The organism is gamma proteobacterium symbiont of Lampromicra miyakona (assembly GCF_059730895.1).
The window spans coordinates 1,315,499-1,430,528 of record NZ_AP035932.1; the positions used below are offsets into that span (position 1 = coordinate 1,315,499).

A 115,030-nucleotide genomic window follows, 5' to 3' on the forward strand; every position below is an offset into this window, starting at 1 on the left:
TCTCTTTACGCTTCTGTTCGGCTCGCGCTTTGGCTTTGGCCGCTTCGCTCATGTCGTTACGGATCTGCGCGTGACTGATCAGGGCAAAAATCAGCGTACCGCCGGTGATGTTGCCCAGCAGGGTGGGCAGTGCAAACGGCCACAAAAACTCCTGCCACGGCAGCGTGCCGGCAAACACCAGATACAGCACTTCAACCGATCCGACCACAATGTGGGCCAGATCGCCCAGCGCCACCAGCCAGGTCATCATTACAATCACCACAATTTTGGCGCCGCCAGCGTAAGGAAACATCCACACCATGGTGGCGATGATCCAGCCTGAAATCACTGCGTTGGCAAACATTTCGCCCGGCGTGTGCTCCATCACTTTTTCGCTGATGGCAGTGAAGGCCTGGCGCGTGGCGTCATCGAAAATCGGCATATGATTAAACGCCAGCGCGCCCAGTGCGGTACCAATCAAATTGCCGATCAGCACCACGCTCCACAGCCGCAGCAGCAGCATAAAATTGCCGCCGGTGGGTTTATGCATCACCGGCAGCACGGCGGTGACAGTATTCTCAGTAAACAACTGCTGGCGCGCCATAATCACAATGACAAAACCAAAGGTGTAGCCGAGATTCTCCAGCAGATAAGCGCCGGGCACGCCAGCGAGGTGCACCTGGAAAATGCCTTTCGCCATCAGCGAGGCACCCATCGATAAGCCGGCGGCAATCGCTGACCACAGCAGCGCCATGCCGTCGCGTTCCAGCTCCTTTTCACCGTCCTGCCGAATCTCTTCATGGATCGCCGCAGCCCGTGAGGGCAGGGCGTCTTCGTCCACTTCGATATCCGTTCCCTGTTCTTTTTCTTCACTGTCCACGTCATTGTCATGCGTGTTATTTGATGGCGATGGCTTCATTTTTTCTCCCGGTGATAATGCCAGTGCGTAATAAGCGTAGACGCTTTTAGCAAGGGCGAAATGTTACAAAGATTCAAATTAAGAGTAACAAGAGATTAGCAAAGGTGGTTTTTTGAGCGCTTTCTTGATCTGATGCGCATGAATACCCCATTTGGGGGAAGGGGGAGCTTGCGCACAGACTTCGGCCCCTGGTTTGAGTGTGGTATTATTCCCGCCTCATTTATTGCTATGAATCTCCCTTCTATGCTCGAAGTGATTAATCTCGCCTGCGTTCGCGATGAGCGAACCCTGTTCCACAGACTGAGTTTCCAGGTGCAGGCGGGCGATGTGGTGCAAATCGAAGGGCCCAACGGCGCAGGCAAAACTTCACTGTTGCGACTGCTGGCCGGGTTAAGCCGGCCAGAGCAGGGCGAAGTACGCTGGCAGCAGCAGTCGATTCGCAGGCAGCGCGAAATATGGCAGCAAAACCTGCTGTATCTCGGCCATCATCCGGGCGTGAAATCGGTGCTGTCGCCGCGGGAAAATCTGCATTTCTGGCACGGCGATCGCAGCGAAGACACGCTTTATGACGCGCTGGAGCAGGTCAATCTGCTGGGCTATGAAGAGGTGCCGGTGGCTCAGCTTTCTGCCGGGCAGCAGCGGCGCGTGGCGCTGGCGCGACTGTGGCTCAGCCCGGCTCCGGTGTGGATTCTGGATGAGCCGCTGACCGCCATCGACAAACACGGCGTGGAAAAATTAATGGCGCGCTTCGCCGATCATGCCGATAACGGTGGCGTGGTGATTCTGACGACCCATCAGGATCTGCCGGACAGCCATGCGCGCGTGCGCAAAATTCGTCTTACATCGGAGTGGGCGTGATGCTTGGCCGGGTTATTCAGCGTGAGTTAAAGATTGCCTTTCGCAGCGGCGCGGAAGTGGTTAATCCGCTGTGGTTTTTTCTGATCGTGATTACGCTGTTCCCGTTAGGCATTGGCCCTGAGCCGCAGCAGCTGGCGCGCATCGCACCTGGCGTCGCCTGGGTAGCCGCGCTGCTGGCATCGCTGCTGGCGCTGGAGCGGCTGTTTCGCGACGACTTTCTTGATGGATCGCTGGAGCAGCTGCTGTTGCTGCCGACGCCGCTGCCAATCACCGTGCTGGGCAAAGTGATTGCGCACTGGCTGATTACCGGGCTGCCGCTGATTTTACTCTCGCCGCTGGCGGCGCTGCTGCTGTCGCTGGATTTTACAGGCTGGCGGGCAATGGCGCTGACGCTGCTGATCGGCACGCCAACCCTGAGTTTTCTCGGTGCGATTGGCACTGGCCTGACCGTCGGGCTGCGGCGCGGCGGCGTATTGCTGAGTTTACTGGTGTTGCCGCTGTCGATACCGGTACTGATTTTTGCCAGCGCGGCGATTGATGCGGCCGGTCAGGGGTTACCGATCGGCGGTTATCTGGCGACTCTCGGTGCCATGCTGGCGGTCAGCGCCACGCTGTCGCCATTTGCGACCGCCGCCGCGCTGCGCATCAGTCTGCATTAAGGCGGACCTCCGGCAGAGAGGCCGCCATCCGAATTCTTGTTTAGTGTGAGCAATGTCAATGTGGAAATGGTTACACCAGTGGGCAAAGCCTGAGCGGCTTTACCAGCTATGCGGTCGCTTGATTCCCTGGTTCGCAATCCTGGGCGTCGGTGCGCTGCTGCTCGGCTGGATTTGGGGATTCGGCTTTGCGCCGGCGGATTATCAGCAGGGCAACAGCTTCCGCATCATGTACATTCACGTGCCGGCGGCAATGTGGTCGATGGGCGTCTATGCCTCGATGGCCATCGCCGCCTTCATCGGCCTGGTGTGGCAGATGAAAATGGCCGATCTGGCGGCGGCGGCGATGGCGCCGATTGGTGCGGTGTTTACCTTTATCGCGCTGGTAACCGGCTCGGCGTGGGGCAAGCCGATGTGGGGCACCTGGTGGATTTGGGACGCACGTCTGACTTCTGAACTGGTGCTGCTGTTCCTCTATATGGGCGTGATTGCGCTCTATCACTCTTTCGACGATCGCCGCACCGCCGGACGCGCGGCCGGCATCCTGATTCTGGTCGGCGTGGTTAACCTGCCGATTATTCACTTCTCCGTGCAGTGGTGGAACACGCTGCATCAGGGCTCGTCGGGCATTCTGCAACAGGCGATCGATCCCAGCATGCGCACGCCGCTGCGCTGGTCGATTCTCGGCTATCTGCTGGTGTTTGGTGCGCTCACCCTGATGCGTCTGCGCAACCTGATTCTGTTTACCGAGCGTCACCGCCCGTGGGCAATTGACGTGGCGCAGGGAGGACGCAAAGCATGACGCCTGCCTTCTCATCGTGGAGCGAGTTTTTCGCCATGGGCGGCTATGCCTTTTACGTCTGGCTGGCGGTGTGTTTTACGCTGATTCCACTGATCGGTCTGGTGCTGCACACCGTGTTGTTCCATCGCCGCCTGCTGGCAGAGATTCGCCAGCGTCAGTCCCGCGAGCGCCGCATCCGCGCGGCAAAAGCCAAACAAGCTGCCAGTGAAGCAGCAGGAGAGTCCGTGTGAATATCCGTCGTCGTAACCGCCTGTATGTGGTGGTGGCGGTGCTGGTGGGCTTAGGCCTTGCCACGTCGCTGGTGATGTACGCGCTGCGTTCCAACATCGACCTGTTCTACACCCCGAGTGAAATTCTCTACGGCAAAGGTGAGGATCACCAGAAGCCGGAGGCCGGTCAGCGCCTGCGCGTCGGCGGCATGGTGATGCCCGGTAGCGTCAAACGCGATCCGAAAACGCTGGCGGTGTCGTTCAAACTGTATGATGCCAACGGCGTGGTCAGCGTCAGCTACGAAGGCATTCTGCCGGATCTGTTCCGCGAAGGGCAGGGCGTGGTGGCGCAGGGCGTGCTGGAGGACGGGAATCTGGTCAACGCCAAAGAGGTGCTGGCGAAGCACGATGAGAAGTACACGCCGCCGGAAATTCAGGACGCAATGAAGAAGAATCATAACGGACCGGCAGCGGCCTATCAGCAGGCGGGTACGCAATCATGATGCCGGAAATTGGCAGCTTTCTGCTGTGTCTGGCGCTGGGCTTAGCGCTGCTATTAAGTATTTATCCGCTGTGGGGCGCGGCGCGTCATGATGGCCGGCTGATGGCGCTGGCGCGTCCGCTCACCTGGGGCATGTTCCTGTGCATCGCCGCCGCGTTCCTCGTGCTGGTGCACGCGTTTGTGGTCAACGATTTTACCGTCGGCTACGTTGCCACCAACTCCAATTCGCTGCTGCCGGTGTATTACCGCATCGCCGCCACCTGGGGCGCGCATGAAGGATCGCTGCTGCTGTGGGTGCTGCTGCTCAGCACCTGGACATTAGCGGTGGCGATTTTCAGCCGCGGCATGCCGCAGGATGCGCTGGCGCGCGTGCTGGCGGTGATGGGGATGATCAATCTCGGCTTCCTGTTGTTCATCATCCTCACCTCGAATCCGTTTACCCGCACGCTGCCGAACTTCCCGATTGATGGGCGCGACCTCAACCCGATGCTGCAGGATATCGGGCTGATCTTCCATCCGCCGCTGCTCTATATGGGCTATGTTGGCTTCTCGGTGGCGTTTGCCTTTGCCATTGCGTCGCTGATGGCGGGCCGGCTGGATACTGCCTGGGCGCGCTGGTCACGTCCGTGGACCACTGCGGCATGGGTATTTCTGACTATTGGTATCGTGCTCGGTTCCGCGTGGGCGTATTACGAACTCGGGTGGGGCGGCTGGTGGTTCTGGGATCCGGTCGAAAACGCCTCCTTTATGCCGTGGCTGGCCGGTACTGCGCTGATGCACTCATTGGCAGTGACAGAAAAACGCGGCAGCTTTAAGTCGTGGACGGTGCTGCTGGCGATTACCGCGTTCTCATTAAGCCTGCTGGGCACCTTCCTGGTGCGTTCCGGCGTGCTGGTGTCGGTGCACTCGTTCGCCTCCGATCCGGCGCGCGGTATGTTCATCCTCGCCTTCCTGGTGATTGTCATCGGCAGTTCGCTGCTGCTGTACGCCCTGAAAGGGGGCCAGGTGCGCAGCCGCGTGCAGAGCGAAGCCTGGTCGCGCGAATCCTTCCTGCTCGGCAACAACGTGCTGCTGATTGCCGCAATGCTGGTAGTGCTGCTCGGTACGCTGCTGCCGCTGGTGCATAAACAGCTCGGGCTGGGCAGCATTTCGGTTGGCGAGCCGTTCTTCAATACCATGTTCACCTGGCTGATGGCGCCGTTCGCGCTGATGCTCGGCATCGGGCCGCTGGTGCGCTGGCGCCGCGATGAGCCGCAAAAGCTGTGGAAGCGGCTCGGCGTGGGTCTGCTGGTGACGCTGATCCTGTCGATCGTGCTGCCGTGGCTGTTGCAGGATCGCATCGAAGCGATGACGGTGATTGGCCTGCTGATGGCCATCTGGGTGATCCTGCTGACGCTGATGGAGCTGCACGAACGCGCTACCCATCGGCATCGTTTTCTGGCGGGATTGCGCCATCTGTCGCGCAGCCACTGGGGCATGGTGCTGGGCCATCTTGGCGTGGCGGTGACGGTGGTGGGCATTGCCTTTAGCACCCAATACAGCGTTGAGCGTGACGTGCGCATGAAGGCCGGTGACAGCGTGGATATCCACAACTATCACTTTATTTTCCGCGACGTGCACAATCTGCAGGGCCCGAACTACAGCGGCGGCGTGGCGATTATCGATGTCACACGCAACGGTAAGCCAGAAGCGGTGCTGCATGCAGAGAAACGCTTCTATACCGCAGCGCGTACCATGATGACGGAAGCGGCGATCAGCGGTGGCTTTACGCGCGATCTCTACGCGGCGCTGGGCGAAGAGCTGGATGACGGTTCCTGGGCGGTGCGTATTTATTACAAACCCTTTGTGCGCTGGATCTGGTTCGGCGGCGTGTTTATGGCGGTGGGCGGCCTGTTATGCCTGCTCGATCCGCGCTATCGCTCGCGCAAAAAAGCACAGCGCGAGGAACTGGCATGAATAAAAAGATCCTGTTTATTCCTTTAGTCCTGTTTCTGCTGCTGGCGGCGGCGCTGCTGTGGCAGCTGACGCGCAACGCCAGCGGTGACGATCCTACGCGCCTCGAATCGGCGCTGATCGGTAAACCGGTGCCGGTGTTTAAACTCGAAGCGCTGGATCAGCCGGGTAAAATCTATAACCAGCAGGTGCTGACCGATGGCAAACCGCTGCTGCTGAATGTCTGGGCCACCTGGTGCCCGACCTGCCGCGCCGAGCATCAATATCTCAACACGCTGGCGGAGCAGGGTATTCGCGTGGTTGGCCTCAATTACAAAGATGACCGCAGCAAAGCCGTCACCTGGCTTAACACGCTCGGCAATCCGTATGCGCTGAGCCTGTATGACGGCGACGGCATGCTCGGTCTGGATCTCGGCGTCTACGGCGCGCCGGAGACCTTCCTGATTGATGGCCACGGCATTATCCGTTATCGCCACGCCGGCGACATGAATGACCGGGTGTGGAATGAAGAGCTGAAGCCGCTGTGGCAGAAATACAGTAAGGAGGCGGGCGTATGAAACAGCTTCTTATGCTGCTCGCGGGTCTGCTGCTGAGCACCAGCCTGTGGGCCGCGATCGATACTTATCAGTTCGATTCGGTCCAGCAGGAGGAGCAGTATCGCGAGCTCACCGCATCGCTGCGCTGCCCGAAGTGCCAGAACAACAGTATTGCCGACTCCAACGCGATGATTGCCGCCGACATGCGGCTGAAAGTGTATGAGCTGATGAAGCAGGGCCAGAGCCGCCAGCAAATCATTGATTACATGGTGGCGCGTTATGGCAACTTCGTCACGTATGAACCGCCGGTGACGCCGTCGACGCTGATTCTTTGGGTCGGACCGGCGCTGTTTGTGGTGCTTGGTGGGCTGATTATTATTCTGCGCAGCCGACGCGGCAACGCGCGCAGCGAGCTGGATGACGATGAACAACAGCGCCTTGCGGCGATTCTGAAGCGTGACGGGAAGCCGTAATGACTGGATTCTGGATTACCCTGATTATTTTACTGGCGGCGGCGACGGCGCTGTTTGTCGGTGCCGGCTGGCGGCAGCGTCAGGCCAGCAGCGGCGATCGCGATCGTCTCAATACCGATTTTTATCAGCAGCGCCTGCGCGAGCTGGAGCATGATGAAGCCGAGGGCGTGGTCAGTGAACGTCCGGAGATGGTGCGCGAACTGCAGCAAACGCTGCTGACCGACGTGCCCGGCGACGCGGCGGCACGCGCGCATCACAGCAGCCGCTGGGTACTGCTGCCGGGCGTGATCGTCCTGGTTCTGGTATCGGTGGGCGTTTATCTGAAAACCGGTGGCCTCGCTCAGCTGGCGGGCTGGCAGAGCGTGCAGCAGGAGTACCCGGCGCTGCGCGCGCGGGTGATGGATCCCAATGCGCAGCCGCTGACCATGGAAGAGCTGGCGCGTCTGCAGCTCGGTCTGCGCACCTCGCTGCAAAACGATCCGCAAAACCTCAATGACTGGGCAATGCTGGGTCGCCTCGGCATGGTGCTGAACAACGCCACCGATGCCAGCCAGGCCTTTGAGCACGCTTTGCAGCTGGCGCCGGACAACCTTGAACTGCAGCAGGATTATGCCGAAGTGCTGACGCGCTCCAGCGATCCGCAGGATAACCGCCAGGCCAATATGCTGCTGAAAGACCTGCTGAAGCGCGACCACAGCAACGTGCGCACCCTCAGTCTGCTGGCGTTCAATGCCTTTGAGCAGCAGCAGTATGGCGAAGCGATTGGCGCGTGGCAGGTGATGCTGAAGCTGCTGCCGGCCGGCGATCGACGCATTACCATGATAGAGCGCAGCATTGAACAAGCGAAAACCGACGCGGGACAGCAAAATAGCCAGCTGGCATTGACGGTGAGCTTAACGCCAGAGGCAGAAAAAATGTTACCGCCGGGCGGAGTGTTGTATATTTCTGTGTCTGACGGTGTTTCACCGGTGCCTGTGGCTGTAAAGCGTTTACCGCTCAGCCACTTCCCGCTATCGCTTACGCTGGATGACAGCAACGCCATGATGCCGGATCGCCTGCTTTCGGCGCAGCATCAGGTGCAGGTCAGGGTGCGCATTTCGCGCGATGGTAGTGCTAATCCGCAGTCCGGCGACTGGTTTGGTTTAAGCGCGGTCACCCCCTGGGATGGTCACCAGCCGATGGCTGTTGAGGTCAATCAGCAGCAGCCCTGAAGCGATACACCTTTTTATCTGCACAGGGAGAGAAGAATGAATAATCGCCTGACCGGCCTGGCGCTGGCCAGTTTACTGCTGGTGGGATGTGCCAGTTCCAAACCGGCCGACGAGACGACGCCTGCGCAGCGCAGCGATCCGCTCGAAGGGTTCAACCGCACGATGTTTAACTTCAACTACAACGTGCTGGATCCCTATGTGGTGCGCCCGGTGGCGGTTGCCTGGCGTGATTACGTGCCGGTGCCGGCCCGTACCGGGCTGAGCAACTTTCTCGGTAACCTTGATGAACCGGCCAGCATGGTGAACTCGATTCTGGTCGGCGAGCCGCGTCAGGCGGGCATTCACTTTACCCGTTTCTTCCTGAATACCGTGCTCGGCCTTGGCGGTTTCATCGACGTCGCCGGTAAAGCCAATCCCCAGCTGGCGCGTGAAGTGCCGCACCACTTTGGCAGCACGCTGGGCCGTTATGGCGTTGGCTACGGTCCGTACGTGGTGCTGCCAGGTTACGGCAGCTTTACCGTGCGTCAGGATGGCGGCGACTACGTCGATACGCTTTATCCGGTGCTGAGCTGGCTCACCTGGCCGATGTCGATCGGTAAATGGACGCTGGAAGGGGTGGAAACGCGCGCGCAGCTGCTTGATTCCGACGGCCTGCTCAGACAGCAGCAGGATCCGTACGCCTTTATCCGCAACGCCTATTTCCAGCGTAACGATTTCCTCGCCAGCGGCGGCAAGCTGAAGCCGGAGGAGAATCCGAACGCCAGCGCAATTCAGGATGATTTAAAAGATATCGACTCCCAGTAAACAACAACGGCGACCAACAGGTCGCCGTTTTGTTTTCAGCTGGCGACCCGCATGGGCCGCTGCACTGATTATCAGAACTTGTAGTTAAAGTTAGCGCCGTACAGCCAGGCCTTACCTTCGGAATTAAAGGTATAAGGACCTTCTTTCACCGTCACGTGCTGACCGTGCATATAGGAAACCCCGACATCAACCGATGCATCCGGCGTGAAGGCGTAAGACGCACCGGCGCTCAGCCACAGGCGATCCTGATCCGGAATCGAGATAGAGCGTTTATCCGCCGGCACCGGGCTGTCATCAAACGCGATACCGGTACGGAACGTCCAGTTATCGTCGTAGTTGTAAGTGGTACCTAACGCGATGCGATATGCATCACGGTAGCCTTCATCTTTATAGAACAGCGTCTGGCCGTTGCTGCCGGTGGCTTTCAGCTCCTGGAACTGGCTCCAGCTGGTATAGGCGAGGCTGTAGTGCACCGCCCACTGTGGCGCCACTTTATGCCAGCCGGACACTTCCCACATTTCCGGCAGGTTCAGCGTCAGCGAACCCGGAATGGTGGCGCCGCTGGTGCCATACGGCAGACCCAGCGCAATCGCCTGCGGCGTGCCGTTAAAGGCGCGCGGGATATTGCTCTTATAGTCGCCGTCGAAGTCGATCTTCACTTTGGAACGATAGGTGAAGCCGAAGCGGTTGTTTTTATCCACTTCATACAGGATACCGGCGTTCCAGCCGTAGCCCCATTCGTCACCTTTCAGGTGCGCGACCTGGGTATCGGCCGGCAGACCGGCGCGGGCACCGGCTTCACCGGCGTAGCGCTCAATTTTCGCTTTGGCGTACACCGCGTCAAAGCCGACGCCGAAGCTGAAGTTATCATTTAACCGATAAGCGGTGCTAAGGTTGAAGTTGCCGGTCATCAGATCGGTTTTGCCACCGAAGCCGCCCGCGGTGTAGCCGTTATTAAATTCGGTGGCCAGACCGTAGTTCGAGGTGGCCGAGGCGCCAATCCACCACTGATCATTAATCGGATGCACATAATGGATGTTCGGGATCCACTGGTTTGGCGCAATATTGCTGGCGTTGAGGCTGTTGCCGGTCGGGCTGTTACCGCTGATATCCACTTCCGGGTCGATATAGACGGCACCGATGGAGAAAGAAGGGCGGTCCATCAGGGCCATAGTGGCTGGGTTACGGCTGGCAGAGGCGGCGGTATCACCCATGGCGCCTTCACCGGAATAGGCGCGGCCCAGGCCGATTGCTGAGAATTCGTTAAGTTGAAAGCCTGCGGCGTAGACGTGAGAAGAGACGAGCGCCACTGCAGCTGCCACAGCTGACTTTGCAAACAGGTTCTTATGGTTCATGACCACAACCTCATCTAAATTATTATTAAACGTAGTTACGTCGCGTAACAAAGGACGGCGGATTGTAGGGACTGACGATACAGACACATATCAGACCAGTGCGACGAGTATAGGTCCGACCTGTGTATTTGTTGCAATATTGTTTTTAAAATATTTCTGCTTTGATCGATAAAATCAGATCTGCTTAACAAAATCCTTGCGGTTCTGCTCCAGCATAGCGAGTCAAATTTGTTTTGGATCAAATTTTAGTGTGATATTCGTCACTTAGCGGGCGGAAGATAGCCGCGACGTAGCATCCGGCGTACACTTTGCAGCAGAAAATGATCCGATAGTGTTGATTTATCGTCAGGAGAAAAACATGACTGATGCCATTAGAAACTGTAGTGCGAACGAAACGGCAGCCTGCTGCTGCGTTGACGTGGGCACCGTGATGGACAATACCGATTGCAGCGCCAGCTGGTCAGGCGTGTTTGCTGACCGTCAGGCGGCTGAAGCAATGCTGGCCGAGCTGAGCGCCAAAGCGCGCCAGGTCGAGTCCGATCCGTGCGAGATTCATTCGCGCTTTACCGACGAAGCAGACGGCGTGCGCCTGGACGTCGATTTCACCTTTGCCTGCCAGGCCGAAACCCTGATTTTCCAGCTCGGCTTACGCTAATCCCGCCGCTGCCGACCCGCTTTTTCGGCAGCGTTGCCTCTTTTTCGTGTTACTCCTCGCACTTTTTTTCTTCTGTTATTGGCGACTTAGCAACACCTGGTTAACACTGATGATCAGGTCAGACCTGTTGGGCAATGATGCTCAGGTCGTAAATTACAGGTGAGTGCAATGAGCAAAGCGCAGCCGCTGCTGACGCGTCAGGGCGAACGTATCGCCATTACCCACGGATTACGCACCCCGTTTGCCCGCCAGGCAAGCGACTTTCACGGCATTCCGGCGCTGGAGCTGGGGCGCATGGTGGTCAGCGAATTAATGGCGCGCAGCGAATTGCCGGTGGAGGTGATCGATCAGCTGGTGTTCGGCCAGGTGGTGCAGATGCCGGAAGCCCCCAACATCGCGCGTGAAATCGTGCTAAGCAGCGGACTGAGCGTGCACACCGATGCCTACAGCGTGAGCCGCGCCTGCGCCACCAGCTTTCAGGCAGTGGCCAACGTGGCGGAAAGCCTGATGGCCGGGACCATTGATGCAGGTATTGCCGGTGGCGCTGACTCCTCCTCGGTGCTGCCGATTGGCGTCAGCAAAACGCTGGCGCGCGCGCTGGTTGATCTCAATAAAGCCCGCACCCTGAGCAAAAAATTACACATCTTACGCCGCCTGCGCCCACGCGATCTGTTGCCGGTGCCGCCGGCCGTGGCGGAATACTCCACCGGTTTACGCATGGGCGACACCGCCGAGCAGATGGCCAAAACGCACGGCATCACGCGTGAGCAGCAGGACGCGCTGGCGCTGCGCTCGCACCAGCGTGCAGCACAGGCCTGGCAATCCGGCGTGCTGGCGCAGGAAGTGATGCCGGCGTTTGTGCCGCCGTGGAAAGCACCGATTGAGCAGGACAACAACATTCGCTTTAACGCCAGTGCGGCGGATTATGCAAAGCTGCGTCCGGCGTTTGAACGTCGCCACGGCTCGGTCACCGCGGCCAACAGCACGCCGCTGACCGATGGCGCGGCGGCGCTGATTCTGATGCGCGAAGGGCGCGCGCGCGAGCTGGGCATTACACCGCTCGGTTACCTGCGCAGCTATGCGTTTGCTGCGATTGATGTCTGGCAGGACATGTTGCTCGGACCGGCTTATGCATCACCGCTGGCGCTGGATCGCGCCGGCATTACCCTGGGCGATCTGACGCTGATCGACATGCATGAAGCCTTTGCCGCGCAGACGCTGGCTAACCTCAAACTATTTAACGATGAACGTTTTGCGCGCGAGGTGCTGAAGCGCGATCGCGCGCTGGGCGAAGTCGACGAGACGCGTTTCAACGTGCTGGGCGGATCCATCGCCTACGGCCATCCGTTCGCCGCCACCGGCGCGCGCATGATCACGCAGACGCTGCATGAATTACGGCGGCGCGGCGGCGGTTTAGGGCTGGTAACCGCCTGTGCCGCTGGCGGATTGGGCAGCGCGATGGTTCTGGAGGCCGAATAATGAGCGAATCTGCATTCCATTTACAGATGCGTCCGGATCACGTTGCGGTGATCACCATTGATGTGCCGGGCGAAAAGATGAACACCCTGAAAGCGGAGTTTGTGTCGCAAATCCGCGCGGTGCTGGCGGAGGCGCGCAGCGATGCGCAGCTGGCGGGCATCGTGCTGATTTCGGGCAAACGTGACAACTTCATCGCCGGCGCGGACATCAGCATGATCGCCCGTTGTGAAACGGCTCAGCAGGCTGAAGCGCTGGCGCGCCAGGGACAGGAAGTGATGGCGGAGATCGCCGCGCTGCCGTTCCCGGTGGTTGCCGCTATTCATGGAACCTGTCTTGGCGGCGGGCTGGAGCTGGCGCTGGCCTGCGATGCGCGCATCTGCTCGCTGGATGAGAAAACCCGTCTTGGCCTGCCGGAGGTGCAGCTCGGCCTGTTGCCCGGTTCCGGCGGCACCCAGCGGTTGCCGCGTCTGATTGGTGTGCAGCAGGCGCTGCCGCTGATCCTCAGCGGCAAACAGCTGCGCGCTAAGCAGGCGCTAAAGCTTGGCCTGGTGGATGATGCGGTGCCGCAGGCGATACTGCTGGCAACCGCCGTGGCACGTGTACATAAAGGAAAGCACGCCGCACGCAGCCTGTCGCGCCGCGATCGCCTGCTGCAGGGGCCGCTGGCGCGTCCGCTGCTGTTTACGCTGGCCAAACGCCAGACCGATGGTAAAACCCACGGTAACTATCCGGCCACCGACCGCATTTTGCAGGTGGTACGCATCGGGCTGGAGCAGGGCAGCGCCGCCGGTCACGCCGCGGAAGCGCGCGCGTTTGGCGAGCTGGCGATGACCGCGCAGTCGGCCGCGCTGCGCAGCCTGTTTTTTGCGTCCACCGCCCTGAAGAAAGAGCCGATGGCGGATGCGCCGCCGCGCCCGCTGCAGCAGATTGGCGTGCTGGGCGGCGGGCTGATGGGCGGTGGGATTGCCAGCGTCACCGCGCTGAAAGCCGGTCTGCCGGTGCGAATCCGCGATATCAACCTGAACGGCGTTAACCACGCGCTGCAGTACAGCTGGGATTTGCTGAGCAAAAAGGTAAAACGGCGCCAGCTCAAGCCGGCGGAACGCCAGCAGCAGATGGCGCGCATCAGCGGCGGCACCGATTATCAGGGCTTCCGCCAGCGCGATCTGGTGATCGAAGCGGTGTTTGAGGATCTGGCGCTGAAGCAGCAAATGGTGGCCGAGATTGAAGAACACTGTCAGCCGCACACTATCTTTGCGTCTAACACCTCCTCGCTGCCGATTGCGCAGATCGCCGCCGGCGCGCAGCGCCCGGAGAATGTTATCGGCCTGCACTTCTTCAGTCCGGTAGACAAGATGCCGCTGGTCGAGGTGATTCCGCATAGCGGCACTTCAGCACAGACGCTGGCCACCACGGTGGATCTGGCGCGTCGTCAGGGCAAAACCGCCGTGGTGGTGGCTGACCGTCCCGGCTTTTATGTTAACCGCATTCTCGCGCCCTATATAAATGAAGCCATGCGCTGTCTGCTGGAGGGCGAGCCCATTGAACACATTGATAGCGCACTGGTGAAATTTGGTTTCCCGGTCGGCCCGCTGCAGCTGCTGGATGAAGTCGGTATTGATGTCGGCAGCAAAATCAGCCCGATTCTCGAACAGGCCTACGGTTCACGCTTCAGCGCGCCGCAGGCGGTGAGCGCTATCCTGGCCGACGATCGCAAAGGGCGCAAAAACCAGAAAGGCTTTTATGATTATCAGCGCACGCGCTGGCCGCGCAAACGTCAGGCCGATGCCAGTCTGTACCGCCTGCTACAGTTAAAACCCCAGGCGAAACAGAGCGAGCAGCAGATCGCCACGCGCTGTGTGATGCTGATGCTTAACGAGGCGGTACGTTGTCTCGACGAAGCGGTGATCCGCAGCGCCCGCGATGGCGACATCGCGGCAGTGTTTGGCATCGGGTTTCCGCCGTTTCTCGGCGGGCCGTTCCGCTATATTGACCAGCGTGATGCGGGCGAGATCGTCAATACATTACGTACATTAATGCAGCAATACGGCGAGCGTTTTACGCCCTGTGACGCGTTAGTGGCAATGTCAGAAGGGAAAACGAATTTTTACACTTCTGCACATTCATGAATAGCCGCACGGATTCAGCGGGTTAGAATCGGGGCCGCGCAGTGCCTGGCGCGGCACTATTCTGAGATGTGCTTATTTAATAAACAACCGGTTGACTATACTCAAGCCATTGGGGTAAAACACAGCGTTCATTCGCAGAATGAAGCGTCTGGTGCTGTGGTACCCGGCGATATCGACAAACAACAGCGGTGCTTTATGCAAGTTTTTATCATGCGTCACGGCGACGCAGCTCTGGAAGCAGCGAGTGATGCGGTTCGTCCTCTCACCCTGTGTGGCTGCGACGAATCACGTCAGATGGCGAGCTGGCTGAATGGTCAGACGCCGGGAATCGATAAGGTGCTGGTCAGCCCTTATCTGCGCGCCGGGCAAACGCTCGCCACGGTACGTGAAGCGCTGAAACTGCCGGAAGGGCAGGAAGTGCTGCCAGAACTGACGCCAGGCGGCGATCCGGGCATGGTCGCCTGTCATTTACAGGCGCTGGCAGTGCAGGGTGCGCACGCGGTGCTGGTGATTTCGCATCTGCCGCTGGTCGGCTATCTGGTTTCCGAACTCTGCCCGCAGGAAGCGCCACCGATGTTCGCCACCTCCGCCATTGCCTGCGTGGAGTTTGATGCCGACGCCTGTGAAGGCAAGCTGGCGTGGCAGGTGAGTCCGGCCAAATTAGCCAAAGCCATGTAATTCCCCGTCATACTTCAGGCTGAAGCTGCGTTGGCTGCGTCAATTCACCCCAGTCACTTATTCACGTAAGCTCCTGGGGATTCCCCGTCATATTTCAGGCCGCAGCAGCGTTGGCTGCGTCAATTCACCCCAGTCACTTACTAATGTAAGCTCCCGGGGATTCATTTCCTTGCCGCCTTGCTGCAACCTGAATTATTTTGGGGAATATTAAGCGCAATATTCCCTAATCCTGGCCTGTCAGGGTAATTCCGGCGGCTGCCACTCTTCGACTTCAATCAATACCAGCAGCGCGGCGTCGCCGCCAAACAGTTTGGGTGCCTGATGGAAGGCCATCACGTGCGGATGCTGTGCCAGCCAGAGCGGGGTTTGCTGCTTGAGAATGTGCTTGCCGTGGCCGGTCATCACGCTGGCACAAAAAATATGCTCGCGGCGGCAGGCGGCAATCAGCGCGCCGAGTTCCTGTTTCGCCTGGAGCTGGGTTAACCCGTGCAGATCGAGAAAAATCTCTGGCGTGTAATCGCCACGCCGTAATTTTTTCAGCTCGTAATGGCTGACGTCGGCGCGTACGTAGCGCGTCGGCCCGTCGCTGGAGAGCAGGGGCTGAAACTCATCGGAGAAATAATGGCTGTTATCGGCCTGCTCAGACAGCAGCCGCTTCAGCGGCACTTCACGGCTTTTCACTGCCGGTTTGTGCACGATCGTATCCTGTTTCAGCTGGCGCGTACCGCTCATTAGCTGGCGGAACAGCGCCTGGTCGTCCTGGCTTAGCGGCGTCTTTTTACTCATGTCTCAGTGAATCATCAGAAATGGCGGGTGTCTGGCCGTTACCTTACCGCTAAGCGTCAACAAATGTCAGCTTTTTCACCTCGCTGCGCTGAATTCTGCCCGGCTTCATGGCACACTATCGGCCGATTGATTTTATGGCCTGCGGAGGGCTACGTGGACAAGATTTTCGTCGATGAGGCAGTGAACGAACTGCACACCATTCAGGATATGCTGCGCTGGGCAGTAAGCCGCTTTTCGGCGGCGGGCATCTGGTACGGCCACGGCACGGACAATCCCTGGGACGAAGCGGTCCAACTGGTGCTGCCGACGCTGTGGCTGCCGCTGGATATTCCGGAAGACATGCGCCACGCGCGCCTGACCGCCAGCGAACGTCACCGCATCGTGGAACGCGTAATCCGTCGCGTTAACGAGCGCATTCCGGTGGCCTACCTCACCAACAAAGCCTGGTTCTGCGGCCATGAATTCTATGTCGATGAGCGCGTGCTGGTGCCGCGTTCACCGATTGGCGAGCTGATCGAAAACCGCTTTGCCGGCCTGATCGACGGCGCGCCGCGCCATATTCTCGACATGTGCACCGGCAGCGGCTGCATCGCCATCGCCTGTGCGTACGCCTTCCCGGAAGCGGAAGTGGATGCCGTGGATATCTCCACCGACGCGCTGGCCGTGGCTGAACAGAATATTGAAGAGCACGGGCTGCTGCATCACGTCACGCCGATTCGCGCCGATCTGTTCCGCAATCTGCCGCAGGTTAAATATGATCTGATCGTCACCAATCCGCCCTACGTCGATGCCGAAGACATGGACGACCTGCCGAACGAATATCGCCACGAGCCGGAACTCGGTCTGGCCGCGGGCAGCGACGGCCTGAAGCTGGTGCGCCGCATCCTGGCCTGCGCGCCGGACTACCTCAGCGAGCAGGGCGTGCTGATTTGCGAAGTCGGTAACAGCATGGTGCACATGATGGAGCAGTATCCGGACGTGCCTTTTACCTGGCTGGAGTTTGATAACGGCGGTGACGGCGTGTTCATGCTGACGCGCGATCAAATCGTCGCAGCGCAGTCGCACTTCTCATTCTATAAAGACTAAAAATCGGGGCGAGCGCTCGCCCGCAACATCGCAACAAGGAACCCCCATGGCCGGAAACAGCATCGGACAACTTTTTCGCGTTACCACCTTTGGCGAGTCGCACGGTATTGCGCTTGGCTGCATTGTTGATGGTGTGCCGCCCGGCATCCCGCTGACCGAAGCCGATATTCAGCACGATCTTGACCGCCGTCGTCCCGGCACTTCGCGCTATACCACCCAGCGTCGCGAACCGGATCAGGTGAAGATATTGTCCGGCGTGTTTGAAGGTGTCACCACCGGCACTTCCATCGGTCTGCTGATTGAAAACACCGACCAGCGTTCGCAGGATTACAGCGCGATTAAAGATCTGTTCCGTCCCGGCCATGCGGATTACACCTACGAGCAAAAATATGGTCTGCGCGACTATCGCGGCGGCGGCCGGTCCTCGGCCCGCGAAACCGCGATGCGCGTGGCGGCCGGTGCCATTGCTAAAAAGTATCTGCAGATGAAGCACGGTATCGTGGTGCGCGGCTATCTGGCGCAGATTGGCGACATCGCCTGCGAGCTGAAAGACTGGAGTATCGTGGAAGATAACCCCTTTTTCTGCCCCGATGCCGACCAACTCGATGCGCTGGACGAACTGATGCGCGCGCTGAAAAAAGAGGGTGACTCCATCGGTGCCAAAGTCACGGTGATGGCCGAAAACGTGCCGCCGGGCCTCGGTGAGCCGGTGTTCGATCGCCTTGACGCCGATCTGGCGCACGCGCTAATGAGCATCAACGCGGTGAAAGGCGTGGAGATCGGTGATGGTTTCGCGGTAATCAACCAGCGCGGCAGTCAGCACCGTGATGAAATCCGCAGCAACGGTTTTCAAAGCAACCATGCCGGCGGCATTCTCGGCGGGATCAGCAGCGGTCAGACCATCAGCGCCAACCTGGCGATGAAGCCCACTTCCAGCATCACCGTGCCGGGCAACACCATCACCCGCGACGGCGCGGAAGTGGAGATGATTACCAAAGGCCGTCACGATCCCTGTGTTGGCATCCGCGCGGTCCCGATCGCGGAAGCAATGATGGCGATTGTGCTGATGGATCACCTGCTGCGCCAGCGTGGGCAGAACGCTGACGTCAACAGCAGCGTCCCGCGCTGGTAAGCCGCATGATACGTCGCCTGCTTCTCTCCCTTGCCGCGCTGCTGTGCAGTGCGGTCAGCCTGGCTGCCACGCCGTGGCAGCAAATCCATCAACCGATTGCCGGCAGCCCGCAGTCCATCGGCAGCTTTGCCAACGGCTGTATCGTCGGGGCGCAGCAGCTGCCGCTCAACTCGCCCAACTATCAGGTGATGCGTCAGGATCAGCGTCGTTATTACGGCCATCCGGACCTGATCGCCTTTATCCAGCGCCTCAGCACCCAGGTGCATCAGCTGCAGCTGGGCCAGGTGCTGATTGGTGATATGGGCATGGCCGCCGGCGGACGTTTCAGCAGCGGCCACGCCAGCCATCAGACCGGCCTCGACGTGGATATCTGGCTGCAGCTGCCGCAGAGCCGCTGGACGGCACAGCAGCTGCTGAAGCCGCAGCCGCTCGATCTGGTTGGGCCGGACGACCGCCAGGTGATCGCGCGTCACTGGCAGCCGCAGATCGACAGCCTGATCAAGCTGGCGGCGAAAGATGACGACGTCACGCGCATCTTCGTCAATCCGGCGATTAAAAAGCAGCTTTGTGCCGATGCCGGTAGCGATCGTGCGTGGCTCAACAAAGTGCGGCCGTGGTTTGCCCATCGGGCACACATGCACGTGCGCCTGCGCTGTCCGCCGGGCAGCCTGGAGTGTGAAGATCAGGCGCCACCACCGCCGGGCGATGGCTGCGGCGCAGAGCTGGAGAGCTGGTTCCTGCCGAAGAAGCCGGGCACTACGCCGCCGGTGAAGAAGTCGCCGCCGCCGTTGCCGCCTTCCTGCCAGGCGTTACTTGATAAGCATCTACTGTAGGAACCTGAGATGGATCTGTTTGTTGTCAGCCCGGTAGTGCTTGGCGTGCTGTTTCTGGTCGCGGTGCTGGCGGCCTTTATTGATTCCATCGCCGGCGGTGGCGGTCTGCTGACCGTGCCGTCGCTGCTGGCGGCCGGTCTTTCGCCGGCGCAGGCGCTGGCGACCAACAAGCTGCAATCGGTCGGTGGCTCCTTCTCGGCCAGCCTCTATTTTGTGCGGCGCGGCGCGGTGAAACTGCGCGAGCAGCGGCTGAATATCGCCATGACCTTTCTCGGCGCGATTGGCGGAACGCTGCTGATTCAGCATATTCAGGCTGAGATACTGCGCCAGATTCTGCCGCTGCTGCTGATCAGCATCGGGCTGTGGTTCCTGCTGATGCCGCGTCTCGGCGAGGCCGATCGCGAGCAGCGTCTGCACGGCCTGGCGTTTGCGCTGGTGGGCGGCGGCTGCGTCGGCTTTTACGATGGCTTCTTCGGCCCGGGTGCCGGCTCGTTTTATGCGCTGGCCTTCGTCACGCTTTGCGGCTTCAATCTGGCCAAAGCCACCGCCCACGCCAAAATCCTAAATTTCACCTCCAACTTCGCCAGTCTGCTGTTCTTTATGTTCGGCGGCAAGGTGGTGTGGGGCACCGGCGTGATTATGCTGCTGGGGGCGTTTATTGGCGCACGCCTCGGCGCCAGGCTGGTGCTGAGCCGCGGTCAGAAGCTGATTCGCCCGATGGTGGTGACAGTGTCTGCCGTCATGAGCGCTAAGCTGTTGTGGGACAGCCACGGCAGTGTCATTCTCGCCTGGTTTGCCGCACTGTAATCCGCACTCGTCAAAACCGGCCGCCAGTGCGACAATGGCGGCGGTTTGTTTAAAGATTAAAATATTATGAGTAAAGAGCACCATTATCAGCAGCTGGTGGAGATTTTTGACGGCTGCTTTGCTGACGATTTTCAGACGCGTCTAATTAAAGGCGATGATGAACCTATTTATCTTCCAGCGGATGACACCTCGCCGTGGCACCGCGTGGTGTTTGCCCATGGCTTTTACGCCAGCGCGCTGCACGAAATTTCGCACTGGTGCATTGCCGGTGAAGCGCGGCGTAAGCTGGTGGATTTTGGTTACTGGTACTGCCCGGACGGGCGCGATGCGCAAACGCAGGGCCAGTTTGAAGCGGTGGAGATTAAGCCGCAGGCGCTGGAGTGGCTGTTCTGTGTGGCAGCCGGCTTTCCCTTCAACGTCAGCTGTGACAATCTCGACGGCGATTGTGAACCGGATCGCATCGCGTTTCAGCGCAAGGTGCATGCGCAGGTGATGCATTATCTGCAGCACGGCATTCCGGCGCGTCCGGCGCGCTTTATTGATGCGTTAGCCAGCTATTATGGTACGCCTGCACTGACGGCGGCACAGTTTCCGTGGCCGGAAGATCTGTGAGCCGCACTCCGATAAATGAAGGATGATGAGAAGATGATCGTAGAATTCGAGTCCCGCATTCTGGCGCTGATTGACGATATGGTCGAACACGCCAGCGACGACGAACTGTTTGCCAGCGGTTATCTGCGTGGCCATCTGACGCTGGCAGTAGCGGAAATTGAGCAGAGCGGCGAACACACGCCGGAAGCGCTGCAAATTCAGGTCACCAACAGCCTGCAAAACGCCATCGCCGCCGGTGAACTGTCGCCGCGCGACCAGGCGCTGGTGGTGGGTATGTGGGATAACCTGTTTACCCAGGCGCGCCTCACTGCCTGACTGGCCGGGGCGATCGCTCGCCCCGCGCTTTAGCGTCCTGCCTTTTTCCCTTTCAGCAATTTGCGCACCCAGTAACGGTTGGGATGCAGCGCCGCCAGCGTGCTGCTGTCCAGCGGCTGCGGCTCGCCACTCATTTGTGCCGCCAGCACTTCTGCTGCCAGCGGCGCGCTGCACAGTCCGCGCGACCCCAGTGCGCCGAGCACGAACAGGCCGGGATGCACCGGCGCTTCCGCAATCTGCTCGCCGCGCGCGCGCTGCGCCGGTAAATCCGCATACTCACTGAGCGTCGCCGTGTAATCCGGGACGCTGCCGCTCATCGGCAGATGATCGCGCGTGGCGCAGCGCACGCCGCTGCGCGCTTCATCAGCGCTGACGTCAACCTGCGTCGGCCAGCTAACCTGCGGCAGACAGTTAATCAGCCGCTGGCGATTCTCCTGCTGATCGTCGGCGCGGAAAGCGGTTGTCGTTTCACCGCGATGGTAGCTGGCACCGATGCAGTGCGTGGCAAAGTTCGGGCTGACCGGGGTGAGATAGCCGTCGTAACACAGCACGGTGCGCAGCGGGTTCAGCGCCGCGTTGGTCGGCACATGGCTGACCTGACCGGCCACCGCATACACCGGCAAATCGCGGCTTTGCCCGATCGCCTGCAGCGCATGGCCGTTGGCCAGCACCACCTGCTGATGGCTTACCGCAGGCTGTTGAGCGAACTGCAGCGTCCAGCCTGCCTGCTGGCGGACCAGCTGCGTCACGCGATGCAGCCAGTGCATGCGCAGCCCCTGAGTCTGGGCATACTCCAGCAGATTGCTGGTGAGCTGTGACGGCGACAGCCAGCCGCCCTGCGGATAGAAAATGCCGCCGCAGTCGAGATCGACGCCGGCCAGCTGTTGCGCCTGCTGCGGGCTGACGCCGTGCGCCAGCGCGTGCGGCAGATCCATGCTCAGCATCTGCGCGATCTTCTCCGCGCTTTTGGCATCCCAGCCGAGCTGCAGCACGCCGCTCCACTGATGTTCGAACATCACCGGCAGCGCATCGTACAGGCGGCGGGCAAAGCTGAATGCCGCCGGGAAAAACGTGGCGAGCGCCGGATCGTGCTGGTTAAGCAGCGGATAGAGCGCGCCCTGACGATTACCCGATGCGCCGAGCGCCGGGGCGGCATCGGCGCAGTACAGCGTAACCTGCCAGCCACGCCGCAGCAGCGCCAGCGCCAGCACCGCGCTGGCCACGCCGCCGCCAATCAGCGCCACCTCGCGGCTGGTGGCCTGCGGACGCGCATACCACGGCTGAGCCGCTAGCTGCCCGGGGGCGCTGTCCAGCACGCCGGTCAGCATTTCACGCTTGTGGCCGAACCCTTTGCGCTTCGCCACGCTGAACCCGGCCTGCTGTAAGCCCCGCCGCACAAAGCCCGCCGAGGTAAAGGTGGCGAAGGTGCCGCCGGGACGCGCCAGCCGCGCCATGGCGGCGAACAGCGAAGGCGTCCACATCTCCGGATTTTTCGCCGGCGCGAAGCCATCTAAAAACCACGCGTCAACCTGGCCGTTGAGGCTGTCATCAAAAGTATCAATCAGCGCGTTAATATCACCCAGCCACAGATCCAGCGTCACCTCGCCGCCATTGAACAGCAGGCGCTGACAGCCGGGCAGGGCCAGCGGCCACTGCTGCTGTAGCTGTCCGGCCCACGGGGCCAGTTCCGGCCAGCGCGCGTGCGCGCTCACCAGATCGGCGTGGGTCAGCGGGTATTTTTCGCAGCTGATGAAGTGCAGGCGGCGCAAGCTGGCTTGCGGATGGGCGGCGCGGAAGCGATCGAACGCCTGCCACAGGGTAAGAAAGTTGAGTCCGGTGCCAAAACCGCTCTCGGCAACGATGAACAGATCGCGCGGATGTGCGGCAAATCGCTGCGGAAGATGGTTACCGTCGAGGAACACATAGCGCGTCTCCTCCAGTCCGTTGTCGTTGGAGAAATAGACGTCGTCGAACGCTCGGGAAACAGGTGTACCCTGATCGTTCCAGTTTAATTGCGCGTGTTCAACCGGGGATAACTTCACGGGAAAGGCTCATTTTTCAGGCAGTGGCGCGATTTTAGCGAGTGGCGTCACATGACGCAAATTTACAAAAGGAAATGGCTGATCGGACTTGTTCGGCGTACAACTGTAAGCTAGAGTGCACGTCAATCCAAAAGAAGTGGAATGAGGACTATTGAATGAAACGTGCAGTGATTACTGGCCTGGGTATCGTTTCCAGTATTGGTAATAACCAGCAGGAAGTGCTGGCTTCCCTGCGTGAAGGCCGTTCCGGAATCACTTTCTCCGAAGAGATGAAAGATGCCGGCATGCGCAGCCATGTATGGGGTAACGTCAAACTGGACACTAACGGGCTCATCGATCGCAAAATCGTGCGTTTCATGAGTGATGCCTCAATCTATGCCTATCTGTCGATGGCAGAAGCAATCAAAGATTCCGGCCTGACGGATGAGCAGTACCAGAACAACCCGCGTGTTGGTCTGATTGCCGGTTCCGGTGGCGGTTCCCCGCGTTATCAGGTGTTCGGTGCCGACGCGATGCGTGGCCCGCGCGGTCTGAAAGGCGTTGGCCCGTACGTGGTGACCAAAGCGATGGCGTCCGGTGTCTCTGCCTGCCTGGCCACGCCGTTCAAAATCCACGGCGTTAACTACTCCATCAGCTCGGCGTGCGCGACGTCAGCACACTGCATCGGCAACGCGGTGGAGCAGATTCAGCTGGGCAAACAGGATGTGGTATTTGCTGGCGGCGGCGAAGAGCTGAGCTGGGAAATGGCCTGTGAGTTCGACGCCATGGGCGCGCTCTCGACGAAGTACAACGAAACCCCGGAAAAAGCGTCGCGTACTTACGATGCCAGCCGTGACGGTTTCGTGATCGCCGGCGGCGGCGGTATGGTGGTGGTTGAAGAGCTGGAGCATGCGCTGGCGCGTGGTGCCCACATCTACGCTGAGATCGTCGGCTATGGCGCAACCTCTGACGGCGCTGACATGGTGGCACCGTCAGGCGAAGGCGCGGTGCGTTGCATGAAGATGGCGATGCAGGGGCTGGATACGCCAATCGACTACCTCAACACCCACGGCACGTCAACGCCAGTCGGCGACGTGAAAGAGCTGGGCGCAATTCGCGAAGTGTTTGGCGACAACACGCCATACATCTCTGCGACCAAAGCCATGACCGGTCACTCGCTGGGTGCGGCAGGTGTGCAGGAAGCGATTTACACTCTGCTGATGCTGGAGCACAGCTTCATCGCGCCAAGCATTAACGTGGAACAGCTGGATGACGCAGCGAAGGGCATGAACATTGTGACGCAGCCAACCGAAAAAGCGCTGACCACGGTGATGTCCAACAGCTTCGGCTTCGGTGGCACCAACGCCACGCTGACCCTGCGTAAATACCAGGCGTAACGCTTGCGCTAATGCTCAAAGGCCGGTTAATCCGGCCTTTGTTGTTTTTGTCGCTGACGGATTCAGGTTGCCAGCAGCCTTACCAGCTTCGCGCAGGCGCGGTCAATTTCGCCGGGTGTCAACGCGGCAAAGCCGAGTATCCAGCCCTGCTGTCGCGATGCGCCGGCGTAAAGGGGTGACAGCGGCGGCAGCAGCAGACCGTCGGCCTGCGCCTGCTGCGTGAGCCGCGCCTCATCTCCCTGTAATAACTCAACCGTCAATTGTAACCCGCCTGTTGCCGGCAGCGGCCGCAGCCACGGCTGCAGGTGCTGTTCGATCTGTGTCAGCAGCCGATCGCGCCGGCTATGATAGAGCTGACGCATCAGCCGCAGGTGGCTGGCGAAATAGCCTTGCTGGATAAATTCGGCGGTGATCGCCTGCGGCAGCAGGGCGCTGTGGCCGTCCAGTACGCTGCGCGCGCGACCCAGCGCCGTCACCAGCGCTGCGGGCACCACCATCCACGCCAGCCGCAGCGACGGAAACAGGGTTTTGGAAAAGGTCCCCAGGCTGATAACCCGGCTATCGGCTTCCATGCCCTGCAGCGCCGGCGCCGGGCGACCGTCATAGTGAAATTCACTGTCGTAGTCATCCTCGATCAGCCAACTGTCGTGCTGACGTGCCCACGCCAGCCACTGCAGCCGCCGCGCGAGGCTCATCGGTGTGCCGGTCGGATACTGGTGGCCGGGCGTCAGATACACCAGTTGCGCCCGGCCGCTGAGTGGCTGCGCGCCCTGATCGTCCAGCGGCATGGCACGGCAGCGGGCACCGGCGGCGAGAAAGGCGTTCCGTGCGCCACGGTAGCCCGGCTCCTCCAGCCACACTTCATCCTCTGCATCCAGAAACATCAGCGCCAGCAGCTGCAGCGCCTGCTGTGAACTGGTGAGCATAATGACCTGCTCAGCCGTACAGCGCACGCCGCGCGACAGTGCCAGATAATCTGCCACCGCCTGGCGCAGCGGCGTATAACCGAGCGGATCGCCATAGCCCATCACCTGACTGCCCAGCGCGCGCTGTACGCTGTGGCTCAGCCGCTGCCACTGGCGGTGCGGAAACGCGCGCAGATCCGGTGATCCGGCGGCAAAGGCAAGGGGAAAAGGGGGATCCTGACAGCCACCGGTGGCCAGCACCTGCGTGCCGCGCTGCGAAAAGCGCGGTGCGCGCTGCGCTGTCGCCTTTTCCGCCGGTGGCGGCAGGGCGATGGCGACAAAGGTGCCGCGTCCGCTGTGCCGCTGCACGTAGCCTTCGCTCTCCAGCTGGCTGTAAGCGGCTTCAACCGTCACGCGTGACAGCGCCAGATCGGCAGCCAGCTGGCGGCTCGAAGGCAGCTTCTGCCCGAAGCGCAAATGGCCGCTGACAATGGCCTGGCGCAGCGTAGCGCACAGCCGCTGACGTAAGCCGCCCTGCGTCTGATGGCGAAACAGCGGCAAAAAGGCGTGGTGCATAATGGTCTTATCGTTCCGGTCAAAGTGGTATCAGGATGCAGACCACTTTGCCGTACACTGCAGGGACATCACAACAGGAGAATGCCATGTCAGCCGTTTTGTTTTATCCGCCCGCCAGCCCGCAGCACAGCGTGGCTTATTTGCAGCACAAACTCAGCTATTACACCGATGCCTGGGATCTGGCGGCGGATTTGGCGCAGGGCGTCACGCAGATTGTGGTGATTGATGCCCGCAGCCGCGACGCGTATCAGGCCGGACATATCTGCGGCGCGCTGTCGTTGCCGCATCGCGAGATGGATGCAGCCAGCACCGCGCGGCTCGATCGTCACCGCGTCTATGTGACTTACTGCGACGGCATCGGCTGCAACGGTTCGACCAAAGCGGCGCTAAAGCTGGCTGAGCTGGGGTTTCAGGTTAAAGAGCTGATTGGCGGACTGGATTTCTGGAAGCGCGACGGCCACCCGATGGCGTGGGGCGCGGCGGCAGGCGAGTGGCCCGCCGCGGCACCCGCGGCGGAGTGCGGCTGCTGAGTGCGATGGCTTAACTACAGCAGCAGCCAGAGCAAAAAGAAGAACAGCGCCAGGCCGAGCACCAGCGTCAGCGCCGGGCGCTGTGCCAGTGGACGCGGCAGAATTTCAACAAACGGTGCCCAGATCGGCTGCGGACGCAACTCGCTGTCGGCCAGCGGCGTTTCGCTGTTGCGCTCGGCGCGGCGGCTGAACAGCAGCATCAGCAGATCCTGACTCTGCGCCGGCGTCAGCAACGTCTGCGGCGTGGCCTGGAAGCGCTGCAGGCTGTAATCCTCGAGCATACGCTGCTCGTCGTGGCTTAGCGGCTGTTTGAGCGAGCTTTCCAGCAGCTGCAGCGTCGGCGCGCTGTGCTGGCTCAGCGTCTGGCGCACCTGTAAAAACTGCGTCAGCAGCGGGAAGTGGCGCGACGGAACCGGGTCGCCGCTCTTCAGATTGACCAGTTTCAGCGTGTCGGCCAGCACTTTTACCGGCGATTCCCCGGTCGCGGCGGCAAGACGCGTGACCTGCTGGTTAAGCGCCTGCTGTTCGGCCGGTAACAGGGTGCGATCGGTGGTGCGCGTCTGCTGCGGCTGCGGGATGGCCATCTGGCCGTTCTGCAGCATGGTCAGCACCTGACGCAGCTGATCCTGGCTCAGCGCGCTTAACACCGTCTGGTTAAATTGCTGGCGGATAAAGTCGCTCACCGCCTGGCGATTGTTGCCCTGCGGCAGTTTTTCCAGCAGCTGCTGCAACAGCTGACGCGTGGCGTGGCTGTTCTGCACCTGGGTCAGACGGCTGTTGAGATGCTGCTCCGCCGCCGGGAAGTGGCGCGACTGCAGCTCGGCGTCATTTTTTACGCCCACTTCATGACGGATGCCAGCCCACAGTTCGGGCGCTTTCAGCGTGCTGAGTGACATGATACGGACGATCAGGCGTTCCAGCGTGGTGCGCTGGGCCGGGGAGAGCGGCTGTTCACCTGCCGCAGCGCCGGGGCGGCCTGCGCCGTTAGCCGGGTTAACAGATGAACGATCGCCCGCGGGCACACCGGGACCGCTGAGAGGTTGCATGGCGGAATCCTTGAAAAACGAGTCAGATCCGGGTGCGCCGGAAAAACGATGGCACATGATAGCAAAAGCCCCCGGGAAATCCACGGGGGCGGCAGGGAGAAAAACAATAAGACACGGATTTATTCTGCGGCGGCCAGCTTCATGCGCTTGCGACGCCAGCGCTTCCACAGCGGCGGCACCACCAGCACGGCGACAGCCAGCACCAGCAGCACTTTACAGATCAGGCTTTCCCACAGAATCGGCAGGTTGCCGTTGCTGATTGACAGCGCGCGGCGCAGGTTCTGCTCCAGCATTTCGCCCAGCACAAAGCCGAGAATCAGCGGCGACATCGGGAAATCCATCTTACGCAGGATATAGCCGAAAATGCCCAGCCCGACCATCAGCAGCAGGTCAAACGTAGTGCTGTGCACCGCATACACGCCCACCGCCGAAATCGCGGCAATTGCCGGTACCAGGAACCACAGCGGAATGGTCAGCATGCGCGCAAAGATGTTGATCATCGGGATGTTCATGATCAGCAGCATCACGTTACCGATCAGCAGCGCGGCGATCAGGCCCCAGACGATGTCCGGCTGTTCGGTAAACATCGCCGGACCGGGCGTGATGTTATACAGCGTCAGCGCGCCGACCATCACCGCCGTGGTGCCGGAGCCGGGAATGCCCAGCGTCAGCATCGGGATAAACGATCCGCAGGCTGAGGCGTTGTTCGCGGCCTCCGGCGCTGCCACGCCGCGAATGTCGCCCTTGCCAAACTGATCGCTGCCGCTGATTTTCTTCTCACTCATATAGGCAATGGCGCTGGCGATGGTGGCGCCGGCACCCGGCAGCACGCCGACAAAGAAGCCAATGAACGAGGCGCGCAGCGTTGCGCCGGTAGCCTGCGCCGCTTCTTTCATGTTGAACAGCATGCGGCCGCTGGCGCGCACCATTTTCTGGCCGCTGCTGGTGGACTCCAGCATCAGCAGAATTTCGCTCACCGAGAACAGGCCGATGACCACCACCACAAACTGAATGCCGTCCGAGAGATGCACGCTGTCGAAGGTAAAGCGATAGACGCCGGTGTTGGCATCAACGCCCACCGTCGCCATGCCGAGGCCAATCAGCGCAGCGAGGAACGACTTCAGCGGATTGTGGCTCATCATGCTGCCGAGACAGGCAATCGCGAACACCATCAGCGCGAAGTACTCTGCCGGACCAAACGCCAGCGACCAGTTGGCGAGGATTGGCGCAAACAGAATGATGCCGATGATGGCGATGGTTGAGCCGATAAATGAGCTGACCGCCGAGATCGACAGCGCCACGCCGGCTTTGCCCTGCTGCGCCATCGGATAGCCATCCAGCGCGGTCATGATCGCGCCGGCATCCCCCGGCACGTTGAGCAGAATCGACGAGATGCGCCCGCCATATTCGCAGCCGATGTACACCGTTGCCAGCAGGATCAGCGCGGATTCCGCCGGTAAGTGCAGCGCAAACGCCAGCGGCATCAGGATCGCGACGCCGTTAATCGGCCCAAGCCCCGGCAGCAGGCCGACGATGGTGCCGATAAAGCAGCCAATCAGGGCGATCATCAGGTTTTCCGGCGTCATGGCGACGGCGAAACCCTGCATCAGAAAAGACCAGGTATCCATAATTGACTCCTGTTAACTGAACCAGCTGCCGACCGGCAGCGTAACGTCCAGCAGACGATCGAAGGCGTAAAACAGCGCCACACCCATTACCACACCGGAGAGGACGGCTGCCCACCAGCGTGCGCCAAACAGCATGCCGATGCCGAAGGTCAGCAGCGTGGTACACAGGGCAAAACCCAGCTTCTCAAACAGCCAGCCGTACACCATCAGCATCACGCACAGCGCCAGCAGCTTTTTCAGCGTTGCCGCCACCGGCCACTGTACGGCGTCCGGCTTGCGCAGCAGCATCATCACCGCGCAGATCGCCATCAGGCCGAGCAGCAGCAGCGGGAAAGGGCGCGGGCCAACCGGCTCGTAGCTGTACTCGCTTTGAATCTGCCAGGCGATAACCATGCCGACGATGCAGAGCACCAGCCACACCGCCGCAAAGATACGATCGCTCATCTGTGCCTCCGTTATTTCGCCAGGCCGAACGATTTCGCCTGTTCACGGTAATCTGCCACCTGTTTCTTGACGTAGGCGTCCAGCTCGCTACCAAACAGGTTGAACTCAAACAGGCCGCGCAGATCGCGCTGCTGCTGAAACTCTTTGGTGGTCACCAGTTTTTTAAACGTCTGTTCCCACCACTGATAATCGGCATCGCTGACTTTGGGGCCGAGGTAATAGCCGCGAATGATCGGCCACTCGACGTTGAAGCCCTGCTCTTTGGCGGTCGGGATGTCAGCCAGTTCGCCCGGCAGACGTTTATCGCTCATTACCGCCAGCACGCGCATCTTGCCACCCTGCAGGTGCGGCACCATTTCACTCATGTCGCCTGATACCACCTGGATGTGGTTGCCGAGCAGCGCGGTAACCGGTTCGCCGCCGCCTTCAAACGCCACATAGCGCATTTTGCGCGGATCGATACCGGCTTCCCGCGCCAGCAGCGCGGTTTTCATCCAGTCCTGGCTGCCGATGGAGGCACCAGCGCCGACCACCACTTTAGTCGGATCCTGTTTCATCGCCTCCAGCAGTTCGCCCAGCGTTTTCCACGGCGCGTCAGCGCGCACGGCGACCATGCCGTAGTCCGTGCCAATGGCCGCCAGCCACTTCACGTCATCCACTGAGTAACGACCAAACTTGCCCTGTGACAGGTTCAGCAGCGACCCGCCGGAGAAGGCCACCAGCGTGCCTGCTTCGGCGGGCCGCTGCGCAATGATGGCGTTATATGCCACGGCACCGACGCCGCCCGGCATGTAGGTGACGCGCATCGGCGTGGTTATCTGCCCGGTTTCCTGCAGCGAAACCTGGATCAGTTTACAGGTCAGATCAAAACCGCCGCCGGGTTTGGCCGGGGCGATACATTCGGTCCGCTCGGGTGCCGCAGCCTGTGCTGCAGAAAGAGAAAAAGCCAGCAGGGTCATGGCGAAGGCGGTGCGCATTGTTTTTTTCATCTGTCGCTCCATTGTTTCTTCCAGAGTGTGATTGCCACCGAACATTCGGGGTTGCTGAATTGTTAAAACAGCAACCTTTCATTTACCTTTCAGCCATCGGCAAAACTAACAGGATGTGATATGCGTCTCTTACTGGTGGAAGATACCGTCGAGCTGGCCAACTGGCTGCAGAAAGCGCTGACGCAAAAAGGCTTCGCCGTGGACTGGGTGGCCGACGGCGTGGCGGCGGATCATGTGCTGCAAAGCGAAGACTATGCGCTGGTGGTGCTGGATGTGTCGCTGCCGCGGCTCGATGGCCTGGCGGTGCTGGCGCGCCTGCGCAAGCGCGGGCAACGCGTGCCGGTGCTGCTGCTCACCGCACAGAGCGCGCTGCAACAGCGCGTGCAGGGGCTGAATGCGGGCGCCGATGATTACCTCACCAAGCCGTTTGAGCTGGACGAGCTGGACGCGCGACTGCGCGCGCTGCTGCGCCGCAGTCAGGGGCAGGCCACGCAGACGCAAAGCCTCGGCCAGCTGGAGCGCGATGCGGAAGGCTATTTCCTGCTGAATCACAAGCCGCTGCCGCTGACGCCGCGCGAGGCCAGCGTGCTGTCGACGCTGATGCAGCGCCCGGGAAGGCCGGTGTCGCGCCAGCATCTGTACGAGCAAACGTTCACGCTGGCGGATGAGGCCAGCCCGGAGAGCATTGAGCTGTATGTGCATCGGGTGCGTAAAAAGCTGGCGGGCAGCGACGTGGCGATCGTCACACTGCGCGGCCTCGGCTACAGCCTGGAGTGCCAGCCGTGCGACTGATCCACTCGCTGCGCGGTGAACTGCTGGCGTGGCTGGGCGCGCCGCTGCTGCTGCTGTGGGGATTGTCGGTCTACACCCATTATCAGAGCGCGCTGCAGGCGGCGAATCAGGCTTACGATCGCTCGCTGCTGGCCTCGGCGCGCACCGTGGCCGAGCGGCTGGTGGTGCGTCATCAACGCCTGGAGGTGGATGTGCCCTGGGTGGTGCTGGACAGCTTTGAGCGCAACATGAACGATCAGCTGTTCTATCAGGTGATTTCGCCCGAAGGTCGCACGCTGTCCGGCTACCCGGATTTACCGCTGGTGCCGGGCAACGCGCCGCTGTCCGATGTCTATCCGGCGCTGGTGCATTTCTACGATGCGCACTACCGCAAGCAGCCGATTCGCGTGGCCGCGCTGTGGCAGCCGGTGAACGAGGAAGGGGTGCAGGGCATGGCGCTGGTACTGGTGGCGGAAACGCTCAATTCGCGTCACGCCTTTGCCGACAGTCTGCTGCGCACCGCGCTGATCAGCCAGAGTTTTCTGGTGCTGATTACGCTGCTGCTGGCCGGGCTGCTGCTGCGTAAAGTGCTGCGCCCGCTGCGCCGGCTGTCACGCATGATGCTGCGCCGCGCGCCGGGCGAACTGACACCGCTGCCGTCGCTGCTGCCGTGGTCAGAACTGCAGCCGCTGATCATCGCCTTCAACCGCCATCTGGAGCGGCTGCGCGGACTGCTGGCACGGCAGGAGCGCTTTAGCGCCGATGTGTCGCACCAGCTGCGCACGCCGCTCACCATTCTGAAAACCCAGGTCGGCGTCGCGCTCAGCAGCGACGACCCGCAGCAGTGGCGCGAAAGCCTGCAGGGCATGCGCCACACGCTGGACGATACCGTTCAGCTCACCGATCGCCTGCTGCAGCTGGCGCAAATCAAGGCGCGCCACGGCGAAGACAAGCCTTTCAGTGAGGTCAACCTGAGCGACATCGTGCAGCAGGCCTGTTTTAGCGGTTATGCGGCGGCGCGGCGTAAACAGATCGACCTGGGCTTTGAAGAGCAGAAGGCGAGCCAGGTGCAGGGCGATGCGCTGTTGCTGGCCGAGCTGTGCGCCAATCTGCTGGACAACGCCATCAAATACACGCCACACGGCGGCACGGTGACTGCGCGGCTGCGGCAAAAGGTGCTGGAGATTGAAGACAGCGGGCCGGGCATCGCGGCGGATCAGCAGCGGCAGGCGCTGCAGCCGTTTGGCCGGCTCGATCACGCCAGCCAGCCCGGCGCGGGCATTGGACTGGCGTTGGTGCAGGATATCTGCGCCTGGCACGGCGCGCAGCTGCAGCTGGACCGCAGCCCGCAGCTGGGCGGCCTGCGGGTGACGGTTAGCTTTCGCTGATCGGCGGAGTTATCGCGCGCGTTTTACGCAGCGGGGTTTTCAGCCGCTGCGCCAGGATCACCCCGACCAGCGTCAGACCGCCGCCAATCCAGTGGTAAGCATGCAACTGTTCGTGCAGGAACAGCACGGCAATGAGGGCGGTAAACACCGGCACCACGTTCATGAAAATACTGGTGGTGCTGGCGCCGAGGCGCTGCACGCCAAGGATCCACAGGAACGGCGCCACAATCGAGGCAAACAGCCCGGCGAACAGCACCAGCGGAATATTGTCGGCGTTCAGCGCCACCTCCGGCGCGTGCCAGAAGCCAGGCAGCAGCAACAGCACGCCGAAGAAGATTTGCACGTACAGGCTTTGCCATGTCGGCAGCGGGATTGCCCAGCGCTTCGTCAGTACGCCGTACAGCGCGTAGGAGGTTGAGGCTGCCAGCATCATCAGCTCGCCGTTGCCGAGGCGCTGACTCAGCAGCTGCGCCGGGTTGCCGGCGCTCACCAGCCACACCAGCCCGGCAAACGACAGCAGGCCGCCAATCAGAATGCCGCGCGTCGGCGCAAGGCGCAGTACCACCAGGCTGAGCAGGATGGTCAGCAGCGGAATGGTGGCGCCGAGAATCCCCATCATCACCGCCGAAACGCTGTGTGCCGCATAATAGGCGAGACTCTGATACAGCACCATGCCGAGCAGGCCCAGCACCAGTAAGCGCCACAGCTGGGTTTTGATGGTATGACGATGGCGCCATACGCCCGGCAGGCAGAACGGCGTGAGTACCAGCAGCGCCAGCAACCAGCGGTAAAAAGAGATGGCAGCAGGATCGATGCTGCCGGCAGACAGCTTGCTGACGATGGTGTTGATCGACCAGATCAGCACCGCCACCAGCGGTAACAATAAGTTCATAGTACGGCTCCAAATGTAAATCGCGACTAGCTTACGTTTGACCGGTTTAAAGCAGATAGTTAAAATCGGACAAAATTCGTTAGTGACCGGACAGAATGAATCTTCAGGTTGAGTATCAGCCACCGCGCGACGCGCCGCTGCTGCGTTTTTTCATGCGCTATGAGCAAACCAACGCCAAAACCGAATACCTGCCGCACCAGCACGACTGGGGCCAGGCGATATTCGTCACCAGCCACGTGCTGGAGATGGAAGTGGAGGGCGAGCGGCTGCTGACGCCGGCCGAAATGCCGATCTGGATCCCGCCGGGCCAGCGCCACAGCAGCTACAACCACTGTCAGGCGCAGTTTCGCACCTTCAACCTTGCCGCTGATTTATGCGCCGGCATGCCGGAGAAAGCCTGCCTGCTGAGCGTGGACGCCATCGTGCACGCCATCATGAATGATTTTGCCCGCCGCGCGCTGGAGCAGCCGCAAAGCGACGCCGACTGGCGGCTGTGCGAAGTGCTGATTGATCGGCTGCGTCTTGCACCGGTGAACACCAGCTATCTGCCGATGTCCGACGATAAATTCCTCGCACCGATTCTGCGCGCGCTGGAAGAGAACCCGGGTGATAACACCACGCTGGCACAATGGGCGAAGCGCGTGTTTACCACTGAGCGTACGCTGGCGCGGCGCTGTCAGCAGCAGCTGCAGATGTCATTCAGCGAGTGGCGCCAGCGTTTACGCTTTTTGCGCGCGATTGCGCTGCTGGAGCAGGGCTGCAGCGTGCAGGGCATCGCCCACGAGCTGGGTTACAGTTCCGCCTCCGCGCTGATCGTGATGTTTCAGCAGCAGGCCGGCACCACGCCGGATCGCTATCGCAGTCGGTTAGGTTAATCCCCGGCTTTGTGCCATGATATGCCCCGTTTATTTCAAGCAGACAGGACCGCCGCCGTGAAAATTCTCGTCGATGAAAATATGCCCTACGCCCGTGAACTGTTCAGCCGCACCGGAGAGGTGGTGGCGGTGCCGGGCCGCCCGCTGCCGGCAGCCGAACTGCAGGATGCCAGCGCGCTGATGGTGCGCTCCGTCACCAAAGTGGATGCCGCACTGCTGGCCGGCACGCCGGTGAAGTTTGTCGGCACCGCCACTGCCGGCACCGATCATATCGATGATGCCTCGCTGACGGCGGCCGGGATCGGCTTCTCGGCCGCGCCGGGCTGTAACGCGATTGCGGTGGTGGAGTATGTGTTCTCGGCGCTGCTGCTGCTGGCCGAACGCGACGGCTTTGATCTGCGCGATCGCACCGTGGGCATCGTCGGCGTCGGTAACGTGGGCGGACGGCTGGCTAAACGCCTCGCCGCGTGGGGAGTAAAAACCCTGCTGTGCGATCCGCCGCGCGCCGATCGCGGCGATGACGAAGATTTCCACCCGCTCGACGCGCTGGTGGCACAGGCCGATATCCTGACCTTTCACACGCCGCTGTTTAAAGATGGGCGCTATAAAAGCTGGCATCTGGCCGATGCCGCGCTGCTGATGGCGCTACGCCCCAACACCATTCTGATCAATGCCTGCCGGGGTCCGGTGGTGGATAACGCCGCGCTGCTGGAGGTGCTGCGGCTGCGTAACGATCTCAGCGTGGTGCTGGACGTGTGGGAACCGGAGCCGGATCTCAACCTCGATCTGCTGGACAAGGTCGATATCGCCACCGCGCATATCGCCGGTTATACCCTTGAAGGGAAAGCGCGCGGCACCACTCAGGTGTTTGAGGCGTGGAGCGAATTTATTGGTCAGCCGCAGCAGGTGGCGCTGGACACGCTGCTGCCGCGCCCCGAGTTTGGCACCCTTACGCTGCACGGCAAGCTCGATCAGCCGACGCTGAAACGCCTGGTACATCTGGTGTATGATGTGCGCCGCGACGATGCGCCGCTGCGCAAAGTGGCCGCGCAGCCGGGCGAATTTGATCGCCTGCGCAAGCAGTATGTCGAGCGCCGTGAGTGGTCTTCGCTGCAGGTGATCTGTGATGAGGCGGAGAGCGCGGCGCTGCTCAATCAGCTTGGCTTCAGCGCCACGCTGCGGGCGAATCACTAATCTCTGATTTTTCTGAATTAATGGGCGATGCATGTCATCGCCTCTCTTTTTTATGTCATTGTCTGGAGTAAACCAACATGTCTGACGGCTGGAATATTGCGCTACTGGGCGCGACAGGCGCAGTAGGGAACGCTGTACTGGAACTGCTGGCGGAACGCCAGTTCCCGGTTGGTGAGTTATATCTGCTGGCGAGTGAAAACAGCGCCGGAGAGAGCGTGCGTTTTGATGGCCGCTCGCTGCGCGTGCAGGACGCGGCGGAATTTGACTGGTCGCAGGCGCAGCTGGCGTTCTTTACCGCCGGTCGCGAGGCGTCGGCGCGTTATGCCGAAGAAGCCGCCAGCCAGGGTTGCCTGGTAATCGACAGCAGCGACCTGTTCGCGCTGGAGCCGGACGTGCCGCTGGTGGTGCCGGATGTCAATCCACAGGTGCTGGCGGATTACCGTAATCGCAACATCATTACCGTGGCCGATGCGCTGGTGAGCCAGCTGTTAAGCGCCATCAAACCGCTGGTGGATACCGCCGGTTTAGGCCGTCTGCAGGTGACCAACCTGGTGTCGGTCTCCAGCCACGGTAAAGCAGCAGTAGACGGCCTGGCCGGTGAGAGCGCGCGGCTGCTGAACGGCGTACCGGCCGATGAGCACTATTTTGGCCGCCAGCTGGCGTTCAACCTGCTGCCGCAGCAGGCGGACAGTGCCGGCAGCGTGGCGAGCGAGCGCCGGCTGGTCGATCAGGTACGGAAAGTGCTGCAGGACGAAGGATTACCGATTGCGGTGAGCAGCGTGCAGGCGCCGGTGTTCTACGGCAACGCGCAGATCGTCTATATCGAGAACCTGCGGCCGCTGTCGGCGGAGGAAGCGCGTGACGAACTGGCGCGCGCCGACGATATCAGCCTGAGCGACGACGGTGATTACCCGACGCCGGTCAGCGACGCCTCCGGCAGTGAAGCCCTGAGCATTGGCAGCGTGCGCAACGACTACGGCATCCCGGAGCTGCTGCAGTTCTGGTCGGTGGCCGACAACATCCGCTTCGGCGGCGCGCTGATGGCGGTGAAAACCGCAGAGAAGCTGGTGCAGGAGTATCTGTATTAATGCTGGAAGACGCGACCCCGTTTAAGCTGGCGCTCGGCATTGAATATGACGGCAGCCGTTACTACGGCTGGCAGCGCCAGAATGAAGTGCGCAGCGTGCAGGAAAAGCTGGAAAAAGCGCTGGCGAAAGTGGCCAATCACCCGGTGAGCGTGTTCTGCGCCGGACGCACCGACGCGGGCGTGCACGGCACCGGCCAGGTGGTGCATTTTGAGACCACCTCCTCGCGTGCCGACAGCGCCTGGACGCTGGGCGTGAACGCCAACCTGCCGGACGATATTGCGGTGCGCTGGGTGAAAGCGGTGCCGGAAAGCTTTCATGCGCGCTTCAGCGCCACCGCGCGCCGTTATCGCTACGTGATCTACAACCAGCGGTTGCGCCCGGCGATTCTCGGCAACGGCATTACCCATTTTTACCATCCGCTGGATGCGGAAAAGATGCACCGCGCCGCTCAGGCTTTACTGGGTGAGAACGATTTTACCTCGTTCCGTGCGGTGCAGTGCCAGTCGCGCACGCCGTGGCGCAACGTGATGCATCTCAACGTCACGCGCCTGGGGCCGTACGTGATTGTGGATATCAAAGCCAACGCCTTCGTGCATCACATGGTGCGCAATATCGTCGGCAGTCTGCTGGAGATTGGCTGCGGCAATCAGCCGGAAACGTGGATGGCCACGCTGCTGGCGGCAAAAGATCGCACGCTGGCGGCGGCAACGGCGAAAGCCGAAGGGCTGTATCTGGTGGCGGTGGATTACCCTGCTCAGTTTGCGTTACCTCAGCCTGCGCTGGGACCGTTGTTCCTCGCGGATTCATTTTAATCGGAAAGTGTCAGGGAGTTAGCTGTTATGGAGTTTATCCACTTTATCGTCGATTTCATTCTGCACATTGACGTGCATCTGGCCGAGCTGGTGGCGCAGTACGGCATCTGGATTTACGCCATTTTGTTCCTGATTCTGTTCTGTGAAACCGGGCTGGTGGTTACGCCGTTCCTGCCGGGTGATTCGCTGCTGTTCGTCGCCGGTGCGCTGGCGGCGCTGCCGGGCAACGACCTCAACGTGCACCTGATGGTGACGCTGCTGGTGATTGCCGCGATCCTCGGCGACGCGGTTAACTACACCATTGGCCGGCTGTTTGGCGAGAAGCTGTTCAGTAACCCGAACTCGAAAATTTTCCGCCGCAGCTACCTCGACAAAACCCACGCGTTTTACGATCGCCACGGCGGCAAAACCATTATACTTGCGCGCTTTGTGCCAATCGTGCGAACCTTTGCCCCCTTTGTGGCGGGAATGGGACACATGTCTTATCGCCACTTCGCGCTCTTTAACGTGACAGGCGCGCTGCTGTGGGTCCTGCTATTCTCCTATGCCGGTTACCTGTTTGGTGACCTGCCGGTGGTGCAGGAAAACCTTAAGTTGCTGATTGTCGGCATCATCATTGTCTCGGTACTGCCAGGCGTGATTGAAGTGTGGCGTCACCGCCGCCAGGCGCGTCAGCACAAGTCGCAGTAAGCCTGTTACCAGATTTTTATCCACAGCGTGAACGGGTTGTGGTTTAATGAGCGACATTTACGGCCTGCTGAAGGTGATTTCAGCAGTAACGACAAGACTGGACCAGGTCAGCATTAAACAGAAAGGTCATCAATGAGCTGGATTGAACGCATACTGAATAAAAGCACTACCACGCCTTCGCGCAAAGCCAGCATCCCGGAAGGGGTGTGGACCAAATGCGATAGCTGTGGTCAGGTGCTGTACCGCGCCGAGCTGGAGCGCAACCTTGAAGTCTGCCCGAAGTGCGACCACCACATGCGTATGCACGCGCGCGAGCGTCTGCATAGCCTGATGGATGAAGGTTCGATGACAGAGCTGGGTAGCGAGCTGGAACCGAAAGACCTGCTCAAGTTCCGCGACTCGAAGAAGTACAAAGATCGTCTGGTTGCGGCACAGAAAGAGACCGGCGAGAAAGATGCGCTGGTGGTAATGAAAGGCCAGCTGCACGGTATGCCGGTAGTGGCCGCCGCATTTGAGTTCTCCTTTATGGGCGGCTCAATGGGCTCGGTGGTTGGCGCCCGTTTCGTGCGTGCGGTTGAGCAGGCGCTTGAAGACAACTGCCCGCTGATCTGCTTCTCCGCCTCTGGTGGTGCGCGTATGCAGGAAGCGCTGCAGTCGCTGATGCAGATGGCGAAAACCAGTGCGGCGCTGGCAAAAATGCAGGAGCGCGGTCTGCCGTATATTTCGGTACTGACTGACCCGACCATGGGTGGCGTCTCCGCCAGCTTCGCGATGCTGGGCGATTTGAACGTCGCAGAGCCAAAAGCGCTGATCGGCTTTGCCGGCCCACGCGTAATTGAACAGACGGTACGTGAAAAGCTGCCGCCGGGCTTCCAGCGCAGTGAGTTCCTGATCGAAAAAGGCGCGATCGACATGATCATCCGTCGTCCGGAAATGCGCTTTAAGCTGGCCAGCCTGCTGGCGAAAATGATGAACCTGCCGGCACCGCTGCAGGATGGTGATCGCCCGACTGCGGCTGAGCCGGAGAGCAACGAAGCCTGACAGGCAACCGAAAGGCGCAGAGTGATGCGCCTTTTTATTCATGCACCACATCGTAAAGAGCTAACAGGGCACATGGACACTCTTCACCTCCCGCAAGCCACGTCGCCTCTGGCCACGTGGCTTCATTATCTTGAGCATCTGCATTCTCAGGCTATCGATCTGGGCCTGGACCGTATTCAGCGCGTCGCCGCACGCCTCGACCTGCTAAAACCCGCTCCGTTTGTCTTCACCGTCGCCGGCACCAACGGCAAAGGCACCACCTGCCGTACGCTGGAAACCCTGCTGATGGCCGCAGGCTATCGCGTTGGCGTCTACAGCTCGCCGCATCTGGTGCGTTACACCGAACGCGTGCGCGTGCAGGGCGCTGAGCTGGATGAAGCCCGGCACAGCGCCAGCTTTGCCGCCATCGAGGCCGGACGCGGCGATATTTCGCTCACCTACTTTGAGTTTGGCACGCTGTCCGCGCTCAATCTGTTCCGTGAAGCGCAGCTGGATGTCGTGATTCTGGAAGTGGGGCTGGGCGGCCGGCTGGATGCGACAAACATTGTCGACGCCGACGTGGCGGTGATCACCAGTATTGCGCTGGACCACACCGACTGGCTGGGGCCGGATCGCGCCAGCATCGGCCGCGAGAAGGCTGGCGTATTCCGCGGCGGTAAACCGGCGGTGGTCGGCGAGGCCGATATGCCTGACACCATTGCCCAGGTGGCCGCGGAGAAGGGTGCGCAGCTGTTACAAATTAACCGCGACTGGCAGTGGCAGCGCGAGGGCGACAGCTGGACGCTGCAGGATGCCCGGGGTGAACTGCGCGATCTGCCGCTGCCCCAGGTGCCGCTCCCTAACGCGGCCACCGCCATTGCGGCGCTGCGCGCTTCCGGCCTGACGGTGAGCGAGGCGCTGATTCGTCAGCATCTGCCGCTGGCGATTCTGCCGGGACGTTTCCAGACGGTCAGCACCGCGCCGCGCGTGATCCTTGATGTGGCACACAATCCGCATGCGGCTTATTATCTGGCTTCACGTCTCGCTGAGCTGCCGGCACACGGCACAGTGCATGCGGTGGTTGGCATGCTGCACGACAAGGATATCGCCGGGACGCTGGCCGCGCTGGCACCGCAGGTCAACCGCTGGTACTGCGCGCCGCTCGACGGCCCGCGCGGGGCGTCCGCTGATGAGCTGATGGCGCATCTGCAGGGCGGCAGCGCCTGGCAGAGCGTTGAAGCCGCGTGGCAGGCGGCGCGGCAGCAGGCTCAGCCCGACGATGTGATTCTGGTGTGCGGCTCGTTCCACACCGTAGCGCAGGTGATGCAATCGATGGCAGCGGAGAACGGCAGTGGCAAGTAAGTTTCAGAATCGTTTAGTGGGTACGGTGATTCTGGTGGCGATTGGCGTCATCGTGTTACCGGGTCTGCTGGACGGTAAGAAAAAGCATTATAAAGAGGAGTTCGCGGCGATTCCGCTGGTGCCAAAGCCTGACGATCAGCAGGACAGCGAAATGGTGCCGCCGGTGACGCAGCCGCTGCCGTCGCAGCCGCCAGAAGGTGCGAGCGCGGCGCAGCAGGCGCCCGCCAGCAGCGCAACGCAAAACAGTGCCGCCAGCGGCAGCACGCAGCCAGCGCAAAACAGCCAGCCCAGCGTCGTGACGCCGCCGCCGGTGCACCAGCAGCAGAAACCGGCAGAGCAGGTGAAGCCGAAGCCGGTCGAGCAGCCGAAGCCTAAACCGGTGGAGCAGCCGAAACCGAAGCCGGCAGAACAACCGAAAGCGACAGAACAGCCAAAAACTTCAGAGCAGCCTAAAGCGGCGGAAACGCCGAAGCAGAGCGAGCCGGCCGCGCCAGCAGGACAGGCGTATGTGGTGCAGCTCGGCGCGCTGAAGAACGCCGCCAAAGTGAATGAGATCGTGGCGCAGCTGCGGCTCTCCGGCTATCGTGCCTTTACCGTGCCGTCGACGCCGGTGCAGGGGCAGATCACCCGCATTTACGTCGGGCCGGATGCGTCCAAAGCGAAACTGCAGGGCGCACTCGGCGAGCTGAAAGGCATCTCCGGCCTCGGCGGTGTTGTGAAGCCGTACAGCACACGCTGATCAACTGATAAGCCGCGCCGATAGCAGAAACAGGCGCGGCTTTTGGCGTATTTTTTAGCGAAGCGTTTCTTAAAATTTATGGAATATCAGCAGGTTAAATGGCTGACATCAATAAGGGCGAGGAAAGTTTTTTTCATCGCCCTTTTTCTCGGGACAGAACCGGAAAACCCTACGCAAACGTTTTCTTTTTCTGTTAGAATGCGCCCCGAACTGGATGCAGGGGTGCAAATGCACTGTACTGGAAGCGTTCATGATCTGGATTGATTACGTCATTATTGCGGTAGTTGGTTTTTCGGCTCTGGTCAGCCTGATTCGCGGGTTTGTCCGGGAAGCCTTATCTCTTGTTACCTGGGGATGCGCGTTTTTTGTCGCCAGTCATTACTACGCCTACCTTGCAGTCTGGTTTACAGGTTTTGACGACGAACTGGTTCGCAACGGCATCGCCATCGCGGTGTTATTCGTTGCCACCCTGATTGTGGGTGCCATCGTGAACTATGTGATCGGCTCGCTGGTTGAGAAAACCGGCTTGTCGGGAACCGACAGGGTGTTGGGGGTCTGTTTCGGGGCGTTGCGTGGCGTGCTGATTGTATCCGCCATTCTCTTCTTCCTTGATACATTCACCGGCTTTTCAAAAAGTCCGGACTGGCAACAGTCTCAACTCATTCCCCAGTTCAGTTACATCATCAGGTGGTTTTTCGATTACCTGAAAAGCACGTCGAGTTTTTTACCCCGGTAACACCGGGAGTGCGGCTAATGAGGAAATGACAACATGTGCGGTATTGTTGGTATCACCGGTTTTATGCCAGTAAACCAGTCGATCTATGACGCGTTAACGGTGCTGCAGCACCGCGGGCAGGATGCCGCCGGCATTTGTACCATCGATGCGCTGAACTGCTTCCGTCTGCGTAAGGCCAATGGCCTGGTCAGCGACGTGTTTGAAGCGCGCCACATGCAGCGTTTGCAGGGAAATATGGGTATCGGCCACGTGCGTTATCCGACTGCCGGCAGCTCCAGCGCCTCTGAAGCGCAGCCCTTCTACGTGAACTCGCCGTACGGCATCACGCTGGCTCACAACGGTAACCTGACCAACGCCCATGAACTGCGCAAGCAGCTGTTCGAAGTCGGTCGCCGTCATGTGAATACCACCTCAGATTCCGAAATCCTGCTCAACATCTTTGCTCAGGAGCTGGATCGTTTTCAGCACTATCCGCTGGAAGCTGACAACATTTTTGCTGCCGTGGCGGCAGTGCATCAGCAGGTGCGCGGCGCTTACGCCGTGGTGGCGATGATTATCGGTCACGGCATGGTTGCGTTCCGCGATCCTAACGGTATCCGTCCGCTGGTACTGGGCAAGCGTGAGCTGGCCGATGGCCGCACTGAATACATGGTGGCCTCAGAGAGCGTGGCGCTGGATACGCTCGGCTTCGAATTTATTCGTGACGTTGCGCCAGGCGAAGCGGTGTACATCACCGAGCAGGGTCAGCTCTCGACGCGCCAGTGCGCAGAGAACCCGAAAAGCAATCCGTGCCTGTTCGAGTACGTTTACTTTGCGCGTCCGGACTCGTTCCTCGACAAGATCTCCGTCTACAGCGCACGCGTGCGCATGGGCACCAAGCTGGGCGAGAAAATTGCCCGCGAGTGGGAGGATCTTGATATTGACGTGGTGATCCCGATTCCGGAAACCTCGACCGATACCGCGCTCGAGATCGCCCGTATTCTTGATAAGCCGTACCGCCAGGGTTTTGTGAAAAACCGCTACGTGGGCCGTACCTTTATTATGCCGGGCCAGCAGCTGCGCCGCAGTGCGGTGCGCCGTAAGCTCAACGCTAACCGCGCTGAGTTCCGCGATAAAAACGTGCTGCTGGTGGATGACTCGATTGTGCGCGGCACCACCTCTGAGCAGATTATCGAGATGGCGCGTGAAGCGGGCGCGAAGCGCGTCTATCTGGCGTCGGCGGCACCGGAAATCCGCTTCCCTAACGTCTACGGCATCGATATGCCGAGCGCTACCGAGCTGATTGCGCACGGCCGTGAAGTGGAAGAGATTCGTCAGCTGATTAAAGCCGATGCGCTGATTTTCCAGGATCTGCAGGATCTGATCGACGCGGTGCGTGAAGAGAACCCGGATATTGCCCAGTTCGAATGCTCAGTGTTCAACGGCATCTACGTCACCAAAGACGTTGACCTGCAGTATCTGGAATATCTGCAGTCCCTGCGTAACGACGATGCCAAAGCGATTGCGCGTCAGAACGAAGTGGAAAACCTGGAACTGCATAACGAAGGTTAAGGTCAGTCTCAGGCAGACGAAACAGGGCGGGCGCAATCCCGCCCTGTTTGTTTTTGTATTTATGGCGGCGGAGCGGCTATTATTGGCGCACTCTTTTGCAGCAAGGCTGAATTATGAAACGACTCATCATTGGTATTTCCGGCGCCAGCGGCGCGATCTACGGCGTGCGTATGCTGCAGGTGCTGCAACCGTTAGCCGAAGTGGAAACCCATCTGGTGATGAGCCCGGCGGCGCGGCAAACGCTGGCGCTGGAGACCGATTACAGCCTGCGTGACGTGCAGGCGCTGGCCGATGTGGTGCACGATGTGCGCGATATCGCCGCCAGCATCTCGTCCGGCTCGTTCAAGACGCTGGGTATGGCAATTCTGCCGTGTTCCATGAAAACCCTGTCGGGCATTGTGCACAGCTACAGCGACAGTCTGCTGACGCGCGCCGCCGACGTGGTGCTGAAAGAGCAGCGCCGGCTGGTGCTGTGCGTGCGGGAAACCCCGCTGCATCTCGGTCATCTGCGCATGATGACCACCGCCGCCGAACTTGGGGCGCTGATTATGCCGCCGGTGCCGGCGTTTTATCATCGCCCGCAGCGCATCGACGATTTGATTGATCAGACGGTCAACCGCGTGCTGGATCAGTTTGATATCGAGCTGCCGGAAGATCTGTTTACCCGCTGGCAGGGTGCATGATGGTGCAATAATGCACTGAATGCGTGCAAAAGCGCGGGGCCGATCACTGTTCGTGCATCTTGTGCACCAAAAGTTAACAATCTCACTTTTTCTTCCTCACACCGCTGTTATATTTCCCTCACAAACTAAGTGCTTGCGTCCCAGATGGACGCGGTATTTAGTGCGCCTGCGCACAGTTTCGCCGATTTGCACAACTGGCATGAAACCTGCAAAACATTCAGCGCAAACACATCACGCACCACATAACAATAAGCACTTCACTTGAGGGTTACCTATGAAAAAGCGAGTTCTGGCTCTTTCTCTGATGCTGGCTATGTCCGGCGCTGCGAGCGTGTTCGCGGCGGTACCGCAGTCGCTTCGCATCGGGACCGATCCAACTTACCCGCCGTTTGAGTCCAAGAACGCGCAGGGCCAGCTGGTTGGCTTTGATATCGACCTGGCCAACGAGATCTGTAAGCGTATCAAGACCAAATGTACTTATGTGGAAAGTGATTTCGATGCGCTGATCCCGTCGCTGAAAGCGAAGAAGATTGACGCCATCATCTCTTCACTCTCAATCACCGAGAAACGTCAGGAAGAGATCGCCTTCTCGGAAAAACTGTATGCAGCGAACGCGCGTTTAGTGGCGCCGAAGGGGTCTAAACTGCAGCCGACCATTGAGTCGCTGAAGGGCAAAAACATCGGCCTGCTGCAGGGTACCACGCAGGAAACCTACGCCAATGAATACTGGCGTCCAAAAGGCGTGACCGTCACGCCGTATGCCAACCAGGATCTGGTGTATCAGGACCTGAACGCTGGTCGTATTGATGCGGCGTTCCAGGATGAGGTGCAGGCGAGCGAAGGCTTCCTGAAGCAGCCGGTCGGGAAAAACTACGCCTTCGCCGGTCCGGCGGTGAAAGATGACAAAATCTTTGGCGTCGGCACCGGTATGGGCCTGCGTAAAGATGACGCCGATCTGAAAGCTGCCATCGACAAAGCCTTTAACGACATGCGCAAAGACGGTACCTACGACAAGATTGCGAAGAAGTACTTTGATTTCAACGTTTACGGCGATTAAGACTCCTGTTCCTGAACGGGTGTATTGAGTCACGCTAACGTGGGTCATAACTATTCACTCCGGGCGCTTACTTATGTAAACTCCCGGAGTTCATACGCTTGCCACCATCCTTCCGTGATTCACATCCTGGTCAGGACTGTCCGTGTGTTGTTGGACAGCGTTTGTTTATTTCCCTCACGACAGGATCGAACCCATGTTGTATGGCTATTCTGAAGTAATTCTTAAAGGCACGCTGGTGACCCTTGAGCTGGCGCTCAGCTCGGTGGTGCTGGCCGTGGTGCTGGGCCTGATAGGGGCCGGCGCCAAACTCTCCCGCAATCGCCCGCTGGCGATGATTTTTGAAGGCTACACCACGCTAATCCGTGGCGTGCCCGACCTGGTGCTGATGCTGCTGATCTTTTACGGTCTGCAGATTGCCCTTAACGCCGTGACCGATGCGCTCGGCATGGCACAGTTTGATATCGACCCGATGGTGGCCGGTATTATTACGCTCGGCTTCATCTACGGTGCTTATTTCACTGAAACCTTCCGTGGCGCGTTTCTCGCGGTGCCGAAAGGGCAGATTGAAGCCGCCACCGCCTTCGGCTTTACCGGTTCGCAAACTTTCCGTCGCATTCTGTTCCCGGCGATGATGCGCTTTGCGCTGCCCGGCATCGGCAACAACTGGCAGGTGATCCTCAAAGCCACCGCGCTGGTGTCGCTGCTCGGCCTTGAAGATGTGGTAAAAGCCACGCAGCTGGCCGGCAAAAGTACCTGGCAACCGTTCTACTTCGCGATTGTTGCCGGGGTGATTTATCTGGTGTTTACCACGCTGTCCAACGGCGTGCTGTGGTGGCTTGAACGCCGCTACTCGGTAGGGGTGAAAAGGGCAGAGTTATGATCGAGATTATTCAGGAGTACTGGAAACAACTGCTCTGGACCGATGGTTACCGTTTTACCGGCGTGGCCATCACGCTGTGGCTGCTGATTCTGTCCGTGGTGATTGGCGGCAGCCTTGCGGTGCTGCTGGCCATCGCGCGCGTCTCGCCCAATCGCTATATCTCCACGCCGGTGTGGCTGTTTACCTATGTGTTTCGCGGCACGCCGCTGTATGTGCAGCTGCTGGTGTTCTATTCCGGCATGTACACGCTGGAGGTGGTGAAAGGCTCCGAGCTGCTGAACGCCTTCTTCCGCAGTGGCCTGAACTGTACGCTGCTGGCATTTACCCTGAACACCTGTGCTTATACCACCGAGATTTTTGCCGGTGCCATTCGCGCCGTACCGCACGGTGAAATCGAAGCCGCGCGCGCCTATGGTTTCTCGCCGTTTAAACTTTACCGCTGCATCATTCTGCCGTCGGCGCTGCGCACCGCGCTGCCCGCTTACAGCAATGAAGTGATTCTGATGCTGCACTCCACCGCGCTGGCATTCACCGCCACCGTGCCGGATTTGCTAAAAATCGCGCGCGATATCAACTCGGCGACCTATCAGCCGTTCACCGCGTTCGGCATCGCTGCGGTGCTGTACCTGATTATCTCTTACGTGCTGATTAGCCTGTTCCGCCTTGCGGAGCGCCGCTTCCTCGCGCATGTGAAACCCTCTTCGTCGCACTGAGTATGACTATGGCTGAAAATAAATTAAGCGTTACCGAACTGCATAAGCGTTACGGTGAACATGAAGTTCTGAAGGGCGTGTCGCTGCAGGCCAACGCCGGCGATGTGATCAGCATTATTGGCTCGTCCGGTTCCGGGAAAAGTACCTTTTTACGCTGCATCAACTTCCTCGAAAAGCCGAGTGAAGGCACCATCGCGGTTAACAACGAGGCGATAAACCTGGTGCGCGACACCGATGGCCAGCTGAAAGTGGCCAACAAGGAGCAGCTGCGTTCGCTGCGTACCCGGCTGACCATGGTGTTTCAGCACTTTAATCTGTGGAGCCACATGACGGTGCTGGATAACGTCACTGAAGCACCGATTCAGGTGCTGGGGCTGAGCAAAGCCGAAGCGCGCGAGCGGGCAATTAAATACCTCGATAAAGTCGGTATTGATGCGCGCGCGCGTGCCAAATACCCGGTGCATCTGTCAGGCGGCCAGCAGCAGCGTGTCTCGATTGCCCGCGCGCTGGCGATGGAGCCGGAAGTGTTGCTGTTTGACGAACCGACCTCGGCGCTCGATCCGGAGCTGGTAGGCGAAGTGCTGCGCATCATGCAGAAGCTGGCCGAAGAGGGCAAAACCATGGTGGTAGTGACGCACGAGATGGAGTTCGCCCGTCACGTATCCAGCCACGTGATTTTTCTGCATCAGGGCAAAATCGAAGAGCAGGGCGCGCCAGACGAACTGTTCGGCAACCCGAAAAGCCCGCGCCTGCAGCAGTTTTTGAAGGGATCGTTGAAATAGGTTTCTGAACCGTTGCGGCGCAATGTATTGCGCGTTTCCCGGCGATGCGGCGGACAAATCCGCGCGATACATCGCGCCGCGACGAATCACAGAAATTTTTAATTAATCATTCAGCAGTTTCAGCGCGGTGTCTTCATCCGTCACCAGCCCGGAGATCCAGCCGCCGTGCAGCGCAGCGTGAATCGCTGCGTATTTGCGCGCGCTGCCGGCAAAGCCGATGATATTGCGCTGCGTCTGGCTCTCCAGCAGCACGCTGGTCAGCAGCTCGTCGGTTTCGCCGTACACCCGCTCTCCCTGCTGATTGAAAAAATGCCCCAGCATTTCACCCACCACGCCGCGCGCGTTGAGCGCTTCTACCTGCGCATCGGTGATAAAGCCTTCGGCATTGAGCGGGCAGCCCGGCATCACTTCGCCAATGCCGACAAACGCCACGTTCGCCTGCAGCGCACGCTGGGTGACGCGCTGATAGACCTGATGCTGCACCCACATCGTCTTATCCTGCGGCGTGTCTGCATACAGCGGCGCCGGAATGAAGAAATATTTGCCCTGCATCTTCTCCGCCATTTTCAGCGGTACGTCGTAGCGGGTACCGGAATCGTCACGCGCAATCGCGCCGATCATCGACACACACTGATGCTGTGGCCGTTCAACCCACGGCAGCGCATCAATCATCGAGCGCAGCGTTTTGCCGGAACCGATGCCAAACACCTGCGGGGTCTCTTCGTTGATAAACTGCGCCATCACCGCCGCACCTTCCACCGCCAGCATTTGCTGAATCGCCTCATCATCCAGCCCGGCTGACGGCACCACGCGGCACAGCGTCAGGCCAAACTTTTGTTCGATCTCGCGCGCCAGATGCAGGCAGTGCGTGACCGGATGGTCAATCTTCACGCTGACCATGCCCATTTCACGCGCGCTGGAGACCAGCCGCTGTGCCACCTGCCGCGATAAGCCCAGCGCGCGCGCAATCTCCTGCTGCGTGACGCCCGCCACGTAATACATCCACGCTGCCCGCGCTGCCAGCTCCTGCTTCTTCTCTTCTCTGCTCATCGCCTTGTTCCGTCAAACTCCGATGCGCCAGTTTATCGCGTCTTGCCCCTGAAGCGTTAACTGAGCAAAAGCCCTAAAAAAGAGCAAAAGTATTAAATGTGATGGATATCGCAGAACGATCGCCCCGCCGGCGACTATGCTACGCCTCATCGGGCAAATGCCCTCCATTGTGGCAAATGTTTATTTCGAGGCGACTATGACGACGAAATCAGTGTGGATGCATATCGGCGCAGGTTCTTTTCACCGCGCGCATCAGGCGTGGTATCTGCACCAGCTGCACCAGCAGGGCGATGACAGCTGGAGCATCGCGCTCGGCAACATCCGCGGCGATGCGGTAGCGCTGCTCAACCAGCTGCAGGCGCAAAACGGCGAGTACGTACTGGAAACCGTGACGCCGGAGGGCGAGCGCGCGTATGAAACCATTACTTCGCTGCGCACCATCCTGCCGTGGGACGCGGAGATCAGCGCGCTGGTGGCACAGGGCGCCAGCGCTGAGACAAAAGTGATCGGTTTTACCGTGACCGAAGCGGGTTACTACCTGACGCCGGCGCATGAACTCGATCTCAGCCAGGCGGATATTCAGGCCGATCTCCGTGGTGAGGCGCGCACTATTTACGGCGCGCTGACCCGCATTCTGCGCCAGCGCGTGGCCAGTGGCGGTGCGCCGGTCACGCTACTCAACTGCGATAACCTGCGTCACAACGGCGAACGTTTCCGTCACGGCATGCTGGCGTTTCTCGCCGCGCAGGGCGACCACGCGCTGGCCAGCTGGGTGCGCGATAACACCACTTCGCCAAACACCATGGTGGATCGCATCACGCCGCGCCCCACGCCGGATGTTGCCGAACGCGTCAAAGCGGCCACCGGTAGAGACGATGGCGCGGCGGTGATGGCGGAATCGTTTATCCAGTGGGTGATTGAGGATGATTTCATCGCCGGACGCCCGGCGCTGGAAAAGGTGGGTGTGGAGCTGGTGGCGTCGGTGCTGCCGTGGGAAGAGGCGAAAATCCGCATTCTCAATGCCACGCACGCGGCGATTGCCTGGGCCGGCACGCTCACCGGCCATGACTACATTGATGACAGCACGCGGCAGCCCGCGATCTATCAGCTGGCGTATGACTACATCACGCAGGACGTGATCCCGTCACTGTCGCCCAGCCCGCTCGATCTGGCGGATTACCGCGACGTGGTGCTGGCGCGCTTTAGCAATCCCTACATCAAAGACACCAACCAGCGCGTTGGTGCCGATGGGCTGTCGAAGATTCCCGGCATGGTGACGCCAACGCTGCGCGAATGCTATCAGCGCGGCGCAGAACCGACCGCTACCGCCGTGCTGCCGGCGCTGTTCTACCTGTTCCTGCAACGCTGGGCCAGCAACCAGCTGCCGTATGCGTATCAGGATGGCGTGCTCAATGCTGACGCGCTGCGCCAGCAGCTGAGCGGCGAGAATGCGCTGCAGCGGTTCCTCAGCGACCGCGCGCTGTTTGCCGAACTGGCCGATGACCGCGCTTTTCATGCGCTGGTGACGCGCAGCGTAGACGCCATTGAGCAGCAACTGCTGCAACCGGCGACGGTGTAAGGAGCGCACAGCATGTATCTCGGCATTGATATTGGCACCTCTGAACTCAAAGCGCTGATCGTTAACCCGCAGGGCGAGATTGTGGCGTCGAATCACGCCACGCTCAGCGTGCAGCGCCCGCATCCGCACTGGGCGGAGCAGGATCCCGAGCGCTGGTGGCAGGCGTGTGGTCAGGCGATCGCCGGGCTGCGCCAGCAGGCACCGGACGCGTGGGCCGCGATCCGCGCCATCGGTCTCTCCGGTCAGATGCACGGCGCCGTGCTGCTGGATGCCGCCGGTGAGGTGCTGCGGCCGTGCATATTGTGGAACGACACGCGCAGCGCGGCGCAGTGTGATGCGCTGCGCCAGCAGCATCCGCAGATGATGGAAATCGCCGCCAACCTGATTATGCCCGGCTTTACCGCGCCGAAACTGCACTGGGTGGCGGAACATGAGCCCGAAATCTTCCGCCGCATCGACAAGGTGCTGCTGCCGAAGGACTACCTGCGCTGGCGTCTGACCGGGCGCTTTGTCAGCGAGCCGTCGGACGCCGCCGGTACGCTGTGGCTCGACGTGGCGCAGCGCGACTGGTCTGACGCACTGCTGGCAATTAGCGGGCTGACGCGCGCACAGATGCCCGAACTGGTTGAGGGCAGCGCGGTCAGCGCCACGCTGCGCGCCGATCTGGCCAGCGAATGGGGCTTAGCCGCCACGGTGAGCGTGGCCGGCGGCGGCGGTGATAATGCCGCGTCGGCGGTGGGCGTCGGTGCGGTTAATGCGGGCGATGCCTTTATCTCGCTCGGCACGTCAGGCGTGATTTTTGTGGTTAACGATCGGCTGCGTGCCGATCCGCAATCCGGCGTGCACGCTTTCTGCCATGCGCTGCCGGGACGCTGGCACCAGATGAGCGTGATGCTCAGCGCCGCCAGCTGTCTGCGCTGGCTGTGCAATCTGCTGTCGGTCACCGAAAGCCAGCTGATGGACGAGATGGCACAGCTCAGCGCGGAACAGCTGCGTCAGGCACCGCTGTTTCTGCCGTATCTCTCTGGTGAACGCACGCCGCACAATGATCCGCAGGCGACCGGGGCATTTTTCCATTTACGCCACGAAACGCCGCGCGCGCTGCTCGGCTATGCGGTGATTGAGGGCGTGACGTTTGGCCTGGCGGATGGCCTGGCAGTGCTGGGCGATACGCAGCAGCAGATTCAGCAGTGCAGCCTGACCGGCGGCGGTGCGCGCAGCACGCTGTGGGCGCAGCTGATCGCCGACGTGCTGCAGCTGCCGATAGTGACCCATCCGGCCAGCGCCTCCGGCGCGCTGGGTGCGGCGCGACTGGCGTGGCTGGCCGACGGCGGCAGTGAAGCCGACGTGTGCCTGAAGCCGCCGGTGCAGGCGCGCTATCAGCCCGATGCGGCGCGCGGGGCCGTGCTGCAGCAGCGGCTGCGCCTGTTCCGTGAACTCTATGTACAACAACAGCAGGCGCGCGCGTTGCTGCCTGCCTGATCGGATTAGCGAACGGAAGGAAGATTGTCATGCAATCGAACGCATACTGGTTTGGCTTACCGAAAAAGATGTTCTGGGGCTTTCTGGCCATCGCCATTTTCATGGCCGGCGACGGCTTCGAAATGGCGTTTCTCTCGCGCCATATCACTGACATGGGCTTTACCCCGGCCCAGTCGGCGGTAGTGTTTACATTTTACGGTCTGGCCGCCGCGCTGGCAGCGTGGGCTTCCGGCGTGGTGGCGGAGCTGATTACGCCGCAGCGCGCCATGATGATTGGCTTTGTGCTGTGGATCGTCATGCATGCGCTGTTTATGTCGCTGGGGCTCGGGCTGCGTAATTATCCGCTGATGGTGCTGTTCTACGGCATTCGCGGCCTCGCCTATCCGCTGTTTATCTACTCGTTCATGATGATGCTGGTGCAGGTGCTGCCGCGTGACAAGCTGGCCGCCGCCACCGGCTGGTTCTGGGCGATGTATTCCGTGGGAATTGGCGTGGTGGGCAGCTATCTGCCGAGCCTGACCATCCCGATGCTGGGCGAAACCGGCACCTTATGGCTGGCGATTGTCTGGGTGGCGTGCGGCGGCGTGCTGGCCTACTTCAGCCTGCGCAACGTGCCGGTGGATCGTTCCCGCGTTAATCTGCCGCTGCGCGATAAGATGACGGAGATGTCGCGTGCCGTAACCATTCTGTTCACCAACCAGCATGTGTTTTATGCCTGCCTGATCCGCATCATCAATACGCTGTCGCTGTTTGGTTTTGCCATCATCATGCCGCTGCTGTTTGTCGATCGGCTCGGCTTTACCATCTCCGAATGGCTGCAGATTTGGGCGGTGTTCTTCTTCGTCACCATCTTTACCAATATTTTCTGGGGCATTACCGGTGAGAAGCTGGGCTGGATCCGTCAGGTGCGCTGGTTCGGCTGCCTCGGTATGGCGATCTCCAGCCTGGCGTTTTACTACCTGCCGCTGTATGCCGGGCATAATTTTTGGGTGGCGCTGATTCCGGCGATCATGCTGGGGATCTTTGTCGCTGCCTTTGTGCCGATGACCGCGGTGTTCCCGACGCTGGAACCGCATCATAAGGGCGCAGCGGTATCGATTTACAATCTGTCGGCCGGGCTGAGTAACTTTGTTGCCCCGGCGATTGCTTCACTGCTGCTGCCGTTCTTCGATATCGTCGGGGTGGTGTGGGCCTATACCGCGCTCTACCTGTTCGCCGGCGTGCTGACCTTTATCATTCGCGTGCCGCAGCCGGGACACACGCGGGAAGCGTCAGCGGTGAAGTCGTCGGTGGTGCAGCAGCGCAGCTAACGCTGAGCCTGTCGCACCGGCAGCCGCCGCTGCCGGTGCTGACACGGCGCTATTCCAGCTTCTGTTTCACTTTCTTCACGTCGTCAGCGCTGACCGGTGCGGCGGCATTTCCCCAGCTGTTGCGGATGTAGCTCACCACCGCGGCGATCTCCTCATCACCCAGCGTGCCGGCAAAGGCCGGCATTGCCGGTGCCGTGGGGCGGGCATCAGTATCGACTCCGCGACTACCGGCGGCGACCACCCGAATTAGCGAGGTGGCATCCTCCTGATTGAGCAACGGATTGTCCGCCAGCTGCGGGAAGATATTCTTCTCACCGCGGCCGCCCGGGCTGTGGCAGGCTGAACACTTCGCCGCATAGATTTGCGCGCCCAGCTTCATGCGATCGTCCGTCGCGGCAAGTGCGGCGGGCACTTGCTCATCACGCGATTCCCCGCTTTTCAGGTACACCGCCACCGCCTGCAGATCTTCATCGCGCCAGTGCTGCGTGGAGTGACGCACCGCGTCGGCCATCGGACCGGAAGCGATATCGAAACGGTTCACGCCGGTACGCAGGTAGCTGACGATATCCTGCTGGCTCCATTTGCCCAGCCCGCTGTGCGGGTTCGCGGTGATGTCCGGCGCCATCCAGCCTTCGACCACTTCGCCACGCAAAAACGCGCCGTTTTTATCGCCGCCGAGCAGATTTTTCGGCGTATGGCAGGTGCCGCAGTGGCCCGCGCCCTGCACCAGATACGCACCGCGATTCCACTGGGCGGATTGACGGGCGTCCGGCTGGAACGCGCCCTGGTCAAAGTTGATCCAGTTCCACACCATCAGGCTGGTGCGGATGTTGAAAGGGAAGGGCAGCTGATTGGTCTCGACCGGGTTGTGTATCGGCTGCAGCGTCTGCATCCATGCCCACAAATCCTGCAGATCCTTATCCGACATTTTGGTGTAGGCGGTGAACGGCATCGCGCCGTACAGCCGCTTGCCGCCGTGGCCGATGCCCTCGGTCATGGCGCGGCGGAAATCTTCATAGCGCCAGTTGCCGATGCCGGTTTCGCGGTCCGGCGTGATGTTAGCGCCGACCAGCGTACCAAACGGCGTCTGCAATCTGACGCCCCCGGCAAACGGCTGCTGCGGATCGGCGGTGTGGCAGGCGGTGCAGTCCGCCAGCGTGGCGATATAGCTGCCGCGCGCGTACTGATCGTATTCCGGCTGGGCGTGAGACACAAAGCTGGTAAGCAGCAGCGCGGCAGCGCACAGAGAGAGGCGTGTTTTCATGCGGTAATCATCTCCCCGGGACGTTGCAGATAGTAGTGACGAATCGCATGCGCCGCTTTGAATGCCAGCGCGCCGACGGTGCCGGTCGGGTTATAGCCCGGGTTTTGCGGAAAGGCTGACGCGCCCACCACGAACAGGTTCGGTACATCCCACACCTGCAGATGTTTATTGACCGAGCTGGTTGAGGGATCGCTGCCCATGATAAAGCCGCCAACCACGTGCGACGACTGATACGGCACGCTGCTCCAGTGGCCGGTCATCGGTTTGACAATCATCTCGCGCGGGTTCATTGATTTAGCGATTTCCGCCACTTTACCCGTGCAGTACTGCGCCATTTTCAGATCGTTCGCCGCAAAGTCGAAAGTAATGCGCAGCAGCGGTCGGCCGTGCGGATCTTTGTAGTTGGGATCGAGCGACAGATAGTTGGTGCGCGTGGTGTAGCTGCTGGCCTCGCAGCCAATCGACATGGTGCTGAGGTAGTTGTCTTTCAGCGCGCGCTTCCACTTTGAGCCCCATTTGGGCGTGTTAGGCGGCAGCGGCCGGTAGCCAATCGGTGCCGAGCCGATGGGCGTCACGCGGATGCTGCCGCCGCCGAAGAAGCCCAGACCGCTGTGGTCAAAATTATCGTTATTGAATTCATCAATGCCCATGCCCACCGCGCCGGCACCGATAAACGGGTTAAAGTTTTTGTTGTCAAAAAACAGCGTGACGCCGTTGGCGGTCTGATAGGCGTAATTGCGGCCGGTGGTGCCTTTGTTGGTGACCGGATCATAAGCCTGGCCAATGCCGGAGAGCAGCATCAGGCGCACGTTTTCAAAGGTAAAGGCGGCGACGATCACCAGATCGGCCGGCTGTTCCCACTTATCGCCGGAGGAGTCAATGTAGGTGACGCCGGTGGCCTGTTTGCCGCTGGCATCGGTCAGCACTTCCAGCACTTCGCAGTTGGTATACGCGGTAAAGTTCTCTTTGCGCATCAGCGCCGGCAGCACGGTGGTGATGGCGCTGGCTTTCGAGTAGTTGGCGCAGCCGTAGTTGGTGCAGAAGCCGCAGAAGGTGCAGGGACCCATGGTGACGCCATAGGGATTGGTGTACGCCTCGGAGACCAGCGAGGAGGGCACCGGAAACGGCTGGTAGCCGAGATTTTTTGCTGCTTCGGCAAACAGCGTCGGACCATAGGGCTGGCGCAGCGGCGGCGTCGGATAGTCGGCCGACCGCGCGCCCTCGAACGGATTGCCGCCCGCCCGTTTCTGTCCCTGAATATTGCCGGCGTAACCCGAGGTGCCGGCCACGCGCTCAAATTGCATGTAGTGCGGCTCCATCTCCTCCCAGCTGGTGCCCCAGTCCTGCAGCACCAGCTCATCCGGAATGGCACTGGCGCCGTAGCGTTCGGTCAGGTGGCTTTTCAGGCGAAACTCTTCCGGCTGAAAGCGAAAGGTAATGCCGGCCCAGTGGTTGCCCGCGCCGCCGGTGCCGTTGCCCGGATGGAACGAGCCCCAGGTGCGCATTGGCAGGGCGGTTTGCGACGGATTGTTGCGCATGGTGCAGGTGTTCTGCCGCGTGCGCAGCATCAGCTCTTCGCGCATCACGTAGCGCAGCTCGTCGGTGACGGTGCCAATATTGAAGTCACGCGCGGTGTCGCGCCACGGGCCGCGCTCAATGCCGATCACTTCCAGGCCTTCGTCGGCCAGTTCATTGGCGATAATCGATCCGGCCCAGCCGAGGCCAATCACCACCACATCGGTTTTCGGTAATTTCTTCATCATCTATCCCCGTGCTTTCCATTGCGCAATGCTGATCGGCTCTAAGCCCAGATTTTCGTTGTGGCGCTCAACGTATTCGCGATAGTCGTAGCGCGCGCCGGGAAAGCCCAGCATCTTCCACGACACCATGTCTTTGTTGCCGCCGTAGATCGGATCGGCAAAGAAGCCTTCCATGGTGTTGTTCAGCACCTCGAGAAACAGCGACTGCGCATCAAAGCCGCTGAAATGCACCTTTCCGGCTTCCATGTCTGCCAGCAGCGCGTCCTGCTGCGCTGGCGTCAGATCGACAAAGTTCTTTTGCGAGGTTTGCTGCACGTAGCGGTTGAGCGCCGCCAGCCCCTGGCGATAGCGCTGTTGCGGCACCAGCGGCGACTGGTCGCCCTGCTCGGTGGTGCCCTGCTGAAACGGGCCCTGCATGTAGAGGCGTTCGAAGGTGCCATAAAAGCCGTGCAGCTGGCGGTCGATAAAGACAGCGCAGCCGGCTTCTTTGCCGCCCACGCTCAGCTCGTCCGCCGGAATAATGCGGTCAACCATGGCTTCCACGGTGCGCGCTTCTTCCTCGGTGAAGAACAGCCAGCCCTGAGCCTGGAACTGTTCCGGTGGGTTATCGGCGAAGGGTGTCCAGCCGGGGGCGCCCTTGAGGGAGACGGCATCGGCGGCGCCGGTGACGCCAGCGGCAACGCCCAGCGTCGACCAGGTCAGGACCTGGCGTCGTGTGACACCGGGCAGGGTTTTGGCTCGTTTTTTCATCATCGCTTCCAGACAGAGTAACAAGATAAGGCGTAACCGGCCGGCGTGCGCGGCGACACAACGGGCCGGAATCTTCAGTTTTTGTAAATTTTTATGGCGAATGTTAACTGTAGACGGGCTGGGTGGTGGCGACCAATAACCGTACAAAAAAGTGCACTATTTGATAATCCGCCGGTTATTTCCTGAACTAAGCGCCACGTTAAATCTGCAGGCTTCGCTTGAACTCAGCGCGCTGGCTGCCAGGCTTAACCGTTTCAACCACGAATTAACCAGGAGGAAATATGTCGCGCTTTGCAGAGAAAGTGGTGGTGATTACCGGAGCCGGATCCGGCATTGGTGCCGCCGCGGCGCAGCGTTTCGCCAGTGAAGGCGCTCAGGTGGTGCTGGTGGGCAGAACCCGTGACAAGCTGGAACAGGTGCTGAGCACGCTGAGCGGAGAAAATCATCTGGCGGCTCCCTGCGACGTCGGCGATGCGGATCAGGTTAAACAGCTGGCAGAGCAGGTGCAGCAGCAGTATGGGCGCGTGGATGTGCTGGTGAATAACGCCGGCAGCATCGTGCAGGGCAAAATTCACGAAGTGTCGATAGCGGACTGGAAGTCGCTGATGAGTACTGACCTCGACGGTGTATTTTACTGCACCCACTTCTTTATGCCCGCGCTGCTCAACAGTAAAGGCAACGTGGTGAATACCTCGTCGGTATCCGGACTGGGCGGCGACTGGGGCATGAGTGTCTACAACGCCGCCAAGGGCGCGGTGACCAATTTTACCCGCGCGCTGGCGATGGATTATGGCACCGATGGCGTGCGTGTTAACGCCGTTTGCCCGGGCTTTACCTTTACCGATCTCACCGAAGAGATGAAAAACGATGAGGCGCTGCTTGCACGCTTCTATGACCGTATTCCGCTGGGCCGCGCCGGTGAACCGGAAGATATCGCCAGCGCGATTGCTTTCATCGCCAGCGACGATGCGCGTTATATCACCGGCGTTAACCTGCCGGTCGATGGCGGCCTGACGGCGTCGAACGGCCAGCCGAAACAGGCGTAAGTGATAACAGGCGGAGCATCAGGTGTACTGTCACCGCCAATCCGCCTGTTATTCTGTCATGGCTCACCCGCTTCGCCATCGTGACACGCTGACACATAGCTGGCCGTATAACCGCCGTTCGCTAACGCCACGATTCTGGCAAAGCCAGACGCGCCAAAATGCATGCCGGCAATCACCGTATTTTCCGCTGCCACCTGCTGCAAAATACGCTGGCGTGTCTCTCTGGCCATGACGGGATCGATATCGAAGGCAATGGAAACCTGCGGGCAGGCCAGCTGAACAGGCGGGTAATGCACAATATCACCCCAAATCAATAAACGCTCGCCGTCTGAATCAATGCGAAACCCGCAATGTCCCGGGGTATGACCGGGCAACGCCAGCGCACGGATTCCCGGGCTGATCTCCTCATCCGCCATCAGCTGCAGCCGCGGGCCATAAGCCTGCAGGGTGCGCCGCACCAGCGCCGCGTTTAACTGCGCGCGTTCACTCAGCTGGCTGATCGCCGCATCATCCTGCCAGAAGGCGGCTTCGCTGTGGCTGAGGCAGAGCCGGGCATGGCGAAAGACCGGCTGACCCGCGCTGTCCAGCAAGCCGCCAATATGATCGGGGTGCGCATGGGTTAATAACAGGGTATCGATGTCGTCCGGCGTCACCCCGGCCAGCTGCAGATGAGGCAGTAATTTGCCGCTCTGCGCATCGCGTTTTCCCATCCCGGTATCCACCAGAATCACGCGTCCCTGACCGCGAATCAGATAACAAAACACATGGATGTCGCCCGGCTGTGCTATGCCTGCCTGGCGTTGCAGATCGACCGCATCGTCGTGGTGGATATCCGTTAATAAACTCAGACTGGCTTGCATAGTGCCGTCGCTGATGGCGCTGACCTGATATTTCCCTGTGATGTATGAAAATATTGCCTGGCTCATAATGATCTCTGTGCGCTAATTTATTCGTTCACGTTAAACAAAATAACGCGGCAATTTTCGCAGCTGATTAGCGCGATGATAATGCTGCGTCAGTGGCTGTTAGCGCGATAATGACGCTAACGCCGTTAAGGTGACCAGTGTCATTTTTGACAGAGTTGAGACCCGGATTGTCATGGACATAAAAATTTTGCGCGCCTTTGCCACTGTCGCGGCGCTGGAGCATATTGGTCAGGCTGCGGAACGGTTACATATTTCGCCGTCACCGCTTAGCCGGCAAATTCAGCAGCTGGAAAGCGAACTGGGCATGGTGCTGTTTCACCGTGAAAAGAAACGTCTGCGCCTGACGGACGAGGGTAAGCGCTTTCTCACCGAGGTGACGCCCTTTTTGCAGCATCACGAACGGCTAAAAGAGTATGCGCAGCATCTGCAGCAGGGTGACGTCGGGCGGCTGGATATTGGATATGTGGAGGCGGCTATACACTCGCGCCTGCTGCCCGCGGCGCTGGCGCGGCTGGCACCGGGGGCGGGCATTGATGTCCGGCTGCATGCGTTACGTTCCGCACAGCAAATTGCCCGGTTAGAGGCGGGGGCGATCGATATTGCCATTGTGCATACGCTGCCGCACGATGACGCGAATTTTCTGCATAAGAAGATCGCGACCGAGCCGGTGCTGCTGGCGATGCCAGCATCCAGTGCGCTGACCGCACCCGTGGCGGCTGATTTGCACGGCCGGGCGTGGATTGCCGACCAGGAAAATCTCAACCCTGCCGCGCGGGCGCGATTGCTGGCAGCCTGCCAGCGCGCCGGCTTCCAGCCGGATATTCGTTTTGAAGTGAATGGTCCGCTGGCCGCGCTTGCCTGTGTCGAAGCCGGGCTGGGTTTAACCCTGATCCAGCACAGCCTGGCGCGCATCGTTCCGGATAATGTTATCCTGCTGCCCGTGCCAGAGCTGGCGCTGGAGATTGTGCTGTATGCCGTCTGGCGCAGGCAGGATACCCGGCCGTTAACGGCGCGCTTCCTGCAGCAACTTTGCCTCACGCCCGCCGTGGCGCCGCGGTAAGCCTGAGCGGAGATGCGTCAGCCGGCGACATCCTGCAGCGCTTCCTGCAAATCGTACCAGCGGAAACCAAAGCCGGACTCCTCCAGCCGCTTCGGCAGCACGTGCTGCCCGCCCAGCACCAGCACGGCGGATTCTCCCATCATCAGTTTGATGGCGCTGGCCGGGGTGCGCATAAAGGCCGGACGGTGCATCACCTGGCCCAGCGTGGCGGCGAACTGCTCGTTGCGCACCGCGTAAGGCGCCACCATGTTAAACGGGCCCTGCAACTGATCGTTATCGATCAACCACAGGATGGCGTTGACCAGATCGTCCACGTGGATCCACGGCAGGTACTGTTTGCCGCTGCCAATCGGTCCGCCGACGCCAAGTTTGAACGGCAGCTTCATTTTGCTCAGCGCGCCACCTTCGCGCGCCAGCACCACGCCGGTGCGCAGCAGGCACACGCGGGTGCGCTCGCTTTGCGCCTTCAGCGCCAGCTGCTCCCAGCGGGCGCACAGGGTGTGGGTAAACTCCTCGTGGCCCGGATCGTCCTCGGTCACCACCACATCGCCGGTATCACCATAAAAGCCGGTGGCCGAGCCGGAAATCAACAGGCGCGGCGGATTGCTGCTGGCGTGGATCAGCGAGACGATCTGTTCAGTGATTTGCCAGCGGCTTTCGCACAGGCGCTGCTTTTGCTGCTCGGTCCAGCGCTTGTCGGCAATCGGTTCTCCCGCCAGATTGATGACGCCGTCAATAGCATTGAGATCGGACTGCTGGTTAATGCCCGACCACAACATCACGCGCGCATCGAGTTTTTCCCGCGCGGCCGCCACGTCACGCGTTACCACATTCACCTGATGGCCCAGCTGCAGCAGGCGCGGAATTAAATGGCGACCTATCAAGCCGGTACCACCGGTAATAAGCAGGTGCATGTTTAGTCTCCCTGTCATTAATTATCTGCTCTGAATTGAGCATAGAAGAGAAGTGCCGCTGCGGCGTGACAGCGCTTACGCTTATGATGAAAAACCGCCAGTTTGCCGTGGTCCTGCGGCAAAACATCGGACCAGCGCGCCATTGCCTTAGCCGGCAAAAATCGGTAAACATGATGCACACCTGACGCTTAGCCGAGGCAGCTGATGAACTATCCCGCCATTACCTTGTGGTCCGATTCCTGTTTTTTTAGCCCGTATGCCATGTCAGTTTATGTTGCGCTTACCGAGAAGGGCATTCCCTTTACCGTCAGGCGCGTTGACCTGTCGCGCAATGCACAGCTTGACGAGGAATACCGCGGCCTGTCGCTGACCTGCCGTGTGCCCACGCTGCAAATTGATGATGTCAGCCTGAATGAATCCTCGGCCATCGCCGAATATCTCGAAGAGCGTTTTCCGGCGCCGGAGTTTGAGCGCCTCTATCCGCGCGATCGCGAAAAACGTGCTCACGCGCGCGAAGTGCAGGCGTGGCTGCGCAGCGATTTACTGGCGCTGCGCACGGAGCGACCCACTGAAGTGCTGTTTGCTGCTGAACGCTTTGCTCCGCTCACGCCCGCTGGCGAACAGGCCGCCAGTAAACTGATTGCCGCGGTGCAGCGCCTGCTGCCGGACGGCCAGCAGAACCTGTTTGGCGAGTGGTCGATTGCCGACACCGACCTGGCGGTGATGATTAACCGGCTGGCGCTGCACGGCGATCCGCTGCCGGTGAAGCTGCAGCACTATGCAGAATTCCAGTGGCAGCGCGCCTCGGTGCAGCTGTGGCTGGCCGAGTCGGGTAAAGCACGCTAAAACCTTGCGGCGGCGAAAAGAACGCTTTACCTTAGCGCTCATTCTAATAAAGCATCGCAAACAGGCGCGTGCTGGGCACGCCGAAAACAGAGAAAGGGTTACCGGATGGTGGATCAAACGGCAGGTGACGGTATCGAGTGGGTGGATATCGTTAGCGAAGAAAACGAAGTGATTGCGCAGGCCAGCCGTGCGCAGATGCGTGCGCAATGTCTGCGCCATCGCGCTACCTATATTGTGGTGCACGACGGCATGGGCAAGATTCTGGTGCAACGCCGTACCGAGAGCAAAGATTTTATGCCGGGTATGCTGGATGCCACTGCGGGCGGCGTGGTGCAAAGCGGTGAAGACCTGCTGGAATCCGCCCGTCGTGAAGCGGAAGAGGAGCTCGGCATCGCTGATGTCCCGTTCGCCGAGCACGGCAAATTCTACTTCGAAGATCAGCACTGCCGCGTATGGGGTGGACTGTTCAGCTGCGTGTCGCACGGTCCGTTTGCCATGCAGGAAGAGGAAGTGGATGAAGTGTTCTGGATGACGCCGGAAGAGATCACCGCCCGCTGTGATGAATTCACCGATGATTCACTCAAAGCCCTGTCGCTGTGGCTGAGCCGCAACAGTGACGCGGTGCGCAGTAAGCAAAGCAGCGAAGCCTGATTCCTGCGCTTCCGCATTAAGGCACCCTAAGGGTGCCTTTTGTGTTTAATGCTGGCTGAGAATACGGGTGAGAATGTTCAGCGCCGTACTGAACTGGGCGTCCGGAATGGTTAGCGGATAAAGAAAGCGGATCACGTTGCTGTGCACGCCGCAGGTCAGCAGGATCAATCCTTCGGCCAGCGCCTGCTGCTGAATCGCTTTGGCGATCTCCGCCGAGGGCCGGCCGCTGGCGTCATGGAATTCCGCCGCCATCATCGAGCCATAACCGCGTACCTCGGCCAGCGCACGGCATCCGGCGCCGTTCAACGCTTCCGCCAGCTGCGTACCGAGCCATTGCGCACGCTCGCACAAGTTTTCCTCACTGATAATATCCAGCACCGCATGCGCGGCGGCAATTGCTGGCGGATGGCCGGCATAGGTGCCGCCCAGACCGCCCGGCTCCGGTGCATCCATCACCGCGGCCCGGCCACTCACCGCCGAAAGCGGAAACCCGCCTGCCAGACTTTTCGCCAGCGTGATCAGGTCCGGCTGTACCTCATAATATTCGCTGGCAAACAGCCTGCCGGGGCGCGCAAAACCGCTCTGTACTTCATCGGCGATCAGCAGGATGCCGTGGCGATCGCACAGCTGACGCAGCGCCGTCACAAACTCTGGCGGCGCGACATAGAATCCGCCTTCGCCCTGAACCGGTTCAAAGATGATGGCCGCCACCTGCTGTGGCGCGATATCGCTGCGGAAAATCGTCTCCAGACTGTCGAGCGCATCGTGCACGCTGACGTTATGCAGCGCATTGGGGTAGCGCGCGTGAAACACCGGGCTGGCAAACGGGCCGAAGCCGGTTTTGTAAGGCAGCACTTTGCCGGTCAGCGCCATGGTCATATTGGTGCGACCGTGGAACGCGCCGCTGAAGGCGATTATCCCCGGACGACCGGTGGCTGCGCGCGCGATTTTCACCGCGTTCTCAACTGCCTCGGCGCCGGTAGAGAAGAAGGTGGTTTTCACGGCGCCTTCAATCGGCACCAGCGCATTCAGACGCTCCGCAAGGTGAATGTAGTTCTCATACGGCACGATTTGAAACGCGGTATGAGTGAAGCACGTCAGCTGCTGCTGTACCGCCGCCAGCACTTTGGGATGCCGGTGTCCGGTATTGAGCACCGCAATGCCGGCGGCGAAATCAATATATTCCCGACCCTGCTGGTCCCACAGCGTGGCGTTTTCGGCTTTCGCCGCAAAGAAATCACACATCACGCCCACGCCACGCGGCGTGGCCTGTAACCGACGGCTGTGCACATCACTGTTGCTCATTGCTGACCTCGTAAGTCGCGGGAGAGTGTAATCAGTGTTAGCGTGCAGGCGGGATTTTGCCAGTGCGTTTATACGGGCAGGGTTGTGGCGCAGGATAAAAAAGCACGCCCGGGCGGGCGTGCTGATGCGGAGCGGGGAAGGGGATTAGCCTTCAGCCTGCTGCGACTGAATCGCCGTCAGCGCAATGGTGTAGACAATATCATCGACCAGCGCACCGCGTGACAGGTCGTTAACCGGTTTGCGCATGCCCTGCAGCATCGGCCCGATGGAGATCAGGTCGGCAGAACGCTGCACCGCTTTGTAAGTGGTGTTACCGGTGTTGAGATCCGGGAAGATAAATACCGTCGCACGTCCGGCCACCGCTGAGTTCGGTGCTTTAGACTTGGCGACGTCTTCCATGATCGCGGCGTCGTACTGCAGTGGACCGTCGATCACCAGATCCGGACGTTTTTCCTGTGCAATGCGCGTCGCTTCACGCACTTTCTCTACGTCACTACCGGCACCGGAGTTACCGGTAGAGTAGGAGATCATCGCTACGCGTGGATCGATGCCGAAGGCTTTGGCGGAGTCGGCGGACTGAATCGCGATCTCGGCCAGCTGCTCCGGATTAGGATCCGGGTTGATGGCGCAGTCGCCGTACACCAGCACCTGCTCTGGCAGCAGCATGAAGAACACCGAGGAGACCAGCGAGCTGTTCGGCGCGGTTTTGATCAGCTGCAACGGCGGACGAATTGTGTTGGCGGTGGTGTGAACCGCGCCCGAGACCAGACCGTCAACTTCGCCGCTTTCCAGCATCATGGTGCCCAGCACCACGTTATCTTCCAGCTGCTCCTGCGCGACCACTTCGGTCATGCCTTTGCTCTTACGCAGCTCAACCAGGCGCGGCACGTAGTTGTCACGCACCACCTGCGGATCGACAATTTCAATGCCTTTGCCGAGCTCAACGCCCTGCGCTGCGGCCACGCGCTGAATCTCATCCGGATTGCCCAGCAGCACACAGGTGGCGATGCCGCGCTCGGCACAAATCGCCGCCGCTTTAACGGTACGCGGTTCGTCGCCTTCCGGCAGGACGATGCGCTTGCCGGCTTTACGCGCCAGTTCGGTGAGCTGATAGCGGAATGCCGGCGGTGACAGACGACGGCTGCGTTCGGATGTGGCGGTCAGTGATTCAACCCAGTCAGCATTGATAAAGCCGGCCACATACTCCTGCACTTTTTCGATGCGCTGCGTGTCGTCAGCCGGCACTTCCAGGTTAAAGCTCTGCAGGCTGAGCGAGGTTTGCCAGGTGTTGGTTTTTACCATGAACACCGGCAGGCCGGTCTGGAAGGCGCGTTCGCACAGACGGGCTATCGGCGCTTCAATCTGATAGCCGCCGGTCAGCAGCACTGCACCAATTTCGATGCCGTTCATCGCCGCTAGGCAGGCCGCCACCAGCACGTCAGGACGGTCGGCTGAGGTCACCAGCAGCGAGCCCGGACGGAAGTGCTCCAGCATATGCGGGATGCTGCGCGCGCAGAAGGTGACGGATTTGACGCGACGCGTGTGGATTTCACCTTCGTTGATGATCTCCGCGTTGAGATGGCGGCACATATCAATGGCGCGCGTCGCGATCAGATCAAAGCTCCACGGCACGCAGCCCAGCACCGGCAGCGGGCTGTTGGCGAACAGCTGCTTAGGATCGATGTTGGCGATGCTGGCTTTCGAGGAGTCGTCGAAAATTTCTGACAGATCCGGACGGGTACGGCCCTGCTCATCCACTGGCGCGTTGAGTTTGTTGATGATGACGCCGGTGATGTTTTTGTTTTTGCTGCCGCCGAAGCTGCTCTGCGTCAGTTCGATGCGCTCTTTCAACTGTGCCGGTGAGTCGTTACCCAGCGACATGACGAAGACGATCTCCGCGTTCAGCGTTTTGGCAATTTCATAGTTCAGCGCCGAGGCAAACTGATGTTTGCGCGTCGGAACCAGGCCTTCCACCAGCACCACTTCCGCATCTTTGGCGTTGGCGTGGTAGTTGGCGATGATCTCTTCCATCAGCACATCCTGCTGGTTAGAACCCAGCAGCGACTCAACGCGTGACATTGGCAGCGGAACCGCGGCCGGAATCGCGGAGTTTTTGCGAATGATGGTGGTGGTCTGGTCTGGCGCATCGCCGCCAGCGCGCGGCTGGGCGATCGGTTTGAACACGCTCAGGCGCACGCCTTTGCGCTCCATGGCACGAATCACGCCAAGGCTGACGCTGGTCAGGCCGACGCTGGTGCCGGTAGGAATAAGCATAATTGTACGTGACACTATAGAAACCTCGCGGTGTTACAGGGTGTCAAAAACAACACCGTCAGCCGAAGCTGACGGAGAGAAACATTACGCGGTGAGGCGCGCGGCGTCCTGGGCGATGACCCACTCTTCATTGGTTGGAATCACCACCGCCGGGCGGGTACCTTCTTTATTGATGAAGCCGGACTTGCCGAAGCGTGCAGCCAGGTTGCGCTCGTGGTCAACCTCGAAGCCAAGCAGACCCAGTTTGTCCAGCGCCAGCTCACGCACCATCGCCGCGTTTTCACCGATACCGCCGGTAAACACCACCGCATCCAGACGGCCTTCCATCAGCGCGGTGTAGCTGCCGATGTACTTCGCCAGGCGGTGACAGAACACATCCATCGCACGTTTGGCATCGTCTTTGGTGGCGTAGTTATCTTCCACGTAACGGCAGTCGCTGGTGACTTCGGTCAGGCCCAGCAGGCCGGACTCTTTGGTCAGCAGTTTGTTGATCGCATCCACGCTCATGCCCAGCGTATCGTGCAGGAAGAAGACGATAGCCGGATCGATGTCACCGCTGCGGGTGCCCATCACCAGACCTTCCAGCGGTGTCAGACCCATTGAGGTATCTACGCACTGGCCGTTACGGATGGCCGCAACAGAACCGCCGTTGCCGAGATGGCAGGTGATGATGTTCAGCTCGCTGACCGGCTTGTTCAGCATTTTGGCGGCTTCCTGCGTCACATAGTAGTGACTGGTGCCGTGCGCGCCGTAGCGGCGCACGCCGTGCTCTTTATACAGGTTGTACGGCAGGGCATAGAGATAGGACTCTTCCGGCATAGTCTGATGGAAGGCGGTGTCGAAAACGGCGACATTTTTATCCGACAGGTGCGGGAAGTTTTTCATCGCTTCGTCGATACCGATCAGGTGCGCCGGATTGTGCAGTGGCGCGAAAGACGACGCGTCTTTAATGCCCTGAATGACGGACTCGTCAATCACCACCGATTGCGTCAGCTGCTCGCCGCCGTGAACGATACGATGGCCGATTGCAGCGATTTGTGCCGAAAGCTCTGGTTTTTGTGCCAGAATAGTTTTAACGATGAAGTTCAGCGCTTCGCTGTGCGCTGCGCCCGCGCCGAGCGGGGCTTCCTGTTTGCTGCCGTCCAGTTTCCACTTGATGCGCGCTTCCGGCAGGTGGAAACACTCCGCCAGACCGGAAAGGTATTCGTCACCGCTGGCTGGATTGAGAATGGCAAACTTAAGAGAGGAGCTGCCGCAGTTGAGGACCAGTACTAACTTCGTCGACATGGAAGTACCTATTTTGTTAAATAGTGGCTAAAAATAACGCAATCAGACTAACAGCGTAGCCTATGAAAGCTGGTAGATTAATGATTAACATCATGCGCTAGTCAAAAAAGAAACGACACGCAAAAAATTTCGGTAATTTTACGCAGATTTTTGAAATCCACGAAGCGAAACATGGCTCCAGCGCGCTCTTTTATTGAGCTGCGGCTTCCGGTAATGTTGCAAAAACGGCGTCAGAATACCCACTGTGACCCGCAAAGACAAAATCTTTTGAAGGATGTCACGTAAAGTTGTGTAGTTATAAAATTTTTTTAAATGTTGCAGTAATAGTTGAGGTCTACCATGGCGAATGACGCAGGCAATCCAGGCTGGTTCGGCTTATTTCAGCGCGGCCAGCACTACATGAAAACCTGGCCCGCCGACAAACGTCTGGCGCCGGTGTTTCCTGAGAACCGTGTGGTGACGGCAACCCGCTTTGCGATTCGCTTTATGCCACCGCTGGCCATTTTTACGCTGACGTGGCAAATCGCGCTCGGCGGGCAACTCGGCCCGGCGATTGCCACCGCGCTGTTTGCCTGTAGCCTGCCGATGCAGGGATTATGGTGGCTGGGTAAACGTTCCGTCACGCCGCTGCCGCCAACGCTGCTGCACTGGTTCCACGAAGTGCGCGCCAAACTGGAAGAGGCCGGACAGGCCATTGCCCCCGTCGACGGCAAGCCGACTTACCAGGCGCTGGCGGATGTGCTCAAGCGTGCTTTTAAGCAGCTCGACCGTACTTTCCTCGACGATCTTTGATCAAATGGCGCTTTTCTCTGCCAGAGAATTTGCGCCCAATCCCGGTTCAAATCAAAGAATAGTGATGCGGACATACACGCATCGCTTTCATTGTGTAATCATTTCTGCATTGTTTAAAACTTAAGCGGCCCTGCGGCCCGGGAGTAAACCATGGAAATGACCCATGCACAGCGACTGATTCTTTCTAATCAATACCAGATGATGGCGATGCTTGAGCCGGATAACGCCGAGCGCTATCGCCGCTATCAGACTATTATTGAACGCGGCTATGGACTGCAATTGCGCGAGCTGGACAAAGAGTTCGGCGAGCTGAGCGAGGCGACCTGCCGTACGCTGATCGACATTATGGAAATGCATCATGCGCTGCATGTTTCCTGGTCCAATCACAAGGCGCCGTGCAACATTGAAGAGCGTCGCCTGGCGTTTCTCGGCTTCGACGCGGCCACCGAAGCGCGTTACCTCGGCTACGTACGCTTTATGGTTAACGTGGAAGGGCGCTATACCCATTTCGATTCCGGCACCCACGGCTTCAATGCGCAAACCCCGATGTGGGAAAAATACCAACGCATGCTGGCGGTGTGGCACACTTGTCCGCGTCAGTATCACCTCAGCGAGAATGAGATCGCGCAAATCCTCAATGCCTGAATAAGGAGCAACGTGTGAAGTACAGGGGTTTTCTGTTTGATTTAGACGGGACGCTGGTGGATTCACTGCCGGCCGTGAATCGCGCCTGGTCAAGCTGGGGCGCACGCCACGGCCTTGCTGCGCAGCAGGTGCTGGACTACATTCACGGCAAACCGGCGATCAACTCGCTGCGCCACTTTATGGCGGGCCAGTCTGAAGCAGCGATCCAGGCCGAATTTCGCTGGCTGGAGCAGCTGGAAGCAGAAGACACGGCAGGCGTGCAGGCGATTGCCGGTGCACACGCGTTGCTGACCACCCTGAACGCACTCGACATTCCCTGGGCGATTGTGACTTCGGGATCGATCCCGGTGGCGCATGCCCGTCACAAAGCGGCCGGTTTACCGCTGCCGGAGGTGTTTATTACCGCCGAGGACATTAAATTCGGTAAGCCCAATCCTGAACCTTATTTGCTGGGCGCTGAGCGGCTCGGGCTTTCTGCGCCAGAATGCGTGGTGGTGGAAGATGCACCGGCGGGCATTATCGCCGGGCTGGAAGCGGGCAGCGCGGTGGTGGCGGTCAATCCGCCGGCCGATGCGCCACGCCTGAGTGAAGTGGCGCTGCAGGTGGAAAATCTGCAGCCGCTGCACATCAGTAAACAGCTGGACGGTTACTTCAGCGTGACGCTCCGCGCCTGAAACAGCCCACGCTGAGCGGCGCAGGTTACAGCGGCGTATCCTGGGAAATTTCATCCAGCGACAGGCTGAAGCTGGGGATGAAGACTTCAACGAAGTAATCCATCTCCGGCGATCGCCGCTGCGCCAGCGTCTTCTCCAGACGGGCTTTGGCCAGCAGAAACTCGTTGTTGCCGGCCGATAGTTCTTCAAGGCACTTGAGGTAGGCGCACAGCGCATCAGCCTGTTTTACCACCGCCTGCTCGCTCTCGCTATGCAGGTGCTCATCCAGCAGCGGACGATATGCGTCCTGCAACTCAGGCGGCAGCATCTCAATCAGCTTGTGCTGCGCAACCTTTTCAATCTTCTTGTATTCATGGGCAATCTGCGCGTTGTAGTACTTTACCGGCGTGGGCAAATCGCCGGTCAGCACTTCGCTGGCATCGTGATACAGCGCCAGCATGGCGATGCGATCGGCATTCAGATTGCCGTTAAATTTTTTGTTTTTAATGATGGCCAGCGCATGCGCCACCATGGCGACCTGCAGACTGTGCTCGGAGACATTTTCCGTGCGCACATTGCGCATCAGCGGCCAGCGGTTGATGAGTTTCAGGCGGGAGAGGTGGGCGAAAAAGTGGCTACGGGTCATGGACGGTTCCTGTTGCACGGCGGGGAGCTTGTGCGGCTCCCCGAAAGTCAAACAGTATACGCGTCACAGATTACTGGCGATAGCCTTGCAGGAAGCGACCAAACTTGTTGATGGCCATCTCGAGGTCGTCCACGCGCGGCAGGGTAACGATGCGCACGTGATCCGGCCACGGCCAGTTAAAGGCAGTGCCCTGCACCAGCAGCACTTTTTCCTGCAGCAGGAAATCCAGCACCATTTTCTGGTCGTCCATGATGTTGAATTTCTTAGCATCGATGCGCGGGAACATATAGAGCGCGCCCTGCGGCTTCACGCAGCTGACGCCGGGAATATCGTTGATCAGTTCCCAGGCGCGCTGGCGCTGCTCGAACAGCCGTCCACCCGGCGCGATAAACTCGCTGATGCTTTGATAGCCGCCCAGCGCAGTCTGAATGGCATGCTGCGCTGGCACGTTAGCGCACAGACGCATCGAGGCCAGCATCTCCAGACCTTCGATATAGCCTTTGGCGTGCTTCTTCGGTCCGTTCAGTACCATCCAGCCCTGGCGGAAACCGGCCACGCGGTAGGTTTTGGACAGCCCGTTGAAGGTCACGGTCAGCAGATCCGGTGCCAGCGCGGCAATCGAATGATGCTGGGCTTCGTCATACAGAATCTTGTCGTAGATCTCGTCGGCGAAGATGATCAGGTTATGCTGGCGGGCGATCTCCACGATCTCCAGCAGCAGCTCTTTGCTGTACACCGCACCGGTCGGGTTGTTGGGGTTGATGATCACGATCCCGCGGGTACGCGGTGTGATTTTGCTGCGGATATCATCCAGATCCGGGAACCAGCCCGCGGATTCGTCGCACAGATAGTGCACCGCTTTGCCGCTCGACAGCGAAACCGCCGCCGTCCACAGCGGATAATCTGGCGCGGGCACCAGCATCTCATCGCCGCTGTTCAGCAGCGCCTGCATCGCCTGTACGATCAGTTCAGACACGCCGTTGCCAATATAGATATCTTCTACCGTAACGTCGCGCATGTCGCGCGCCTGGTAGTGCTGCATGATGGCTTTACGTGCTGAATACAGGCCTTTCGAGTCGCAATAGCCTTGCGCGCTCGGCAGGTTACGAATCACGTCTACCAGGATTTCATCTGGGGCTTCAAAACCAAACGGGGCAGGGTTGCCGATGTTGAGTTTGAGAACTTTGTTGCCTTCTTCTTCGAGACGTTTAGCTTCTTTCAGTACCGGGCCACGAATGTCGTAACAGACATTTTCCAGCTTGCCGGATTTATCAATTTGAAAATTCATCGTTACCGCCTTAATGGGCAGAGTCCTTTTAACCTGCCACTAAAATCAAACCTGCTCAATTTACTCCTCTCACCGTAACAAAAGAAGGGCAGCGCTGGGTTTTGGCGCGATAGCCAGGCTTTGCCGGATTCAGTGGCGCGAAACGCATTTTTAACTATTAAAACTGGTTTAATTATCTATTAAAATGGCAGGAGTCAACATTAAATGCTTGCGCTGATCGGGTCGCCTGTAAACCGGGATATCCAGCCGCGCGCCGCGCCATTCAGCAATTTTTCATTTAACTGCGGTCTGAGGAATGGTTAGCGACTTGATGAAATAGTTAAAGGAATCTTGTTAGATGCCGAAAAAATGTGCAGCAATGATTAAGCACTATCTGGCATGAGGCGATGACGACGGTTATTTGCTACGCCAGGCGGTTGAAACCAGGCCCCGTCAGCCGGGGATAAAACCGCGTGGCAGCGGCTTAAATAGCATTTACGCTGTCACTTTAACGCTTATCATTCAGTTTAAGAACCAGGCGGGTTAAAAAATCAGCAGCGTTGTGGCAGGATGTGCCGGAAATGGCTTTTGGTCAAAAATTACGATGTTTTGAACAAAAACATTTCCATTTATAGCGTAAAAATGATTAAGTATAATTTATTATTTGATGCACTTTATCGCTTCGCATCAGCATAACAAGATGTTATTCCTTTTTGCCCCGCAGGACAGTTTGGCGGGAAACCAGGCAACTACACAGCTTCCAGCAACGTTCTACTGACGTCCCTGGCCCAGGAAGTTGTTCTGACTTTTACGACGCCATTGCCCGTTTTGCGGTGATGTGTTCGTCGGCATCCGCCTGACTCGATTTTTTCATGAGCGCCTTCACACAGGGCGATCATTAAGCACCATTACCACTTATCTCTTTGTTAAGTATGGTAATACACCAGGGTAGTAGTTTCAAAAAATCTTATAAGTGAAGAAATAACATGACTAATGCAAATCGTCCGATACTGAATCTCGACCTCGATCTGCTGCGTACTTTTGTCGCCGTTGCTGACCTGAATACCTTTGCAGCCGCCGCTGCAGCAGTATGCAGAACGCAATCAGCCGTAAGCCAGCAGATGCAACGTCTGGAACAATTGGTAGGTAAAGAGCTGTTTGCCAGACATGGACGTAACAAATTGCTGACTGAGCATGGTATTCAGCTGCTTGGCTACGCCAGGAAGATCCTGCGTTTCAACGATGAAGCCTGCACTTCTTTAATGTACAGCAATATCCAGGGCGTGCTGACGATTGGCGCGTCTGACGATACCTCTGATACCATTCTGCCGTTTCTGCTTAACCGCGTAACGTCAGTGTATCCGAAACTGGCAATCGACGTCCGCGTGAAGCGTAATCCGTTTATGATGGAGATGCTGAACCAGGGCGAAGTGGATCTGGTGGTGACCACCTCCAGTCCGGGTAACTTCACCTACCAGGTGCTGCGCACCTCGCCAACGCTGTGGTACTGCGCGGCAGATTACATTTTCCAGCGCGGTGAAGCCATTCCGCTGGTGCTGCTGGATGAGCCAAGCCCGTACCGTGACATGGCGATCGATCATCTCAACGAAGCGGGTATCCCGTGGCGTATCTCCTACGTGGCTTCCACGCTGGCGGCGGTACGTGCGGCGGTAAAAGCGGGGCTGGGTGTCACCGCGCGTCCGGTTGAAATGATGAGCCCGGAGCTGCGCGTGATGGGGGCGGCAGAAGGCCTGCCGGTGCTGCCGGATACGCAATATTTGCTGTGCCGTAATCCGGACAGCGATAATGAGCTGGCACTGGCCATCTTCAACGCGATGCAGTCCACTAACGATCCTTACAATCTGAGCGCGAATCCGGACGGTACGCTGCTGCTGGATGATGAAGAGTAAGGTTGACCGTTACTGGTAATCCGTCACAACCGGCATGCCAGATAATTGTTAAAAGTTAGAGAAAAGAGCCTTAGCCTGATGAAAATCAGCTAAGGCTTTTTTTATGGCGGTTATTTCCGCTTTTTTAGCACGATTTGCACCTGATAATTTCACTAACTTCCTGAAAAGTGAAATGTGTTTCATTTTCATCCTGCGCGGAATTTATTTATCATTTCGTGCCAACTTTATCTCCGTCTTTCGTCGGACCGCCTGCCGGTTTTTCCAGCAAAAAACGTCAATATGTGTTCTGGATCAAAAAAATACCCCCGATAAGGGGGGGGAAATCCGCGCAAGACCTGTCAAACTATGATTGTTAAATGCACGATCCATGCATGTGAATACCCGCTACACTGAAATTAACCGTACAAACTGAAGCGATTTAGCTGGCGCTCAGGGGTGCATATGTTAATAATATGATGCGGGTGTAAATTAATGTTTGGATACTTTTGTCAAAGTTGACAAAAGGTTATAGAAAGGAGTAAAAAACCCCATAAAATTGCTGCTTAATTGATAAAGACAGCAAAGTTTATAAGGTTTTTTATCCTTCCCTTGAATCGATGTGGTGTGTTTGCTGCGACAGTGCAGGATGCCATCGCCACTTTTGATGAGTAAGCAAAGAGTATGTCAACAACCACAGAAGTCATCGCTCATCACTGGGCGTTTATTATTTTCATTGTTATCGCGTTTGGCCTGTGTGCCTTTATGTTAACCGGTGGCTGGTTGTTAGGTGGACGTGCACGCGCGCGCCACAAAGACACGCCGTTTGAATCCGGTATCGAATCCGTCGGTGATACCCATATCCGCCTCTCGGCAAAATTCTATCTGGTTGCGATGTTTTTCGTCATTTTCGACGTCGAAGCCCTCTATCTATACGCATGGTCGACCTCCATTCGCGAAAGCGGCTGGGTCGGCTTTGTCGAAGCCGCAATTTTCATTTTGGTGCTCCTGGCAGGCCTGGTTTATCTGGTGCGCATCGGTGCGCTGGATTGGGCGCCTGCGCGTCGTCGCGTAGTCGTTAAATCGAGCCCGGTCAGCCACAGTCACACCAACCCTCATAAGCAGTAAAAGCGAGGCAATAAGATGGACTACACGCTGACACGCGTAGACCCGAACGGGGGCGATAACGACCGTTATCCCCTGCAGAAACAGGAGATTGTTACCGATCCTCTGGAGCAGCACGTTCATCGCAGCGTCTATATGGGCAAGCTCGAGCACGCCCTGCATGACATGGTGAACTGGGGTCGTAAAAACTCTCTCTGGCCGTATAACTTCGGCCTTTCCTGTTGCTACGTGGAAATGACCACGTCATTCACCGCAGTACATGATGTGGCGCGTTTCGGTGCAGAAGTAATGCGCGCCTCGCCACGTCAGGCTGACTTTATGGTGATCGCCGGTACGCCGTTTACCAAAATGGCGCCGGTGATTCAGCGTTTGTATGACCAGATGCTGGAACCAAAATGGGTGATTTCGATGGGGGCCTGCGCCAATTCCGGCGGCATGTATGACATCTATTCGGTGGTGCAGGGTGTGGATAAATTCCTGCCGGTTGATGTGTATATCCCGGGTTGTCCGCCACGTCCGGAAGCTTACATGCAGGCGCTGCTGCTGCTGCGTGAGTCCATCGGCAAAGAACGTCGTCCACTCTCGTGGGTGGTTGGCGATCAGGGCGTGTATCGCGCCAATATGCAGTCTGAGCGTGAAAGAAAGCGCGGTGAGCGTATTGCCGTCACCAACCTGAGAACCCCAGACGAAGTTTAAGCACCCCGTACACGGATGGAGCCACGGCCGCAGCAGATAATGACAACGTAGTGTGTGCCGCCATCCTGACGCCTTCTTTTGAGTGCCTGATTACAGGCCGGAATGGTGAGTAACGTATGACAGATTTAACCACGCAAGATCTCGCTCAGCCTGCATGGCAAACCCGGGATCACCTGGATGATCCGGTGATCGGCGAGCTGCGTAACCGTTTTGGGCCGGATGCCTTTACCGTTCAGGCCACCCGCACCGGCATTCCGGTCGTTTGGGTGAAGCGTGAACAGCTACTGGAAATCATTGAATTCCTGCGTAAGCTGCCGAAGCCGTACGTCATGCTCTATGACCTGCACGGTTTCGATGAGCGTTTACGTACCCACCGCGCCGGTCTGCCCGCCGCGGATTTTTCCGTTTTCTATCACCTGCTGTCGATTGAACGCAACCGCGACATCATGCTCAAGGTGGCGCTGTCTGAAAACGATCTGAATGTGCCCACCATCACCAAAATTTTCGCTAACGCCAACTGGTATGAGCGCGAAACCTGGGAGATGTTTGGTATCACCTTCAACGGCCACCCGCACCTGACGCGCATCATGATGCCGCAGACCTGGGAAGGGCACCCGCTGCGTAAAGACTACCCGGCGCGCGCCACCGAGTTCGATCCTTTCACGCTGACTAAGCAGAAAGAAGATCTGGAGATGGAGTCACTGACCTTCAAGCCGGAAGACTGGGGCATGAAGCGTGGCACCACCAATGAGGACTTCATGTTCCTCAACCTCGGTCCGAACCACCCTTCAGCGCACGGTGCGTTCCGCATCATTCTGCAGCTGGATGGCGAAGAGATCGTCGACTGCGTGCCGGACGTGGGTTACCACCATCGCGGCGCGGAGAAGATGGGCGAGCGTCAGTCGTGGCACAGCTATATTCCGTATACCGACCGTATCGAGTACCTCGGCGGTTGCGTAAACGAAATGCCTTACGTGCTGGCGGTGGAAAAGCTGGCGGGCATCACCGTACCGGATCGCGTGAATGTGATTCGCGTGATGCTGTCAGAGCTGTTCCGTATCAACAGCCACCTGCTGTACATCTCCACCTTTATTCAGGACGTCGGTGCCATGACGCCGGTGTTCTTTGCCTTTACCGACCGTCAGAAAATTTATGACGTGGTGGAAGCGATCACCGGTTTCCGTATGCACCCGGCGTGGTTCCGCATCGGCGGTGTGGCGCACGATCTGCCGAAAGGCTGGGAACGTCTGCTGCGCGAGTTCCTCGACTGGATGCCGAAGCGTTTGAAAGAGTACGACAAAGCTGCGCTGCGCAACACCGTGCTGATGGGCCGTTCGCAGGGCGTGGCCGCCTATAACATGGACGAAGCGCTGGCGTGGGGCACCACCGGTGCCGGTCTGCGCGCCACCGGTCTGGATTTCGACGTGCGTAAATGGCGTCCCTATTCCGGCTATGAAAACTTCGACTTCGAGGTGCCGGTCGGTGCGGGTATCAGCGACGCTTACACCCGCGTGCAGCTGAAGATGGAAGAGATGTGGCAGTCGCTGCGTATCCTTGAGCAGTGCCTGAAAAACATGCCGGAAGGTCCGTTCAAGGCCGATCATCCGCTGACCACGCCGCCACCGAAAGAGCGCACGCTGCAGCACATTGAAACCCTGATCACGCACTTCCTGCAGGTTTCGTGGGGCCCGGTAATGCCGGCCAACGAATCGTTCCAGATGATTGAAGCGACGAAAGGGATTAACAGCTACTACCTGACCAGCGATGGCAGCACCATGAGCTACCGCACCCGCGTGCGTACGCCGAGCTTCCCGCATCTGCAGCAGATCCCTTCGGTGATCCGCGGCAGCCTGGTATCCGACCTGATCGTGTACCTCGGTAGTATCGATTTTGTTATGTCAGACGTGGACCGCTAATTATGCACGATCAAAAAATTGCCATTCAAACCATCGACCCGACTGAGGTCTTTGTGCTGAGCGAGGCCGAGCACCACGCTATTGAGCATGAAAAACATCACTATGAAGATGCGCGCGCGGCGTCGATTGAAGCGCTGAAGATCGTGCAGAAGCAGCGCGGCTGGGTGCCGGACGGTGCCATCAACGCGATTGCTGAGGTACTGGGCATTCCGGCCAGCGACGTAGAAGGTGTGGCGACGTTTTACAGCCAGATCTACCGTACGCCGGTTGGCCGCCACGTGATTCGCTACTGCGACAGCGTGGTGTGCCACATCACCGGTTACCAGGGCATTCAGGCGGCGCTGGAGCAGAACCTGAACATTAAGCCAGGACAAACCACGCCGGATGGTCGCTTTACGCTGCTGCCAACCTGCTGCCTCGGCAACTGTGACAAAGGCCCGACCATGATGGTGGATGAAGATACCCACGTTCACCTGACGCCGGAAGGCATCGCCAATCTGCTGGAGCAGTATCAATGACCATTAAACAGATCATTCGTACTGCGGAAACCCATCCGCTGACCTGGCGTCTGCGTGACGACAAACAGCCGGTATGGTTCGATGAATACCGCAGTAAAAACGGCTACGTTGGCGCCGATAAAGCGCTGAAGGGCATGAGCCAGGACGAGATCGTCGCCGCGGTGAAGGATTCCGGCCTGAAAGGGCGCGGCGGTGCCGGCTTCAGCACCGGCCTGAAGTGGAGCTTGATGCCCAAAGATGAATCCATGAACATCCGTTACCTGCTGTGTAACGCCGATGAGATGGAACCAGGCACTTATAAAGACCGCCTGCTGATGGAGCAGTTACCGCACCAGCTGGTGGAAGGCATGCTAATCAGTGCGTTTGCGCTGAAAGCCTACCGTGGCTACATCTTCCTGCGCGGTGAATACATCGAAGCCGCGGAAAATCTGCGTCGTGCCATCGCCGAAGCTACTGCCGCGGGCTATCTCGGTAAAAACATTCTCGGTACCGGCTTCGATTTCGAACTGTTTGTTCACACCGGTGCGGGCCGCTATATCTGCGGCGAAGAGACCGCGCTGATCAACTCGCTGGAAGGGCGCCGCGCTAACCCGCGCTCCAAGCCGCCGTTCCCGGCCAGTGCCGGCGTTTGGGGCAAACCGACCTGCGTCAATAACGTTGAGACGCTCTCGAACGTGCCGGCGATCTTCCTGAATGGCGTGGAGTGGTACAAAAACATCTCCAGCAGCGAAGACACTGGCACCAAGATGATGGGCTTCTCCGGCCGGGTGAAAAATCCGGGCGTGTGGGAGCTGCCGTTTGGCACCACCGCACGCGAAATCCTTGAGGATTATGCCGGCGGTATGCGCGATGGCCTCAAGTTCAAAGCCTGGCAGCCGGGCGGAGCCGGTACCGACTTCCTGACCGAGCAGCACCTCGACCTGCCGATGGAATTTGCCAGCATCGGCAAAGCCGGCAGCCGTCTGGGTACCGCGCTGGCGATGGCGGTCGACCACGAAATCAATATGGTGTCGCTGGTACGCAACCTCGAAGAGTTCTTTGCGCGCGAGTCGTGCGGCTGGTGTACGCCGTGCCGTGATGGTCTGCCATGGAGCGTGAAGATCCTGCGTGCGCTGGAGCAGAAAAAAGGCCAGCCGGGGGATATCGAAACCCTGCTGCAGCTGTGCCGCCAGCTCGGTCCGGGCAAGACGTTCTGCGCCCACGCACCGGGTGCCGTTGAGCCACTGCAGAGCGCGATTAAATATTTCCGTGACGAGTTTGAAGCTGGCATTGCGCCGCAGGTGTTTGGCAATACCCGCGCCATTGGCGGGATTCAGCCTAACCTGCTGAAAGCGCGCTGGTAAGCCGCCGTCGTACACGGAATCGCCCGGGCCTGAGGCTGCGGGGCAGGAATTAGATGTTTAACGCTCGTCTGCGGACGAGCCTTACGGAAGCATGTTCACTATGGCTACAATCCATGTAGACGGTAAAGAATATGATGTGAACGGAGCGGACAACCTGCTGCAGGCGTGTCTGTCTCTGGGCCTTGATATTCCTTATTTTTGCTGGCATCCGGCGCTGGGAAGCGTGGGAGCCTGCCGCCAGTGCGCGGTGAAGCAATTCCAGAATGCCGAAGATACCCGTGGTCGCCTCGTCATGTCCTGCATGACGCCTGCGTCTGACGGCACCTTTATCTCCATCGACGATGGCGAAGCGAAAGAGTTTCGTGAAAGCGTGGTGGAGTGGCTGATGACCAACCACCCGCACGACTGTCCGGTGTGCGAAGAGGGCGGTAACTGTCACCTGCAGGATATGACGGTAATGACGGGACACAGCTTCCGTCGCTACCGTTTTACCAAGCGTACCCATCAGAATCAGGATCTCGGGCCGTTTATCTCGCATGAGATGAACCGCTGTATCGCCTGTTACCGCTGCGTGCGCTACTACAAAGATTACGCCGATGGCAAAGATCTTGGCGTGTACGGCGCGCATGACAACGTCTACTTTGGCCGTCCGGAAGATGGCACGCTGGAGAGCGAATTCTCCGGTAACCTGGTAGAAATCTGCCCGACCGGCGTGTTCACCGATAAAACCCACTCTGAACGCTATAACCGTAAGTGGGATATGCAGTTTGCGCCCAGCATCTGCCAGCAGTGCAGCGTAGGTTGTAACACCAGCCCGGGCGAGCGCTATGGCGAGCTGCGTCGTATCGAAAACCGCTACAACGGATCGGTGAACCACTACTTCCTGTGCGACCGTGGCCGTTTCGGCTATGGCTACGTAAACCGTAAAGATCGTCCGCGTCATCCGGAACAGCTGCGCGGTAGCGACCGCATCACGCTGAACGCAGAGCAGGCGGTTAATGCCGCCGCGGATATCCTGCGTCAGGCGAAGAAGGTGATCGGTATCGGTTCGCCACGCGCCAGTATCGAAAGCAACTTCGCGCTGCGCGAACTGGTGGGCGCAGAAAACTTCTCAACCGGTATGCCGGCAGCTGAGCAGGCGCGGGTTGAGCTGATGCTGAAAGTGCTGCAGCAGGGCGGCATCTACACGCCATCGCTGCGTGAAATTGAAAGCTATGACGCCGTGCTGGTGCTGGGTGAAGACCTGACTCAGGTTGGTGCCCGCGTGGCGCTGTCGGTGCGTCAGGCCGTTAAAGGCAAAGCACGCGAAATGGCCGCCGCTCAGAAAGTTGCGGACTGGCAGATCGCCGCCATCCTCAACATTGGTCAGCACGCCAAACATCCGCTGTTTGTCACTAACGTTGATGAAACCCGTCTCGATGATATCGCCGCGTGGAGCTATCGCGCACCGGTGGAAGATCAGGCACGCCTGGGCTTCGCCATCGCGCACGCGCTGGATGACAGCGCACCGGCGGTTAGCGATTTTGACAGCAGCCTGAACGGCAAGCTGGACGTGGTGGTACAGGCGCTGGCCGGCGCGAAAAAACCGCTGATCATTTCCGGCACCCACTCGGGCAGCACGGCAATGATTGAAGCGGCAGCCAACGTGGCTAAAGCGCTGAAAGCGCGCGGTGCCGACGTGGGTATCACCTTCCTCGCCGGCGCGGCCAACAGCTTTGGTCTCGGCCTGATGGGCGGCCAGTCGCTGGACAGCGCGCTGGAGCAGCTGGATAAAGGCGAAGCGGAAGCGCTGGTGGTGCTGGAGAACGATCTCTACCGTCACGCGCCGAAAGCCACCGTCGATGCGGCACTGCATAACACCGCGCATGTGATTGTGGTTGATCATCAACGCACCGCCACGCTGGAGAAAGCCGGTCTGGTGCTCTCCACCGCCAGCTTTGCCGAGAGCGACGGCACCTCCATCAACCATGAAGGTCGCGCCCAGCGCTTCTTCCAGGTTTACGATCCGGCCTACTACGACGACAGCGTGGTGATGCTGGAGAGCTGGCGCTGGCTGCATTCGCTGCACAGCGCTGTCGAGAGCCGCCAGATTGACTGGACGCAGCTCGACCACGTGATTGATGCCGCGATCTTGGCGCTGCCGCAGCTGAAAGGGATTAAGGACGCGGCGCCGGACGCCAGCTTCCGTATTCGTGGCCAGAAACTGGCGCGTTCACCGCATCGCGCCAGTGGCCGTACCGCCGCGCGCGCCAACATCAGCGTGCACGAACCGCGTCAGCCGCAGGATAAAGACACCATGTTTGCCTTCTCCATGGAAGGTAACAACCAGCCGTCGGCACCGCGTTCGCAGATTCCTTTTGCCTGGGCACCAGGCTGGAACTCACCGCAGGCGTGGAACAAGTTCCAGGCGGAAGTGGGCGGTAAACTGCGTCATGGCGATCCGGGCGTGCGTCTGTTTGAAGCCAGCGAAAGTGCACTGGACTGGTTCAGCCAGGTTCCGGCACGCTTCGTGGGCGGCAGCCAGTATCGCGTGGCACCTTACTATCAGCTGTTTGGTAGTGAAGAGATGACTCAGCGCTCGTCAACCTTCCAGAAACGCATGGCACCGGCCACGCTGGTGATCAACCCGGCAGATGCTGAGAAGCTGGGCGTTAATAACGGTGCGTCCGTGGAGCTGGTTTGCGCCGGTGAAACGCTGCGTCTGCCGGTGCGCTTCTCTGCGGCACTGCAGGCGGGGCAGGTGGGTCTGCCGCTTGGCATGCCGGGTGTACCGCCGTTCCTCGCGGGTGCGCAAATTGACAAACTGCAGGAGGCAGCGCAATGAGCTGGCTGACACCGGACGTTATTGACATCATCCTGCAGGTGGTGAAAGCCATTGTCATCCTGCTGGTGGTGGTGGCCTGTGGTGCCTTCATGAGCTTTGCCGAGCGTCGTCTGCTCGGCCTGTGGCAGAACCGTTATGGACCGAACCGCGTAGGCTGGGGCGGCTCGCTGCAGCTGGCGGCGGACATGATCAAAATGTTCTTTAAAGAGGACTGGGTTCCGCCATTTACCGATCGCTTCATCTTTACCCTGGCACCGGTTATCGCCTTCGTTTCGCTGCTGCTGGCGTTCGCGATTGTGCCGGTTTCACCGAGCTGGATGGTCACCGACCTGAACATCGGTCTGTTGTTCTTCCTGATGATGGCGGGTCTGGCGGTATACGCCGTACTGTTCGCGGGCTGGTCGAGTAACAACAAATACTCGCTGCTCGGTGCAATGCGTGCCTCCGCGCAGACCCTGAGCTACGAAGTGTTCCTTGGCCTGTCGCTGATGGGCGTGGTGGCGCAGGCGGGTTCCTTTAACCTGAACGCCATCGTTGAGAGCCAGACCCATCTGTGGAACATCATCCCGCAGTTCTTTGGCTTCGTGACCTTCTGTATTGCCGGCGTCGCGGTGTGCCACCGTCATCCGTTTGACCAGCCGGAAGCGGAACAGGAGCTGGCCGACGGTTACCACATCGAATATGCCGGGATGAAGTTCGGCCTGTTCTTTGTCGGTGAGTACGTGGCCATTACTACCGTATCGGCGCTGATCGTCACCCTGTTCTTTGGTGGCTGGCACGGTCCGTTCCTGCCGCCGTTCATCTGGTTCGCCCTGAAAACGGCGTTCTTTATGGTGATGTTTATCCTGATTCGTGCTGCGCTGCCGCGTCCACGCTATGACCAGGTGCTGTCGTTCGGCTGGAAAGTATGTCTGCCGTTGACGTTATTGAACCTGCTGGCCACTGCCGCAGTGATTCTGTACAACGCGCAGTAAGGGGTTTTGAGATGACTTTAAAAGATATTGTCGTTGGCTTCGGCACGACAGTGCGCAGTATCTGGATGATTGGCATGCATGCCTTCGCCAAGCGCGAAACCCAGATGTATCCGGAAGAGCCGGTTTATCTGCCGCCGCGCTACCGTGGCCGTATCGTGCTGACGCGCGATCCGGACGGCGAAGAGCGCTGCGTGGCCTGTAACCTGTGCGCCGTTGCCTGCCCGGTCGGCTGTATTTCGCTGCAGAAAGCGGAGATGCAGGATGGCCGCTGGTATCCGGAATTTTTCCGCATCAACTTCTCGCGCTGCATCTTCTGTGGTTTATGTGAAGAAGCGTGCCCGACCACCGCGATTCAGCTGACGCCGGACTTCGAACTCGGTGAGTTCAAGCGTCAGGATCTGGTGTATGAGAAGGAAGACCTGCTGATTTCCGGTCCGGGTAAATATCCGGAGTACAACTTCTACCGCATGGCAGGTATGGCGATCGACGGTAAAGACAAAGGCGACGCGGAAAACGAAGCCAAACCGATCGACGTTAAAGGCTTATTACCTTAAGGAGCCAGGTATGGAATTTGCGTTTTATCTTTGCGGACTGGTGGCGGTGCTGACGACATTGCGCGTCATCACCCACACCAATCCGGTACATGCGCTGCTGTACCTGATTGTTTCGCTACTGTCGATTGCCGGCGTGTTCTTTTCAATGGGTGCCTATTTTGCCGGTGCGCTGGAGATCATCGTCTATGTCGGTGCCATCATGGTGCTGTTTGTGTTCGTAGTGATGATGCTCAACCTGGGCAAAACCCAGCAGGATCAGGAGCGCGAATGGCTGAAGCCGTCGCTGTGGATCGGTCCGGGCATTGTCTCGCTGCTGCTGCTGGTGGTGATGATCTACGCCATCCTGACCGCAACCGATCAGGGTATTGACGGCACCGTCATCGATGCCAAAGCGGTGGGCATCAGTCTGTTTGGCCCGTATGTTCTGGCGGTTGAGCTGGCGTCAATGCTGCTGCTGGCCGGTCTGGTGGTGGCGTTCCATATCGGACGTGAAGATCGTCAGGGCGAAGTGCTGAGCAACCGCGTGTCAGACGCGGCGGCCAATAAGGAGGAGCACGCATGATCCCGTTACAACACGGCCTGATTCTGGCTGCTGTGCTGTTTGTTCTCGGCCTGACCTCGCTGGTACTGCGCCGCAACCTGCTGTTTATGCTGATCGGTCTGGAGATCATGATCAATGCCGCGGCGCTGGCGCTGGTGGTGGCAGGCAGCTACTGGGGACAAGCCGACGGTCAGGTGATGTATATCCTGGCAATCAGCCTCGCGGCGGCGGAAGCCAGTATTGGTCTGGCGCTGCTGCTCCAGCTCTATCGTCGTCGTCAGACGCTGAACATTGACACAGTGAGCGAGATGCGCGGATGAATCTTCTCTATTTAACCGTATTATTTCCGCTGATTGGCTTCCTGCTATTGGCGTTTTCCCGTGGTCGCTGGTCGGAGAACCTGTCGGCTGCGGTGGGGATGGGTTCAGTGGGCCTTGCGGCGCTGACCACCGTATTTGTGGGTGTGGACTTCTTTAGTCATGGCCAGCAGCCATTTACTCAGGCGCTGTGGACCTGGATGCACGTGGGTAACTTTGACATCAAAGTGAACCTGGTGCTGGATGGTCTGTCGCTGACCATGCTGTCGGTGGTCACCGGCGTCGGCTTCTTCATCCACATGTTCGCTTCGTGGTACATGCGCGGTGAAGAGGGTTATTCACGCTTCTTCGCTTACACTAACCTGTTCATCGCGAGCATGGTGGTGCTGGTGCTGGCCGATAACCTGATGCTGATGTACCTGGGCTGGGAAGGGGTAGGGCTGTGTTCCTACCTGCTGATTGGCTTCTACTACAGCAATCCGGAAAACGGCAAAGCGGCGATGAAAGCCTTCATCATCACCCGTGTCGGTGACGTGTTCCTCGCCTTTGCGTTGTTCATTCTCTACAACGAACTGGGTACGCTGAACTTCCGTGAGCTGATGGAGCTGGCCCCGGCGCACTTCGCGGCGGACAACCACATGCTGCAGTGGGCGACGCTGATGCTGCTGGGCGGTGCCGTGGGTAAATCGGCACAGCTGCCGTTGCAGACGTGGCTGGCCGATGCGATGGCCGGTCCGACGCCGGTCTCCGCGCTGATCCACGCTGCCACCATGGTAACCGCAGGCGTCTATCTGATTGCCCGCACCCACGGTCTGTTCCTGCTGACGCCGGAAGTGCTGCATCTGGTGGGTATCGTTGGTGCGATTACGCTGGTGCTGGCGGGCTTCGCCGCGCTGGTGCAGACCGACATCAAACGCGTGCTGGCTTACTCCACCATGAGTCAGATCGGCTACATGTTCCTGGCGCTGGGCGTACAGGCGTGGGACGCTGCGATTTTCCACCTGATGACCCATGCGTTCTTCAAGGCGCTGCTGTTCCTCTCCTCCGGTTCCGTGATTCTGGCCTGTCATCACGAGCAGAACATTTTCAAAATGGGCGGTCTGCGTAAGAGCATCCCGCTGGTGTATGTCTGCTTCCTGGTGGGCGGTGCTGCGCTGGCCGCGCTGCCGCTGATTACCGCCGGCTTCTATAGTAAGGACGAGATTCTGTTCGGTGCGCTGGCTAACGGTCACATCAATCTGATGGTCGCCGGTCTGGTGGGTGCATTCCTTACCTCAATCTACACCTTCCGCATGATCTTCATCGTGTTCCACGGCGAAGAGAAAATTCATGCGCATGCCGGTAAAGGCATTACGCATCATCTGCCGCTGATTGTGCTGCTGGTACTCTCGACCTTCGTTGGCGCGCTGATTACGCCTCCGCTGGCGGGCGTGCTGCCACAGAACGAGTTTGGTGAAACCGGCAAAGTGGCGCTGGAAATCACCTCGGGTGCCGTGGCGATTATCGGAATCCTGATTGCCGCCGCGCTGTGGCTGGGCAAACGTCAGCTGGTCACCCGCATCGCCAACAGCGCGCCGGGCCGTTTCTTCGGCACCTGGTGGTTTGCGGCCTGGGGCTTCGACTGGCTGTACGACAAGGTATTTGTTAAACCGTACCTTGGCATTGCCTGGCTGCTGCAGCGCGATCCGCTCAATTCACTGATGAACCTGCCGGCGCTGCTGTCGCGCATCGGTAATAAAGGTCTGGTGGTGAGTGAGAACGGCTATCTGCGCTGGTATATCGCGTCGATGAGCGTCGGTGCCGTGGTGGTGCTGGCGCTGATGCTGGTGATTTAACGATTGATGAGCGGGGCGCGCGATGGTTTAGCGCCCCACGTAAGAATGTTCAAAATTGTCTGATGCACGGGTGAGATCAACGCAGTCAGTTTGGTGTTCGTCAGCGCAGCAACCGGCGCGTAGTAATACGTGAACGTTGCCCGCGCGGGCGAGGCGAAACAGGCGCGTCCGATAGCCTGAACGAAGACGAAAATAGGGAATGTACGCCGTGTTATTACCTTGGCTAATAATTATACCCTTTGTTGGGGGCTTGCTTTGCTGGCTGGCTGAGCGCCTTGGCGCGAAGGTGCCGCGCTGGATTGCCCTGATCACCATGGGGCTGACGCTGGCGCTGGGCCTGCAGCTGTGGCTGCAGGGCGGCTATTCGCTGACGCAGGCTGCGGGCCTGCCGCAGTGGCAGTCGACTTTCCTGGTGTCGTGGATCCCACGCTTTGGCATTAATTTCCATCTGGCGCTGGATGGCCTGTCGCTGCTGATGGTGGTGCTGACCGGCCTGCTGGGTCTGATGGCGGTTCTCTGCTCGTGGAATGAAATCGAAAAGTATCAGGGCTTCTTCCACCTCAACCTGATGTGGATTCTCGGCGGCGTGATCGGCGTGTTCCTCGCCATCGACATGTTCCTGTTCTTCTTCTTCTGGGAAATGATGCTGGTGCCGATGTACTTCCTCATCGCGCTCTGGGGTCACAAAGCGTCTGACGGGAAAACCCGTATCAGCGCGGCAACCAAATTCTTCATCTACACCCAGGCGTCAGGTCTGGTGATGCTGATTGCCATTCTGGCGCTGGTGTTCGTGCACTACAACGCCACTGGCGTCTGGACGTTCAGCTATGAAGAGCTGCTGAAAACGCCGATGTCACACACCGTTGAGTATCTGCTGATGCTCGGCTTCTTCATCGCCTTTGCGGTGAAAATGCCGGTGGTACCACTGCACGGCTGGCTGCCGGATGCCCACAGCCAGGCACCGACCGCCGGTTCGGTTGACCTTGCCGGTATCCTGCTGAAAACTGCGGCTTACGGCCTGCTGCGTTTTAGCCTGCCGCTGTTCCCGAATGCCTCGGCGGAGTTCGCACCGATCGCCATGTGGCTCGGCATCATCGGTATCTTCTACGGCGCCTGGATGGCGTTCTCGCAGACCGATATCAAACGCCTGATCGCCTACACCTCGATTTCGCACATGGGCTTCGTGCTGATTGCCATCTACACCGGCAGCCAGCTGGCGTTCCAGGGCGCGGTGGTGCAGATGATTGCGCACGGCCTGTCGGCCGCGGCGCTGTTCATCCTGTGCGGTCAGCTGTATGAACGTCTGCATACCCGTGACATGCGCCAGATGGGCGGCCTGTGGTCGCGCATCAAGTGGATTCCGGGCCTGTCGCTGTTCTTTGCCGTGGCCAACCTCGGTATGCCGGGCACCGGTAACTTTGTGGGTGAGTTCATGATTCTGACCGGCAGCTATCAGGTGGTGCCGTTGATTATCGTGATTGCCACCTTCGGCCTGGTATTTGCCTCGGTGTACTCGCTGATCATGATGCAGCGCGCTTACTACGGCGAAGCCAAATCAAAAGAGCCGCTGGCTGGAATGTCGCCGCGCGAATTCCTGACCATCGGTGTACTGGTCGTGCTGCTGGTGCTGCTGGGCGTTTACCCGCAGCCAATCCTCGACACGTCCCATGCTGCGATGAGCAATATTCAGCAGTGGTTTACCGCTTCAATTTCAACTACAAGGCCGTAATTCGCCATGACAATAACTCCTCAACAATTGATCGCGTTGCTACCGCTGTTAATCGTCGGATTGACGGTGGTGGTTGTGATGCTGTCCATTGCGTGGCGACGCAACCACTTTGTTAATGCCACGCTGACGGTCATCGGTCTCAACCTCGCGCTGCTGTCGCTGTGGTTTGTGGGCCACGTGGGCGCCATGGATGTCACGCCGCTGCTGCGCGTGGATGGCTATTCGATGTTCTATACCGCGCTGGTGATGCTGGCGAGTCTGGCAACCTGCACCTTTGCTTATCCGTGGCTGGCCGGTTTCCCGGACAACAAAGATGAGTTCTATCTGCTGGTGCTGATTGCGGCGCTGGGCGGGATTGTGCTGGCCAGCGCCAATCATCTGGCGGCGCTGTTCATCGGTATCGAACTGCTGTCGCTGCCGCTGTTTGGTCTCATCGGCTACGCCTTCCGTCAGAAGCGCTCGCTGGAAGCGGCACTGAAGTACATGATTCTGTCGGCTGCGGCTTCCTCATTCCTGATCTTCGGTATTGCGCTGGTCTACGCCGATTCCGGCAGCCTGAGCTTTGTGCAGCTCGGCAAGAGCCTGAATGACAGCATGATTCAGCAGCCGCTGCTGCTGGTCGGGCTGGGCATGATGATCATCGGTCTTGGCTTCAAACTGTCGCTGGTGCCGTTCCATCTGTGGACGCCAGACGTTTATCAGGGCGCGCCGGCTCCGGTCTCGACCTTCCTCGCCACCGCCAGCAAAATCGCTATCTTTGCGGTCATCATGCGTCTGTTCATGTACGCACCGGTAACCGACAGTGAAGCGGTGCGCACCGTGCTGGGTGTGATTGCCTTCGTCTCGATCCTGTTCGGTAACCTGATGGCGATTTCGCAGAGCAACATCAAGCGTCTGCTCGGTTATTCATCTATCGCGCATCTTGGCTATCTGCTGGTGGCGCTGATTGCGGTGAAAACCCATCAGCTGTCGCTGGAAACCGCCGGTGTCTATCTGGCCGGTTACCTGTTCAGCAGTCTGGGCGCCTTCGGTGTGGTCAGCCTGATGTCGAGCCCGTACCGTGGTCCGGATGCGGATACGCTTTACTCGTATCGTGGTCTGTTCTGGCATCGTCCGATTCTCTCCGCCGTGATGACGGTGATGATGCTGTCGCTGGCCGGTATCCCGATGACGCTGGGCTTTATCGGTAAGTTTTACGTCATCGCGTCCGGTGTTAACGCGCATCTGTGGTGGCTGACCGCGGCGGTTGTCGCCGGTAGCGCCATTGGTCTGTATTACTACCTGCGCGTTACGGTGAGCCTGTACCTCAGCCCGCCGGAACTGCACACCCGCGATACCCCGGCCAACTGGGCGTTCACCGCCGGTGGTGTGGTGGTGCTGATCTCCGCTATCCTCGTGTTGCTGCTCGGTGTTTATCCGCAGCCGCTCATCACGCTGGTGCAGCTGGCCCAGCCGCTGATGTAAACAGCGCGTCATCTTCACAATCAGGCCTGCGGGCCTGATTTTTTTTTGCCTGCAATTTGAGAGTTTGATCACATTGCTCCGCGTGTCCGCCCCTGTTACGTGCTGCCCACTGCGTTTAGCGCATGCGCTGTGATAGGCTGTGAAGATCACTTTTTTCGCTCAGACAAGGAAGCACGATGGATATGCAATGGCTTGATTGCCACCACAGTGAACTGACCGCGCAGCAGCTGTATACCGTGCTGGCGCTGCGCAATCAGGTGTTTATCGTCGAACAGGCCTGTCCGTATCAGGATATAGATGGCCAGGATTTGACAGCTGATAACCGCCATCTGCTGGGCTTTCTTGATGGCAAACTGCTGGCGTATGCGCGTCTCCTGACGCCCGCGCTGGCTTCCTCGCCGGTGACCATTGGTCGGGTGATTGTGTCGGAAGAGGCGCGCGGCCTGAAACTGGGCTATCGGCTGATGGAGCAGGCGCTGAACAGCTGCGAACAGCACTGGCCGCAGCGGGCGGTGTATCTGTCCGCGCAGGCGCATCTGGAAGGCTTTTATGGTCGCCTGGGCTTCCGGGCGGTCACGGACGTTTATCTGGAAGATAATATTCCACACGTCGGCATGCAGAAAAACTAACGGCGAGGTGTTGGCCTCGCCGTGCAGGTTAGCCCGGCGTCATCTGCCGGTCGTCGGTGTACTTGCGCTGATCGGGCGGTGGCGGGAAGTACTGATACAGCCAGGTTTCGCTCAGCGTTTCATCTTTGGTGCGCAGGAACAGGCGCATATCCACCGGTTTGGTTGAGTCGCTATTCGGATACCAGTCAAACAGGATACGGTAACCTTTCAGCGGTTCGACGTAGAGAATCTCCACCTGTTTGAAGGTGCCGGACGACACGGTGATTACCGGTTCGATGCCTTTCGGCGCGGCCGCCTGCAGGTCGCCGCCAATGAAATCGATAGCAAAGCGGCGGCACCACTGGTCCGGGAAGTGTTCGCCCGGTGCCCAGCCTTCCGGGAAGCCACCAATACCGGTGCGCGTGGCATCAACGCGGGCCAGACCACTGCGTACCGGCGGCAGCTGGCTCCAGTAGAGTTTGTACTGGAAATTAAACTCGCTGCCAGCTTTGACCGGCTCGGCCGGCTGCCAGAAGCAAACAATGTTATCCAGCGTTTCCCCGGTCGTCGGGATCTCCATCAGGTTGATGGCGCCTTTACCCCATTTACCGATCGGCTCCACCCACAGGCTGGGTCGTTTGTCATACCAGCCAATCACGTCCTGATAATCTTTGAAATCATGATTCAGCTGCAGCAGACCGAAGCCGCGCGGGTTTTCATCCTGATAGGCATTAAACTGCAGGCGCTGCGGGTTATTCAGCGGACGGGCAATCCACTCGCCGCTGCCGCTCCACATTGCCAGGCGATCGGAGTCATGAATCTGCGGATGATAGGTATTGCACATGCGGCGCTCGTTGGTGCCGCAGCTGAACATGCTGGTCATTGGCGCAATACCGAGCTGACGAATCTCGTTGCGCGCAAACAGGTGGTTTTCCACCTCCATCACCACGCGTTTTTCTTCGCAGTGGATGGTGAATTTGTAGGCACCGGTGACGCTGGCCCCGTCCAGCAGTGCATACACCACAAAGGTGGTGTCTTCAGCTTTGGGTGTTTCGAACCAGAAGGCGGTGAAGTCGGGAAACTCTTCCTGGCCATTGCTGAAGGTATTCACCGCGACGCCACGGGCTGACAGGCCATATTGGTAGGTTTCATCTACCGCGCGGAAGTAGCTGGCACCGAGGAAAGAAACGATGTCGCGTCGCGCCAGCTCCGGCTTTTTAAAGGCGCGGAAACCGGCAAAGCCGAGGTCGGTTTTACCCACCAGTTGCTGGGTATCCACGTTGGCGTTGTGATAATTAAACAGTTCCGGACGGAAGTGGATTTCCCGCGCCTCACGGCTGGCGGCGTCCACGGAGAACATGCGAATGCGGCGCTTAAAGCCCATGCCAACGTGGAATAACTGCACATCCAGCTCGCGGTCGGCGATGTTGTTCCACAGTGAGTGGTTAGCGTCGTACTGAATTTCGTTATACGCCTGCGGTGTCAAATTGGCCAGGGTCGCGGGCAGGGGGCCGGGCGCGCCGCCCCAGGGCTGTTTGGCCAGCGCCGCGGCTTTCTTTTTCAGCACATCGAAATCGAAGCGCACGGCGGTTCCGTCGGCGATGCCATCATCGGCCCAGGCGGACTGCGCAAACAGCGAGGAGAGCCCGGTCATGCCGCTAACGGCAGAGAGGGCCATGGACGCTTTCATAAATTTTCTACGATTCATGCCGGAAATCTTTTCCTTAGCTGCTCGGGTGTATTGAGGCTGTCGCAAGACATTTAGCGTCAGGCTACAGGGGGTTACGACAGTGGCGAAAATAAAAAATTCAGTCCGCTGAAAATTTATCAGATTAATCAAATAAACGAAGCACAATTCCGCGTGCAACGCCCCGGATGACATAACTTTGCGTTCAGCGCGGCAAAAAGCGCAGTCAGCGGATGACGGCGCGGCGCAAAAACGCAATTTATGACTATAGTTAATCGACACCGCATTTAAACATGGAGGATTGTGAACATGTCATCTACCGATCAATTTGAAACCCGTCTTGATGACGATCTGGCGCTGCTGACGGAAACGCTGGAAGAAGTGCTGCGCTCCTCGGGCGATCCGGCGGACCAGAAATATATCGAACTGAAGCAGAAAGCCGAGCAGGCGCTGGAAGACGTGAAGAATCGCGTGAGCCAGGCGTCCGACAGCTATTACTATCGTGCCAAACAGGCAGCGTATCGTGCCGACGATTACGTGCATGAAAAACCGTGGCAGGGCATTGGTATCGGTGCGGCTGCCGGTCTGTTTGTTGGCCTGCTGCTGGCGCGCCGTTAATCCCCGTGGGCGCGATGTCCGTCGCGCCCGATTCCTGCTTTCCCGCTGTTTCCTTTCCGCATCGCGATTAACCCGCTATTTCGCACCGGCGGCGATTGTGTTTCGCCTGCGCGCTCCCTACAGTGAAAGCCACAGGGATAAGGAGAAAAGATCGTGATACGTGTCGAAATGCTCTCAACGGGCGATGAAGTGTTACATGGGCAGATTGTCGATACCAACGCCGCGTGGCTGGCCGATGTGCTGTTTCAGCACGGTCTGCCGATGACCAGTCGCAGCACGGTCGGCGATGCGATGAGCTCGCTGGTTGAAGCGCTTCAGAGTCGCAGTCAGGTTGCCGACGTGCTGATCGTGAACGGCGGTCTCGGGCCGACCAGCGACGATCTCAGCGCCCAGGCAGCGGCCACCGCCAGCGGCAGCGAGCTGGTGCTGCAGCAGGCGTGGCTGGAGAAGATGGAAGCCTGGTTTGCCAGCCGCGGGCGGCTCATGGCACCCAGTAATCGCAAGCAGGCGGAGATTCCGGCCAATGCCGAGTTGATCGATAACCCGGTCGGCACCGCCTGTGGGTTTGCCCTGCAGCTTAATCGCTGCTGGATTTTCTTCACCCCCGGCGTGCCGTCAGAATTCAAAGTGATGGTTGAGCAGCAGATTATTCCGCGTCTTAAGGCGCGTTTTACGTTGCCAGAACCCCCGCTGTGCCTGCGTCTGACCACCTTTGGCCGCGGCGAGAGCGATATCGCCGCCGAGCTTGAACCGCTGCCGCTGCCGGAAGGCGTGGTGATGGGCTACCGTTCGTCGATGCCCATCATTGAGATCAAACTGACCGGCCCGGCCAGCCAGCGCGTGGCGATGGAGCAGGTGTGGCAGCAGGTTAAGTTACTGCTGGCCGAGTGCACCATTTTTGAAGGCTTTGAAGGATTGCCGGCCGTGCTGGCGCGGGAACTGCAAGATCGCGGCTTCCGCCTTGCTCTGAGCGAACAATACACGGCCGGGTTGCTGCACTGGCAACTGGCCGCCGCGCAGGTGCCGCTTAGTGCCGCCGAGCTGCTGCCGGCACGTGAGGAGTCGCTGGAAGCGCAGGTTACGCGTACGCGTCAGTTAGCCGCTCAGCAGGGTACGGTGCTGGCCTTGTCGGTTGGTGATCTGCAGGAAGGGGAAGTGTCGATTGCGCTGCATACACCGGAAGCCAGTTGGGGCCAGCGGGTGAAATTTACCCACGGGCGGCACAATCTGGAAACCCGGCAGAAAGTGGTAGCGATGATGGCGATGAATATGCTGCGCCGCTGGCTGCACGGCAGTGAAGTCAGTACCGGTCACGGCTGGATTGATGTTCTGGAGACGGTGAAGAGCTAACGCTTTCCAGGCTTGTGATTGCTGATGCCATGGGATCAGCATCGCTTTGTGTTGGGTGCCGCGTCGTGAGAGGCATAGCCGCTTGCCGCACCGGCATGAACCCTTCCCTGGGGCCTGCCGCCGCGCCATCCATGGCGCGGAGGCTGCTGCAAGCGGCTATGCCTCCCACGCCCTGCTGGATTCGGTGGTCGCTGTTGTCGGGTGCCTGTTACAGCAGCACCAGAATTGAAAGGGAAGAGGGGGAAGCTGGGCTTAGCCGGACGTCACGCGGCAGGGATGCCGCGTGTCGAGGCCCGCAGGGAGCGGGTTTTGCCGTTCCGGCGTGCTCAGTTCCCCCTCTGACCATGCGGGATCTTAACGCGATAAAAGGAGATTCAGCAGTACGGCCGGCAGGTTACAGCTCGATCTCAATCTCCCCTCTGGCCTTACAACAGCAGGGCAGAATCTCGCCCTGCTGAATAAACGCCAGTGGAGTTTCCGCATAATCCACTTCGCCTTTCAGCAGACGCATGCGGCAGGAGCCGCAGTAGCCTTCGCGACACTGAAACTCGACGCACACATTGTGTGCTTCCAGCGTCGTCAGCAGATTAGGGTGTTCGTCTGCGCACTCCAGCCGGGAGCCGGAGCTGCGCAGGATTACCACGGAACGGCTCATGCTTACAGCTGGAAATCGTTGAAGTCGTCTTCGCCCACTTCGGAGTCGATCTGACCCACCAGATAGGAGCTCACTTCAACTTCCTGCGGCGCCACCTGCACGTTATCTGACACCAGCCACGAGTTAATCCATGGAATCGGGTTCGAACGCGTCTGGAATGGCAGATCAAGGCCCACCGCCTGCATGCGGATATTGGTGATGTACTCAATGTACTGGCACAGAATGTCCTTGTTCAGACCAATCATTGAGCCACCGCTGAACAGATACTCAGCCCACTCTTTTTCCTGCTCGGCCGCTTTCTTAAACAGGTCGAAGCACTCGTCGCGGCACTCGGCGGCGATCTCTTTCATTTCAGGATCGTCTTCACCGGTACGCATCAGATTCAGCATATGCTGGGTGCCGGTCAGGTGCAGCGCTTCGTCACGGGCAATCAGACGAATAATCTTGGCGTTGCCTTCCATCAGTTCGCGCTCGGCGAAGGCGAACGAGCAGGCAAAGCTGACGTAGAAGCGAATCGCTTCCAGCGCGTTAACGCTCATCAGGCAGATATACAGCTGCTTCTTCAGCGCACGCAGATTCACGGTCACGCTCTTGCCCGCCACCTGATGCGTGCCTTCACCCAGCAGATGCCAGTAGTTGGTCATCTCGATCAGATCATCGTAATACTTCGAGATATCCTGCGCGCGCGCCAGAATCTGCTCGTTAGTCACGATGTCATCAAACACCAGTGACGGATCATTGACGATATTACGGATGATGTGGGTGTACGAGCGTGAGTGGATGGTCTCGGAGAACGCCCAGGTTTCCACCCAGGTTTCCAGCTCGGGAATCGAAATCAGCGGCAGCAGCGCTACGTTCGGGCTGCGGCCCTGAATGGAATCCAGCAGCGTCTGATACTTCAGGTTACTGATGAAGATGTGCTTCTCGTGCTCCGGCAGCGCCTGATAGTCGATGCGATCGCGCGAGACGTCAACCTCTTCCGGACGCCAGAAGAAAGAGAGCTGCTTCTCGATCAGCTTTTCAAAGATGTCGTATTTCTGCTGGTCGAAACGGGCAACGTTCACTGACTGGCCGAAGAACATCGGCTCTTTCAGCTGGTCATTTTTGTTCTGTGAGAAAGTAGTGTAAGCCATGACTAAGTCCAAAAGTGAAACGGGCCAGCCGCTGCTGGCCCAGACACGATAAGGCGCCCGCAGGCGCCTTTCGATCAAATTTTACAGGCGCCGCTTTCGCAGCCATCGTCCTGAATAGACGGCGCCAGATCGTCCTGCGCATCCTCGGCACCGTCACGGGTGTTTTGGTAGTACAGGGTCTTCACGCCAAATTTGTACGCGGTCAGCAGATCTTTCAGCAGCTGCTTCATCGGCACTTTGCCATTGGCGAAACGGCCTGGATCATAGTTGGTGTTCGATGAAATCGCCTGATCGATAAACTTCTGCATCACGCCCACCAGCTGCAGATAGCCGTCGTTTGATGGCATCTCCCACAGCAGTTCGTACTGATCTTTCAGACGCTCATACTCCGGTACCACCTGGCGCAGAATCCCGTCTTTCGACGCTTTGATACTGATGTGACCGCGCGGCGGCTCGATACCGTTGGTGGCGTTCGAAATCTGCGAAGAAGTCTCAGACGGCATCAGTGCAGAAAGCGTGGAGTTGCGCAGGCCGTGGGTTTTAATCGACTCACGCAGCGCTTCCCAGTCAAGGTGCAGCGGCTCGTTGCACACGCTGTCGAGATCCTTTTTATAGGTATCGATCGGCAGAATGCCCTGCGAATAAGTGGTCTCTTTAAACCACGGGCAGGCACCTTGCTCTTTCGCCAGCTCGTTGGAGGCTTTCAGCAGCCAGTACTGAATGGCTTCAAAGGTTTTGTGCGTCAGGTTGTTGGCGCTGCCGTCGGAGTAGCGCACACCGTGTTTCGCCAGGTAATAGGCGTAGTTGATCACGCCAATACCCAGGGTACGACGGCCCATCGCACCGCGTTTTGCCGCCGGAATCGGGTAATCCTGGTAATCGAGCAGGGCATCCAGCGCGCGTACTGCCAGCGTCGCCAGCTCTTCCAGATCGTCCAGGCTTTCAATCGCACCGAGGTTAAAGGCGGACAGGGTGCACAGCGCAATTTCGCCGCTTTCGTCGTTGACGTCTTCCAGCGGTTTGGTCGGCAGCGCAATCTCCAGGCACAGGTTAGACTGACGCACTGGCGCAATGGCCGGATCGAACGGGCTGTGGGTGTTGCAGTGGTCAACGTTCTGCACGTAGATACGGCCGGTTGAGGCACGTTCCTGCATCATCAGCGAGAACAGATCGACGGCTTTCACGCGCTGCTTGCGGATGCTGTCGTCCTTCTCATATTTGGTATACAGACGCTCAAACTCATCCTGATCGGCGAAGAACGCGTCATACAGGCCTGGCACGTCGGACGGGCTGAACAGGGTGATGTCTTCGCCTTTCAGCAGGCGGGTGTACATCAGCTTGTTGATCTGCACGCCGTAATCCATATGACGCACGCGGTTGCCTTCAACACCGCGGTTGTTTTTCAACACCAGCAGGCTTTCCACTTCCAGATGCCACATCGGGTAGAACAGCGTTGCCGCACCGCCGCGCACGCCGCCCTGCGAGCAGGATTTTACCGCCGTCTGGAAGTGCTTATAGAACGGGATACAGCCGGTGTGGAACGCTTCACCGCCGCGGATCGGGCTGCCGAGCGCACGAATGCGACCCGCGTTGATGCCGATACCGGCACGCTGTGACACATATTTCACAATAGCGCTGGAGGTGGCGTTAATGGAATCCAGGCTGTCGCCGCACTCGATCAGTACGCAGGAGCTGAACTGACGGGTCGGGGTGCGCACGCCGGACATGATAGGCGTAGGCAGCGAGATCTTGAACGTGGAGATCGCATCGTAGAAACGCTTGATGTAATCCATACGCGTATCGCGCGGATAGCCGGAGAACAGGCAGGCGGCGACCAGAATATACAGGAACTGGGCGCTCTCGTAGATTTCACCGCTGACGCGGTTCTGCACCAGATATTTGCCTTCCAGCTGCTTCACCGCCGCGTAGGAGAAGTTCATGTCGCGCCAGTGGTCGATGAAGCCGTCCATCTGCTCAAACTCTTCGGTGCTGTAGTCTTCCAGCAGATGGCGATCGTATTTGCCCATCTCGACCATTTTCACTACCTGGTCGTACAGCTTCGGTGGCTCAAACTGACCGTACGCTTTTTTACGCAGGTGGAAGATCGCCAGACGCGCGGCCAGGTACTGGTAATCAGGCGCGTCACGGGAGATCAAATCGGCAGCCGCTTTGATGATGGTCTCGTGAATGTCCGAGGTTTTGATGCCATCGTAAAACTGGATGTGCGAACGCAACTCAACCTGCGAGACGGAGACATTGTTCAGCCCTTCAGCTGCCCAGTCCAGCACCCGGTGAATCTTATCGAGGTCGATGCGCTCCTGGCGGCCATCGCGTTTCGTAACGAGCAGACTTTGGTTCATGTCGCGTGTTTACCTGTCCATGAAATACAAAATTATCCCCCGTCTATTCACAGGCGGCTCATTGTGAGTAAGCCTGTGGATAAACACTATATATAGGGGGTGCGGAAAGTTTGAACAACAATATGGTGAGTATTCTAGTCAGCAATCGGATCATCACAAGAGTTGATTTTCACAAAATTTTACGCCCTGGGGGGTGGGGAAAATCCTGGATCCCCACGCCACAAGGCCTGCACCTGGTGTCAACGGATAACAGGTTTTTTTTCAATTTTTGATCGAGCGCGTGTTTATTGCTCAACCGCTGCGATTCGGGAAATTTCCCAGGCGAAAAAAGCCCGCGCCGCTCCGTCAGCAGCGAACTTATCTGCGTTTGCTTATGAATTTTTTATGACCTTTTCACCTTACAAAAAGCGCATCGCAGCGTCTAAAAGGAAATTGATCTGGATAGGGCCAGCGCGTGATAAACCGGGTGCGGTCGGAAGTGAAAGGAGGACTGGCAGTTTGTAGAGCGTTATGCCGTTCAGTTGGGTAAATTGCTGGTCGTAGATTCCATAGCGGCGCGATTTTTCGCGTAATACATCGCGCCGCTACAACAGCGCTGCCCACGGGCAGGCAGGCGAAACAGGTCGTTTACGCCTGACGGTGGGTATGCACCATATAATTGACGTCCACCCCGCGGCCAAGGCGGAACTGGTTAGTCAGCGGATTGTAGTGCAGGCCAGTCATATTGCGTTCACGCAGGGCGGTCTCGTCCACCCAGTTCAGCAGCTCGGCGGGACGAATGAATTTTTTCACGTCATGGGTACCGCGCGGCACCATGCGCAGCACGTATTCAGCACCAAACACCGCCAGCAGCCAGGCTTTGGGGTTACGGTTGATGGTGGAGAAGAACACCTCGCCGCCCGGTTTCACCAGCTGCGCGCAGGCCAGCACCACGGAACGCGGATCCGGCACATGTTCCAGCATCTCCATACAGGTCACCACGTCGTACTGACCGGCATGGCTGGCCGCATGGGCTTCAACCGTCTGCTGCACGTAATTGACGCTCACGCCGCTCTCCAGCGCGTGCAGACGCGCGATCTCCAGCGGCTCGGCGCCCATATCCAGACCGGTGACCTCCGCCCCTTCACGCGCCATGCTCTCGGCGAGAATGCCGCCGCCGCAGCCGACATCCAGCACTTTCTTACCGAACAGCCCATGGCTGTGCTGGGCAATCCAGCCAAGACGCAGGGGATTGATGCGGTGCAACGGCTTAAATTCACCCTCTAAATCCCACCAGCGTGATGCAACCGCCTCAAACTTGGCAATTTCGGCGTGGTCAACGTTCTGGCGGCTTTCCTGCGGTTGTTCATTCATTGAATCATGACTCCTGACAAAATATGCCACCAGTATAAACGTATAAACCCTGCGAGGCATCTCTCAGCGCAAAGGAAAAGCGCCACAAAACCCTGCTTTACGTTCACCGCACGCAAGCGATGTGATATACTTTCGCACCTTTAAAATCCGGGATTATGTAGAGGGATAGCGGCTCCATGAGCGACCTTGCGAGAGAAATTACACCGGTCAATATCGAAGAAGAGTTGAAAAACTCCTACCTCGATTACGCCATGTCGGTCATCGTTGGCCGAGCCTTACCCGATGTACGTGATGGCCTGAAGCCGGTGCATCGCCGTGTGCTTTTTGCCATGAGCGAACTGGGTAACGACTGGAACAAACCCTATAAAAAATCTGCCCGTGTGGTCGGTGACGTTATCGGTAAATATCACCCACACGGTGACTCCGCTGTGTACGAAAGTATCGTGCGCATGGCCCAGCCGTTCTCCCTGCGCTACATGCTGGTCGACGGTCAGGGTAACTTCGGTTCGGTCGACGGCGACTCCGCCGCAGCGATGCGTTATACCGAAGTGCGCATGGCGAAGATCTCCTCTGAACTGCTGGCTGACCTGGAAAAAGAGACGGTCGACTTTGTGCCGAACTATGACGGCACCGAGCAGATCCCAGAAGTTCTGCCGACCAAAATTCCTAACCTGCTGATCAACGGCTCCTCCGGTATTGCCGTCGGCATGGCGACCAACATCCCGCCTCACAACCTGACGGAAGTGATCAACGGCTGCCTGGCGTTCATCGAAGATGAAAACATCAGCGTCGAAGGGCTGATGGAGCACATTACCGGGCCGGATTTCCCGACCGCCGCCTTTATCAACGGTCGTCGTGGCATTGAAGAAGCCTACCGCACCGGGCGCGGTAAAATTTACATCCGCGCGCGCGGCGAGATCGAAACCGACGCCAAAACCGGTCGTGAAACCATCATCGTCAATGAAATCCCGTATCAGGTGAACAAAGCGCGCCTGATCGAGAAAATTGCCGAGCTGGTGAAAGAGAAGCGCGTTGAGGGCATCAGCGGCCTGCGTGACGAATCTGACAAAGACGGCATGCGTATCGTCATTGAAGTGAAACGCGATGCGGTCGGCGAAGTGGTGCTCAACAACCTCTACTCGCTGACGCAGCTGCAGGTCTCTTTCGGCATCAACATGGTTGCCCTGCATCAGGGCCAGCCGAAGATCATGACGCTGAAGGAGATCATTGAAGCCTTCGTTCGCCACCGCCGTGAAGTGGTGACGCGTCGTACCATCTTCGAACTGCGTAAAGCGCGCGATCGTGCGCACATCCTTGAAGGTCTTGCGATTGCGCTGGCCAACATCGATCCGATTATCGAGCTGATTCGTCGGGCTCCGACGCCAGCCGAAGCGAAAAGCGGCCTGCTGGCGCAGTCGTGGGATCTCGGCAACGTCGCCGCCATGCTGGAACGTGCCGGTGACGACGCCGCGCGTCCGGAGTGGCTGGAAGCGGAGTTTGGTATTCGCGACGGTCGCTACTACCTGACCGAGCAGCAGGCACAGGCCATTCTTGATCTGCGTCTGCAGAAACTGACCGGCCTTGAGCATGAAAAACTGCTCGACGAGTACAAAGAGCTGCTGGACCAGATTGCCGAGCTGATTCACATCCTGCAGAGCGCCGAGCGCCTGATGGAAGTGATCCGTGAAGAGCTGGTGGCGATGCGCGATCAGTTTGGCGATGCACGTCGCACGGAAATCACCGCTAACAGCGCTGACATCAACATCGAAGACCTGATCAACCAGGAAGATGTGGTGGTCACCCTGTCGCATCAGGGCTACGTCAAATACCAGCCGCTGTCAGACTATGAAGCCCAGCGTCGCGGCGGTAAGGGCAAATCGGCGGCGCGCATTAAAGAAGAAGACTTTATTGATCGTCTGCTGGTGGCCAACACCCACGACACCATTCTGTGCTTCTCCAGCCGTGGCCGCCTCTACTGGATGAAGGTCTATCAGCTGCCGGAAGCCAGCCGTGGCGCGCGCGGTCGTCCAATCGTCAACCTGCTGCCGCTGGAAGCCAACGAGCGTATCACCGCGATTCTGCCAGTGCGCGAATACACTGAAGGCTTCAACATCTTCATGGCGACCGCAGACGGTACCGTGAAGAAAACTGCGCTGCAGGAGTTCAGCCGTCCGCGCAGTGCCGGCATCATTGCCATCAACCTGCGTGAAGACGATGAGCTGATTGGCGTGGCGCTGACCAACGGTAACGACGAAGCGATGCTGTTCTCTGCCGCCGGTAAAGTGGTGCGCTTCGCGGAGAGCGCGGTGCGCGCCATGGGCCGTTCGGCTTCGGGCGTACGCGGCATCAGGCTGGCCGAAGGCGACAAAGTGGTGTCGCTGATTGTGCCACGTGAAGAGGGCGCGATTCTCACCGTAACGCAGAACGGCTACGGCAAGCGTACTGCTAACAGCGAGTATCCGACCAAATCGCGCGCCACGCAGGGCGTGATCTCGATTAAAGTCACCGAGCGTAACGGGCCAGTGGTGGGCGCGGTACAGGTGGTGGATAGCGATCAGATCATGATGATCACCGATGCCGGTACGCTGGTGCGTACCCGCGTGTCGGAAGTCAGCGTGGTGGGCCGTAATACGCAGGGCGTGATCCTGATTCGTACCGCGGAAGATGAAAACGTGGTCGGCCTGCAGCGCGTCGCTGAACCGGTGGAAGAGGAAGAACTCGACGCCATCGACGGCAGCGTGGCAGAAGGCGAAGACGATATCGCGCCGGAAGTCGACAGCGACGACGACGCACCGGAAACAGACGACGAAGAGTAACCGTTCGTTGTCTGTCACAAGCGGCAGGTCAGGGCAACCGACCTGCCGTTTTTTTTGTCTGACTTTCACTCCCAAAGTCGCGTGCCAACTGGCTTTTTCGCCCTGATAAAGCTAGTGTATGAGAACTTTTCAACGTCCCGATAACCCTTGCCGCCAGTGAGTCTCTTTTGAAATATCTCGTCTCCTTTCGCACCACGCTTCGCATCTCGCGCTACCTGTTTCGTGCGCTGGCACTGCTGCTCTGGTCGCTGGGTGCACTGTTGACCACTTTCTACATCATCAATGTGCTGCACGAGAAAGAGAACGCGGTGCGCCAGGAGTTTGCCACCAATTATGGTCAGGCCGAATGGTATGTGCGCCACTCCGCGGATGTGATGCGCGAGCTGAAGTACATCACTGAGAATCGCCTGAGCAGCAGCGTCAACGGGCTGGATATGCTCAACGGCATGCCGGGCGGTAAAAGCACGCTGCCGCAGTTTACGCCGCTGTTTACGGACGGTGACTGTACGTCAATGAGCAACACCTGGCGTAACTCGCTCGATTCCCTGAGCTATTTCATTAACTACTGGAAAAGTAATTTTGCCTCAGCCTATGAACTCAATCGGGTGTTCTTTATCGGCGGAGAAAATCAGTGCCTGGCAGACTTCACCATCGGTAACAATAATCCGGTCGATCGCGAACGCAGCCTGAAGGCGCTGCGCGAAAACGTGCTGCACTACCGCAGCGGCAACGAGGAAGAGCGGCGTAATCCAATGTACTGGATTACCAACAGCAGCCAGCCAGGCATCGGCAACTTCTACATGGTGGTGCCGGTCTATGTCGCCAACAAACTGCAGGCGCTGCTCGGCGTGGAGCAGAACATTCGCCTGGATGAATTTATTCAGCCCGGCGGGCTGCCGCTGGTGGCCACCATCACCGACGAAAACTATCGCCCGCTGATCAGCTCACGACGCGGCGGACCCGGTTATTCGCTGGACGATCTGCCGGATAGCAGCACCTGGTTTGGTTATCTTGACGGCTATCGTCAGCTGGTGCTGAAAAAGCCGCTGCCGCCGTCCAGCCTCAATGTGGTGTGGTCGCTGTCGACCGATGTGCTGATGGATCAGCTCAAGCTGATGCTGATCAACGCGCTGCTGCTCAATATCCTCAGCGCGCTGATTCTGTTTACCCTGGCGTGGGTGTTCGAACGCCGCATGTTCCTGCCGGCGGAAGACAACGCTCACCGGCTGGAGGAGCACGAGCAGTTCAACCGCAAGATTGTCGCGTCAGCGCCGGTCGGCATCTGTATTTTGCGAACCAGCGATGGCACCAACATCCTCAGTAATGAACTGGCGCATAACTATCTGACGCTGCTGACGCAGGAAGATCGCCTGCGGCTGAACGAAATCATCGGCGGCCAGCAGGTTAATTTTGTCGATATGCTGACCGGCAGTAACACTAACCTGCAAATCAGCTTTGTGCATTCGCGCTACCGCAACGAGAACGTGGCGATTTGCGTGCTGGTCGACGTCTCGGCGCGCGTGCGCATGGAGCAGTCGTTGCAGGAGATGGCGCACGCCGCCGAGCAGGCCAGCCAGTCCAAATCGATGTTCCTTGCCACCGTCAGTCATGAACTGCGGACGCCGCTGTACGGCATTATCGGTAACCTCGATCTGCTGCAGACCAAATCGCTGCCGAAGGGCGTGGATTCGCTGGTCACGGCGATGAACAACTCATCCAGCCTGTTGCTGAAAATCATCAGCGATATTCTCGACTTCTCGAAGATCGAGTCCGAGCAGCTGAAGATTGAGCCGCGTCCCTTCTCGCCGCGTGAGGTGGTCAACCATATTGCCAGCAACTATCTGTCGCTGGTGGTGCGCAAGCGCCTGACGCTGTATGTGTTCATCGAGAACGATGTGCCGCTGGCGCTGGATGGCGATCCGCTGCGCCTGCAGCAGGTGATCTCCAACCTGCTGAACAACGCCATCAAGTTCACCCACACCGGCTGCATTATCCTCCACGCCTATGTCAAAGAGGGGTATCTGGCGTTTCGCGTGCGCGACACCGGCGTGGGAATCCCGGCAAAAGAGATCACGCGCCTGTTCGACCCGTTCTTCCAGGTCGGCTCCGGCGTGCAGCGTAATTTCCAGGGCACCGGGCTGGGACTGGCGATCTGTGAAAAGCTCATCAACATGATGGACGGCGACATCGAAGTCGACTCTGAACCGGGTATGGGCAGCCAGTTCGTGGTACGTATCCCGATCTACGCCGGACAGCAACCCGCGCCGCCGCTGCTGGATGGTCTGCAGGAAAAAGCCATCTGGCTCGACCTGCGCAACGACTATCTGGCAGCCTTCCTGCTGCGTCTGCTCCAGCAGCAGGGCATCCAGGTAGCGCACTATCAGGGGCGGGCTGGGGCGGACGATGTGATGATCTGCGATCACCACGACGCGCCAGCGCAGACGGTACGCGCGCGCATCCGTATCTGCGGTGAACACATCGATATGCCGCAGGAAACCACGCCGGGACAGTGGGTGCACAGCAGCGCGACGCTGCACGATCTGCCGCTGCTGCTGGGTCGGATTTATCGCATTGCCATCGACAGTGAAACGGCGACCACGCTGGAACTGCCGGTGCCGCAGCAGGCCTCCAGCTATGAAGACATCATGGTGCTGATCGTTGATGACCATCCGATTAACCGCATGCTGCTGTCTGAACAGCTTGGCACACTGGGCTATCAGACCAAAACGGCGCAGGACGGCGTGGATGCGCTCAACGTGCTCAGCCGTAACCATATCGATATCGTGCTGAGCGACGTCAACATGCCAAACATGGACGGCTACCGGCTGACGCAGCGTCTGCGCCAGCTGGGGCATGCTTTCCCGGTGATTGGAGTGACCGCTAACGCACTGGCGGAAGAGAAACAGCGCTGTATGGATGCCGGCATGGATAATTGCCTGTCAAAACCGGTGACGCTGGATGTGCTGAAAACCACGCTGGCGCTGTATGCCGAACGTGTTCGCAAAAGCCGGGAAGGATAAGCAGGGCAGAGGAGAGGCGGTGCCGAAGCACCGCCGCAGGGATTACTCTTTGTCGACCTGAGTGGCGCTGACGGAAGAGAGGTAGTTCAGCAGCGCGATATCGTTATCCACGCCCAGCTTCATCATTGCTGATTTCTTCTGGCTACTGATGGTTTTGATACTGCGGTTCAGCTTCTTGGCGATCTCGGTGACGAGGAAGCCTTCGGCGAACAGACGCAGCACTTCGCTCTCTTTCGGTGACAGACGTTTGTCGCCGTAGCCGCCGGCGCTGATTTTCTCCAGCAGTTTGGCCACGCTTTCCGGCGTGTACTTTTTGCCTTTCTGCAGGGCTGCCAGCGCTTTTGGCAGGTCAGTTGGTGCACCCTGTTTCAGCACGATGCCTTCGATATCCAGATCCAGTACCGCGCTCAGGATCGCCGGGTTATTGTTCATGGTCAGAACAATAATGGAGAGATCCGGATAGTGACGCTTGATGTACTTGATCAGCGTGATGCCGTCGCCGTATTTTTCGCCCGGCATCGACAGATCGGTAATCAGGACGTTGGCATCCAGTTTGGACAAGCTATTGATCAGTGCTGTTGAGTCTTCAAACTCACCTACCACATTCACCCATTCGATCTGTTCCAGAGATTTACGGATACCGAACAGAACGATTGGATGGTCATCGGCAATAATTACATTCAGGTTATTCATCTTATTGGTTACCTTGCTGCAGCAGTTGGTTGACGTACGCGTCAATTTCACTGGTGGTATTTTTAATGGTTAAATCGTCGCACAGTTTAATGTGCTGTTCTAACTCTTCACAAAGCTGTTTACCCGGCAGTAAATTGAGCATGGCAAACACGCCTTTCAGGCGATGCGCTGTCTGAGCAAGCGAGGGATAGTCCTTCTCCGCCGACTCAGTATACAGTCTCTTCACATCTGGCGGTACTGTCTCCGTAAACAGCTGGAAATAGCCGCCGCTCAGCAGCGGCGTGGCAGCCTCATCGTCGTCGCTCTCCTCTATCGAATCGTGAGCCAGTTGCTTCTCAATCAGGGCCAGCAGCGCATCAAGCAGCGCATTGCTGAGATTGAAATTGACCCGGAATTGCTGGTCGTTGAGGGCGTGATGCCCCATTTCGTCGCCCGCCAGCAACAGCGCCCAGCCGTGCAGGCGTGCCGGGTCGTCCGTCACCAGCACATCATGCTCCTGCCCGGACAAGCGTTCGTCCGAGGTCAGGCAATTTGCTCCCCAGTTCTCGAGGTGGCGGCAGACAATTTTGTGTACGTCTTCAACCGCGATATCCACCAGCGCCGTCACGCCTTCCAGCAGTTTCTCTTCCTGCTCGCTCTGCTGCTCCAGCGCCAGCGGCAGCTGAATGTTGTAGCGCGTGCCGATATCCGGTTTGGCGATAATCTCCAGCTGGCCGCCCATCTGTTTGCACAGCTGCTTACACAGGAAAAACGCCATGCCGGACGCCTGACCGTAACGATCCTGCGTGGTTTCGCCGAGGTAAGGGAAATCGACGTTGGCCAGCTCGTCGCCGGTCAGGCCTGAGCCGGTATCCACCAGCTGAAACAGCACGCTGTTGGCTTTGCTGTCGCTGGCTTTGATATCAAGGGAAATCTTGCCCCACTGCGTGGTGGTGAGCGCGTAGTGCATCAGCGTGGTCAGGACTTTACGCAGCGCGCGGCGATCGCCAAAACGCATCTCGTCGTTGGCCAGCTGATTGTTGACCACCAGCGTCAGCCCTTTGCGCCGCAGCAGCGGCAGGCTCTCCAGCGCAATCTCATCGAGCAGATCCTGCAGGTTAAACACGCCCGCATCCGGCGACCAGTCGTGGGCTTCCAGCCGGTTGAGCAGGACGATATCGTCCACCAGCCGCGCCAGACCCTGGCTCTCATCCAGCAGATCCAGCACGCTCTCGTCGTCATCGCGCTGGCTGAGCTGCACCAGCTGCGTCACCATGCTCTGCAGCGGACGATTAAGCGCATGGCCAAGATTCTGCATCAGCTGCTGGCGCATCTGGTGGTTGCGATCCAGCACCTGCTGCGCTTTTTGCAGCTTCTTATTCACCAGCAGCTCACGATCCTGATCGCGCATCATAAACAGCTGGGTGTGCGGCGACAGCATGCTGCGCGCGTGGCGAATCTCATACACTTCGTTGTTAATGGTAGCCTGCAGCACGCCCTGATGCTGATCGGACATATTGATGATCTTCTGCAGATTGAGATGCGGCAGCAGATGCTCAGCGATTTTGTTGCTCAACAGGGTGCGATTGGTACCAAAGTCATACACCAGCAGCCCGACCGGCAGGCTGGCGACGATCTCCTCATTCAGCATACGCAGCGAATCGAGCTCGGCGCTCTGGTTCTCATTCGGTCGCAGCGACTGCTGGCGCAGCAGCGTAATGCCGGCAATAGACAGCAGGAACAGCAACAGATTGATCAGCAGCGGCCACATCAGGTTGTGCAGGGTATCCATCGCCAGGCTGGCGAGCGGCACCCGGTACACCAGCTGGAGCGAGGTGCTGGGCAGCGTGGCGGCAATCTCCAGGTTCGGGTTAACCAGCGTCACCGCGGTGCTTTCGCTGCTGGCGTCATCGCTGGTGGCGCTGCCGGGCTGGCTGGCATCCTGGCGCAGCTGGAAGTTCTCCAGCGGCATACTGCGCGGTATCAAGTCGTTAACTGGCAGATCGAACGCCACCACCGTGGCTAAATGACCTGGCTGGTTAAACGTGGTGCGCAGCGTGAAGTAGTGATCGTTCTGCCAGGCAAAGTGGCGCAGCGGCGAGAAGCTTTCGCGTTCGTCGAGCGCATTGGCCTGCTGCAGCATTTCGGCGCGGCGGCTGTCCACCAGCGTATTGATCGCGCTCTCTTTATAGCGCGTCGCCATATCCTTGAGCGGCAGGGTCGAGATCATGATCAGGCTGTTGTCCTGACCATTGAGGAAGTACATCGACCACGCCGGATTTTCAGCGCCCCACAGCGTATCGAGATAATTGGACATGCGCAGCGTCATATCCAGCGTGCTGCTGTCGTGCGAGCCGAAAATCAGCGCTTCGGTCTTGCGGCGGGTTTTCTCCAGATAGTAAACATCCGGGCGCAGGCGCGTCTCCTGCAGGCTACTGCTCGGCGTCGAGCCCGCGGCGCTGGTGGCGAGATTTTCATAGATTTGCCAGGTGGCAAAGCGGTAAGCATCAATGCGTTTTTGCATCGCGCGCGCCAGGTCGGTCATGGCGTAGCGCTTTTCCATGATCCACGCATTCACACTGTTATGCACCATGGCGCCGAGCGCGAGAAATAGCACCAGGTTAAACACCACGAAAAAGCGCGTTACGTTGCCGGAGGTCAGCGGAAATTTATAAGGCAGCATAGGTGTCTCAGGATCCTGCAATTAACGCGCGACCAGCCGGGCGCTGGCGGCAACCGCCAGCAGCAGCAGGGCGATAAGTAAAAACGCGCCGCTCAGGCTGAGCCACTGGGAAATAAAGCCGATTAAAGCCGGGCCTGAAAGAATACCCGCATAGCCGAGCGTTGTCATGGCGGAAATCGCCAGATTGGCCGGCATATCCTGTTGATTACCGGCGGCATTAAACAGCATCGGCACGGTATTGGCCAGGCCAAAGCCCACCAGCAAAAAGGCCAGCAGCGCCGCCTGCGGCCACGGCAGCAGCACCGCCAGCGTCATGCCGGCTGCCGCCGCCAGCGCACCGGTCAGCATCACCGGATAGCGGCCAAAGCGCTGAATCACTTTATCGCCCGTCAGACGACCTATGGTCATGGCGATGGAGAAGATGGCGTACCCCAGACCGGCGTGCGCCACGCTCATGCCCGGGCTCTGCAGCAGCAGCAGGGCGCTCCAGTCGAGTACCGCGCCTTCCGCAAGGAACAGAATAAAGCACAGGCAACCGAGGAAGGCGACCCAGCCGCGCGGGATCACCAGCCAGGGTTGATCGGGCTGATGCAGGCGCTCTGTCATCAGCGTCGGCAGGCTGCACAGCAACAGCAGCACCATCAGCAGCATGATAACGCCCACTGCCTGCAGCGGTGTCAGACCCGCGCCAAGTAACAGGCTGACCGCGCCGGCGCCGAGAATACCGCCAAGGCTGAAGAAACCGTGGAAACCGGACATCATCGGCTTCGCCGCCGCTTTCTCAACCTCAACCGCCTGCACATTCATGGCCACATCCAGCATGCCGAGCCCGGCACCGAACACCATCAGCGTAGCGGCCATCAGCCACATCACATCCAGCGTCGCCAGCAGCGGCAGTACTGCCAGCACCACCAGCGTGGAGCACAGCATAACGCGGCGGCAGCCAAAGCGTGCCACCAGCGCACCGGTCACCGGCATTGCCGCCAGTGAACCAATGCCGAGACACAGCAGCAGGCCGCCCAGCGACGCGCCCGTCAGCTGGAGACGCTGGCTGGCAAACGGCACCAGCGGTGCCCACGCAGACATGCTTAAACCGGCGATGAGAAAAACGAGGCGTGTTCCCAGATTGACACGCTGATGCAATTTGTTGGGCTGTGCGGCGTCCAGTGCTGTCATAAAGGTGTCGTTGTCATAAGTCGTTCGAGCGACGAAGTTTAGCATTAAAGCTGGCGCGGCACCGCTCAATGAAGGAGAAGAGCAGGGCAAAATGGTCGCCAGAAAACAGCATATTACCGATCTTTTGCCAGGCGCTGCGCTTTTCCAGACATTTCCTGGACTTCATAAACTCTCAGGCCGTTATCAAACCGACAGATTCAGTGAAAATTTGGCTTAAGTTGGGGTGAAAATCGATTGCTGCGGCAGCGCTAACTCACTGAATAGTGGTAAAGAATATTCCGCAAACGGTTGGGGAAACGCATCGGCTATATTCCTGTTCAACTTTATTACGCCCGGAAATTAACATTGTGCAATCATGGCTAAGTAATGAACAAAAAGTGCGAAAACGAACAAATAATGGCGTCCTGAGTGGCGGTTAATTTAACCTCAGTAAACAGGTTTACATAAAATTACACAGCGGAAGAAAAATGGCAGGTAAAAAAATGCCGGACAATCATGTCCGGCGGGAATTAGGGTAAATCTCTCATTCGGGGTGAATGAAGGTAATAATGAAATAAATGATGATAGCGGGAGTAATTGTATGCGCTGAGTGGCGTTAAGTTTTATCATTCAGTGCGGCAGCTTATCTCATCTTATCTCTATGTATTTAAATGAATAAAATTCGGTTTATCAATTAGTGCGATATTTTTTGCCGATGTGTGCTGATTATTAGTTCCGCGAAATTTACATTTGGAAATAACTATTTAATACAATGAAACACTTTCGGAAATTTAGTATCATTTTCGTGATAGATTATTGCTCTCCATAAAATAACAATGGCTTGCCGGCTGAATTTTTAAGCATTCAGTTAGCAGTGGCACATATAAAAGGCACATTACAGAGGGTAATAAAATGAAACGTCGCGTTCTCTCCCTGATGATTCCTGCATTGCTGGTGGCAGGCTCAGCAAGCGCAGCTGAAATTTATAACAAAGATGGCAACAAATTAGACCTCTACGGCAAAGTAGACGGCCTGCACTATTTCTCGGACAACGATGGCCAGGACGGTGACCAGTCTTACCTGCGTTTTGGTTTTAAAGGTGAAACTCAGGTGACCGACCAGCTGACCGGCTACGGTCAGTGGGAGTACCAGGCAGCGCTGAACACCGCAGAATCGCAGGGTACCGCTAACAGCTACACCCGTGTCGGCTTCGCCGGTCTGAAATTCGGTGATGCGGGCTCGTTCGACTACGGCCGTAACTACGGCGTACTGTATGACATCGGCGCCTGGACTGACGTGCTGCCGGAGTTTGGTGGTGACACCTACGGCGCGGACAACTTCATGTTCCAGCGCAGCAACGGCCTGGCGACTTACCGCAACAGCAACTTCTTCGGCCTGGTGGATGGCTGGAACTTTGCCGTGCAGTATCAGGGCAAAAACGACAACCCAACCGAATCCTCTTCCGGTCGTGATGTCCTGGGTGAGAACGGCGACGGATGGGGCCTGAGCACCACCTACGATCTCGGCTCCGGCTTCGGTCTGGGTGCGGCGATGTTCCAGTCTGACCGTACCAACAATCAGAACGGCAACGCGCCAGGCATTCTTGGTCGCGGTGATAAAGCCGAAGCCTACACCGGCGGTCTGAAATATGACGCTAACAACGTATATCTGGCGGCGATGTACACCCGTTCTTACAACGCAACCCGCTTCGGCGCGGTGGATTCTGCTGCGTACGGCTATGCCAACAAAGCGGACAACTGGGAACTGGTGGCACAGTATCAGTTTGACTTCGGTCTGCGTCCGTCGCTGGCCTTCGTCTCCTCACGCGGCAGCGATATCGAAGGTTACGGCAGCCAGAACCTGAAAAAATATGTCGACGTGGGTGCGACCTATTACTTCAACAAAAACATGTCGACCTATGTTGATTACCAGATCAACCTGCTGGACGACAACAACTTCACCGATGCGGCCGGTATCAACACCGACGACATCGTTGCGCTGGGCCTGGTTTACCAGTTCTAAGCCGGAGAGCGTGGCCTGCGGGTCACGCTCTGCTCTCCAGCAGCGCGTTCAGCGCCGCCTGCAGCGTTGCCGTCACCTGCTGCGCCGCTTCCCCCATCTGAACCTGCACGATTGCGCCATCCACCAGCAACACGATCTGCCCGGTTTTATCCTGCTGTGCCGTGCTGAGTCTTTCGGCAATGGCGGCCGCCATCTCACGCTTGTGCTGGCGGATCAGTGCGCTCGCTTCCGGCAGGGTATCAGCCAGTTCTGCCGCGCTATTAATAAACGCACAGCCGCGAAAATCCTCCTCCTGAAACCAGCTCAGTAACGCCGCCGGCAGCGCCACGTTGATGGCAGGCTGCTGCGCCAGCGCGCTGCGAAAGCCGCTCATCCAGCGCTGATGGCGCTGCTGCAGAAACGCCAGAATTAAGTCATTTTTGGCCGGAAAGTGGCGGTAGAAGGTCACTTTGGTCACGCCAGCCGCGGCAATCACTTTATCGATGCCGGTAGCACGGATGCCTTGCGCATAAAACAACTGTTGCGCGCTGAGCAGGATGCGGTCACGCGCGCTGGCGCTGGCATCAAACAGCAGGGGTGCGAGCATAAGAAAAAATTCCTGTTTACGGGGGTAGACAGAATTGTCTACATACGGCAGGATGAATCAAGTAGACAGACCTGTCTACATCATCAGGAGATAAAAAATGCTCATCCCCCCGTTCGATCATCAAAGTGCCTTAGAAAAAGTGCGTATGGCGGAAGATGCCTGGAACAGCTGCGATCCGCAGCGCGTGTCGCAGGTTTACAGTGAAGATACCCGCTGGCGCAATCGCAGCGAATTCGTTAACGGCCGCGCGGACGTCGTGACCTTTCTGCAGCGCAAATGGGCCCGCGAGCTGGATTATCGGTTGATTAAAGAGTTGTGGGCGTGGCACCACGATAAGCTGGCGGTGCGTTTTGCCTATGAGTGGCGCGATGACAGCGGCAACTGGTTCCGCAGCTACGGCAATGAAAACTGGCACTTTGGTGCCGATGGTCTGATGATTCAGCGCTTCGCCTGCATCAACGATTTGCCGATTAGCGCTGAAGCGCGGCTGTTTCACTGGCCGGCTGGCAGACGCCCGGACGATCATCCGGGCCTGAGCGAGCTGGGTCTGTAATTTACGGCGCGTTGCGCCAGCGTCTGGCCTTTGCCGCCTGCTGCGGGGATGTGGTGGCAGGCGGCAGGCTGCCTTCCAGCGCCACGCCCGCCAGCGTAAAGGCGGAAAAGCTCAGCCAGCGCTGCCATTTATCCTGTTGTTCTGTTGCCTTACTCATATTGCACCTCGCTGATGTTCAACCCACCATCAACGCTGCACAATTCATGCCATACCACCGCTCTCAGCGCCACGCGCCCCGTGGTCGCTTTGTTACACTGCGCCAGCGCTGATGCGGTGCAGGGTGCACGACGCTGGTGCAATGCCTTAACGTCGGCGCGACGGATAGTGCTGAATCAGGCGGTGGCGATAGTGCTGCCAGCAACGGAAGCTTCCGTAAGCAAATAACCCGGCGGTAATAGCAAGAATCATATAAATCATCTGTCGCTCCTGTAAGGATTCTCGTGCAGGAACGCAGTATGCTGTGCCAGCCAGCGATCAACTTCAAGCAGCTTTAGACGGTTTTACAAGCGAGTTATGCTTTGTAATAGGCTGTAGTAATGAGTTACAGACGAGGAATTGATGAATTTTCAGAACATTCTGCTGACAGGCATGGTAGCACTGCTGCTGAGCGGGTGCGAGCAAAAACCGGCGCAGCAGGCGCTGGTGCTGGAAGGCAAAACCATGGGAACGGTGTGGCGCGTGAGTCTGGCGGGCGTGGATTCTCAGCGTAAAGCCGCGCTGCAGCAGGCGATTCAGCAGCAGCTCGATCGCGACGATGGCGAACTCTCCACCTGGAAAAAGGACTCGGTGCTGTCGCGCTTCAACCAGTATCAGGGGCAGGATCCCCAGCCGGTCAGTGCCGATATGGCCGATATCGTCACCCGCGCGCTGCGCATCGGCCAGCTGACCGGCGGCGCGATGGACATTACCGTCGGACCGCTGGTGAATCTGTGGGGCTTTGGCCCGGCGCAGCAGCCGGCGCATACGCCATCGGATGCCGCTATTGCCGCCGCCAAAGCGCAGACCGGCCTGCAGCACCTGCGCGTGATTGAAACGGTGAACGGCCAGTGGCTGCAGAAAGATCTGCCTGGCCTGTATGTTGATCTCTCCACCATGGGCGAAGGCTACGCCACCGATCACCTGGCGCGGCTGATGGAGCAGCAGGGCATCACTAATTATCTGGTGTCGGTGGGCGGGGCGGTGCTGAGTCGCGGCCTGAATGCCAGCCAGCAGCCGTGGCGGGTCGCCATCCAGAAACCGACCGATCGCGAGAACGCGGTGGAGGCACGCGTCGATCTGCAGGGGCACGGAATCAGCACCTCCGGCAGCTATCGCAACTATTATGAACTGGATGGCAAACGCATCTCGCACGTGATCGATCCGGCCAGCGGCCGACCCATCGATCACCGGCTGGTCTCAGCCACGGTGATTGCCACCACCGCGCTGGAAGCCGACGGCTGGGACACCGGGCTGATGGTGCTCGGCACCGAGCGTGCCAAAGCGCTGGCGCTGAAACAGCATCTGGCGGTGTATCTGATTACGAAGCAGGGCGACGGTTTCAGCCACTGGATGTCGCCACAGTTCAAATCGTTTCTTATCGATCAGCCCTGACCTGACAGGAGGTAACTGTGCTGGATCTATTTAGTGAAGACGCGCCATGGCAGGAGCCGCTGGCCGAGGGCGCGGTGATTCTGCGTCGCCGGGCGCGTGAGCAGGCCGATGCGCTGCTGGCGGCGATTCATGACGTCGCGGCCCTTAACCCGTTTGCCCATCGCATCACGCCGGGTGGACATCGCATGTCAGTCGCCATGACCAACTGCGGCGATTTCGGCTGGTCGACCGATTCGCGCGGTTACCAGTACACCGAACAGGATGTCAGCAGCGGCCGTAAATGGCCGCCGATGCCCGCGCTGTTCCGCACGCTGGCGCAGCAGACCGCGCAGGAGGCCGGCTTTGCCGGTTTCAATCCGGACGCCTGCCTGATTAACCGCTATGAGCCCGGCGCCAAACTGACGCTGCATCAGGATAAGGATGAGAAAGACTTACGCCAGCCGATTGTCTCGGTATCGCTTGGCCTGCCGGCCGTTTTTCAGTTTGGCGGTTTTGAGCGCGGCGATGCGACGCAGCGCGTGCTGCTGGAGCACGGCGATATCGTGGTGTGGGGCGGTCCGTCGCGCCTGCGCTATCACGGCATTTTGCCGCTAAAAGCGGGCATCCATCCGCAGGCTGGCGCGTTCCGTTACAACCTGACCTTCCGCCGCGCCCAGTAACCGTAAAACGGATGAGAATTATTCTTGCCTTCACCCGAGGCGCCATTAAACTGCAGGCTGCCTGGTTGACCTCTGGATAATTTTTAATGGCATTGCTTCAGGTTGTTTTTCGTCAGTACCGCTGGCCGTTTATTGGCGTGATTGTGCTGACGCTGCTCAGCGCCGCGCTGGGTATCGGGCTGATCGCCTACATCAATAATGAACTGATCGTGGCAGTTAATACCTCGCTCACCGTGCTGACGGGTTTTCTCGCCCAGCTGTTTCTGCTGATGGCGGTGACGCTGGCATCGCAGCTGGCGCTGACTCAGCTCGGCCACCATTTTGTCTGGCGGCTGCGCGGTGAGTTTATCAAGCGTATTCTGGATACCCGGGTTGAACGCATTGAGCAGATTGGTAACGCTCAGCTGCTGGCCGGCCTGACCAGCGACGTGCGTGCCATCACTATCGCCTTTGTGCGCCTGCCTGAGCTGATTCAGGGCATCATTATTACGCTGGGTTCCGCGATCTATCTGGCGTGGCTGTCACCGCAAATGCTGTTGATCACCACACTGTGGCTGGTGGTGACGCTGATCGGCGGCTGGCTGCTGGTGTCGCGCGTCTATCAGCACATGGCGAAGCTGCGCGACATCGAGGACGAGCTGTACCGCGATTTTCAGACCATCATTGAAGGGCGCAAAGAGCTGCAGCTTAACCGCGAGCGTGCCCGGCTGATTTACGACACCGTGTATCAGGAAAATGCCACG

Annotated in this window: 104 protein-coding genes and 1 pseudogene (2 of these 105 cut by a window edge); 73 read left to right on the forward strand and 32 right to left on the reverse strand. The window is 58.8% G+C overall.

Annotation, left to right across the window (positions count from 1 at the left end):
• Positions 1–898 carry the 5' portion of a formate/nitrite transporter family protein gene (locus tag AC6I8P_RS06030; protein WP_058775841.1) on the reverse strand. Its footprint begins 35 nt before the window's first position, so only the first 898 of its 933 coding nucleotides appear in the window; its start codon is at positions 896–898; the stop codon falls past the left edge of the window.
• A gap of 243 nt (positions 899–1,141) precedes the next feature.
• Here AC6I8P_RS06030 and ccmA point away from each other — a divergent pair, with 243 nt between their 5' ends.
• From ccmA to mlaA, 10 genes are read left to right on the forward strand one after another with little or no spacing between them, the layout of a single operon-like run.
• Positions 1,142–1,756, forward strand: coding sequence for a cytochrome c biogenesis heme-transporting ATPase CcmA (gene ccmA / locus AC6I8P_RS06035; RefSeq protein WP_481657497.1), 615 nt, complete (start codon positions 1,142–1,144; stop codon positions 1,754–1,756).
• A complete protein-coding gene (gene ccmB / locus AC6I8P_RS06040) occupies positions 1,756–2,415 on the forward strand; it encodes a heme exporter protein CcmB (protein ID WP_481657498.1) in 660 nt (219 codons plus the stop codon). The genes ccmA and ccmB overlap by 1 nt, the downstream gene beginning before the upstream one ends.
• A gap of 58 nt (positions 2,416–2,473) precedes the next feature.
• On the forward strand, positions 2,474–3,214 hold the full coding sequence (locus AC6I8P_RS06045; RefSeq protein ID WP_058769875.1) for a heme ABC transporter permease: 741 nt from the start codon (positions 2,474–2,476) through the stop codon (positions 3,212–3,214).
• A complete protein-coding gene (gene ccmD, locus AC6I8P_RS06050) occupies positions 3,211–3,444 on the forward strand; it encodes a heme exporter protein CcmD (protein WP_498031057.1) in 234 nt (77 codons plus the stop codon). Before AC6I8P_RS06045 ends, ccmD begins: the two co-directional genes overlap by 4 nt.
• Positions 3,441–3,926: a cytochrome c maturation protein CcmE gene (gene ccmE / locus AC6I8P_RS06055; protein WP_021509145.1), complete on the forward strand. Its 486-nt coding sequence runs from the start codon at positions 3,441–3,443 to the stop codon at positions 3,924–3,926. Before ccmD ends, ccmE begins: the two co-directional genes overlap by 4 nt.
• Positions 3,923–5,881, forward strand: a complete 1,959-nt coding sequence (locus AC6I8P_RS06060) for a heme lyase CcmF/NrfE family subunit (protein ID WP_104093050.1) — start codon at positions 3,923–3,925, stop codon at positions 5,879–5,881. Before ccmE ends, AC6I8P_RS06060 begins: the two co-directional genes overlap by 4 nt.
• The gene (locus AC6I8P_RS06065) at positions 5,878–6,435 is read left to right on the forward strand and encodes a DsbE family thiol:disulfide interchange protein (protein WP_021509147.1); all 558 of its coding nucleotides are present in this window, start codon (positions 5,878–5,880) and stop codon (positions 6,433–6,435) included. Before AC6I8P_RS06060 ends, AC6I8P_RS06065 begins: the two co-directional genes overlap by 4 nt.
• Positions 6,432–6,887, forward strand: a complete 456-nt coding sequence (locus tag AC6I8P_RS06070) for a cytochrome c-type biogenesis protein (protein ID WP_021509148.1) — start codon at positions 6,432–6,434, stop codon at positions 6,885–6,887. Before AC6I8P_RS06065 ends, AC6I8P_RS06070 begins: the two co-directional genes overlap by 4 nt.
• Positions 6,887–8,098: a c-type cytochrome biogenesis protein CcmI gene (ccmI, locus tag AC6I8P_RS06075; protein ID WP_058769878.1), complete on the forward strand. Its 1,212-nt coding sequence runs from the start codon at positions 6,887–6,889 to the stop codon at positions 8,096–8,098. The genes AC6I8P_RS06070 and ccmI overlap by 1 nt, the downstream gene beginning before the upstream one ends.
• Before the next feature lie 36 nt (positions 8,099–8,134).
• A complete protein-coding gene (gene mlaA, locus AC6I8P_RS06080; RefSeq protein ID WP_021509150.1) occupies positions 8,135–8,902 on the forward strand; it encodes a phospholipid-binding lipoprotein MlaA in 768 nt (255 codons plus the stop codon).
• Between the two features lie 71 nt (positions 8,903–8,973).
• Here mlaA and fadL read toward each other — a convergent pair whose 3' ends face one another.
• Positions 8,974–10,257 carry a long-chain fatty acid transporter FadL gene (gene fadL, locus AC6I8P_RS06085; RefSeq protein ID WP_021509151.1) on the reverse strand — a complete coding sequence of 428 codons (1,284 nt, stop codon included), beginning with the start codon at positions 10,255–10,257 and terminating at the stop codon, positions 8,974–8,976.
• A 358-nt stretch (positions 10,258–10,615) separates the two neighbouring features.
• On the opposite strand from fadL, the gene AC6I8P_RS06090 reads away from it, so the two are divergent.
• The 4 genes from AC6I8P_RS06090 to sixA all read left to right on the forward strand — a co-directional run bounded on the left by AC6I8P_RS06090 (position 10,616) and on the right by sixA (position 15,198).
• Positions 10,616–10,912, forward strand: coding sequence for a YfcZ/YiiS family protein (locus AC6I8P_RS06090; RefSeq protein WP_021509152.1), 297 nt, complete (start codon positions 10,616–10,618; stop codon positions 10,910–10,912).
• 168 nt (positions 10,913–11,080) lie between these two features.
• Positions 11,081–12,391, forward strand: a complete 1,311-nt coding sequence (gene fadI, locus AC6I8P_RS06095; RefSeq protein WP_498031058.1) for an acetyl-CoA C-acyltransferase FadI — start codon at positions 11,081–11,083, stop codon at positions 12,389–12,391.
• Positions 12,391–14,520: a fatty acid oxidation complex subunit alpha FadJ gene (fadJ, locus tag AC6I8P_RS06100; protein WP_498031059.1), complete on the forward strand. Its 2,130-nt coding sequence runs from the start codon at positions 12,391–12,393 to the stop codon at positions 14,518–14,520. Before fadI ends, fadJ begins: the two co-directional genes overlap by 1 nt.
• Positions 14,521–14,715: 195 nt before the next feature.
• A complete protein-coding gene (gene sixA / locus AC6I8P_RS06105; RefSeq protein ID WP_021509155.1) occupies positions 14,716–15,198 on the forward strand; it encodes a phosphohistidine phosphatase SixA in 483 nt (160 codons plus the stop codon).
• A gap of 237 nt (positions 15,199–15,435) precedes the next feature.
• Here the strand turns inward: sixA and smrB are convergent, their stop codons facing one another.
• Positions 15,436–15,984: an endonuclease SmrB gene (gene smrB / locus AC6I8P_RS06110; protein WP_021509156.1), complete on the reverse strand. Its 549-nt coding sequence runs from the start codon at positions 15,982–15,984 to the stop codon at positions 15,436–15,438.
• A gap of 153 nt (positions 15,985–16,137) precedes the next feature.
• Here smrB and prmB point away from each other — a divergent pair, with 153 nt between their 5' ends.
• The 6 genes from prmB (at position 16,138) to AC6I8P_RS06140 (ending at position 20,769) form a co-directional block, all read left to right on the forward strand.
• On the forward strand, positions 16,138–17,070 hold the full coding sequence (gene prmB, locus AC6I8P_RS06115) for a 50S ribosomal protein L3 N(5)-glutamine methyltransferase (protein ID WP_021509157.1): 933 nt from the start codon (positions 16,138–16,140) through the stop codon (positions 17,068–17,070).
• Between the two features lie 46 nt (positions 17,071–17,116).
• Entirely contained in the window at positions 17,117–18,202 is a 1,086-nt protein-coding gene (gene aroC / locus AC6I8P_RS06120; protein ID WP_058758410.1) for a chorismate synthase, read from the forward strand.
• Positions 18,203–18,207: 5 nt separating this feature from the next.
• Positions 18,208–19,035 (forward strand): penicillin-insensitive murein endopeptidase, encoded by an 828-nt coding sequence (gene mepA, locus AC6I8P_RS06125; protein ID WP_498031060.1) that lies wholly within the window; start codon positions 18,208–18,210, stop codon positions 19,033–19,035.
• A 9-nt stretch (positions 19,036–19,044) separates the two neighbouring features.
• Complete coding sequence (locus tag AC6I8P_RS06130; protein WP_058758411.1) at positions 19,045–19,842, forward strand: sulfite exporter TauE/SafE family protein; 798 nt, start codon at positions 19,045–19,047, stop codon at positions 19,840–19,842.
• Positions 19,843–19,908: 66 nt separating this feature from the next.
• A complete protein-coding gene (locus AC6I8P_RS06135) occupies positions 19,909–20,454 on the forward strand; it encodes an elongation factor P hydroxylase (RefSeq protein WP_021509161.1) in 546 nt (181 codons plus the stop codon).
• Positions 20,455–20,487: 33 nt separating this feature from the next.
• On the forward strand, positions 20,488–20,769 hold the full coding sequence (locus tag AC6I8P_RS06140) for a YfcL family protein (RefSeq protein ID WP_010617478.1): 282 nt from the start codon (positions 20,488–20,490) through the stop codon (positions 20,767–20,769).
• A gap of 29 nt (positions 20,770–20,798) precedes the next feature.
• Here the strand turns inward: AC6I8P_RS06140 and mnmC are convergent, their stop codons facing one another.
• On the reverse strand, positions 20,799–22,811 hold the full coding sequence (gene mnmC / locus AC6I8P_RS06145; RefSeq protein ID WP_498031061.1) for a bifunctional tRNA (5-methylaminomethyl-2-thiouridine)(34)-methyltransferase MnmC2/FAD-dependent 5-carboxymethylaminomethyl-2-thiouridine(34) oxidoreductase MnmC1: 2,013 nt from the start codon (positions 22,809–22,811) through the stop codon (positions 20,799–20,801).
• 155 nt (positions 22,812–22,966) lie between these two features.
• Between mnmC and fabB the strand changes: the two genes are divergently transcribed.
• A complete protein-coding gene (fabB, locus tag AC6I8P_RS06150; protein WP_021509164.1) occupies positions 22,967–24,187 on the forward strand; it encodes a beta-ketoacyl-ACP synthase I in 1,221 nt (406 codons plus the stop codon).
• 62 nt (positions 24,188–24,249) lie between these two features.
• Here the strand turns inward: fabB and pdxR are convergent, their stop codons facing one another.
• Positions 24,250–25,668 (reverse strand): MocR-like pyridoxine biosynthesis transcription factor PdxR, encoded by a 1,419-nt coding sequence (gene pdxR, locus AC6I8P_RS06155; protein WP_498031062.1) that lies wholly within the window; start codon positions 25,666–25,668, stop codon positions 24,250–24,252.
• A gap of 86 nt (positions 25,669–25,754) precedes the next feature.
• Between pdxR and AC6I8P_RS06160 the strand changes: the two genes are divergently transcribed.
• Positions 25,755–26,198, forward strand: a complete 444-nt coding sequence (locus AC6I8P_RS06160; protein WP_058769886.1) for a rhodanese-like domain-containing protein — start codon at positions 25,755–25,757, stop codon at positions 26,196–26,198.
• Positions 26,199–26,212: 14 nt separating this feature from the next.
• On the opposite strand, the gene flk is transcribed toward AC6I8P_RS06160, so the two are convergent.
• From flk to AC6I8P_RS06180, 4 genes are all read right to left on the reverse strand, one after another.
• The gene (flk, locus tag AC6I8P_RS06165; RefSeq protein ID WP_059009109.1) at positions 26,213–27,244 is read right to left on the reverse strand and encodes a flagella biosynthesis regulator Flk; all 1,032 of its coding nucleotides are present in this window, start codon (positions 27,242–27,244) and stop codon (positions 26,213–26,215) included.
• Between the two features lie 119 nt (positions 27,245–27,363).
• Positions 27,364–28,872: a tripartite tricarboxylate transporter permease gene (locus AC6I8P_RS06170; protein ID WP_058775828.1), complete on the reverse strand. Its 1,509-nt coding sequence runs from the start codon at positions 28,870–28,872 to the stop codon at positions 27,364–27,366.
• A 12-nt stretch (positions 28,873–28,884) separates the two neighbouring features.
• A complete protein-coding gene (locus AC6I8P_RS06175) occupies positions 28,885–29,316 on the reverse strand; it encodes a tripartite tricarboxylate transporter TctB family protein (RefSeq protein WP_058769887.1) in 432 nt (143 codons plus the stop codon).
• An 11-nt stretch (positions 29,317–29,327) separates the two neighbouring features.
• A complete protein-coding gene (locus tag AC6I8P_RS06180) occupies positions 29,328–30,293 on the reverse strand; it encodes a Bug family tripartite tricarboxylate transporter substrate binding protein (protein ID WP_236569509.1) in 966 nt (321 codons plus the stop codon).
• A gap of 132 nt (positions 30,294–30,425) precedes the next feature.
• On the opposite strand from AC6I8P_RS06180, the gene tctD reads away from it, so the two are divergent.
• Together tctD and AC6I8P_RS06190 are read left to right on the forward strand one after the other, a co-directional pair.
• Positions 30,426–31,097, forward strand: coding sequence for a transcriptional regulator TctD (gene tctD, locus AC6I8P_RS06185; RefSeq protein WP_104093057.1), 672 nt, complete (start codon positions 30,426–30,428; stop codon positions 31,095–31,097).
• On the forward strand, positions 31,088–32,464 hold the full coding sequence (locus AC6I8P_RS06190) for a sensor histidine kinase (protein WP_238561761.1): 1,377 nt from the start codon (positions 31,088–31,090) through the stop codon (positions 32,462–32,464). The genes tctD and AC6I8P_RS06190 overlap by 10 nt, the downstream gene beginning before the upstream one ends.
• Here the strand turns inward: AC6I8P_RS06190 and AC6I8P_RS06195 are convergent.
• Positions 32,451–33,356: a DMT family transporter gene (locus tag AC6I8P_RS06195; RefSeq protein WP_238561762.1), complete on the reverse strand. Its 906-nt coding sequence runs from the start codon at positions 33,354–33,356 to the stop codon at positions 32,451–32,453. The two genes, AC6I8P_RS06190 and AC6I8P_RS06195, sit on opposite strands and share 14 nt — an antisense overlap.
• 95 nt (positions 33,357–33,451) lie before the next feature.
• Between AC6I8P_RS06195 and AC6I8P_RS06200 the strand changes: the two genes are divergently transcribed.
• The 15 genes from AC6I8P_RS06200 (at position 33,452) to hisP (ending at position 47,538) form a co-directional block, all read left to right on the forward strand.
• Complete coding sequence (locus AC6I8P_RS06200; protein WP_021509174.1) at positions 33,452–34,231, forward strand: AraC family transcriptional regulator; 780 nt, start codon at positions 33,452–33,454, stop codon at positions 34,229–34,231.
• 57 nt (positions 34,232–34,288) lie between these two features.
• A complete protein-coding gene (gene pdxB, locus AC6I8P_RS06205; protein WP_238561763.1) occupies positions 34,289–35,425 on the forward strand; it encodes a 4-phosphoerythronate dehydrogenase PdxB in 1,137 nt (378 codons plus the stop codon).
• Positions 35,426–35,502: 77 nt separating this feature from the next.
• The gene (locus AC6I8P_RS06210; protein WP_058775824.1) at positions 35,503–36,513 is read left to right on the forward strand and encodes an aspartate-semialdehyde dehydrogenase; all 1,011 of its coding nucleotides are present in this window, start codon (positions 35,503–35,505) and stop codon (positions 36,511–36,513) included.
• Positions 36,513–37,325: a tRNA pseudouridine(38-40) synthase TruA gene (gene truA / locus AC6I8P_RS06215; protein WP_125309518.1), complete on the forward strand. Its 813-nt coding sequence runs from the start codon at positions 36,513–36,515 to the stop codon at positions 37,323–37,325. Before AC6I8P_RS06210 ends, truA begins: the two co-directional genes overlap by 1 nt.
• A 27-nt stretch (positions 37,326–37,352) precedes the next feature.
• Complete coding sequence (locus tag AC6I8P_RS06220) at positions 37,353–38,015, forward strand: DedA family protein (RefSeq protein WP_010617492.1); 663 nt, start codon at positions 37,353–37,355, stop codon at positions 38,013–38,015.
• A 132-nt stretch (positions 38,016–38,147) separates the two neighbouring features.
• A complete protein-coding gene (accD, locus tag AC6I8P_RS06225; protein ID WP_021509178.1) occupies positions 38,148–39,056 on the forward strand; it encodes an acetyl-CoA carboxylase, carboxyltransferase subunit beta in 909 nt (302 codons plus the stop codon).
• Between the two features lie 72 nt (positions 39,057–39,128).
• Positions 39,129–40,397, forward strand: a complete 1,269-nt coding sequence (gene folC / locus AC6I8P_RS06230) for a bifunctional tetrahydrofolate synthase/dihydrofolate synthase (RefSeq protein ID WP_104093062.1) — start codon at positions 39,129–39,131, stop codon at positions 40,395–40,397.
• Complete coding sequence (dedD, locus tag AC6I8P_RS06235) at positions 40,387–41,136, forward strand: cell division protein DedD (RefSeq protein ID WP_021509180.1); 750 nt, start codon at positions 40,387–40,389, stop codon at positions 41,134–41,136. Before folC ends, dedD begins: the two co-directional genes overlap by 11 nt.
• Positions 41,137–41,386: 250 nt before the next feature.
• The gene (cvpA, locus tag AC6I8P_RS06240; RefSeq protein WP_021509181.1) at positions 41,387–41,872 is read left to right on the forward strand and encodes a colicin V production protein; all 486 of its coding nucleotides are present in this window, start codon (positions 41,387–41,389) and stop codon (positions 41,870–41,872) included.
• Between the two features lie 33 nt (positions 41,873–41,905).
• The gene (gene purF / locus AC6I8P_RS06245) at positions 41,906–43,423 is read left to right on the forward strand and encodes an amidophosphoribosyltransferase (protein ID WP_021509182.1); all 1,518 of its coding nucleotides are present in this window, start codon (positions 41,906–41,908) and stop codon (positions 43,421–43,423) included.
• Positions 43,424–43,536: 113 nt separating this feature from the next.
• Entirely contained in the window at positions 43,537–44,106 is a 570-nt protein-coding gene (locus AC6I8P_RS06250; protein WP_058769895.1) for a UbiX family flavin prenyltransferase, read from the forward strand.
• Between the two features lie 274 nt (positions 44,107–44,380).
• Entirely contained in the window at positions 44,381–45,163 is a 783-nt protein-coding gene (argT, locus tag AC6I8P_RS06255) for a lysine/arginine/ornithine ABC transporter substrate-binding protein ArgT (protein ID WP_031280032.1), read from the forward strand.
• 193 nt (positions 45,164–45,356) lie between these two features.
• Positions 45,357–46,043: a histidine ABC transporter permease HisQ gene (locus AC6I8P_RS06260; protein ID WP_021509185.1), complete on the forward strand. Its 687-nt coding sequence runs from the start codon at positions 45,357–45,359 to the stop codon at positions 46,041–46,043.
• Complete coding sequence (locus tag AC6I8P_RS06265) at positions 46,040–46,756, forward strand: ABC transporter permease (RefSeq protein WP_021509186.1); 717 nt, start codon at positions 46,040–46,042, stop codon at positions 46,754–46,756. Before AC6I8P_RS06260 ends, AC6I8P_RS06265 begins: the two co-directional genes overlap by 4 nt.
• 8 nt (positions 46,757–46,764) lie before the next feature.
• The gene (gene hisP, locus AC6I8P_RS06270; RefSeq protein ID WP_021509187.1) at positions 46,765–47,538 is read left to right on the forward strand and encodes a histidine ABC transporter ATP-binding protein HisP; all 774 of its coding nucleotides are present in this window, start codon (positions 46,765–46,767) and stop codon (positions 47,536–47,538) included.
• A gap of 102 nt (positions 47,539–47,640) precedes the next feature.
• On the opposite strand, the gene AC6I8P_RS06275 is transcribed toward hisP, so the two are convergent.
• On the reverse strand, positions 47,641–48,588 hold the full coding sequence (locus tag AC6I8P_RS06275; RefSeq protein WP_058785604.1) for a sugar-binding transcriptional regulator: 948 nt from the start codon (positions 48,586–48,588) through the stop codon (positions 47,641–47,643).
• A 196-nt stretch (positions 48,589–48,784) separates the two neighbouring features.
• Here AC6I8P_RS06275 and dalD point away from each other — a divergent pair, with 196 nt between their 5' ends.
• The 3 genes from dalD to AC6I8P_RS06290 are packed head-to-tail and all read left to right on the forward strand — an operon-like array spanning position 48,785 to position 52,959.
• On the forward strand, positions 48,785–50,167 hold the full coding sequence (gene dalD, locus AC6I8P_RS06280) for a D-arabinitol 4-dehydrogenase (protein WP_498031063.1): 1,383 nt from the start codon (positions 48,785–48,787) through the stop codon (positions 50,165–50,167).
• A gap of 12 nt (positions 50,168–50,179) precedes the next feature.
• The gene (xylB, locus tag AC6I8P_RS06285) at positions 50,180–51,649 is read left to right on the forward strand and encodes a xylulokinase (protein WP_262264413.1); all 1,470 of its coding nucleotides are present in this window, start codon (positions 50,180–50,182) and stop codon (positions 51,647–51,649) included.
• A gap of 29 nt (positions 51,650–51,678) precedes the next feature.
• Positions 51,679–52,959 (forward strand): MFS transporter, encoded by a 1,281-nt coding sequence (locus AC6I8P_RS06290; RefSeq protein ID WP_262264414.1) that lies wholly within the window; start codon positions 51,679–51,681, stop codon positions 52,957–52,959.
• 49 nt (positions 52,960–53,008) lie between these two features.
• Here AC6I8P_RS06290 and AC6I8P_RS06295 read toward each other — a convergent pair whose 3' ends face one another.
• Genes AC6I8P_RS06295 through AC6I8P_RS06305 form a run of 3 tightly spaced genes read right to left on the reverse strand, consistent with a single transcriptional unit; the run spans position 53,009 to position 56,733 of the window.
• A complete protein-coding gene (locus AC6I8P_RS06295; RefSeq protein WP_021509192.1) occupies positions 53,009–54,223 on the reverse strand; it encodes a cytochrome c in 1,215 nt (404 codons plus the stop codon).
• The gene (locus AC6I8P_RS06300; protein ID WP_021509193.1) at positions 54,220–55,986 is read right to left on the reverse strand and encodes a GMC family oxidoreductase; all 1,767 of its coding nucleotides are present in this window, start codon (positions 55,984–55,986) and stop codon (positions 54,220–54,222) included. Before AC6I8P_RS06300 ends, AC6I8P_RS06295 begins: the two co-directional genes overlap by 4 nt.
• Complete coding sequence (locus AC6I8P_RS06305; RefSeq protein ID WP_125309540.1) at positions 55,987–56,733, reverse strand: gluconate 2-dehydrogenase subunit 3 family protein; 747 nt, start codon at positions 56,731–56,733, stop codon at positions 55,987–55,989.
• Positions 56,734–57,014: 281 nt separating this feature from the next.
• Here AC6I8P_RS06305 and budC point away from each other — a divergent pair, with 281 nt between their 5' ends.
• Complete coding sequence (budC, locus tag AC6I8P_RS06310; protein ID WP_125309507.1) at positions 57,015–57,779, forward strand: meso-2,3-butanediol dehydrogenase; 765 nt, start codon at positions 57,015–57,017, stop codon at positions 57,777–57,779.
• Positions 57,780–57,835: 56 nt separating this feature from the next.
• Here the strand turns inward: budC and AC6I8P_RS06315 are convergent, their stop codons facing one another.
• Positions 57,836–58,705, reverse strand: coding sequence for an MBL fold metallo-hydrolase (locus AC6I8P_RS06315; protein WP_498031064.1), 870 nt, complete (start codon positions 58,703–58,705; stop codon positions 57,836–57,838).
• 172 nt (positions 58,706–58,877) lie between these two features.
• Here AC6I8P_RS06315 and AC6I8P_RS06320 point away from each other — a divergent pair, with 172 nt between their 5' ends.
• Positions 58,878–59,765, forward strand: a complete 888-nt coding sequence (locus tag AC6I8P_RS06320; protein WP_498031065.1) for a LysR family transcriptional regulator — start codon at positions 58,878–58,880, stop codon at positions 59,763–59,765.
• Positions 59,766–59,782: 17 nt separating this feature from the next.
• Here the strand turns inward: AC6I8P_RS06320 and AC6I8P_RS06325 are convergent, their stop codons facing one another.
• On the reverse strand, positions 59,783–60,679 hold the full coding sequence (locus AC6I8P_RS06325) for a TIGR01777 family oxidoreductase (RefSeq protein ID WP_021509198.1): 897 nt from the start codon (positions 60,677–60,679) through the stop codon (positions 59,783–59,785).
• Positions 60,680–60,883: 204 nt separating this feature from the next.
• Here AC6I8P_RS06325 and yfcF point away from each other — a divergent pair, with 204 nt between their 5' ends.
• Together yfcF and yfcD are read left to right on the forward strand one after the other, a co-directional pair.
• Positions 60,884–61,525, forward strand: a complete 642-nt coding sequence (yfcF, locus tag AC6I8P_RS06330) for a glutathione transferase (protein WP_058758433.1) — start codon at positions 60,884–60,886, stop codon at positions 61,523–61,525.
• Between the two features lie 105 nt (positions 61,526–61,630).
• Complete coding sequence (yfcD, locus tag AC6I8P_RS06335) at positions 61,631–62,176, forward strand: NUDIX hydrolase YfcD (RefSeq protein ID WP_021509200.1); 546 nt, start codon at positions 61,631–61,633, stop codon at positions 62,174–62,176.
• Between the two features lie 45 nt (positions 62,177–62,221).
• On the opposite strand, the gene AC6I8P_RS06340 is transcribed toward yfcD, so the two are convergent.
• The 3 genes from AC6I8P_RS06340 to ackA form a co-directional block, all read right to left on the reverse strand.
• Positions 62,222–63,481: a 4-aminobutyrate--2-oxoglutarate transaminase gene (locus AC6I8P_RS06340; protein WP_498031066.1), complete on the reverse strand. Its 1,260-nt coding sequence runs from the start codon at positions 63,479–63,481 to the stop codon at positions 62,222–62,224.
• A gap of 144 nt (positions 63,482–63,625) precedes the next feature.
• A complete protein-coding gene (gene pta, locus AC6I8P_RS06345; RefSeq protein WP_176428128.1) occupies positions 63,626–65,770 on the reverse strand; it encodes a phosphate acetyltransferase in 2,145 nt (714 codons plus the stop codon).
• Between the two features lie 69 nt (positions 65,771–65,839).
• Entirely contained in the window at positions 65,840–67,042 is a 1,203-nt protein-coding gene (gene ackA / locus AC6I8P_RS06350; protein WP_021509203.1) for an acetate kinase, read from the reverse strand.
• Positions 67,043–67,381: 339 nt separating this feature from the next.
• On the opposite strand from ackA, the gene yfbV reads away from it, so the two are divergent.
• The 3 genes from yfbV to AC6I8P_RS06365 all read left to right on the forward strand — a co-directional run bounded on the left by yfbV (position 67,382) and on the right by AC6I8P_RS06365 (position 69,153).
• Positions 67,382–67,834, forward strand: a complete 453-nt coding sequence (gene yfbV / locus AC6I8P_RS06355; protein ID WP_021509204.1) for a terminus macrodomain insulation protein YfbV — start codon at positions 67,382–67,384, stop codon at positions 67,832–67,834.
• Between the two features lie 150 nt (positions 67,835–67,984).
• The gene (locus tag AC6I8P_RS06360; RefSeq protein WP_021509205.1) at positions 67,985–68,479 is read left to right on the forward strand and encodes a YfbU family protein; all 495 of its coding nucleotides are present in this window, start codon (positions 67,985–67,987) and stop codon (positions 68,477–68,479) included.
• 14 nt (positions 68,480–68,493) lie between these two features.
• The gene (locus AC6I8P_RS06365; protein ID WP_058780303.1) at positions 68,494–69,153 is read left to right on the forward strand and encodes a sugar phosphatase; all 660 of its coding nucleotides are present in this window, start codon (positions 68,494–68,496) and stop codon (positions 69,151–69,153) included.
• A 25-nt stretch (positions 69,154–69,178) separates the two neighbouring features.
• Here the strand turns inward: AC6I8P_RS06365 and yfbR are convergent, their stop codons facing one another.
• Complete coding sequence (gene yfbR, locus AC6I8P_RS06370) at positions 69,179–69,778, reverse strand: 5'-deoxynucleotidase (RefSeq protein ID WP_477529554.1); 600 nt, start codon at positions 69,776–69,778, stop codon at positions 69,179–69,181.
• Positions 69,779–69,848: 70 nt separating this feature from the next.
• Positions 69,849–71,066 carry a pyridoxal phosphate-dependent aminotransferase gene (locus tag AC6I8P_RS06375; RefSeq protein WP_021509208.1) on the reverse strand — a complete coding sequence of 406 codons (1,218 nt, stop codon included), beginning with the start codon at positions 71,064–71,066 and terminating at the stop codon, positions 69,849–69,851.
• A 965-nt stretch (positions 71,067–72,031) separates the two neighbouring features.
• Between AC6I8P_RS06375 and lrhA the strand changes: the two genes are divergently transcribed.
• Positions 72,032–72,955: a transcriptional regulator LrhA gene (lrhA, locus tag AC6I8P_RS06380; RefSeq protein ID WP_021509211.1), complete on the forward strand. Its 924-nt coding sequence runs from the start codon at positions 72,032–72,034 to the stop codon at positions 72,953–72,955.
• Between the two features lie 48 nt (positions 72,956–73,003).
• Here lrhA and AC6I8P_RS06385 read toward each other — a convergent pair whose 3' ends face one another.
• The gene (locus AC6I8P_RS06385; RefSeq protein ID WP_021509212.1) at positions 73,004–73,138 is read right to left on the reverse strand and encodes a hypothetical protein; all 135 of its coding nucleotides are present in this window, start codon (positions 73,136–73,138) and stop codon (positions 73,004–73,006) included.
• 477 nt (positions 73,139–73,615) lie between these two features.
• On the opposite strand from AC6I8P_RS06385, the gene AC6I8P_RS06390 reads away from it, so the two are divergent.
• The 14 genes and pseudogenes from AC6I8P_RS06390 to AC6I8P_RS06455 all read left to right on the forward strand — a co-directional run bounded on the left by AC6I8P_RS06390 (position 73,616) and on the right by AC6I8P_RS06455 (position 89,396).
• A complete protein-coding gene (locus AC6I8P_RS06390; protein ID WP_136545532.1) occupies positions 73,616–74,059 on the forward strand; it encodes an NADH-quinone oxidoreductase subunit A in 444 nt (147 codons plus the stop codon).
• Between the two features lie 15 nt (positions 74,060–74,074).
• Positions 74,075–74,752, forward strand: a complete 678-nt coding sequence (locus tag AC6I8P_RS06395; RefSeq protein ID WP_021509214.1) for a NuoB/complex I 20 kDa subunit family protein — start codon at positions 74,075–74,077, stop codon at positions 74,750–74,752.
• A 116-nt stretch (positions 74,753–74,868) separates the two neighbouring features.
• Positions 74,869–76,668, forward strand: a complete 1,800-nt coding sequence (gene nuoC / locus AC6I8P_RS06400) for an NADH-quinone oxidoreductase subunit C/D (protein ID WP_031280036.1) — start codon at positions 74,869–74,871, stop codon at positions 76,666–76,668.
• Positions 76,643–77,186 (forward strand): annotated as a pseudogene (gene nuoE, locus AC6I8P_RS06405) (NADH-quinone oxidoreductase subunit NuoE). The gene nuoC and the pseudogene nuoE overlap by 26 nt, the downstream one beginning before the upstream one ends.
• Before the next feature lie 2 nt (positions 77,187–77,188).
• Complete coding sequence (nuoF, locus tag AC6I8P_RS06410) at positions 77,189–78,529, forward strand: NADH-quinone oxidoreductase subunit NuoF (protein WP_031280037.1); 1,341 nt, start codon at positions 77,189–77,191, stop codon at positions 78,527–78,529.
• Positions 78,530–78,629: 100 nt separating this feature from the next.
• Positions 78,630–81,353 (forward strand): NADH-quinone oxidoreductase subunit NuoG, encoded by a 2,724-nt coding sequence (gene nuoG / locus AC6I8P_RS06415; RefSeq protein ID WP_498031067.1) that lies wholly within the window; start codon positions 78,630–78,632, stop codon positions 81,351–81,353.
• On the forward strand, positions 81,350–82,327 hold the full coding sequence (nuoH, locus tag AC6I8P_RS06420; protein WP_021509219.1) for an NADH-quinone oxidoreductase subunit NuoH: 978 nt from the start codon (positions 81,350–81,352) through the stop codon (positions 82,325–82,327). Before nuoG ends, nuoH begins: the two co-directional genes overlap by 4 nt.
• Before the next feature lie 11 nt (positions 82,328–82,338).
• Positions 82,339–82,881, forward strand: a complete 543-nt coding sequence (nuoI, locus tag AC6I8P_RS06425; RefSeq protein ID WP_021509220.1) for an NADH-quinone oxidoreductase subunit NuoI — start codon at positions 82,339–82,341, stop codon at positions 82,879–82,881.
• A gap of 10 nt (positions 82,882–82,891) precedes the next feature.
• Positions 82,892–83,443, forward strand: coding sequence for an NADH-quinone oxidoreductase subunit J (gene nuoJ, locus AC6I8P_RS06430; RefSeq protein ID WP_498031068.1), 552 nt, complete (start codon positions 82,892–82,894; stop codon positions 83,441–83,443).
• The gene (gene nuoK / locus AC6I8P_RS06435; protein ID WP_013509877.1) at positions 83,440–83,742 is read left to right on the forward strand and encodes an NADH-quinone oxidoreductase subunit NuoK; all 303 of its coding nucleotides are present in this window, start codon (positions 83,440–83,442) and stop codon (positions 83,740–83,742) included. Before nuoJ ends, nuoK begins: the two co-directional genes overlap by 4 nt.
• Positions 83,739–85,574: an NADH-quinone oxidoreductase subunit L gene (nuoL, locus tag AC6I8P_RS06440; RefSeq protein WP_058775806.1), complete on the forward strand. Its 1,836-nt coding sequence runs from the start codon at positions 83,739–83,741 to the stop codon at positions 85,572–85,574. Before nuoK ends, nuoL begins: the two co-directional genes overlap by 4 nt.
• 208 nt (positions 85,575–85,782) lie before the next feature.
• Positions 85,783–87,303 carry an NADH-quinone oxidoreductase subunit M gene (gene nuoM, locus AC6I8P_RS06445; RefSeq protein ID WP_031280038.1) on the forward strand — a complete coding sequence of 507 codons (1,521 nt, stop codon included), beginning with the start codon at positions 85,783–85,785 and terminating at the stop codon, positions 87,301–87,303.
• 6 nt (positions 87,304–87,309) lie between these two features.
• Positions 87,310–88,767 (forward strand): NADH-quinone oxidoreductase subunit NuoN, encoded by a 1,458-nt coding sequence (gene nuoN, locus AC6I8P_RS06450; RefSeq protein WP_031280039.1) that lies wholly within the window; start codon positions 87,310–87,312, stop codon positions 88,765–88,767.
• Between the two features lie 176 nt (positions 88,768–88,943).
• Positions 88,944–89,396 (forward strand): GNAT family N-acetyltransferase, encoded by a 453-nt coding sequence (locus tag AC6I8P_RS06455; protein ID WP_021509225.1) that lies wholly within the window; start codon positions 88,944–88,946, stop codon positions 89,394–89,396.
• A gap of 28 nt (positions 89,397–89,424) precedes the next feature.
• On the opposite strand, the gene AC6I8P_RS06460 is transcribed toward AC6I8P_RS06455, so the two are convergent.
• Positions 89,425–91,083 (reverse strand): glucan biosynthesis protein D, encoded by a 1,659-nt coding sequence (locus tag AC6I8P_RS06460; protein ID WP_498031069.1) that lies wholly within the window; start codon positions 91,081–91,083, stop codon positions 89,425–89,427.
• Positions 91,084–91,371: 288 nt separating this feature from the next.
• Between AC6I8P_RS06460 and elaB the strand changes: the two genes are divergently transcribed.
• Both elaB and AC6I8P_RS06470 read left to right on the forward strand, forming a co-directional pair.
• Positions 91,372–91,680, forward strand: a complete 309-nt coding sequence (elaB, locus tag AC6I8P_RS06465) for a stress response protein ElaB (protein ID WP_021509227.1) — start codon at positions 91,372–91,374, stop codon at positions 91,678–91,680.
• A gap of 153 nt (positions 91,681–91,833) precedes the next feature.
• Positions 91,834–93,030, forward strand: coding sequence for a nicotinamide mononucleotide deamidase-related protein YfaY (locus AC6I8P_RS06470; RefSeq protein ID WP_215787523.1), 1,197 nt, complete (start codon positions 91,834–91,836; stop codon positions 93,028–93,030).
• A gap of 394 nt (positions 93,031–93,424) precedes the next feature.
• On the opposite strand, the gene yfaE is transcribed toward AC6I8P_RS06470, so the two are convergent.
• The 4 genes from yfaE to ubiG all read right to left on the reverse strand — a co-directional run bounded on the left by yfaE (position 93,425) and on the right by ubiG (position 98,531).
• Positions 93,425–93,685: a class I ribonucleotide reductase maintenance protein YfaE gene (gene yfaE / locus AC6I8P_RS06475; RefSeq protein ID WP_021509229.1), complete on the reverse strand. Its 261-nt coding sequence runs from the start codon at positions 93,683–93,685 to the stop codon at positions 93,425–93,427.
• Positions 93,686–93,687: 2 nt separating this feature from the next.
• Positions 93,688–94,818, reverse strand: coding sequence for a class Ia ribonucleoside-diphosphate reductase subunit beta (gene nrdB / locus AC6I8P_RS06480; RefSeq protein ID WP_021509230.1), 1,131 nt, complete (start codon positions 94,816–94,818; stop codon positions 93,688–93,690).
• A 74-nt stretch (positions 94,819–94,892) separates the two neighbouring features.
• Positions 94,893–97,178, reverse strand: coding sequence for a class 1a ribonucleoside-diphosphate reductase subunit alpha (nrdA, locus tag AC6I8P_RS06485; RefSeq protein ID WP_021509231.1), 2,286 nt, complete (start codon positions 97,176–97,178; stop codon positions 94,893–94,895).
• A gap of 627 nt (positions 97,179–97,805) precedes the next feature.
• A complete protein-coding gene (gene ubiG, locus AC6I8P_RS06490) occupies positions 97,806–98,531 on the reverse strand; it encodes a bifunctional 2-polyprenyl-6-hydroxyphenol methylase/3-demethylubiquinol 3-O-methyltransferase UbiG (RefSeq protein ID WP_021509232.1) in 726 nt (241 codons plus the stop codon).
• Positions 98,532–98,707: 176 nt separating this feature from the next.
• On the opposite strand from ubiG, the gene gyrA reads away from it, so the two are divergent.
• Positions 98,708–101,347: a DNA topoisomerase (ATP-hydrolyzing) subunit A gene (gyrA, locus tag AC6I8P_RS06495; protein ID WP_021509233.1), complete on the forward strand. Its 2,640-nt coding sequence runs from the start codon at positions 98,708–98,710 to the stop codon at positions 101,345–101,347.
• A gap of 167 nt (positions 101,348–101,514) precedes the next feature.
• Complete coding sequence (rcsC, locus tag AC6I8P_RS06500; RefSeq protein ID WP_241798282.1) at positions 101,515–104,367, forward strand: two-component system sensor histidine kinase RcsC; 2,853 nt, start codon at positions 101,515–101,517, stop codon at positions 104,365–104,367.
• A 42-nt stretch (positions 104,368–104,409) separates the two neighbouring features.
• On the opposite strand, the gene rcsB is transcribed toward rcsC, so the two are convergent.
• The 3 genes from rcsB to AC6I8P_RS06515 are packed head-to-tail and all read right to left on the reverse strand — an operon-like array spanning position 104,410 to position 108,898.
• Entirely contained in the window at positions 104,410–105,060 is a 651-nt protein-coding gene (gene rcsB, locus AC6I8P_RS06505; RefSeq protein WP_013509853.1) for a response regulator transcription factor RcsB, read from the reverse strand.
• A 1-nt stretch (position 105,061) separates the two neighbouring features.
• Positions 105,062–107,719: a phosphotransferase RcsD gene (gene rcsD, locus AC6I8P_RS06510; RefSeq protein WP_159378651.1), complete on the reverse strand. Its 2,658-nt coding sequence runs from the start codon at positions 107,717–107,719 to the stop codon at positions 105,062–105,064.
• A gap of 24 nt (positions 107,720–107,743) precedes the next feature.
• Entirely contained in the window at positions 107,744–108,898 is a 1,155-nt protein-coding gene (locus AC6I8P_RS06515) for an MFS transporter (RefSeq protein ID WP_058775802.1), read from the reverse strand.
• A gap of 891 nt (positions 108,899–109,789) precedes the next feature.
• Between AC6I8P_RS06515 and ompC the strand changes: the two genes are divergently transcribed.
• Complete coding sequence (ompC, locus tag AC6I8P_RS06520; RefSeq protein WP_031280043.1) at positions 109,790–110,899, forward strand: porin OmpC; 1,110 nt, start codon at positions 109,790–109,792, stop codon at positions 110,897–110,899.
• 22 nt (positions 110,900–110,921) lie between these two features.
• Here ompC and AC6I8P_RS06525 read toward each other — a convergent pair whose 3' ends face one another.
• Positions 110,922–111,485 carry a TetR/AcrR family transcriptional regulator gene (locus AC6I8P_RS06525; protein ID WP_058769916.1) on the reverse strand — a complete coding sequence of 188 codons (564 nt, stop codon included), beginning with the start codon at positions 111,483–111,485 and terminating at the stop codon, positions 110,922–110,924.
• Between the two features lie 97 nt (positions 111,486–111,582).
• On the opposite strand from AC6I8P_RS06525, the gene AC6I8P_RS06530 reads away from it, so the two are divergent.
• Complete coding sequence (locus tag AC6I8P_RS06530) at positions 111,583–112,038, forward strand: nuclear transport factor 2 family protein (RefSeq protein WP_058758444.1); 456 nt, start codon at positions 111,583–111,585, stop codon at positions 112,036–112,038.
• Position 112,039: 1 nt separating this feature from the next.
• Here AC6I8P_RS06530 and AC6I8P_RS06535 read toward each other — a convergent pair whose 3' ends face one another.
• Complete coding sequence (locus AC6I8P_RS06535; RefSeq protein WP_164861051.1) at positions 112,040–112,195, reverse strand: hypothetical protein; 156 nt, start codon at positions 112,193–112,195, stop codon at positions 112,040–112,042.
• A gap of 401 nt (positions 112,196–112,596) precedes the next feature.
• On the opposite strand from AC6I8P_RS06535, the gene apbE reads away from it, so the two are divergent.
• From apbE to AC6I8P_RS06550, 3 genes are all read left to right on the forward strand, one after another.
• The gene (gene apbE / locus AC6I8P_RS06540) at positions 112,597–113,628 is read left to right on the forward strand and encodes an FAD:protein FMN transferase ApbE (protein ID WP_058775798.1); all 1,032 of its coding nucleotides are present in this window, start codon (positions 112,597–112,599) and stop codon (positions 113,626–113,628) included.
• Positions 113,629–113,645: 17 nt separating this feature from the next.
• Positions 113,646–114,287 carry a DNA oxidative demethylase AlkB gene (alkB, locus tag AC6I8P_RS06545; RefSeq protein ID WP_059009149.1) on the forward strand — a complete coding sequence of 214 codons (642 nt, stop codon included), beginning with the start codon at positions 113,646–113,648 and terminating at the stop codon, positions 114,285–114,287.
• A gap of 86 nt (positions 114,288–114,373) precedes the next feature.
• A protein-coding gene (locus tag AC6I8P_RS06550; protein ID WP_481657513.1) for a multidrug ABC transporter permease/ATP-binding protein crosses the window boundary here: on the forward strand, positions 114,374–115,030 show its beginning. It continues 996 nt past the right edge of the window; only the first 657 of its 1,653 coding nucleotides appear in the window; it begins with the start codon at positions 114,374–114,376; its stop codon lies off the right edge, out of view.

Bases quoted from the DNA above. Each gene is read 5' to 3' on its own strand.
- AC6I8P_RS06360 (WP_021509205.1), top strand. From the start codon at position 67,985: ATGGAAATGACCCATGCACAGCGACTGATTCTTTCTAATCAATACCAG.
- ompC (WP_031280043.1), top strand. From the start codon at position 109,790: ATGAAACGTCGCGTTCTCTCCCTGATGATTCCTGCATTGCTGGTGGCA.
- AC6I8P_RS06275 (WP_058785604.1), bottom strand. From the start codon at position 48,588: ATGAGCAGAGAAGAGAAGAAGCAGGAGCTGGCAGCGCGGGCAGCGTGG.
- accD (WP_021509178.1), top strand. From the start codon at position 38,148: ATGAGCTGGATTGAACGCATACTGAATAAAAGCACTACCACGCCTTCG.
- mlaA (WP_021509150.1), top strand. From the start codon at position 8,135: ATGAATAATCGCCTGACCGGCCTGGCGCTGGCCAGTTTACTGCTGGTG.
- ccmA (WP_481657497.1), top strand. From the start codon at position 1,142: ATGCTCGAAGTGATTAATCTCGCCTGCGTTCGCGATGAGCGAACCCTG.
- AC6I8P_RS06340 (WP_498031066.1), bottom strand. From the start codon at position 63,481: ATGAGCAACAGTGATGTGCACAGCCGTCGGTTACAGGCCACGCCGCGT.
- AC6I8P_RS06295 (WP_021509192.1), bottom strand. From the start codon at position 54,223: ATGAAAACACGCCTCTCTCTGTGCGCTGCCGCGCTGCTGCTTACCAGC.
- AC6I8P_RS06460 (WP_498031069.1), bottom strand. From the start codon at position 91,083: ATGAATCGTAGAAAATTTATGAAAGCGTCCATGGCCCTCTCTGCCGTT.
- pdxR (WP_498031062.1), bottom strand. From the start codon at position 25,668: ATGCACCACGCCTTTTTGCCGCTGTTTCGCCATCAGACGCAGGGCGGC.
- fadJ (WP_498031059.1), top strand. From the start codon at position 12,391: ATGAGCGAATCTGCATTCCATTTACAGATGCGTCCGGATCACGTTGCG.
- AC6I8P_RS06140 (WP_010617478.1), top strand. From the start codon at position 20,488: ATGATCGTAGAATTCGAGTCCCGCATTCTGGCGCTGATTGACGATATG.
- AC6I8P_RS06180 (WP_236569509.1), bottom strand. From the start codon at position 30,293: ATGCGCACCGCCTTCGCCATGACCCTGCTGGCTTTTTCTCTTTCTGCA.
- mepA (WP_498031060.1), top strand. From the start codon at position 18,208: ATGATACGTCGCCTGCTTCTCTCCCTTGCCGCGCTGCTGTGCAGTGCG.
- flk (WP_059009109.1), bottom strand. From the start codon at position 27,244: ATGCAACCTCTCAGCGGTCCCGGTGTGCCCGCGGGCGATCGTTCATCT.
- tctD (WP_104093057.1), top strand. From the start codon at position 30,426: ATGCGTCTCTTACTGGTGGAAGATACCGTCGAGCTGGCCAACTGGCTG.
- nrdA (WP_021509231.1), bottom strand. From the start codon at position 97,178: ATGAACCAAAGTCTGCTCGTTACGAAACGCGATGGCCGCCAGGAGCGC.
- fadL (WP_021509151.1), bottom strand. From the start codon at position 10,257: ATGAACCATAAGAACCTGTTTGCAAAGTCAGCTGTGGCAGCTGCAGTG.
- AC6I8P_RS06060 (WP_104093050.1), top strand. From the start codon at position 3,923: ATGATGCCGGAAATTGGCAGCTTTCTGCTGTGTCTGGCGCTGGGCTTA.
- fadI (WP_498031058.1), top strand. From the start codon at position 11,081: ATGAGCAAAGCGCAGCCGCTGCTGACGCGTCAGGGCGAACGTATCGCC.
- rcsB (WP_013509853.1), bottom strand. From the start codon at position 105,060: ATGAATAACCTGAATGTAATTATTGCCGATGACCATCCAATCGTTCTG.
- yfbR (WP_477529554.1), bottom strand. From the start codon at position 69,778: ATGACCCGTAGCCACTTTTTCGCCCACCTCTCCCGCCTGAAACTCATC.
- elaB (WP_021509227.1), top strand. From the start codon at position 91,372: ATGTCATCTACCGATCAATTTGAAACCCGTCTTGATGACGATCTGGCG.
- nuoI (WP_021509220.1), top strand. From the start codon at position 82,339: ATGACTTTAAAAGATATTGTCGTTGGCTTCGGCACGACAGTGCGCAGT.
- AC6I8P_RS06210 (WP_058775824.1), top strand. From the start codon at position 35,503: ATGTCTGACGGCTGGAATATTGCGCTACTGGGCGCGACAGGCGCAGTA.
- AC6I8P_RS06090 (WP_021509152.1), top strand. From the start codon at position 10,616: ATGACTGATGCCATTAGAAACTGTAGTGCGAACGAAACGGCAGCCTGC.
- AC6I8P_RS06535 (WP_164861051.1), bottom strand. From the start codon at position 112,195: ATGAGTAAGGCAACAGAACAACAGGATAAATGGCAGCGCTGGCTGAGC.
- truA (WP_125309518.1), top strand. From the start codon at position 36,513: ATGCTGGAAGACGCGACCCCGTTTAAGCTGGCGCTCGGCATTGAATAT.
- folC (WP_104093062.1), top strand. From the start codon at position 39,129: ATGGACACTCTTCACCTCCCGCAAGCCACGTCGCCTCTGGCCACGTGG.
- xylB (WP_262264413.1), top strand. From the start codon at position 50,180: ATGTATCTCGGCATTGATATTGGCACCTCTGAACTCAAAGCGCTGATC.
- yfbV (WP_021509204.1), top strand. From the start codon at position 67,382: ATGGCGAATGACGCAGGCAATCCAGGCTGGTTCGGCTTATTTCAGCGC.
- AC6I8P_RS06305 (WP_125309540.1), bottom strand. From the start codon at position 56,733: ATGAAAAAACGAGCCAAAACCCTGCCCGGTGTCACACGACGCCAGGTC.
- AC6I8P_RS06395 (WP_021509214.1), top strand. From the start codon at position 74,075: ATGGACTACACGCTGACACGCGTAGACCCGAACGGGGGCGATAACGAC.
- AC6I8P_RS06525 (WP_058769916.1), bottom strand. From the start codon at position 111,485: ATGCTCGCACCCCTGCTGTTTGATGCCAGCGCCAGCGCGCGTGACCGC.
- aroC (WP_058758410.1), top strand. From the start codon at position 17,117: ATGGCCGGAAACAGCATCGGACAACTTTTTCGCGTTACCACCTTTGGC.
- nuoG (WP_498031067.1), top strand. From the start codon at position 78,630: ATGGCTACAATCCATGTAGACGGTAAAGAATATGATGTGAACGGAGCG.
- ackA (WP_021509203.1), bottom strand. From the start codon at position 67,042: ATGTCGACGAAGTTAGTACTGGTCCTCAACTGCGGCAGCTCCTCTCTT.
- purF (WP_021509182.1), top strand. From the start codon at position 41,906: ATGTGCGGTATTGTTGGTATCACCGGTTTTATGCCAGTAAACCAGTCG.
- nuoK (WP_013509877.1), top strand. From the start codon at position 83,440: ATGATCCCGTTACAACACGGCCTGATTCTGGCTGCTGTGCTGTTTGTT.
- cvpA (WP_021509181.1), top strand. From the start codon at position 41,387: ATGATCTGGATTGATTACGTCATTATTGCGGTAGTTGGTTTTTCGGCT.
- ccmB (WP_481657498.1), top strand. From the start codon at position 1,756: ATGCTTGGCCGGGTTATTCAGCGTGAGTTAAAGATTGCCTTTCGCAGC.
- yfcF (WP_058758433.1), top strand. From the start codon at position 60,884: ATGAACTATCCCGCCATTACCTTGTGGTCCGATTCCTGTTTTTTTAGC.
- AC6I8P_RS06250 (WP_058769895.1), top strand. From the start codon at position 43,537: ATGAAACGACTCATCATTGGTATTTCCGGCGCCAGCGGCGCGATCTAC.
- AC6I8P_RS06515 (WP_058775802.1), bottom strand. From the start codon at position 108,898: ATGACAGCACTGGACGCCGCACAGCCCAACAAATTGCATCAGCGTGTC.
- AC6I8P_RS06290 (WP_262264414.1), top strand. From the start codon at position 51,679: ATGCAATCGAACGCATACTGGTTTGGCTTACCGAAAAAGATGTTCTGG.
- budC (WP_125309507.1), top strand. From the start codon at position 57,015: ATGTCGCGCTTTGCAGAGAAAGTGGTGGTGATTACCGGAGCCGGATCC.
- smrB (WP_021509156.1), bottom strand. From the start codon at position 15,984: ATGAGTAAAAAGACGCCGCTAAGCCAGGACGACCAGGCGCTGTTCCGC.
- AC6I8P_RS06195 (WP_238561762.1), bottom strand. From the start codon at position 33,356: ATGAACTTATTGTTACCGCTGGTGGCGGTGCTGATCTGGTCGATCAAC.
- ccmI (WP_058769878.1), top strand. From the start codon at position 6,887: ATGACTGGATTCTGGATTACCCTGATTATTTTACTGGCGGCGGCGACG.
- nuoN (WP_031280039.1), top strand. From the start codon at position 87,310: ATGACAATAACTCCTCAACAATTGATCGCGTTGCTACCGCTGTTAATC.
- AC6I8P_RS06260 (WP_021509185.1), top strand. From the start codon at position 45,357: ATGTTGTATGGCTATTCTGAAGTAATTCTTAAAGGCACGCTGGTGACC.
- AC6I8P_RS06265 (WP_021509186.1), top strand. From the start codon at position 46,040: ATGATCGAGATTATTCAGGAGTACTGGAAACAACTGCTCTGGACCGAT.
- nuoC (WP_031280036.1), top strand. From the start codon at position 74,869: ATGACAGATTTAACCACGCAAGATCTCGCTCAGCCTGCATGGCAAACC.
- AC6I8P_RS06160 (WP_058769886.1), top strand. From the start codon at position 25,755: ATGTCAGCCGTTTTGTTTTATCCGCCCGCCAGCCCGCAGCACAGCGTG.
- AC6I8P_RS06130 (WP_058758411.1), top strand. From the start codon at position 19,045: ATGGATCTGTTTGTTGTCAGCCCGGTAGTGCTTGGCGTGCTGTTTCTG.
- AC6I8P_RS06300 (WP_021509193.1), bottom strand. From the start codon at position 55,986: ATGATGAAGAAATTACCGAAAACCGATGTGGTGGTGATTGGCCTCGGC.
- AC6I8P_RS06375 (WP_021509208.1), bottom strand. From the start codon at position 71,066: ATGAATTTTCAAATTGATAAATCCGGCAAGCTGGAAAATGTCTGTTAC.
- AC6I8P_RS06220 (WP_010617492.1), top strand. From the start codon at position 37,353: ATGGAGTTTATCCACTTTATCGTCGATTTCATTCTGCACATTGACGTG.
- AC6I8P_RS06135 (WP_021509161.1), top strand. From the start codon at position 19,909: ATGAGTAAAGAGCACCATTATCAGCAGCTGGTGGAGATTTTTGACGGC.
- yfcD (WP_021509200.1), top strand. From the start codon at position 61,631: ATGGTGGATCAAACGGCAGGTGACGGTATCGAGTGGGTGGATATCGTT.
- AC6I8P_RS06385 (WP_021509212.1), bottom strand. From the start codon at position 73,138: ATGAAACACATTTCACTTTTCAGGAAGTTAGTGAAATTATCAGGTGCA.
- AC6I8P_RS06325 (WP_021509198.1), bottom strand. From the start codon at position 60,679: ATGCACCTGCTTATTACCGGTGGTACCGGCTTGATAGGTCGCCATTTA.
- lrhA (WP_021509211.1), top strand. From the start codon at position 72,032: ATGACTAATGCAAATCGTCCGATACTGAATCTCGACCTCGATCTGCTG.
- nuoH (WP_021509219.1), top strand. From the start codon at position 81,350: ATGAGCTGGCTGACACCGGACGTTATTGACATCATCCTGCAGGTGGTG.
- AC6I8P_RS06045 (WP_058769875.1), top strand. From the start codon at position 2,474: ATGTGGAAATGGTTACACCAGTGGGCAAAGCCTGAGCGGCTTTACCAG.
- AC6I8P_RS06320 (WP_498031065.1), top strand. From the start codon at position 58,878: ATGGACATAAAAATTTTGCGCGCCTTTGCCACTGTCGCGGCGCTGGAG.
- AC6I8P_RS06170 (WP_058775828.1), bottom strand. From the start codon at position 28,872: ATGGATACCTGGTCTTTTCTGATGCAGGGTTTCGCCGTCGCCATGACG.
- AC6I8P_RS06390 (WP_136545532.1), top strand. From the start codon at position 73,616: ATGTCAACAACCACAGAAGTCATCGCTCATCACTGGGCGTTTATTATT.
- AC6I8P_RS06070 (WP_021509148.1), top strand. From the start codon at position 6,432: ATGAAACAGCTTCTTATGCTGCTCGCGGGTCTGCTGCTGAGCACCAGC.
- ccmD (WP_498031057.1), top strand. From the start codon at position 3,211: ATGACGCCTGCCTTCTCATCGTGGAGCGAGTTTTTCGCCATGGGCGGC.
- AC6I8P_RS06065 (WP_021509147.1), top strand. From the start codon at position 5,878: ATGAATAAAAAGATCCTGTTTATTCCTTTAGTCCTGTTTCTGCTGCTG.
- hisP (WP_021509187.1), top strand. From the start codon at position 46,765: ATGGCTGAAAATAAATTAAGCGTTACCGAACTGCATAAGCGTTACGGT.
- nuoL (WP_058775806.1), top strand. From the start codon at position 83,739: ATGAATCTTCTCTATTTAACCGTATTATTTCCGCTGATTGGCTTCCTG.
- AC6I8P_RS06530 (WP_058758444.1), top strand. From the start codon at position 111,583: ATGCTCATCCCCCCGTTCGATCATCAAAGTGCCTTAGAAAAAGTGCGT.
- AC6I8P_RS06315 (WP_498031064.1), bottom strand. From the start codon at position 58,705: ATGAGCCAGGCAATATTTTCATACATCACAGGGAAATATCAGGTCAGC.
- fabB (WP_021509164.1), top strand. From the start codon at position 22,967: ATGAAACGTGCAGTGATTACTGGCCTGGGTATCGTTTCCAGTATTGGT.
- argT (WP_031280032.1), top strand. From the start codon at position 44,381: ATGAAAAAGCGAGTTCTGGCTCTTTCTCTGATGCTGGCTATGTCCGGC.
- apbE (WP_058775798.1), top strand. From the start codon at position 112,597: ATGAATTTTCAGAACATTCTGCTGACAGGCATGGTAGCACTGCTGCTG.
- AC6I8P_RS06455 (WP_021509225.1), top strand. From the start codon at position 88,944: ATGGATATGCAATGGCTTGATTGCCACCACAGTGAACTGACCGCGCAG.
- yfaE (WP_021509229.1), bottom strand. From the start codon at position 93,685: ATGAGCCGTTCCGTGGTAATCCTGCGCAGCTCCGGCTCCCGGCTGGAG.
- gyrA (WP_021509233.1), top strand. From the start codon at position 98,708: ATGAGCGACCTTGCGAGAGAAATTACACCGGTCAATATCGAAGAAGAG.
- dalD (WP_498031063.1), top strand. From the start codon at position 48,785: ATGACGACGAAATCAGTGTGGATGCATATCGGCGCAGGTTCTTTTCAC.
- nuoJ (WP_498031068.1), top strand. From the start codon at position 82,892: ATGGAATTTGCGTTTTATCTTTGCGGACTGGTGGCGGTGCTGACGACA.
- AC6I8P_RS06175 (WP_058769887.1), bottom strand. From the start codon at position 29,316: ATGAGCGATCGTATCTTTGCGGCGGTGTGGCTGGTGCTCTGCATCGTC.
- ubiG (WP_021509232.1), bottom strand. From the start codon at position 98,531: ATGAATGAACAACCGCAGGAAAGCCGCCAGAACGTTGACCACGCCGAA.
- sixA (WP_021509155.1), top strand. From the start codon at position 14,716: ATGCAAGTTTTTATCATGCGTCACGGCGACGCAGCTCTGGAAGCAGCG.
- nrdB (WP_021509230.1), bottom strand. From the start codon at position 94,818: ATGGCTTACACTACTTTCTCACAGAACAAAAATGACCAGCTGAAAGAG.
- AC6I8P_RS06200 (WP_021509174.1), top strand. From the start codon at position 33,452: ATGAATCTTCAGGTTGAGTATCAGCCACCGCGCGACGCGCCGCTGCTG.